This is a genomic window from Emergencia timonensis (assembly GCF_900086585.1).
Classification (GTDB): domain Bacteria; phylum Bacillota; class Clostridia; order Peptostreptococcales; family Anaerovoracaceae; genus Senimuribacter; species Senimuribacter timonensis.
In genome coordinates, this window is the sequence record NZ_FLKM01000008.1 from 1,612,738 (window position 1) to 1,728,080 (window position 115,343).

At 47.9% G+C, this 115,343-nt stretch carries 109 protein-coding genes and 3 pseudogenes (2 of these 112 only partly in view); 94 read left to right on the plus strand and 18 right to left on the minus strand.

What is annotated here, in order from left to right:
• Nucleotides 1-868, plus strand: the 3' portion of a protein-coding gene (locus BN6539_RS08660; protein ID WP_067536655.1) for an LCP family protein. Its footprint begins 467 nt before the window's first position; the window shows 868 of its 1,335 coding nt (coding positions 468-1,335); its start codon lies off the left edge, out of view; its stop codon occupies nt 866-868.
• Between the two features lie 69 nt (nt 869-937).
• Here BN6539_RS08660 and BN6539_RS22730 read toward each other — a convergent pair whose 3' ends face one another.
• Nucleotides 938-1,213: a hypothetical protein gene (locus BN6539_RS22730; RefSeq protein WP_067536658.1), complete on the minus strand. Its 276-nt coding sequence runs from the start codon at nt 1,211-1,213 to the stop codon at nt 938-940.
• A gap of 33 nt (nt 1,214-1,246) precedes the next feature.
• Nucleotides 1,247-2,410: a PucR family transcriptional regulator gene (locus BN6539_RS08670; protein WP_067536662.1), complete on the minus strand. Its 1,164-nt coding sequence runs from the start codon at nt 2,408-2,410 to the stop codon at nt 1,247-1,249.
• A 170-nt stretch (nt 2,411-2,580) separates the two neighbouring features.
• Between BN6539_RS08670 and BN6539_RS08675 the strand changes: the two genes are divergently transcribed.
• The 8 genes from BN6539_RS08675 to BN6539_RS08710 all read left to right on the plus strand — a co-directional run bounded on the left by BN6539_RS08675 (nt 2,581) and on the right by BN6539_RS08710 (nt 12,708).
• Complete coding sequence (locus BN6539_RS08675) at nt 2,581-3,927, plus strand: purine-cytosine permease family protein (protein WP_067536665.1); 1,347 nt, start codon at nt 2,581-2,583, stop codon at nt 3,925-3,927.
• The gene (locus BN6539_RS08680) at nt 3,917-4,630 is read left to right on the plus strand and encodes an aspartate/glutamate racemase family protein (protein WP_067536668.1); all 714 of its coding nucleotides are present in this window, start codon (nt 3,917-3,919) and stop codon (nt 4,628-4,630) included. Before BN6539_RS08675 ends, BN6539_RS08680 begins: the two co-directional genes overlap by 11 nt.
• Nucleotides 4,631-4,659: 29 nt before the next feature.
• Nucleotides 4,660-5,760, plus strand: a complete 1,101-nt coding sequence (locus tag BN6539_RS08685) for a DUF917 domain-containing protein (protein ID WP_067536672.1) — start codon at nt 4,660-4,662, stop codon at nt 5,758-5,760.
• Between the two features lie 8 nt (nt 5,761-5,768).
• Nucleotides 5,769-6,485 carry an aspartate/glutamate racemase family protein gene (locus BN6539_RS08690; RefSeq protein WP_148484466.1) on the plus strand — a complete coding sequence of 239 codons (717 nt, stop codon included), beginning with the start codon at nt 5,769-5,771 and terminating at the stop codon, nt 6,483-6,485.
• Nucleotides 6,482-7,726: a Sapep family Mn(2+)-dependent dipeptidase gene (locus BN6539_RS08695; protein WP_067536678.1), complete on the plus strand. Its 1,245-nt coding sequence runs from the start codon at nt 6,482-6,484 to the stop codon at nt 7,724-7,726. Before BN6539_RS08690 ends, BN6539_RS08695 begins: the two co-directional genes overlap by 4 nt.
• A 211-nt stretch (nt 7,727-7,937) precedes the next feature.
• Entirely contained in the window at nt 7,938-9,251 is a 1,314-nt protein-coding gene (locus BN6539_RS08700) for an ABC transporter substrate-binding protein (protein WP_067536682.1), read from the plus strand.
• Nucleotides 9,248-11,716, plus strand: a complete 2,469-nt coding sequence (locus BN6539_RS08705; RefSeq protein ID WP_067536685.1) for a hybrid sensor histidine kinase/response regulator — start codon at nt 9,248-9,250, stop codon at nt 11,714-11,716. Before BN6539_RS08700 ends, BN6539_RS08705 begins: the two co-directional genes overlap by 4 nt.
• A gap of 56 nt (nt 11,717-11,772) precedes the next feature.
• Nucleotides 11,773-12,708 carry an MSCRAMM family protein gene (locus BN6539_RS08710; protein WP_067536689.1) on the plus strand — a complete coding sequence of 312 codons (936 nt, stop codon included), beginning with the start codon at nt 11,773-11,775 and terminating at the stop codon, nt 12,706-12,708.
• Nucleotides 12,709-13,391: 683 nt separating this feature from the next.
• Here the strand turns inward: BN6539_RS08710 and BN6539_RS23430 are convergent.
• Nucleotides 13,392-13,514, minus strand: coding sequence for a sortase B protein-sorting domain-containing protein (locus BN6539_RS23430; protein WP_118336267.1), 123 nt, complete (start codon nt 13,512-13,514; stop codon nt 13,392-13,394).
• Nucleotides 13,515-13,764: 250 nt separating this feature from the next.
• Nucleotides 13,765-15,381 (minus strand): PucR family transcriptional regulator, encoded by a 1,617-nt coding sequence (locus BN6539_RS08715; protein ID WP_067536692.1) that lies wholly within the window; start codon nt 15,379-15,381, stop codon nt 13,765-13,767.
• Between the two features lie 182 nt (nt 15,382-15,563).
• On the opposite strand from BN6539_RS08715, the gene BN6539_RS08720 reads away from it, so the two are divergent.
• The 5 genes from BN6539_RS08720 to BN6539_RS22735 all read left to right on the plus strand — a co-directional run bounded on the left by BN6539_RS08720 (nt 15,564) and on the right by BN6539_RS22735 (nt 20,518).
• A complete protein-coding gene (locus tag BN6539_RS08720; protein WP_067536695.1) occupies nt 15,564-16,880 on the plus strand; it encodes a cytosine permease in 1,317 nt (438 codons plus the stop codon).
• The gene (locus BN6539_RS08725; protein ID WP_067536698.1) at nt 16,880-17,824 is read left to right on the plus strand and encodes an aminopeptidase; all 945 of its coding nucleotides are present in this window, start codon (nt 16,880-16,882) and stop codon (nt 17,822-17,824) included. Before BN6539_RS08720 ends, BN6539_RS08725 begins: the two co-directional genes overlap by 1 nt.
• A gap of 14 nt (nt 17,825-17,838) precedes the next feature.
• A complete protein-coding gene (locus BN6539_RS08730) occupies nt 17,839-18,966 on the plus strand; it encodes a DUF917 domain-containing protein (RefSeq protein WP_067536703.1) in 1,128 nt (375 codons plus the stop codon).
• 14 nt (nt 18,967-18,980) lie between these two features.
• Complete coding sequence (locus tag BN6539_RS08735) at nt 18,981-20,087, plus strand: DUF917 domain-containing protein (RefSeq protein ID WP_067536705.1); 1,107 nt, start codon at nt 18,981-18,983, stop codon at nt 20,085-20,087.
• Nucleotides 20,088-20,341: 254 nt separating this feature from the next.
• Nucleotides 20,342-20,518 carry a hypothetical protein gene (locus BN6539_RS22735; protein WP_207645087.1) on the plus strand — a complete coding sequence of 59 codons (177 nt, stop codon included), beginning with the start codon at nt 20,342-20,344 and terminating at the stop codon, nt 20,516-20,518.
• A gap of 858 nt (nt 20,519-21,376) precedes the next feature.
• On the opposite strand, the gene gpmI is transcribed toward BN6539_RS22735, so the two are convergent.
• Nucleotides 21,377-22,900, minus strand: coding sequence for a 2,3-bisphosphoglycerate-independent phosphoglycerate mutase (gene gpmI, locus BN6539_RS08745; RefSeq protein ID WP_187375472.1), 1,524 nt, complete (start codon nt 22,898-22,900; stop codon nt 21,377-21,379).
• A 168-nt stretch (nt 22,901-23,068) separates the two neighbouring features.
• Between gpmI and addA the strand changes: the two genes are divergently transcribed.
• Together addA and BN6539_RS08755 are read left to right on the plus strand one after the other, a co-directional pair.
• On the plus strand, nt 23,069-26,518 hold the full coding sequence (gene addA, locus BN6539_RS08750; protein ID WP_187375474.1) for a helicase-exonuclease AddAB subunit AddA: 3,450 nt from the start codon (nt 23,069-23,071) through the stop codon (nt 26,516-26,518).
• A gap of 20 nt (nt 26,519-26,538) precedes the next feature.
• Nucleotides 26,539-27,384 carry a patatin-like phospholipase family protein gene (locus tag BN6539_RS08755; RefSeq protein WP_067536717.1) on the plus strand — a complete coding sequence of 282 codons (846 nt, stop codon included), beginning with the start codon at nt 26,539-26,541 and terminating at the stop codon, nt 27,382-27,384.
• A 4-nt stretch (nt 27,385-27,388) separates the two neighbouring features.
• Here the strand turns inward: BN6539_RS08755 and BN6539_RS08760 are convergent, their stop codons facing one another.
• A complete protein-coding gene (locus tag BN6539_RS08760; protein ID WP_242869385.1) occupies nt 27,389-28,267 on the minus strand; it encodes a LysR family transcriptional regulator in 879 nt (292 codons plus the stop codon).
• A 309-nt stretch (nt 28,268-28,576) separates the two neighbouring features.
• On the opposite strand from BN6539_RS08760, the gene BN6539_RS08765 reads away from it, so the two are divergent.
• The 3 genes from BN6539_RS08765 to BN6539_RS08775 are packed head-to-tail and all read left to right on the plus strand — an operon-like array spanning nt 28,577 to nt 30,409.
• On the plus strand, nt 28,577-29,155 hold the full coding sequence (locus tag BN6539_RS08765) for a chromate transporter (RefSeq protein WP_067536721.1): 579 nt from the start codon (nt 28,577-28,579) through the stop codon (nt 29,153-29,155).
• Entirely contained in the window at nt 29,149-29,703 is a 555-nt protein-coding gene (locus tag BN6539_RS08770; RefSeq protein ID WP_067536724.1) for a chromate transporter, read from the plus strand. Before BN6539_RS08765 ends, BN6539_RS08770 begins: the two co-directional genes overlap by 7 nt.
• A 40-nt stretch (nt 29,704-29,743) precedes the next feature.
• Nucleotides 29,744-30,409 carry a Crp/Fnr family transcriptional regulator gene (locus BN6539_RS08775; protein WP_067536727.1) on the plus strand — a complete coding sequence of 222 codons (666 nt, stop codon included), beginning with the start codon at nt 29,744-29,746 and terminating at the stop codon, nt 30,407-30,409.
• 104 nt (nt 30,410-30,513) lie between these two features.
• Here the strand turns inward: BN6539_RS08775 and trxA are convergent, their stop codons facing one another.
• Nucleotides 30,514-30,822 (minus strand): thioredoxin, encoded by a 309-nt coding sequence (gene trxA / locus BN6539_RS08780; RefSeq protein WP_067536730.1) that lies wholly within the window; start codon nt 30,820-30,822, stop codon nt 30,514-30,516.
• Between the two features lie 794 nt (nt 30,823-31,616).
• Between trxA and BN6539_RS08785 the strand changes: the two genes are divergently transcribed.
• From BN6539_RS08785 to BN6539_RS08795, 3 genes are all read left to right on the plus strand, one after another.
• Nucleotides 31,617-32,846 carry an MFS transporter gene (locus BN6539_RS08785; protein ID WP_067536734.1) on the plus strand — a complete coding sequence of 410 codons (1,230 nt, stop codon included), beginning with the start codon at nt 31,617-31,619 and terminating at the stop codon, nt 32,844-32,846.
• Between the two features lie 205 nt (nt 32,847-33,051).
• Nucleotides 33,052-34,500, plus strand: coding sequence for a Na+/H+ antiporter NhaC (nhaC, locus tag BN6539_RS08790; RefSeq protein WP_067536737.1), 1,449 nt, complete (start codon nt 33,052-33,054; stop codon nt 34,498-34,500).
• 18 nt (nt 34,501-34,518) lie between these two features.
• Nucleotides 34,519-35,337 carry a histidinol-phosphatase HisJ family protein gene (locus BN6539_RS08795; RefSeq protein ID WP_067536741.1) on the plus strand — a complete coding sequence of 273 codons (819 nt, stop codon included), beginning with the start codon at nt 34,519-34,521 and terminating at the stop codon, nt 35,335-35,337.
• Between the two features lie 132 nt (nt 35,338-35,469).
• Here BN6539_RS08795 and BN6539_RS08800 read toward each other — a convergent pair whose 3' ends face one another.
• Complete coding sequence (locus tag BN6539_RS08800) at nt 35,470-36,630, minus strand: PucR family transcriptional regulator (protein ID WP_067536744.1); 1,161 nt, start codon at nt 36,628-36,630, stop codon at nt 35,470-35,472.
• A 177-nt stretch (nt 36,631-36,807) separates the two neighbouring features.
• Between BN6539_RS08800 and BN6539_RS08805 the strand changes: the two genes are divergently transcribed.
• The 8 genes from BN6539_RS08805 to BN6539_RS08840 all read left to right on the plus strand — a co-directional run bounded on the left by BN6539_RS08805 (nt 36,808) and on the right by BN6539_RS08840 (nt 46,001).
• Nucleotides 36,808-37,824 carry an ornithine cyclodeaminase family protein gene (locus BN6539_RS08805; RefSeq protein WP_067536747.1) on the plus strand — a complete coding sequence of 339 codons (1,017 nt, stop codon included), beginning with the start codon at nt 36,808-36,810 and terminating at the stop codon, nt 37,822-37,824.
• 23 nt (nt 37,825-37,847) lie between these two features.
• Complete coding sequence (locus BN6539_RS08810) at nt 37,848-38,969, plus strand: aminotransferase (RefSeq protein WP_067536751.1); 1,122 nt, start codon at nt 37,848-37,850, stop codon at nt 38,967-38,969.
• Nucleotides 38,970-38,973: 4 nt separating this feature from the next.
• Nucleotides 38,974-40,167 carry a pyridoxal phosphate-dependent aminotransferase gene (locus BN6539_RS08815; protein ID WP_067536754.1) on the plus strand — a complete coding sequence of 398 codons (1,194 nt, stop codon included), beginning with the start codon at nt 38,974-38,976 and terminating at the stop codon, nt 40,165-40,167.
• Nucleotides 40,160-41,389: an arginine deiminase gene (locus tag BN6539_RS08820; RefSeq protein WP_067536757.1), complete on the plus strand. Its 1,230-nt coding sequence runs from the start codon at nt 40,160-40,162 to the stop codon at nt 41,387-41,389. The genes BN6539_RS08815 and BN6539_RS08820 overlap by 8 nt, the downstream gene beginning before the upstream one ends.
• 19 nt (nt 41,390-41,408) lie before the next feature.
• The gene (gene argF, locus BN6539_RS08825; RefSeq protein ID WP_067536761.1) at nt 41,409-42,458 is read left to right on the plus strand and encodes an ornithine carbamoyltransferase; all 1,050 of its coding nucleotides are present in this window, start codon (nt 41,409-41,411) and stop codon (nt 42,456-42,458) included.
• A 64-nt stretch (nt 42,459-42,522) separates the two neighbouring features.
• Nucleotides 42,523-43,533: a homoserine dehydrogenase gene (locus BN6539_RS08830; RefSeq protein WP_067536766.1), complete on the plus strand. Its 1,011-nt coding sequence runs from the start codon at nt 42,523-42,525 to the stop codon at nt 43,531-43,533.
• Nucleotides 43,534-43,563: 30 nt separating this feature from the next.
• Nucleotides 43,564-45,054 (plus strand): Na+/H+ antiporter NhaC, encoded by a 1,491-nt coding sequence (nhaC, locus tag BN6539_RS08835; RefSeq protein WP_067536769.1) that lies wholly within the window; start codon nt 43,564-43,566, stop codon nt 45,052-45,054.
• 17 nt (nt 45,055-45,071) lie between these two features.
• Entirely contained in the window at nt 45,072-46,001 is a 930-nt protein-coding gene (locus BN6539_RS08840; protein ID WP_317870284.1) for a DMT family transporter, read from the plus strand.
• Here BN6539_RS08840 and BN6539_RS08845 read toward each other — a convergent pair.
• Complete coding sequence (locus tag BN6539_RS08845) at nt 45,998-46,795, minus strand: nucleoside phosphorylase (protein ID WP_067536776.1); 798 nt, start codon at nt 46,793-46,795, stop codon at nt 45,998-46,000. The two genes, BN6539_RS08840 and BN6539_RS08845, sit on opposite strands and share 4 nt — an antisense overlap.
• Before the next feature lie 593 nt (nt 46,796-47,388).
• Between BN6539_RS08845 and BN6539_RS08850 the strand changes: the two genes are divergently transcribed.
• Nucleotides 47,389-48,708 carry an MATE family efflux transporter gene (locus BN6539_RS08850; protein WP_148484467.1) on the plus strand — a complete coding sequence of 440 codons (1,320 nt, stop codon included), beginning with the start codon at nt 47,389-47,391 and terminating at the stop codon, nt 48,706-48,708.
• 40 nt (nt 48,709-48,748) lie between these two features.
• On the opposite strand, the gene BN6539_RS08855 is transcribed toward BN6539_RS08850, so the two are convergent.
• The 5 genes from BN6539_RS08855 to gdhA form a co-directional block, all read right to left on the minus strand.
• Nucleotides 48,749-50,551 carry an ABC transporter permease gene (locus BN6539_RS08855; RefSeq protein WP_067536780.1) on the minus strand — a complete coding sequence of 601 codons (1,803 nt, stop codon included), beginning with the start codon at nt 50,549-50,551 and terminating at the stop codon, nt 48,749-48,751.
• Nucleotides 50,548-51,231 (minus strand): ABC transporter ATP-binding protein, encoded by a 684-nt coding sequence (locus BN6539_RS08860; RefSeq protein ID WP_067536782.1) that lies wholly within the window; start codon nt 51,229-51,231, stop codon nt 50,548-50,550. The genes BN6539_RS08855 and BN6539_RS08860 overlap by 4 nt, the downstream gene beginning before the upstream one ends.
• Nucleotides 51,232-51,304: 73 nt before the next feature.
• Nucleotides 51,305-52,345 (minus strand): sensor histidine kinase, encoded by a 1,041-nt coding sequence (locus BN6539_RS08865; RefSeq protein WP_330385065.1) that lies wholly within the window; start codon nt 52,343-52,345, stop codon nt 51,305-51,307.
• A gap of 5 nt (nt 52,346-52,350) precedes the next feature.
• Nucleotides 52,351-53,037, minus strand: coding sequence for a response regulator transcription factor (locus tag BN6539_RS08870; RefSeq protein ID WP_067536789.1), 687 nt, complete (start codon nt 53,035-53,037; stop codon nt 52,351-52,353).
• Nucleotides 53,038-53,130: 93 nt separating this feature from the next.
• A complete protein-coding gene (gdhA, locus tag BN6539_RS08875) occupies nt 53,131-54,474 on the minus strand; it encodes an NADP-specific glutamate dehydrogenase (protein WP_067536792.1) in 1,344 nt (447 codons plus the stop codon).
• A gap of 427 nt (nt 54,475-54,901) precedes the next feature.
• Here gdhA and mgtE point away from each other — a divergent pair, with 427 nt between their 5' ends.
• The 6 genes from mgtE (at nt 54,902) to BN6539_RS08905 (ending at nt 59,861) form a co-directional block, all read left to right on the plus strand.
• A complete protein-coding gene (gene mgtE, locus BN6539_RS08880; protein WP_082907423.1) occupies nt 54,902-56,299 on the plus strand; it encodes a magnesium transporter in 1,398 nt (465 codons plus the stop codon).
• Between the two features lie 43 nt (nt 56,300-56,342).
• Nucleotides 56,343-56,810 carry a hypothetical protein gene (locus BN6539_RS08885; protein WP_067536796.1) on the plus strand — a complete coding sequence of 156 codons (468 nt, stop codon included), beginning with the start codon at nt 56,343-56,345 and terminating at the stop codon, nt 56,808-56,810.
• Nucleotides 56,811-57,659, plus strand: a complete 849-nt coding sequence (locus BN6539_RS08890) for an NAD(P)H-hydrate dehydratase (protein WP_067536799.1) — start codon at nt 56,811-56,813, stop codon at nt 57,657-57,659.
• 19 nt (nt 57,660-57,678) lie between these two features.
• Nucleotides 57,679-58,041, plus strand: coding sequence for a type II toxin-antitoxin system PemK/MazF family toxin (locus tag BN6539_RS08895; protein WP_118336115.1), 363 nt, complete (start codon nt 57,679-57,681; stop codon nt 58,039-58,041).
• 72 nt (nt 58,042-58,113) lie between these two features.
• A complete protein-coding gene (locus BN6539_RS08900) occupies nt 58,114-58,932 on the plus strand; it encodes a transketolase (RefSeq protein WP_067536806.1) in 819 nt (272 codons plus the stop codon).
• Entirely contained in the window at nt 58,932-59,861 is a 930-nt protein-coding gene (locus BN6539_RS08905; RefSeq protein WP_067536810.1) for a transketolase family protein, read from the plus strand. The genes BN6539_RS08900 and BN6539_RS08905 overlap by 1 nt, the downstream gene beginning before the upstream one ends.
• Nucleotides 59,862-60,322: 461 nt before the next feature.
• Here BN6539_RS08905 and BN6539_RS08915 read toward each other — a convergent pair whose 3' ends face one another.
• The gene (locus BN6539_RS08915) at nt 60,323-60,613 is read right to left on the minus strand and encodes a hypothetical protein (protein ID WP_067536817.1); all 291 of its coding nucleotides are present in this window, start codon (nt 60,611-60,613) and stop codon (nt 60,323-60,325) included.
• 376 nt (nt 60,614-60,989) lie between these two features.
• Here BN6539_RS08915 and BN6539_RS08920 point away from each other — a divergent pair, with 376 nt between their 5' ends.
• From BN6539_RS08920 to BN6539_RS08985, 14 genes are all read left to right on the plus strand, one after another.
• Nucleotides 60,990-61,427: a protease complex subunit PrcB family protein gene (locus tag BN6539_RS08920; RefSeq protein WP_067536820.1), complete on the plus strand. Its 438-nt coding sequence runs from the start codon at nt 60,990-60,992 to the stop codon at nt 61,425-61,427.
• Between the two features lie 107 nt (nt 61,428-61,534).
• Nucleotides 61,535-62,323, plus strand: coding sequence for a P-loop NTPase family protein (locus BN6539_RS08925; protein ID WP_067536824.1), 789 nt, complete (start codon nt 61,535-61,537; stop codon nt 62,321-62,323).
• Between the two features lie 82 nt (nt 62,324-62,405).
• On the plus strand, nt 62,406-63,122 hold the full coding sequence (gene ftsE, locus BN6539_RS08930) for a cell division ATP-binding protein FtsE (RefSeq protein ID WP_067536827.1): 717 nt from the start codon (nt 62,406-62,408) through the stop codon (nt 63,120-63,122).
• A complete protein-coding gene (gene ftsX, locus BN6539_RS08935) occupies nt 63,115-64,005 on the plus strand; it encodes a permease-like cell division protein FtsX (RefSeq protein WP_067536830.1) in 891 nt (296 codons plus the stop codon). Before ftsE ends, ftsX begins: the two co-directional genes overlap by 8 nt.
• A gap of 47 nt (nt 64,006-64,052) precedes the next feature.
• Nucleotides 64,053-65,099, plus strand: a complete 1,047-nt coding sequence (locus BN6539_RS08940; RefSeq protein WP_067536833.1) for a murein hydrolase activator EnvC family protein — start codon at nt 64,053-64,055, stop codon at nt 65,097-65,099.
• 12 nt (nt 65,100-65,111) lie between these two features.
• The gene (recJ, locus tag BN6539_RS08945; RefSeq protein ID WP_082907424.1) at nt 65,112-66,752 is read left to right on the plus strand and encodes a single-stranded-DNA-specific exonuclease RecJ; all 1,641 of its coding nucleotides are present in this window, start codon (nt 65,112-65,114) and stop codon (nt 66,750-66,752) included.
• Nucleotides 66,753-66,761: 9 nt separating this feature from the next.
• A complete protein-coding gene (locus BN6539_RS08950; RefSeq protein ID WP_082907425.1) occupies nt 66,762-67,934 on the plus strand; it encodes a S41 family peptidase in 1,173 nt (390 codons plus the stop codon).
• Between the two features lie 108 nt (nt 67,935-68,042).
• Complete coding sequence (locus BN6539_RS08955) at nt 68,043-68,351, plus strand: YerC/YecD family TrpR-related protein (protein ID WP_067536840.1); 309 nt, start codon at nt 68,043-68,045, stop codon at nt 68,349-68,351.
• A 128-nt stretch (nt 68,352-68,479) separates the two neighbouring features.
• Nucleotides 68,480-69,040 carry a 4'-phosphopantetheinyl transferase family protein gene (locus BN6539_RS08960; RefSeq protein WP_067536844.1) on the plus strand — a complete coding sequence of 187 codons (561 nt, stop codon included), beginning with the start codon at nt 68,480-68,482 and terminating at the stop codon, nt 69,038-69,040.
• Nucleotides 69,037-69,870, plus strand: a complete 834-nt coding sequence (locus tag BN6539_RS08965; RefSeq protein ID WP_067536848.1) for an MBL fold metallo-hydrolase — start codon at nt 69,037-69,039, stop codon at nt 69,868-69,870. The genes BN6539_RS08960 and BN6539_RS08965 overlap by 4 nt, the downstream gene beginning before the upstream one ends.
• Complete coding sequence (locus BN6539_RS08970; protein WP_067536851.1) at nt 69,860-70,318, plus strand: regulatory protein RecX; 459 nt, start codon at nt 69,860-69,862, stop codon at nt 70,316-70,318. Before BN6539_RS08965 ends, BN6539_RS08970 begins: the two co-directional genes overlap by 11 nt.
• A 2-nt stretch (nt 70,319-70,320) precedes the next feature.
• On the plus strand, nt 70,321-71,013 hold the full coding sequence (locus tag BN6539_RS08975) for a tRNA threonylcarbamoyladenosine dehydratase (RefSeq protein ID WP_067538178.1): 693 nt from the start codon (nt 70,321-70,323) through the stop codon (nt 71,011-71,013).
• A gap of 204 nt (nt 71,014-71,217) precedes the next feature.
• Entirely contained in the window at nt 71,218-72,057 is an 840-nt protein-coding gene (locus BN6539_RS08980) for an MIP/aquaporin family protein (RefSeq protein WP_067536854.1), read from the plus strand.
• 172 nt (nt 72,058-72,229) lie between these two features.
• Nucleotides 72,230-72,847: a superoxide dismutase gene (locus tag BN6539_RS08985; RefSeq protein WP_067536858.1), complete on the plus strand. Its 618-nt coding sequence runs from the start codon at nt 72,230-72,232 to the stop codon at nt 72,845-72,847.
• 38 nt (nt 72,848-72,885) lie between these two features.
• Here the strand turns inward: BN6539_RS08985 and BN6539_RS08990 are convergent, their stop codons facing one another.
• Nucleotides 72,886-73,965 carry a hypothetical protein gene (locus tag BN6539_RS08990; RefSeq protein WP_067536863.1) on the minus strand — a complete coding sequence of 360 codons (1,080 nt, stop codon included), beginning with the start codon at nt 73,963-73,965 and terminating at the stop codon, nt 72,886-72,888.
• Between the two features lie 209 nt (nt 73,966-74,174).
• Between BN6539_RS08990 and BN6539_RS08995 the strand changes: the two genes are divergently transcribed.
• Nucleotides 74,175-74,747, plus strand: a complete 573-nt coding sequence (locus BN6539_RS08995) for a DUF4062 domain-containing protein (protein ID WP_067536866.1) — start codon at nt 74,175-74,177, stop codon at nt 74,745-74,747.
• Nucleotides 74,748-74,928: 181 nt separating this feature from the next.
• On the opposite strand, the pseudogene BN6539_RS21825 reads toward BN6539_RS08995, so the two are convergent.
• A pseudogene (locus BN6539_RS21825) lies at nt 74,929-75,081 on the minus strand (site-specific integrase); the annotation flags it as partial.
• A gap of 269 nt (nt 75,082-75,350) precedes the next feature.
• Between BN6539_RS21825 and BN6539_RS09000 the strand changes: the two are divergent.
• From BN6539_RS09000 to BN6539_RS09150, 31 genes and pseudogenes are all read left to right on the plus strand, one after another.
• Nucleotides 75,351-75,872, plus strand: coding sequence for a DUF5720 family protein (locus BN6539_RS09000; protein WP_005361050.1), 522 nt, complete (start codon nt 75,351-75,353; stop codon nt 75,870-75,872).
• Between the two features lie 29 nt (nt 75,873-75,901).
• A complete protein-coding gene (locus tag BN6539_RS09005; RefSeq protein ID WP_005361053.1) occupies nt 75,902-76,774 on the plus strand; it encodes a DUF6017 domain-containing protein in 873 nt (290 codons plus the stop codon).
• 77 nt (nt 76,775-76,851) lie between these two features.
• On the plus strand, nt 76,852-77,832 hold the full coding sequence (locus tag BN6539_RS09010; protein ID WP_067536870.1) for a DUF3991 domain-containing protein: 981 nt from the start codon (nt 76,852-76,854) through the stop codon (nt 77,830-77,832).
• A 13-nt stretch (nt 77,833-77,845) separates the two neighbouring features.
• Nucleotides 77,846-78,070, plus strand: coding sequence for a hypothetical protein (locus BN6539_RS09015; protein WP_005361058.1), 225 nt, complete (start codon nt 77,846-77,848; stop codon nt 78,068-78,070).
• Nucleotides 78,071-78,102: 32 nt separating this feature from the next.
• The gene (locus tag BN6539_RS09020; protein WP_005361060.1) at nt 78,103-78,384 is read left to right on the plus strand and encodes a helix-turn-helix domain-containing protein; all 282 of its coding nucleotides are present in this window, start codon (nt 78,103-78,105) and stop codon (nt 78,382-78,384) included.
• A gap of 82 nt (nt 78,385-78,466) precedes the next feature.
• Complete coding sequence (locus tag BN6539_RS09025) at nt 78,467-79,369, plus strand: hypothetical protein (protein WP_040446567.1); 903 nt, start codon at nt 78,467-78,469, stop codon at nt 79,367-79,369.
• Between the two features lie 39 nt (nt 79,370-79,408).
• Complete coding sequence (locus BN6539_RS09030; RefSeq protein WP_330385078.1) at nt 79,409-81,424, plus strand: LPD1 domain-containing protein; 2,016 nt, start codon at nt 79,409-79,411, stop codon at nt 81,422-81,424.
• An 18-nt stretch (nt 81,425-81,442) separates the two neighbouring features.
• Complete coding sequence (locus tag BN6539_RS09035; RefSeq protein ID WP_067536877.1) at nt 81,443-82,273, plus strand: hypothetical protein; 831 nt, start codon at nt 81,443-81,445, stop codon at nt 82,271-82,273.
• Entirely contained in the window at nt 82,270-82,686 is a 417-nt protein-coding gene (locus BN6539_RS09040) for a DUF3846 domain-containing protein (protein WP_064786913.1), read from the plus strand. The genes BN6539_RS09035 and BN6539_RS09040 overlap by 4 nt, the downstream gene beginning before the upstream one ends.
• Nucleotides 82,687-82,703: 17 nt before the next feature.
• A complete protein-coding gene (locus BN6539_RS09045; RefSeq protein ID WP_067536880.1) occupies nt 82,704-83,519 on the plus strand; it encodes a hypothetical protein in 816 nt (271 codons plus the stop codon).
• Nucleotides 83,520-83,570: 51 nt separating this feature from the next.
• Nucleotides 83,571-84,041 (plus strand): PcfB family protein, encoded by a 471-nt coding sequence (locus tag BN6539_RS09050; protein WP_067536884.1) that lies wholly within the window; start codon nt 83,571-83,573, stop codon nt 84,039-84,041.
• Nucleotides 84,038-84,571: pseudogene (locus tag BN6539_RS09055) on the plus strand (type IV secretory system conjugative DNA transfer family protein); the annotation flags it as partial. The gene BN6539_RS09050 and the pseudogene BN6539_RS09055, both read left to right, overlap by 4 nt.
• A 798-nt stretch (nt 84,572-85,369) precedes the next feature.
• Entirely contained in the window at nt 85,370-87,175 is a 1,806-nt protein-coding gene (ltrA, locus tag BN6539_RS09060; protein ID WP_242869388.1) for a group II intron reverse transcriptase/maturase, read from the plus strand.
• A 109-nt stretch (nt 87,176-87,284) separates the two neighbouring features.
• A pseudogene (locus BN6539_RS09065) lies at nt 87,285-88,598 on the plus strand (VirD4-like conjugal transfer protein, CD1115 family); the annotation flags it as partial.
• 245 nt (nt 88,599-88,843) lie between these two features.
• Nucleotides 88,844-89,059 carry a Maff2 family mobile element protein gene (locus tag BN6539_RS09070; protein WP_005361081.1) on the plus strand — a complete coding sequence of 72 codons (216 nt, stop codon included), beginning with the start codon at nt 88,844-88,846 and terminating at the stop codon, nt 89,057-89,059.
• Between the two features lie 10 nt (nt 89,060-89,069).
• The gene (locus BN6539_RS09075) at nt 89,070-89,933 is read left to right on the plus strand and encodes a VirB6/TrbL-like conjugal transfer protein, CD1112 family (RefSeq protein WP_015542956.1); all 864 of its coding nucleotides are present in this window, start codon (nt 89,070-89,072) and stop codon (nt 89,931-89,933) included.
• Nucleotides 89,934-89,971: 38 nt separating this feature from the next.
• Nucleotides 89,972-90,424, plus strand: coding sequence for a SpoVG family protein (locus tag BN6539_RS09080; protein ID WP_067536894.1), 453 nt, complete (start codon nt 89,972-89,974; stop codon nt 90,422-90,424).
• Nucleotides 90,424-90,981, plus strand: coding sequence for an MT-A70 family methyltransferase (locus BN6539_RS09085; RefSeq protein ID WP_005361089.1), 558 nt, complete (start codon nt 90,424-90,426; stop codon nt 90,979-90,981). The genes BN6539_RS09080 and BN6539_RS09085 overlap by 1 nt, the downstream gene beginning before the upstream one ends.
• Nucleotides 90,982-90,983: 2 nt before the next feature.
• Complete coding sequence (locus BN6539_RS09090; RefSeq protein ID WP_235695189.1) at nt 90,984-91,724, plus strand: hypothetical protein; 741 nt, start codon at nt 90,984-90,986, stop codon at nt 91,722-91,724.
• A gap of 36 nt (nt 91,725-91,760) precedes the next feature.
• Nucleotides 91,761-92,195, plus strand: coding sequence for a PrgI family protein (locus tag BN6539_RS09095; protein ID WP_005361092.1), 435 nt, complete (start codon nt 91,761-91,763; stop codon nt 92,193-92,195).
• Complete coding sequence (locus tag BN6539_RS09100; protein WP_173745474.1) at nt 92,095-94,569, plus strand: VirB4-like conjugal transfer ATPase, CD1110 family; 2,475 nt, start codon at nt 92,095-92,097, stop codon at nt 94,567-94,569. The genes BN6539_RS09095 and BN6539_RS09100 overlap by 101 nt, the downstream gene beginning before the upstream one ends.
• 33 nt (nt 94,570-94,602) lie before the next feature.
• Nucleotides 94,603-97,281, plus strand: a complete 2,679-nt coding sequence (locus BN6539_RS09105) for a CD1108 family mobile element protein (RefSeq protein WP_055158515.1) — start codon at nt 94,603-94,605, stop codon at nt 97,279-97,281.
• Nucleotides 97,282-97,299: 18 nt separating this feature from the next.
• Nucleotides 97,300-97,545, plus strand: coding sequence for a DUF4315 family protein (locus BN6539_RS09110; RefSeq protein WP_025577937.1), 246 nt, complete (start codon nt 97,300-97,302; stop codon nt 97,543-97,545).
• Nucleotides 97,535-98,647, plus strand: coding sequence for a DUF4366 domain-containing protein (locus BN6539_RS09115; protein ID WP_055158513.1), 1,113 nt, complete (start codon nt 97,535-97,537; stop codon nt 98,645-98,647). Before BN6539_RS09110 ends, BN6539_RS09115 begins: the two co-directional genes overlap by 11 nt.
• Before the next feature lie 39 nt (nt 98,648-98,686).
• Complete coding sequence (gene srtB, locus BN6539_RS09120; protein WP_067536897.1) at nt 98,687-103,597, plus strand: class B sortase; 4,911 nt, start codon at nt 98,687-98,689, stop codon at nt 103,595-103,597.
• Nucleotides 103,598-103,659: 62 nt separating this feature from the next.
• Nucleotides 103,660-104,142 carry a hypothetical protein gene (locus BN6539_RS09125; RefSeq protein ID WP_015542949.1) on the plus strand — a complete coding sequence of 161 codons (483 nt, stop codon included), beginning with the start codon at nt 103,660-103,662 and terminating at the stop codon, nt 104,140-104,142.
• Nucleotides 104,143-104,323: 181 nt separating this feature from the next.
• On the plus strand, nt 104,324-104,941 hold the full coding sequence (locus BN6539_RS09130) for a DUF6088 family protein (RefSeq protein ID WP_055158509.1): 618 nt from the start codon (nt 104,324-104,326) through the stop codon (nt 104,939-104,941).
• Nucleotides 104,938-105,936 carry a nucleotidyl transferase AbiEii/AbiGii toxin family protein gene (locus BN6539_RS09135; protein WP_055158508.1) on the plus strand — a complete coding sequence of 333 codons (999 nt, stop codon included), beginning with the start codon at nt 104,938-104,940 and terminating at the stop codon, nt 105,934-105,936. The genes BN6539_RS09130 and BN6539_RS09135 overlap by 4 nt, the downstream gene beginning before the upstream one ends.
• 59 nt (nt 105,937-105,995) lie before the next feature.
• The gene (locus tag BN6539_RS09140) at nt 105,996-106,337 is read left to right on the plus strand and encodes a hypothetical protein (RefSeq protein WP_227274983.1); all 342 of its coding nucleotides are present in this window, start codon (nt 105,996-105,998) and stop codon (nt 106,335-106,337) included.
• A 19-nt stretch (nt 106,338-106,356) separates the two neighbouring features.
• Complete coding sequence (locus tag BN6539_RS09145; RefSeq protein WP_279310223.1) at nt 106,357-107,100, plus strand: FAD-dependent thymidylate synthase; 744 nt, start codon at nt 106,357-106,359, stop codon at nt 107,098-107,100.
• Nucleotides 107,097-107,510, plus strand: a complete 414-nt coding sequence (locus tag BN6539_RS09150) for a dUTP diphosphatase (protein ID WP_005361111.1) — start codon at nt 107,097-107,099, stop codon at nt 107,508-107,510. The genes BN6539_RS09145 and BN6539_RS09150 overlap by 4 nt, the downstream gene beginning before the upstream one ends.
• Nucleotides 107,511-107,629: 119 nt before the next feature.
• Here BN6539_RS09150 and BN6539_RS09155 read toward each other — a convergent pair whose 3' ends face one another.
• Nucleotides 107,630-107,944: a helix-turn-helix domain-containing protein gene (locus BN6539_RS09155; RefSeq protein ID WP_005361112.1), complete on the minus strand. Its 315-nt coding sequence runs from the start codon at nt 107,942-107,944 to the stop codon at nt 107,630-107,632.
• A gap of 149 nt (nt 107,945-108,093) precedes the next feature.
• Between BN6539_RS09155 and BN6539_RS09160 the strand changes: the two genes are divergently transcribed.
• The 11 genes from BN6539_RS09160 to BN6539_RS09205 all read left to right on the plus strand — a co-directional run.
• Entirely contained in the window at nt 108,094-108,603 is a 510-nt protein-coding gene (locus BN6539_RS09160) for an SLOG family protein (protein ID WP_005361115.1), read from the plus strand.
• 65 nt (nt 108,604-108,668) lie between these two features.
• The gene (locus tag BN6539_RS21830; protein ID WP_074038089.1) at nt 108,669-108,794 is read left to right on the plus strand and encodes a DUF3789 domain-containing protein; all 126 of its coding nucleotides are present in this window, start codon (nt 108,669-108,671) and stop codon (nt 108,792-108,794) included.
• A 3-nt stretch (nt 108,795-108,797) separates the two neighbouring features.
• Nucleotides 108,798-110,906 (plus strand): DNA topoisomerase 3, encoded by a 2,109-nt coding sequence (locus BN6539_RS09165; RefSeq protein ID WP_040446585.1) that lies wholly within the window; start codon nt 108,798-108,800, stop codon nt 110,904-110,906.
• Complete coding sequence (locus BN6539_RS09170; RefSeq protein ID WP_025580944.1) at nt 110,903-111,286, plus strand: hypothetical protein; 384 nt, start codon at nt 110,903-110,905, stop codon at nt 111,284-111,286. The genes BN6539_RS09165 and BN6539_RS09170 overlap by 4 nt, the downstream gene beginning before the upstream one ends.
• Before the next feature lie 5 nt (nt 111,287-111,291).
• Entirely contained in the window at nt 111,292-111,660 is a 369-nt protein-coding gene (locus BN6539_RS09175; protein WP_067536901.1) for a cysteine-rich VLP protein, read from the plus strand.
• Between the two features lie 153 nt (nt 111,661-111,813).
• Nucleotides 111,814-112,446, plus strand: a complete 633-nt coding sequence (locus tag BN6539_RS09180; RefSeq protein WP_064785839.1) for a hypothetical protein — start codon at nt 111,814-111,816, stop codon at nt 112,444-112,446.
• A gap of 13 nt (nt 112,447-112,459) precedes the next feature.
• Nucleotides 112,460-113,380 carry a DUF4316 domain-containing protein gene (locus BN6539_RS09185; RefSeq protein WP_064785837.1) on the plus strand — a complete coding sequence of 307 codons (921 nt, stop codon included), beginning with the start codon at nt 112,460-112,462 and terminating at the stop codon, nt 113,378-113,380.
• Complete coding sequence (locus BN6539_RS09190; RefSeq protein ID WP_015542941.1) at nt 113,380-114,078, plus strand: hypothetical protein; 699 nt, start codon at nt 113,380-113,382, stop codon at nt 114,076-114,078. Before BN6539_RS09185 ends, BN6539_RS09190 begins: the two co-directional genes overlap by 1 nt.
• Nucleotides 114,075-114,419 (plus strand): plasmid mobilization protein, encoded by a 345-nt coding sequence (locus tag BN6539_RS09195; RefSeq protein ID WP_067536905.1) that lies wholly within the window; start codon nt 114,075-114,077, stop codon nt 114,417-114,419. The genes BN6539_RS09190 and BN6539_RS09195 overlap by 4 nt, the downstream gene beginning before the upstream one ends.
• 131 nt (nt 114,420-114,550) lie before the next feature.
• Nucleotides 114,551-115,219 carry a response regulator transcription factor gene (locus BN6539_RS09200; protein WP_015542939.1) on the plus strand — a complete coding sequence of 223 codons (669 nt, stop codon included), beginning with the start codon at nt 114,551-114,553 and terminating at the stop codon, nt 115,217-115,219.
• Between the two features lie 57 nt (nt 115,220-115,276).
• Nucleotides 115,277-115,343: the start of an ABC transporter ATP-binding protein gene (locus BN6539_RS09205; RefSeq protein WP_015542938.1), read on the plus strand. 851 nt of this gene lie beyond the right edge of the window; the window shows 67 of its 918 coding nt (coding positions 1-67); its start codon is at nt 115,277-115,279; its stop codon lies off the right edge, out of view.

Here is a 115,343-nt window from a genome sequence, read left to right on the forward strand (position 1 = left end):
TGACGATTTGAGCGGCTATCGGAATATCGCCATTTTGGGCTCTGATGCCAGAGCGGATGAGGGGTATGACGGCAGCAGGACCGACGCGATTATCATCATGAGTATCAAAAAGTCCTCCGGCGATATCAGACTGATTTCCGTGATGCGAGATTCCTATCTCAAGATGGAGTATTTCGATGGAAACATGGTTTTGGACAAGGTTACCCATGCGCATCATTATGCGGGCGGAATGAACACAATTGCATCGCTGAACCGAAGCTTGGATTTGAATATCAAGGAGTTCGTCATCTTTAACTGGAAGGCTGTGGCAGATGCAGTGGACTGTCTGGGTGGGATCAAGGTGGATGTAAAAGCCAATGAAATCAATGACATGAATAAGTGGGGCAATGAGACTGCCGTAAACGTAGGCGGCACATATAATCAGATTACGGAGACAGGTAAACAGACTTTAGACGGTATCCAGGCCACCACTTACTGTAGAATCAGAAAGACCAGCGGCGGTGACGAAGGGCGAAGCCGCAGGTATAAAAAAATCATGGCTGCAGTGATGAAAAAGGCTATGCTCCAGCCTTGGAAGCTGAACGAATTATCTGAGACCGTATTTCCAAATATCAGGACGAACATGAGCCAGTTCAAGATGTATACGGCTGCTATCAACGCGCCGCGTTACAGTTTTGGCAAGAGCATCAGCTGGCCGAAAGCATATTGGGCAGGCTATCTGGGTGAAATATCTTATGTCGTACCTCAGACTTTAGAGTCTAATGTGCAGAGACTGCATCGGCTGGCCTTCGGACAGAAGAATTATAGCGTATCGGCAACCTGCAGGCAGATCAGCCAGGAAATCATTGACGATACGGGCGTTTATTAATACATCTCTGGCTTGACAAAGTAAAGGGCTATGGTCAACGATTTTATCGTTAATCATAGCCCTTATTAACTATTTTGTTTTTATTTTCTTGACGGCACTGTAAGTGCTGTGTACCTTCTTTTCACTTACAACCCTGTAGGCCCTCATTTTGTAATAATAGGTTTTTTTCGTTTTAAGGTTTGCGCTGGTATAGGAACGCTGTGAGGCTTTGGCATCTTTTATCAGGCGATATTTGCCGTTCTTTGATGTTGCGCGATAGATTTTGTAACCGCTGGCTCCTGCAGAAGCAATGCTGGATAAACTGCTGTAAATCTTTTTCGTATTGACCGTTGTATAAACCCGCACTTTGTAATAACCGACGAAAAACGAGAGAACGGTCTAAAAATTCTTCATCTTATAAATTTTGACGGCCACAGAAATGGTCTCATAAAAGTCCATGTCGCTTTTGCCGTAGGGAATCAGAGCCTTGATTTTGTTGATACGATACCGAATCGTATTTTCGTGGACAAACATGGTCTGGCAGGTCTTCTTGTAATCCATTTCGTTCTCAACAAAACAGAGCATGGTTTCAAATAGGTTGCTGCTGCTTTCTTGGTCGGTCTTACAGATCGGGTTCATGATATCTGCGTAAAACTCCTCCAGAGCTGTGTTCCCCTGCAGTTCCAGCAGGATGCGCGAAATTCCCAGCTGGTTGTAATAAGAAAGGCCGTGGCTGTCTGCTGCGCCTGCGCTGACTGCCATATGGCATTGAGAGACAGAAGTACCCAGGTCTGCAATGTTGCAAATGTTACTGATACCGATTTGGGCGCGGGGGATATATCTGCGCACCACATCGACAGCATCAGAGAGGATTTTGTCAAGCAGAGGCCGCCTGGCATCGCTGAAGGTCAGCACGAGAAGGATGCCGTCCCGGTATTCAGCAGCAAAGTTCAGAGTATTCCGATTGAACGCATTGAGCAGGTTGATGCTCTCCGGGCTGGGAGATGCCATATTGGTCAAAAGGTCTTTTTCCATACAGAACAGAGCCACCGCATTCTTCTGGAAACTGGGATTCAGATCCTCTATGAACTCCTGCTTTTCCTCTGGGGAAGTTCTGCTGCTGACAATGGCGTTAAGCTTGTCTTCGATGGTCTTTTTCAGATCAGCAGCCAGCCGGTATTCGATGATGCTGGAGATGATCAAAGAGTAGGGAATCTGACAGTCCATAAAAATGACTGGCAGACCGGTTTCGTCGCACAATTTTTCTGCGGAAGGCGGCAGAGCTTGGATGTTTTCGTCAAAGATAATCAACGCCGCTGCGCCGAAACTGATAATCATCTTTACTAAATTGAGAACATATTCCTCGTTTCCTTTTCCATAAGAACAGAAGGTCAGGTAAATATCCCCTTCAAAGACCTGAATTTTCGCATCCAGCTCCGTCGGGATGTTATCGTAGACGCTGACGTAGCGAATCTCATTTGAAAGACCGTTCTCCCCAGCCACAAGGCGGCCGCTTTTCATAATATCCAAGTTTAAGATATCCGAGACTGTTATCTTCTTCAATTTATCACTTCCTTTGTTGAATTTACTAAATGTTATCACATAAATGATAGAAATGCACGTTCTAATTGTGAAATTCCCAAAAAAAGAGAAAATCTGTTGTCACCTTCGCCAAAGACAATTTATCAGAAAATTGTTATCATTGAACCAATAAAGAATATGGAGGAACGGATATGGCTGAACAACAAAAAAATAATTCAGAAGTTTTCGCACTGCGTCCAACGCCAATGAACGAAAGAAAATCCATGCTCGACATGGTCTGGGTCCAGGCGGGATGTGTCATCTGTATACCGGCATTTATGCTGGGAGGACTGGTAGCGGCACAGATGCCTACCTGGACGGGCGTGGCCGCCTGTGGCGTCGGTTACCTGCTGACGCTGATTTTGATGATCGTACTGGGAATACAGGGGGCTGATTTGGGCATACCCACTTGTGCAGTGTCCCAGTCAACCTTTGGGAAAAACGGAACCAGACTTTTGGTCAGTTCCCTGTTTGCGATTTCCCTGATGGGATTTTTCGGACTGCAGGTCAATGTCTGCGGCGAAGCCTTTGCCAACTTGATGGGGGACGCCTTTGGCATCCAGATTCCATTGACACTGTCTTCATTGATCTGGGGCATCGTGATGTCTGTTATCGCCATTATCGGTATGGAAGGACTGAAGATCTTTGATAAACTGTCCGTGCCGCTGCTGTTCATCATCATGGTAGTAGGTCTTGTACTGGCATTCCAAAAATACGGAACAGCGGGAATCACAGCTAACGAAGTGGAAACGGCGACTATGTCCTTTGCGGAAGCCGTAGCGCTGTCCTTCTCTTTCTTCTCCGCCATGGCCTTTACGGCGGCTGATGTAACGAGATGGCAGAGAAACAGAAAAGACACGATCAAATCCTCTGTTTGGGGTCTGATGCCGGCTGGACTGGCAACCTGCATCATCGGCGTTTTGCTGGCCAGGATTGCCGGAGAATACGATATCAGTCTGGTATTGGCAAAGGTGGGCATCCCTATTTTGGGACTGATCGTCATCATCACCGCGTCAGTTTCAACAAACTCCTTAAACGCCTATTGCGGAGGTCTGGACACGATCATGACCTTTAACCTGCCAGATAACAGGAGAAGAGAAGCCACCGCAGGCGTCTGCTTCGTCGGTGTGATTCTGGCCTTGACGGGGATTCTCGGCTACATCGAAACCTTCCTCAATTGGATTTGTTTCCTAGGTGCACCGGTAGCGGGCGTGATGATTGCCGATTACTGGATTGTAGGCAAGGGCAGACCAGAAAGCTGGCATAAGGTCGACGGATGGAACTGGACTGGCTGTATCGTAGCAGTCGTTTCCATGGTCATCGCCCTCCTTTTATACAACGTGCTGCACATCGGGGTTTTCAATCTCAACGGCGTGGCTGTAGCCATGGTGCTGTACGTCATCGCGGAGAAGTTTTTCCCGTCAAAATCGAGAAAGCTGGACGGCGGCACGAAAGCTTTTGTAGAAGCAGAAAGAGAGGAACCAGCCAATGTCAGTTAGAATTAAACAGGTGGTGCCAGTTACGGGGGATTTTCTCCTGGATCAGGCAACCCGAGATTACATAGGAAAATATCTTGCTCCTGATACGGTGGTAGACGTAGAGGTGATTCCGGAAGGACAGTATTCTATCGAAAGCGAGTACGACGAGGCAGTCAACGCGCCACAGGTAGTCAAGCTCTGTAAAAAAGCGGCAGCAGAAGGTTACGATGGCATCTATGTGGATTGCTTTGGCGATCCAGGCGTGAGAGCGGCACGAGAATGTGTCAGCATCCCGGTTTTCGGGGGCTTTGAACCAGCCATGCTTATGGCTATGGGGCTAGGCGACAAAATAGGCATTGTGACCGTTCTAAAAAACGTCATTCCACTGATAGAGGGGAATATCGCAAAAGCGCATCTGGATGGACGCACGACCAAAGTCAGAGCGGTCAATATGCCAGTAGCCGATTTGGAGAACACAGAAAAACTGATAGAAAACCTAGTGCCAGAATGTATCAGATCCATTGAAGACGGCGCGTCTGTTATCGTACTGGGATGCACTGGCATGATTGACGTAGCAGAGAATGTGCAAGCCAGACTTTTAGCAGAGGGCTTTGACGTACCAGTGGTGGAAGCCGCTGGGGCGGCTTTGAACACGGTAGAAATGTACGCCAAAATGAAGTTAAAACACAGCGGTCTGACCTATATGGCGCCGCCTGAAAAATAGAAAATTAATAGAGAAAAACGGAGGGTAACATGAAAAAACTAACAAAGCAGGAAATTATCGATATTCTTTACGGATGCACCATCGTGGGTACCGGCGGCGGCGGAGATCTGGATCTGGGCCTTCGTACCATGCAGGAAGACTTTGACCAGGGCAGAGAACTCTACATGGCGGATCTGTCGGAAGTACCGGACGACGCTTACGTGGCGGTTCCCTATATGTGCGGATCGCCCGCATCCTTGGAGGGCGGCGGAGATGAATTTTCTCATCTGCCGCAGCTTGGATATCCAGAATCTCTGCTGGCCTTCAGAACTCTGGAAGACTATTTCGGTCAGAAATTTTACGGCGCAGTATCCACAGAACTGGGCGGCGCAAACACGGCTTATGCGCTTCACACGGCCTGCCAGCTGGGCGTGCCCATCGTCGACGCGGACCCTGCCGGCCGCTCAGTACCTGAGCTGCAGCACAGCACTTTTTATGTAAAAGATATTCCGATGGCGCCGATTGCTCTTGCTACGCAGTTCGGAGACGCTATGATCGTAAAGGAGATTGTAAACGATATGCGCGCAGAGGATATCGTCAGAGCTGTTGCCATCGCCAGCGGCAACAAAGTGGGTGTTGCGGATCATGCCATTACAGGAAAACAGCTGAAAGGAGCGATTATCCCAAATGCACTATCTTATACATTGAAACTGGGCGAAGCCCTGCGCAAAGCGAAAGAAAATGGCGAGGATGTTGTGCAGAAGGTGGTAGAAGCCGGAGAAGGAAAGATTTTGTTCAGAGGTATTGTAAAAGAATGGAAGGTAGAGGAAACTGGCGGCTTTATCTTCGGTGATACTGTGCTGACAGGTACAGGAGAATACGAGGGTCATGAATACAAAGTATGGTACAAGAACGAACACCTGGTATCCTATTTAGACGGAAAAGTGGATATCTGTGCACCTGATCTGATCTGCGTCATCGATAATAACACAGGGATGCCGGTGACCAATCCGAATTATGAAAACGGCATGGATCTGTCAGTCTTTGTGCTTCCTGCACCGGAAATCTGGAAGACAGAGAGAGGATTAGAAGTATTCGGACCAAGAAGCTTTGGCTTTGATTTCGATTACGTGCCGTTTAACGAGAGGTAAGCTTGGTCATGAAGATAAAAATCATCAATCCGGTGCCGGATCTTGAGAAGGAAACCGTGGAGGCCATGAGGCGCTATCTGGCGGCCAGTCTGGAGGCTGGGACCTGCATTGAATTTGAACCTGTAGCAAGGGGCTTTCGTTCCATCGAAACGGAAGCCCAGGGCGTGATCAACGGCGCAGAGATCCTCCGCCTGGTCGTAAAGGCGCAAAGGGAAGACTGCGACGGCATCTTTATCAACTGTTTTGACGATCCGGCTCTGATTGGAGCCAGAGAGCTGTCGCGAAAACCGGTGCTGGGCCCTTATGGCGCGTCAGTTCACTTTGCATCTATGATCAGTGAGAAGGTAGGTATCATCACCACTGACGACTATGGCATCTGCTGCGAAGAGCGGAAGGCTCTGCATTACCAATTTGCAGGCCGCATTGCCGCTGTAGAGAAGGTGGAAATGACCGTGCTCGATCTCTGCGAAGGTGACCTTTTGGCGCGGCTGACCGCCTGCTGCCAGCGCCTCGAGGCACAGCAAATTTACGCTGTTGTTCTGGGCTGCACCGGTATGAACTTTGCAGCCGATGAATTGAAGACAGCGCTGAAAAAGGCCGGTTTGCAGATACAGGTCATCGAGCCGCTGAAGATGGGAGTCAAGGCACTGGAACTGCTGATTAAAATGGAATATACAAATGCTATCAAAGGTACGAAGGTCAGAATGGAGGACTATATAGAATGATTGACGCATTAAGAAAACTCATTGCGATTCCCAGCATCACAGATGCGACTGCCGAAGAAGGAAAACCCTTTGGCAAGAACGTTAACGATGCCCTTGTCTATATGCTGAACTTCTGTCAGGATTTGGGCTTCCGCACGAAAAACTGCGGCAATTACCTGGGTTTTGCTGAAATCGGGCAGGGAGAGGAACTGATGGGCATTCTCTGCCACTTAGATGTGGTTCCCACCGGCGAGGGCTGGCAGCACGATCCCTTTGGCGGAGAAGTTGTGGACGGCAGGATTTATGGGCGAGGAGCCATGGACGACAAAGGCCCCGCTATGGCGGCCGTTTACGCAATGAAAGACATTTTGGATTCCGGCAGAAAGCTCAATAAACGAGTCCGCATCATCTTCGGCTGTCAGGAAGAGACTGGTGATTGGGTGGATATGGAATATTACAAAGAGCACGAAGAGATTCCCTCCTTCGGCTTTACCCCCGACGCGGATTTTCCGGCTATCTATGGAGAAAAAGGCATCTTGATGGTTCGGCTGTCTATGGAGGCTTCAAAATCAGGCTTTGTAAAGATCAGCGGTGGAGAAGCGCCCAACATGGTGGCAGACTGGGCGAAAGGGACTTTGGCAGACGGTACGGTTCTGGCGGAAAAAGGCAGAGCTGCCCACGGAAGCACACCGGAAGAGGGCGAAAATGCCATCAGTAAACTGATGGAAAAGGCCGCGGATTTTGATTGTCCCTTTGCCAAGTTCTATATGGAAAAAATCGGCTGGTGCCTGGACGGATCGAATATCGGCATTGGACTGTGTGATGAAGCCAGCGGGACTCTGACCTTTAATGCTGGACGCATCGGCTTAACAGACGACAGGCTGTTCCTGGAAGCAGACATCCGTTACCCAGTCACTTACAGCGAAGAAGAGGTGCTGGACCGCATGGAAAAAGCAGTGTCTTCCCATGGGGTCAAAATAAACGTCATCACTTCCATGGATCCGGTCTACATGGACAAGGACGGAGAGGTCATCAAAAAGCTGATGTCAGCCTATAAAGAAGTGACGGGAGATGAGACACAGCCCCAGGTCATGGGCGGCGGAACCTATGCCAGATCCATGGATAACATTGTGGCTTTTGGACCAGTTTTTCCTGGCAGAGACTGTACAGAACATAAAAAAGACGAGTGGATTTATGTAGAGGACCTGGAAAAAGCCAGGGAAATTTACAAATTGGCAATTGAAAAACTGGCATGCGAATAAAATGACGGGATGGAGTTCAGTACGTTGAGCTGGACGCAAACAGAATGAAGAGAAAAACTTATGGAACTTAGATTTGCCGAGTTTCATAAGTTTTTTTATGTAAGACGATTTTAGCGGTGATTCCTGCGCAAAGGATTTGAAATCGACATTTCCAGCAATTGGTGTTAAAATAGAACTATCTTTGCGAGAAGAAATGCGAGAGGAAGTACTGATGAAGAAGAGAGCTGCTCTATTGATCGCTGCATGGATCCTTTTGACGCTGCTGACAGGATGTGCGCAGCAAACAAACAGTCTGCCAGCTAAAGGGGAGGCGTTTACTGAGCCAGTCTACGACTGGAATAAAAGCAGCGGCGATAAACTGATTATTTGGGGTGTGTATCCGGATTTGGAACGCAGTTATATAAAGAAGGCGTTAGATCGTTATGAGGATCTGACGGAAAATGATCTGGAAGTGGTACAGATTCCAAAAGAAGAATTTGAAAAACGCATGCAGGCTTCTGTAAAAGGGGAGATTGAGAAGCCTGATATTTTGTTGAGTTACGGAGGCACGAATATAGAGACCTATTATCCGGACGAAAACTTTTACGATTTTACAGAGGAGCCGTGGGTGGACGACTTGACGGACACTTCTATCAATCAGACCATCTACAACGGCAAAGTCATCGGTCTGCCCCATTGGGAGGCTTCCATTTCCGGGACCCTTTACAATAAAGAAATCTTTGAAAAGTACGGTCTGGAGATACCAGAAAATCAAGAGGAGTTCATGGAGGTCTGCCGTGTATTGAAGAAGAAGGGTATAACACCGCTGTATCTGCCGGCAAAGGAGATTTCCATGCTGTTATATCAATTCCCCTTAGATTCCATCGTCATGAACAGCGAAACCCTGGAAAAACTGAACGAGGGGAAAATAGGCTATGCCGATATTCCAGAGATGAAGAAAGTCGTAAAGTGGTATAAAGAAATGGCAGAAAAGGGCTATCTCGGGCAGGATTATGAGAAAAACGACTGGGATGGCATGAACGAGGCCATGGACAGCGGCAGGTATGCCATGATGCTCTGCTGGGATACATGGCTGTACACGGATTTCCAGGGAGATGCTGCAAAGTTTGGGCTGATGCCGGCTTTTGTTGGCACTCCTGAAGAGGGAACTTTTGAGGGACCCAATTTAGGTCTGTTCATCGTCAACAAAAACAGCGCCAGGCTGGATGCGGCGCTGAACTTCATCACGTTTTTGGCGGATCCGTATAATTACAACGCTGTCTTTGAAAATATATATACCGCTCCGGTTTTTAAAAATCAAGTAGCCAGCATATCTACACCGCAGTATCTTGAGGCGGAGCAGCTGATAGAACAGAAATTTAGGGATTCTATTGGCTGGCTTAGAATTCGAGGTTTTTCGCAGATGGACGCTTCCTGCATTTTGGAATATATGAAAAAAGACAGCGGGCTTTCTCCGGAAGACTGTCTGAAAAAAATGGACCATCTCAGAACAGTGCGGATTGCAGGAGGTGACGAGACGCAATGAAAGTGAACCATCCGATGAAGAATCAGCGCCATTTCTTTTTCATCATTGCAGCCCTGCTGACTGTCGTCATTCTGTTCGGCATCTTTGCTATATCCTATATTCAGCGATTTGACAAGACACTGCAGGCAGAGAATCGGGTCATGATGGCAGAAGTAGCTGATAACATCGCTGCTTATACAAAGATGGTAGTGAAGGATACGCAGAATTCCCTGCAGACCATAGGAAATACCTTCCTCGTGATTCCAGAAGAAAAGAGAAATGCCTATCTTACTGACATCGTGGAAACCCAGGGTTTCGTCTTTGCTGGATTCGCGGACAGAGATGGAAATTTAAAGGCGACGGAGCCGTCCAGAAACGAAGATATTTCTGACCAGCCGTATTTTAAAAAGGCGATCAAAGGTCAATTTGCAATCAGCGGCATTGTCCGTTACATTTTTACCAGCCAGGCGGCATCAGGCATCATCTTAGCAGTACCCGTAAAAGACCAAAGGGGAGAAGTCTCAGGAGTCATGACGGCCATGCTGAGCATTTCCAAGCTGCAGGAAGCCTTGGGCACAGAAAGCTTTGGCGGTGAGGGGTACTCGTATATCATCGACAGAGACGGGAATCTGGTCATGCGCAATAAGAGCATGGATTACAACAACTTGTTCAGAGTTTTAGAAAATGTGGAAATTAAGACAGGCGGCAGTGCCGGGCAGATCAGAGAAAACATATTGGCGGGTAAATCGGGAACGATTCTCTACGATCAGCTGGGAACAGAGCGCTTCGGATATTACTGCCCTTTGGGACTCAATGGCTGGACCATCGTAAATATCGTGCCAAAGGACGTGATTACGGCAAAGACAGACATGCTGACCAAGGAATTGATGCGTACTGGTATTGGCGCCATCATCATCTTTTTGATTCTGCTGGCAGCGGCAGGTGTGATATGGATCGTATCCCAGAATCAGCGCCATGCAGCAGAAGCAAAGTCGATATTCCTGGCCAATATCAGTCATGAAATCCGCACGCCTATGAACGCCATCGTAGGCATGGGTGAGCTTTTGATGAGAAGTGACCTGAACAACAGACAGAAAGAATACGTGCGCAGCATTCTCAGCTCTGGCAGAGGACTTTTGACCATCATCAACGATGTTCTCGATATGTCAAAATTTGAAGCCGGTAAATTTACAATTTTAAATGAAAGATACCAGACGGAGACGCTGCTGTATGACGTTGCGTTTCTCGCAGCAGTTAGAATTGAAGATAAACCGATACGATTCTTATTGGATGTGGATAAAACGGTACCAGAGCAAATGATAGGAGATATGACGAGAATCAAGCAGGTTTTGATTAATATCGTAGGCAATGCGGTGAAGTTTACAGAAGAAGGTTATGTCAAATTATCTCTGCACTGTGAAAGAGAGGGGAAACGCATAATCCTAGTCATGGCAGTGGAGGATACGGGAATCGGCATCAAAAAACAGGATATGGATAAACTGTTTGAAAGCTTCAACCAAATTGACTCTTCTTATAATCACGGGAAAGAGGGAACTGGATTGGGCTTAGCCATCGCCAGTTCTCTGTGCCGAATCATGGGAGGAGATATCACAGTTGAAAGCGAGTATGGCGCCGGTTCTGTATTTACAGCCAGAATTGAGCAGACAGCCGCAGGTGAGAAACCTTTGATGGAGATAGCAGGAAAAAAACTTCCACGAATTTTGATTTATGAGGAGTCTGAATCGCTGCGGGAGTATTATACTTTTTATCTGCAGGAACTGGGGTTGGATTATGAAGTCTGCGCTGATTACAGATATTTTCAAGAGGCACTATCTGAAGGCAGCTTTGATTTGGTCATGGCAGATAGGGAAACCGTCCACGAAAAATTGGCTGATCAGTTGGATACTGGGGGAAAATTAGTGACACTGTTGAAAATTCAGGAACATGCGCTGATGTCTGACGAGCCGGAGAACGCAGCGATATTTGTACCCCTCTTTGGGATACAGCTGGTATCTCTGCTCAAAGGAGTTAAAGCAGAGAGAATTGAATCGGAAGGCAAAGTGGCTGAAATGCCAGTGCTGCCTCATGTGAGGATTTTGATTGTAGACGATAATGATCTGAATTTGCAGATTGCGGAGGCCCTGCTGCAGACCTTTGAAATGAAAATAGACTGTGCGGGCTCCGGCAGGGAGGCTATAGAAGCGGTCAGCTGCCGAGATTATGATTTGATTTTCATGGATTATATGATGCCAGAAATGGACGGCATCAAAACGATGAAGAAAATTCGCGGACTGCCGGGTGACCAATACGAGAAACTGCCCATTGTCGTACTGACAGCCGACGCTACAAGCAGTGCAAAAGACAGGCTGCTTGCCGAAGGATTTGACGATTACCTGACAAAACCTATTAACATAGAAGAGACTGGAAGGCTTTTGACAAAATGGCTCTGCGACCTCAATGAGCAGCGCAGCCGGACGGAGGATTAACGAATCGGAAATCTATTGCATATCATAATATGTAAAACTTTAAGAAGGTGATGATTATGAAATTATGGAATAGATGTTGCTGCTGCTGGCCGCTTCGCTGTGTATGCAAACCGAAGCCGGAGCCTGCAGCAGGATCTTTTACGGCAGTGAAATACGATCAGGATACTGGCCGGCCTCTGGCAGACGCGGGTTATACCCTTTATCAAAATGAAAACTTGATTGCAACGGCGATTTCCGATGAAAGCGGCAGGCTGTCCTTCACCGATCTTGCTCCAGGTGAATATACGCTGATAGAGACGACAATCCCCGCCGGTTATCTGCCGGAGAGGACCAGTCATCAAGTAGTGGTAGACGAAGACGGAACTGTGATGATTGACGGAATCCCTGCCGACAACTTTTCTCTATATGATGTGCCGAACCGCGACGCTGAAATATCCTTTCGAAAAGTCGACGCTGATACGGGGCAGCCTCTTGCAGGTGCGGTCTTTACTCTGCCCAACGGTGTGAGAGCTGTTTCGGGAAGTGATGGAGTGGTCAATTTCGGAATTTTCGGGCCCGGCAGCTATGTGATCCAAGAAGTTACTGCGCCGGAAGGCTATGCTGCTGTGCAGACGGATTTTACCGTGGTGGTGACTACTGATGGCAGAGCTTTCATTGATGGAACGTCAATTGCAAACTTTACTGCAAAAAATACAAGACTTCCCGATCCTAGTCAGCGTCCTGTCATCAATGCGGTGACAGAGGGCGATCATTTTGTTACTGGAACCGGTGTGCCAGGTGCGGAGATTGCAGTGACCCTGCCGGACGGTATCGTTGTTACGACTACGGTCAATGATTCTGGTATCTGGGTGGCCGCGGTGCCGCAGGGAACGGACTTACAGGCAGGTCAGACCATTTATGCAATACAAACGGAAATCGGTCGTGGACCTAGTGCGGCGGCATCTTTCGAGGTGCAGGCGAAAACATTCCAGCCCGTACTGACTAAAAAATAAAGTGATAATGAGCGAGGGGTATGCCCGTACAGCTTGCTGCAGATGCAGCAGGCCGACGGGCAGCCCCTCGTTTTGCTGCATCTGAGATTTGGGGGAGAGAGGGACAAAGCAGCTGGCAGATGTTCGATGTTACAATAAGGTTATGCTTTTTGGCTGTATCCTGACACTCCCCGCGTAACCGGATGCCCGTCAAAGTGCCTTGACAGGGGGTATATTCGTTTTTAGTCACTTTCCCTGTGAGTTCCTATGTGCAAAATGCGGTTCGCAGTTGATAAAAGATGTAAAATATAACGCAATCACGGTTTTTTTAGGCGATTTGAGCTTTTTTTTTGGGTGGACTGCCGTTGTCCTTGCCACAGAGTTACGCGAGAAATCTGGAATAGTATCAAAAAACCTAACTTTATCGTAGAAATCACTACTATCATACCCCCCTCCCCTAGATGACGAGAAGCGATTTCAAAAATATCTTGTAAAAGAAGTCTTCGCCAGCCTCGCCTTTATCCTCTACTTATTCAAAAATGCCAAAAACACCTAAAAATTTCTTGGCTGCAAAGGGAGTGTCTATTTCCGATGGCTGTAACCGTTGAAACTTCGATACGTCCTTTGCATTCGTTGGGGCTACATACAGTTTTTTTAGGTGCTTTCGACTATTATTTAAAAGACGGGTAAAACCGTAGAAAGGACTATTGTCTGCCAGACGTCTTCTTTCTTCTGACTACAGCAGTCATTGTGCCGCAGGCGACGCCTGCCAGGAGGATATAGAGCAGAAACCGGCTTTCATCGCCGGTCTTCGAGGACTTGCGCAGCTTTCGCTAGCGGCAGGGTCTTTTGGATTCTCCTGGTCCTCTGCGCTTGCCTGCAGTGGTTAATAGGCGAGAATCAGGCACAGGGCAAGAACCGTCGCCAGGGCTTTCTTTATATTCAGTTGTCGTCTCATATCGTTCCTCCTCCCGCAATCATGCAGTATCTTTTACCTGCATTGTACAAAATCGTGGGGGCAAGGGTATCAGCGTAAGCCGTAGTTTTTTGACGCAAACCGTAAGAAAGTCGCGAGATTTACTCCGGCAATGCCGGGTTCAGCCGCCAGCAGGCGATGGCCGTATACATCAGATAGGACTCCAGCCTGTCGCCTGTTCTGAAGTTGGTGATGGCCTGGATTTTGGAAAGACGGTACTGAATCGTGTTCCTGTGGACAAAGAGCAGCTTTGCCGTCTTCTTCACTTCACAGTCGGCATCCAGGTAATAGACGGCCAAGGTGTGCAGCAGTTCGCCGGAGGCATCATCTCGCAGCAAAGGCTTCAGGATGTTGCGGCAGATGCGGTAGTCTTCATTTTTTTCGGCAGACATATCAAAGCAGCGCTTGGCGAACATCAGATCTCCGTAGGAGATTTTCTTCTTATGGGGGAAGATTTCCACCACATGGGGAATGTATTCAGAGTAGAGCAGGTACGTGCGGCGCACGTCTTTGGCATTGTCGTCGTTAGGGAAAAAAGCTACGGTGTAATCCTCCGTGACCTGGTCCATGGCGCAGGTCATCTCCTCAATGTATTCATTGTCTGCATGGATCGTAGAAGCGTAGACGATAAAACAGATGATGTAGATGCCGTAGGTGTCGATGATGATGTCTTTGCCGAAAGCATCTGCACAGTTTTTGACGGCACGGATCAGAGAGCGCAAGGTTTGGAGCTGCTCCCGGGTATCGGCATGATCAAAGACGGGCCGGATGATGATAGCAGTGTTGATGGCATCAATGTCGATGCCAAGACGGTCAGAGATATTGTACATCTTCTCTTCATCACCTTCGATAATGGCGGGAACCAGGGCATTCTCCAGGATGTTATCCGAATCCAGGTCCCACAGCTTCGAGAAAATCTGCAGAAGCTCGATGACACGGTACATGTCGTCCAAAGTCAGGCGGTCAAAATCGTCGGCTGCATAGAGGGAGAAGCTGCGGTATTCAAAGGCAGAAAAAGGCACGCAGAAAATCTTGAGAGGCATGTCGTTCAAAGTGGTTTCCACACAGTATTCGTCCGTGGCGGCAGCGCTTTCATAAAGAGCAGAGATGGTGTCTGCGGTGATGTCGTTGGACATGGGCCACTTGCTGAGGCAGACATTGTTCAGTGAAGCGTCAGAGAGTAAAAACGTACACTTGAGATTATCACTGATGAGCCGCATGAGTGTGGCGATATTTTTACGGTTTTCCGGCAGGCGGGATACCAGGGAAGCGATGGTGTCGATAAAATCGTTGTCGTTGGCCCGATTGCGGAAGATGGCTTCGTAGACTTCACCAATGACGTCGGTATAGAAGAAATCGGTACGGTTTTCCTGCATGATGATGATGGGGAAATTCAGCCGGTCGGCCATTTCCAACAGAGAAGGATGGATTTCCTTGATAAACACGCCGACATAGTAGATGACCACACAGGCATCGCCGGAATTGTACATGTAGTTGATGTGGTCGCACTGCGCCTTGGGATCATCTTTGATCGTATAAAATGAAGTCAGAACCATGTCGCTGTTTTTGACGGGCTTTCCCAGATCAAAGATGACGTTGTCGACGATTTCCAAAACGGTCACGCTGTTGACGATATTAGATACTCCTTTTTCTCCTGCGACGACTCGGCTGTTTCGCAGTGATGGTAATTTCAGGCATTCTTCTACGGTTATACTCATTTTTGTCACCTCATAACAATTATTATCTCAATTATAGCGTAAAAAAGGTCGAATTACAATGTTGATTTATGCACATGCACAATAAATTGTCAGAATAATCAGCGGCCGCGCTAATGACAGAAAGGGCAAAAGTTGATATACTTTTAATAAATTTATTCGAACTTTTGAAAGGAGGCTATTTTATGGCCGAAGGAAAAAAGAACTTTGAGGTAGAGAGCATCACCTTAGAAAAAGTGCCAGACAGTGAAAAGAAGAGCTGGCCGTCAATTGCATTTATCTGGGCAGGAAATGTCATCTGTGTACCGGCGCTGATGGTAGGCGCCATGGTATCATCCGGACTTAATTTTAAAGAATCAATCGCTGCCATGTTTATCGGTTACGGCATCGTCGTTGCTCTGATGATGCTCATCGCTGCACAGTCAGCGCAGACTGGAAGACCGACTGCCGTTGCAGTATCGAGAGCATTGGGAGAAAGAGGGTCACAGGTGACCATCTCCTTGATTATCGCAGTATCCATGGTGGGCTGGTATGCCTATCAGACCATCGTCTGCGCCACATCATTCTGCTCCCTGATGCAGCAAAGCTTTGGCATCGCGTTTCCAGAGTGGATCGCATGCATCTTCTGGGGCGGACTGATGCTGATCACCGCATTCTACGGAATCGGACTGACGAAGATTCTCAACATCGTCAGCGTACCGCTGCTATTCATATTTTTGATCTACGGTGTGTCCATCGCTCTGGGTAACGGCGGCGCAGAGATTTTGGCGGCGTACAATCCTGGCGGCGAAGGCGGCATGGTCATGGGCATCACCATTTCCGTGGGCGGCTTCATCTCCGGCGCAGCGACCTGCGGAGACTACAACAGATACAGCAAAAACGGCAAAAGCGCAGCGCTTTCCTGCCTCTTTGGCGTCATCCCGGCAGGCGTGGGCGCACTGGCCTGTGGCGCTGTCCTGGCAATCTGCTCTGGAAACTCCGACATCACAATCATGTTTGCTAACGTAGGACTGCCTGCCATCGGCATGATCGTTTTGATTCTGGCGACTTGGACAACCAACGTAGGAAATGCCTATTCCGCTGGAATCGCAGTAGTCAACATGTTCAAACTGAGAGATGACAGAAGAGCCATCGTAACGGCGATCTGCGGTCTCATCGGTATCGCCCTGTCCCTGGGCGGCATCGTCTACTATTTTGTAGATTTCCTCTCACTGCTCAGTTACTTCATCACCCCGATCTGCGCCGTTTTGATCGCAGACTACTGGGTTATGGGAAAAGGCAGAGCCGATACATGGAAACCGTTCCCAGGTGTCAACTGGCTGGGCATCGTCGCCTGGCTCGTCGGAGCAGCGGTGACCTATTTTGATACATTTTTCATCCCGGAAATCGTGGGTATCGTCGCCACAGTGGTCGTCTATGCGGTACTGTGCAGCGTGATAAAAAATCCGAAACTCAATCCTTTTGCAAAGAGCGAGGAAACAGAACTGAAGGAGGCTTGTTAATGAAAGGTACTTATGAAGCGGCGAAGACATCCATCGCATCCTGCATGGGTGCAAAATCAGGCGAAAAGCTTTTGATCCTGACGGACGAGGATCAGATGGATCTGGCGAGAGAATTTGTCCGGGCGGGAAACGACCTGGGCGTGGAAACGGTCATGGCCAGCGGACCGGTAAGACATTCCGGTGAAATGCCGGCTTTGTCCCAGGCAGCTTTGGCAGAAGCCGACGCCTGCATGATGATTACCAGTGGGTCTTTTACCCATACCAAGGGCAGGGCAGACGCTACGGCGAGGGGCTGCCGCATCGCCTCCATGCCGACGATTACAGAAGAAATCGTCAACATGACCCTGAACGCTGACTATGACGAGGTGGAGCGCATCGGGGATATCCTGGCGGCAAAGCTGGACAAGTGCGAGAAAATCCGCATTACCACAGAGGCAGGAACTGATCTGACCTTATACTGCGGCGGCCGCAGCGGCATCGCAGACACCGGCAAGCTGGTGGCGAGAGGCGCCTTCGGCAATCTGCCGGCAGGAGAAGCCATGGTCGCACCCATTGAAACTAAGGGCGACGGCAGACTGGTCGTAGACGGCGTCATCGCCGACTTCAAGGTCATGGAAGAGCCTCTGACGATCACCTTCAAGGACGGGCGCATCGTCAAAACCGAAGGTCCCGATGCGGAAGACTTTGATCAGTTCGTGGCGCAATTTGACGACACGGCAAAGAACGTCTGCGAATTCGGCATCGGCACCAATCCGTCCTGCAGGATCATGGGCAACGGGCTGGTGGACGAGAAGGTATTCGGCACCATCCACATCGCCTGCGGAAACAACCTGTTCATGGGCGGACAGCAGGACTGCAATATGCACTATGACATGATTATCAAAGCGCCGACGGTTTATCTTGATGACGAGTGCGTCATCGAAAACGGCAAGCACATTTATTAATGGAGGATTTGAAAATGATTCGTGATTTACATAAAGATGATTTAAAATATATCGTGTACGGCTCCAGCTTTTATGGCGGCGGAGGCGGCGGTTCCATGGAAGAGGGAGAAGCCCTCCTGGCGGCAATGCTGGCGGAAGATACAGATCTGACCATCAAGATGTACGATGTAGAAGACATGGAAGATGACCCGGCAGTGGTATCCACCATGGTAGCCGCTCTCGGATCTCCTGTAGCGACAAAGGGAAGAACCTTCCAGGACGAGTCGGTCAATGCTGTCAAGGGTATGGCGGAAGAAGCCAGCTTCACTGGCAGAACGCTGAAATACGTCTACTCTGGCGAGCAGGGCGGCGGAAACACGCTGCTGCCACTGTACGCGGCATGGAAGAACGGACTGCCGATCCTCAATACAGACGGCAACGGCAGAGCGGTTCCAGAATTAAATACAGGTCTCTTGCCAGTGCACGGCATTCCGACCAGTCCGGTGGTTCTGGCCAGCGAAAAGGGCGATACCATCGTAGGCAGAGCAAAAGATCCGATGGACAGCAAGGCCTGCGAGAACATCGCCAGATACATGTGCCAGGCTTACGACCAGGGCATCGGTTTTGCCGCTTGGATGATGAATAAAGAAGACCACCTCAAGGCATCGGCAGTGGGCCAGATGACCAAGACCATCGAAGTGGGCAAAGCCCTGGCTGGCTCCACGGCGGACACTGTGACAGCGGCACTGGAGAAGTGCTTTGACGCAATGGGCGCAGCATTCAAAATGGTCATTCCAACGGGCACCATCACTGACATCGAAATCGACTCTGCCGGCGGCTTTGATACTGGCGTGACTACTATTGTGGACGACCAGAGCGGCGAGGAATACAAAGTCACTTTCCAGAACGAGAACCTCTTTGTGGAAGACCCGAATGGCAAGGTTATCGTGACCATCCCGAGCATCATTTCCCTGTTGGATCTGAGTCTCGAGGGCGAAGTGCGCGCATTGTCCAACAGTGAGACAGAAGTAGGCCAGAAGGTGGCTCTGACCATCACAAGAGCTGACGACAGATGGTACGATCTGCCGGAGTGCTATACCTGCTGGGACGGCGTCATGGTCAGCGCGGGCTACTGCAGAGCCAATGAAGAAGTTTCTCTTTAGTGTGAGGTGGAAAAATGAGCAGAACGTTATATAAACAGGATATTTTGGAGATTTTGTACGGTGCCACATTCCTGGGCGCTGGCGGCGGCGGTTCCCTGTCCTTCGGGCTGGATATGCTGGAAAAATTGGAAAAGCAGGGCGAGACCATCGAACTGGAACTGCTTTCGCTGGATGAACTGGAGAAAGATGACTATGCGGCCATGGTAGCAGGTCTCGGCAGTCCCGTCGCCATGCTGGAAGGGGAGTTCGGCCCCGATGCAGTCAATGCTTTCAAGGCTTTCCAGAGAGGCTTTGCTGCGGAAGGAAAGACGGTAAAATACTTGTACCCGGGCGAAATGGGCGGCTTCAATACCTTCGTTCCTATGATGGTTGCCATCCTCTCCGACAAAGATCCGGCAAAACGAATTGGATTCGTGGATACGGATGGAAACGGCAGAGCGGTTCCCGAGCTGAATACGACGCTGACCGACCTTCGCGGCTATCCGCCAAGCCCTATCGGTCTGGGCAACGGCACGGGAGATCAGATCATCGCTTATGCCACAGACGACAAGGCGGCAGAGGTCATCGCCAGACAGCTTTGCATGGCTTACGGTCAGCAGATCGGCTTCTCCACCTGGGGACTTTCCAGAGACGAGATGAAGGAACATTCTTCTGTCGGCTGTGTGACTTACGCGCAGAAGATCGGGAAGGTCTTCCTGCAGCTGATGGCGGATCAAAACCTGAATCCTGTGGAAGAGCTGTCAAAGGTCATGGAGATCAGAGAAATCTGCCGTGGCAAAATCGAAAAGATCGACCTGAAAGCAGAGGGCGGTTTTGACTTCGGAACCACGGTCATTCTTGCGGAAAACGGAGCTAGATTTTATATCGACTTCAAGAACGAAAACATGCTGGTCAGAGACGAAGCAGGCAAAGTTTATCTGACAGCGCCGGATATCATCTGTTTCATGGACATGGATACTTATCTGCCGCTGACCAATGCCGATACAAAAGAAGGCATGAACATCTTCCTGGGCATCTCGCCAGTGGACGAGAAGTGGTGGCTCGAGGACTTCAAGGCCTATGAGTGCTGGAAACCGATCTTAGAAGCCATCGGTTATACAGGAGATTTTGTGAGATATTAAAGAAAACAGGCAGCCGAGAAGAGATTCCCGGCTGTTTTTAAGTTTTGTGGATATAAATGATAAGCGCTTTTTGCCAAAATGCAGTTTTTTTGGCGTTTCTGAAAAAACTCTGTGACTATTGGAATTTCAACGGTTTCTCATGCGTATTGTCGAAAATACAGGCGCCAAAATAGCGCAAACCCTTGCAATTGCTTGAACAAATAGTTTTTTCCAAATCGAAAATTTTTGCTGTTTCTGCAAAAAATAACCCAGAATTGAGGTCATATAGCTCTTTTATCGAGACAGACAGTGTGAATCTGCTGCATTATGAGTACCGGAAGTTGATTGTGAAGAACGAGATCCTTCTGTACTGGGTAGACGAAAAAAGCGTAATTGCTACAATTGCAAGAGTCATCTATTACAGATGTGATGATAGTGATTTCATCAAATAGACCATGGCAGCTCGACCTGCTACTTCTTCAACCCATAGCTGAGTCTCTGCCTCGCTATGCCTAAATTTGTCGCCAGCTCGCTGAGGGAATTGGTCATCTGGATTTCAGCCTCCATGTAGTTCTTATCGTACGCGAGAAGGCATCTATATCATGGGCTTTACGGATATCGGCATGTAGAAAAAAGGGTGTCGGGCCGACTTCGTCGTGCTGGATCGGGATCTCTCCTGCATACCAGAAAATTAGATTCATCAGCTGCGAGTAGAGGAAAACTACATGGACGGGAACAACGCTGTCAAAAGAAATAATGCGGCTGCAATACTTTATATTATGCCGACAGTCGGTTGATATATAGGGGAGGGGGGTATAAGAAGAGCGTTTTGTACGATAAAGTTAAGCTTTTTGATGCTATTCTGCAAGTTTTGCGTAACTCCATGAAAGCATCAGAAGCCATTCCTCTGAAAACAGCCCTGATTGCTTGCAGAATTTGTGAATATGCAGCAGGTGGTTACTTATATGGACTACGGAAGGTATTTTAGATGCGAAGATTTGTACAAAAAGTAACCAGAATCAGATATACCCCCATGCTGATACATCCAGGCTGTAATCCAGTTACGCGGGTATGCTCAGATACATCCAAAAAGTATAACTTTATTGTAACCGAGCGAGGTGTGGCTGTTGTTTTGGAATTAAAAATCGCGGATACTTTCTAGCGGATTGAAGCGAAGGATTACAAAGCAGAGCAGAGAAAACAAGGTTACTCTCAGATTCGGAGTTACGGCGTCTGCTTTTATAGAAAAGAATGTGTCGTCATGGAAAAAGCGCAGCAGAATTGATCAGTTCCGATGCGCTTTTTAAGTGTTATTTCACCAGGCTCTTTCCTGTCATCTCCTCTGGAATGGGAAGTCCCATCAGCTCCAGCATGGTCGGCGCAATGTCGCAGAGGCGGCCTCCATCTGCCAGTTGAACCGGTTTATCAGCGATGTGCAGCAGAGGCACCTGATTCAGAGAATGGGCTGTCACCACGTTGCCCTGCTCATCTACCATGCAGTCGGCGTTGCCGTGGTCTGCTGTCAGCAAAATCTGTCCGCCTTTGGCCAATACAGCTTCCACAATCTGCGGCACACATTTGTCCAGGGTCTCAATGGCTTTTACCGCCGCTTCCATGATGCCTGTATGCCCCACCATATCGGCGTTGGCGAAGTTGAGAATGATACAGTCGTACTTTTCCGCCTTAATTTGTTCCAGCACGCGTTCCGTGACAATTGGCGCGCTCATCTCCGGCTGCAAATCGTAGGTGGCAACCTGCGGAGAAGGGACCAGGATTCGGTCCTCACCTTTGCAAGGCGCCTCTACGCCGCCATTAAAGAAAAAAGTTACGTGGGCGTATTTTTCTGTCTCGGCAATGCGCAGTTGGGTCAATCCCAGAGATGCGACATAATCCCCAAAGGTATTGGAAAGCGTTTGTGGTGGAAATGCTACCTCCACATTTGGCATTGCTGCGTCATACTGCGTCATGCAGACGTACTTCAGGTTTTTGACTACCTTCTTGCGGGGGAATCCGTCGAAGTCTTCGTCGACAAAGGCACGAGTGATTTCTCTGGCTCTGTCTGGCCGGAAGTTGAACATGATCATTGCGTCTCCATCACATACAGTGGCAGTTCCCATAGAAGTTGGCTGCACGAATTCGTCGTTTTCATCCCGTTCATAAGCGCTGTCTACGGCGGCGCAGCCAGTAGCAGCGGCAAAACCCTGTCCCAGGGTCATGGCATCGTATGCTTTCTCGAGCCGATCCCATCTCTTGTCTCTGTCCATGGCGTAGTATCTGCCGATGACGGTGGCGATTTCGCCCACGCCGATTTGATTCATGTGGTTCTGCAGGGCTTCGATGTATGCTCCCGCGCATCTTGGCGGTACGTCGCGGCCATCCAGGAAACAGTGGACGTAAATTCTCGTCAGCCCTTTTCTCTTTGCCAGATCCAATAGAGCAAAGAGATGACTGATGTGACTGTGAACGCCGCCATCGGATAATAAACCCAGCAGATGAAGAGCAGATCCTCTCTCCAGGGCGCAGTCCATGGCTTCATTGAGGGCAGCGTTATCAAAAAAATCTCCCTCTTCAATGGACTTGCTGATTCTGGTCAGTTCCTGGTATACGACTCTTCCGGCACCGATGTTCAGGTGTCCCACCTCTGAATTTCCCATTTGGCCGTCAGGCAAACCTACTGCCAAGCCGCTGGCAGAAAGACGTGTGCCGGGATAAGTCTTAAATATCTGATCTAAGGCAGGTTTTTCTGCCTTAGCAATTGCGTTTCCTTCTATTCTCGCACTGAGGCCGAAACCGTCGAGAATCATCAGCATTGTAGGTCGTTTTTTTATTTCCATCAAAATCATTTCCCTTCTCACATATTATCTTTCCATTATATCAAATTTTTTGGTATAATCAATAAGAAGCCATTGACAATGCAGTCATACTTTCTGCATTGTTTTTCAATATTTATACCCTATATGCCGATAGAAAAAACAAGCAGGACAAAAGAAAAGAGAGCAAAAATGAACTGGACAAGAGAACAACAGAGAGCGATAGACGAAAGAGAAAAGAACATACTGGTCGCTGCCGCCGCCGGATCCGGAAAGACAGCGGTTTTGGTAGAACGTATCAAAAAATTAGTCATAGAGGACGGCGTATCTATTGATAGAATGCTAATCGTGACCTTTACCAATGCAGCAGCAGCAGAGATGAAAGAGAAAATCCGCGTTGCCATCAATCAGGAAATCGACGCTGATCCGGCAAATTCTCAAAACCTGAGGCAGCAGCTAAATCTTTTGCCGCGAGCGAATATCAGTACTTTCCATGCCTTCGCCTTGGACGTCATCAGGACCTTTTTCTTTTTGACTGATATTGAACCGGGATTTGCCATTTGCGACGACGCGCAGAGAACCATCATCAAAGAAGATTCCATGGACCAGCTGATGGAGCAGTGCTTTGCATCCGATGCAAAGGAGTTTTACGATTTCCTCAACTGGTACAGTTCGGACCGAAATCAAAACAAGATCAGAGACATTATCAATACGTCCTATAACGTGCTCCAGTCCCTGCCTTACCCTTGGCAGTGGCTGAAAGAAAAAATAGAGGAACTCTCTCTTCCGCCGGAAGCGTTCCTGCTGTCACCAGTTATGAACTATATCTGGGATTATATCGGCGATGCAGTGGAGAAGGCCGTACAATTTGAAGAGCGGGCAGTCGAAGAACTGTCGGCAGCCGGTCTTTCTCGATTGGCGGAAAAAACAGCGTCAGAAGAGCTTTGCTTTTACCAGCAGATGGCAGAGGCGGCAGCCAGAAAGGACCTTACGGATCTGAGTAACTGTATCGCTGCCTTCAAGGCTGTCAGACTGGTGGCTAAGAAAGAGGAAAAAGAAGCCTATGCCCAGGTCAAAGATCTGGCGGCCGCTTGCCGAAAGAAGGCCTCTGGCCTGATCAATGATATCAAAGGTCTTTTCTTTACCCAGAGTCTGGAAGAAATGGTCTCAGAAATGAACGAGACGGCACCGAAAGCGGAAACTCTGCGCAAGCTGCTGGAAGATTTTGACCAGATTTTTAAGGCCAACAAAGCGGACAAGAAGCTGGTCGATTTTAACGACATCGAACATTATTGCCTTTCTATTTTGGAAGAGACCCAGGCGCAGGACCATTACAGAAAAAAATTTGAATATATCTTTATCGATGAATACCAGGACACCAACATTCTGCAGGAGGAGATCATCGCCAAAGTTGCCAGAAATAATAATCTCTTTATGGTCGGCGATATGAAACAGAGCATTTATAAATTCAGACTTGCGGAGCCAGAGATTTTCAAGCGTAAATACCTTTCCTACGGCAGTGCAGAAAATGAGCAATCCACCAAAATCGATCTGAACCAGAACTTCCGCAGCAAGCCGTTGATTCTTTCTGAAATTAATCACATCTTTGAGAATCTGATGGAAGATTACGATGAGGACGCCATGCTTTATCCGGGCGTCAGTTATGATGGTCCTTATCATTACGTGCCGGAAGTAAAAGTGGTGGACACGTCTACCATCGATGATGCCGATGAAGAGCTGGCCAATCTGAAGAATGCCGAAATCGAAGCTCTCGAAATATGCCGTTTGATAAAAGAGAACTTGGGCAGGAAGTTCTTTGACCATAAAGCCGGCATCGAAAGGGAAATCCGTCTACACGATATGGTCATTCTCATGAGAGGCGTAAGAAATTACGCTGATGTATATCGCAGCATTCTAAAAGAAAATGGCGTTGACAGTTTTGTAGATGACAGTGAGGGATACTTTGATACCATGGAAATCAACGTATTTATGAATCTTTTATCGGTGATAGACAATAAAATGCAGGATGTGCCGCTGATCAGCGTGCTGCATTCGGAGATTTTCAGCTTTTCCACCGATGAACTGGGACAAATCAGAGCCGCCTGCAAAAACGGACAGTATGCGGCAGCCTTTCTTAAATTCGCCAAAGAAGGTAAATTAGAGCCATTAAGGGAAAAATGCAGAGTCGCGCTGGATTCCATAAAGAAGTGGAAGACTATGGCGACCTCACAGCCTTTGGGGCAGTTCATCTGGAAGCTGCTGCTGGAAACTGGTTACTATCTGGAAATGGGAGCCATGCCGGGAGGAACCCAGCGTCAGGCGAACTTGCGGGCTTTGGTGGACAAGGCCGAAAAATTTGCGGCAGATAGACAGAGCTCCCTATATAGTTTTGTCCGTTATATCGACGCAGTGAAGAGACGGGGCGTGCCCATGGGCCAAGTAAAGCTGGTAGGAGAAAACGACGACTTGGTGCGCATTATGACGATTCACAAGAGCAAAGGGCTGGAATTTCCCCTGGTCATTGTCTGCGGTATGGGCCGAAGACTCAATTACACCAAGATTGGCAGCGGTATCGCTTTGCACAAAGACATCGGCATCGGCATGACGCTTACCGATTTTGAAGGGCATTGGTATAAACAGACGCTGCTGCAGCGGCTGATTCAGAAACAGATTCACAAAGAGGAGGTCAGTGAAGAAATCAGAGTTCTCTATGTGGCGCTGACCCGTGCGAAAGACTTGCTTTACCTGACAGGTACGGTCAGAGACGGGGCAAAATTTATGGAGAGCCGTCAAATCGGCCTGGGCGGTGATACGATGTATCTGGATATGATTGGAGACGTTTCCCGCTTTGAACTGGTAGACGCCAACAGGTTGTCGCCCGATTCTGTGGAAAAAAGCGGTATAGAGGGAAATCCGATGGGAAAAGATATCTTTGACAGACGCCTTACCCCAGAAGAAGAGGCAGAAGTGCTGCGGAGGCTGAATTTCAACTATCCTTATGAGTCATCCCGTAAACTCAAATCCAAGTATTCTGTGACAGAAGTCTATCGCATGGGACTGAGCGACCAAAGGGAGTTTGAGACAGTGCTTGCCGTGCCAAAGTTCAGGCAGGGCGAAAGACGGCTGACCGCGGCAGAGAAGGGGACGATCTATCACAGCATCATGGAACGACTTGACTTTGACCGGGCAGAACGGGAAGGGATGCCGTACATTGAAGAGGCAGCGGCAGACTATGCCAATCGTGAAATTTTCCAGACGGAGGATTTAAAAGCCATAGAGCTGTCCCACATTGCTGATTTTTTTACTTCGGAGCTAGGACATCGCTGTGCCAGCGCCTATCGAGCCGGCAGGCTGGACCGGGAGCGGCCTTTTGACTTGCAGATGGAGATGGAGGGGGAAACCGTCATCGTTCAGGGTATCATCGACTGCTATTTTGAGGAAGGGGATGGTTTTGTGCTTCTCGACTATAAAACCAACTGGATTGATGAAAATAAGGACTTCGATCAGGAGGCGAAGCGATTACGCCGAACCTATAGGGGACAGATTGAAATCTACCGACAAGCGCTGGAGGCTTCAAAAGGACGGCCTGTGAAGGAAGCCTGCCTCTACCTTTTCGGTTCAGGAAAATTAGTGGAAATGTAAATAAAGGAAGTGAAATAGATATGAGTAATGCTTTGATTTTAGAGGGCGGCGGTATGCGGGGCATCTTTGCAGCCGGCGTCATCGATTATCTTTTGGATCAGGAGATTCGATTTGACAACGTAATCGGCGTATCCGCCGGCGCTTGCCACGGATGCAGTTTTGTCTGCAGGCAGCGGGGACGTGCCTATGCCACGGCTACCGACTATCTGGACGACAAAGAGTATTGCAGCATGCGGAGCCTGCGGAAAACCGGAGATCTCTTTGGCGCAGATTTTCTCTATTACAAAATTCCCAAAGAGCTTTATCCCATCGACAATGAGGCTTTTTTGAAAAGCGGCACCAAGTTTCAAGCTGTGGTGACCAATTGCGAAACCGGTAAACCGGAGTATCCGATCATTAAGGATATGTTTGAGGATATTGAATACGTGAGGGCTTCCAGTTCACTGCCCCTGCTGGCAAACATGGTTGAAATCGATGGAAAATTGTACATGGACGGCGGTATTTCAGATTCTATCCCATTGAAACAGTCCATCAGACAGGGCAACGAAAAAAATGTCGTCGTTCTGACCAGACCTCGTGATTACAGGAAAAAGAACAGCCGAGCTGCAGTTGCAGCCGCGCTGAAATACAGGAAATATCCAAAGATGGCGGCGGCGCTGAGAAGCAGGACGAAGACTTACAACGAAACACTGGATTTCATCGCAGCAGAAGAGGCCGCAGGCAGAGCCTTTGTCATCGCTCCCATGGGACCGCTTTCCATCGGACGGACGGAGAGAGATCGGAATAAACTGAGAGCCGCCTACCAGGAAGGTTACTTTGTGGCGGAAGGGCTGGCGGAAAAGATGAACGCCTTCCTCACGGAATAGCCTATCACCTGAGAGCACTACACGTCTCTATAAAGGCCTTCAGCGGTTTTGAGAGATATTTATCTCGATGCCAGATGGCATACATGTTATTTTTCAGCACCAGGCCGGGAACGAAGAGTTCCACCAGGTGCTGTTTTTTTAGTTCTTCCAGCACGTAAGCTTCCGGCAGGATGGCGATACCGAGCCCTGCCACAGCGGCTGCCAGCAGGGCAGAGTCGTTGACACTGCACCAGAGCGGATAAACCGTTTTGCCCGCTAAATAAAGCTGGCTTTCAAAGGTGTCCCGAATGGCGCTGCCGGGTTCTCGCAATAAAAGTCGTTCTCTGCACAGTTCGTCCAGGGTCAATTCTGTCTGCTGCAGTGGATAGTCAGGGCTGCAGACTACTTTCAAAAGATAGGCTCCCATCTCTTTGCTGCAGCAAGGTTCTTGTGGAATGGCGCCCTCGATCAAAGCTAAATCCGCTTTTCCCGTTACCAAATAATCTATGGCCGTAGCTGCCGGAACCACATCTACGTTTACAGAGGTATGGGGATATTCCTTGGAGAAGTCTGTCAGCAGCCCGGGCAGGCGAAAATTAGCAATTGTGATGTTACAGGCAATGTGAATTGACGCCGTGTTTTCCAAGGTTTGGAGCCGAGAGGAGAGGGCTTGGCCAGCAGCCAGGAGCGGTTCGGCTTCTTGTAACAGTAATTCCCCAGTCCGTGTAATCTGGACTCTATGGGAAAGACGATCAAAGAGCGGCGTTTTGGTCATCTTCTCCAGATCATGAATCCCATGGGAAACGGCAGACTGGGTGATAAATAGTTTTTTCGCGGCTTTGGTAAAGCTGCCTGTTTCGACAACCGCTTTAAAGATTTCCAGATGACGAAAGGTCATGTCCATTTTGTATCCTCCTTCATGGTCCAGCTCTGCGAAGTGTACAGCGCCTTCGTGTGCGGCACTCTATGGCAGCGCCTCAGCTTCGGATGGATAGAGACGCTGCTCTTATCTTTCACATGAATAAAATGAATGCTTACGATTAAATTATATCGTTTTTCTTATACTATGACAAGAGGTATACTATGAACGGTGACAAAAGCGGCAGAGGTTTTGCTGCGGAGGGAATTGTAAAATTATATGTCCCTCCGTGTCGGCATTTGCGTCGAGGAACAAATGAATCAATCGACAGAATGACAGAAAGGGAATTTAAAAATGTCCAAGAAGGATCAACTAAAACAGGGCCTGTGGCTCTTCAATATCAATTTGTTTATCAGCGCCTTTACTTTTGGCGGCGGTTATGTGGTGGTGCCTATGGTACGGAAGTATTACGTAGAGAAAAAGGAATTGTTCTCTGAAGAGGAGCTGATGGACATTGCCGCCATATCTCAATCTGCGCCGGGAGCGATTGCCATCAATCTGACTGCCCTCGCCGGGTATCGCGTATTGGGCTGGCTGGGTGCTGGTGTCAGTTGTATGGCAGCTATAATTCCGCCCCTTCTGATTTTGATGGCTGTTTCTACCTGGTACGACGTCTTCGTCGGCAGCGCCTTGGTTACGGCGATTCTCAAAGGCATGCAAGGCGGAGTCGCTGCTCTGATGGTAGATTTAATTATCGATATGGCCAGATTTGTAGCCAAAGACGGATCACGGCTTCTGACTCTGTTGATTCCAGCGGCCTTTGTTGCGAATTTCTTCTGTCAGATCAACGCAGCCGTAGTGCTGGTAAGCTGCGGAATGATCTGTTTGGCTCGCCTATGGTGGCTGCAGGGGAAAGGGGGTAAAACATGCTGATCTATCTTTTTCTGACTTTCTTTCAAATCGGATTGTTCAGCATTGGGGGCGGCTACGCGATTATCCCTCTGATTCAGGAGCAAGTCGTGCAGATTCACGGCTGGATTACCCAGAAAACCTTTGCAGATATCATCACCATATCCCAGATGACGCCAGGTCCCCTGGCTGTCAACACTTCCACCTTTGTGGGTCTGCAGGTTGCGGGGATCTGGGGCGCTGTCCTGGCGACCATCGGCTGCATATTGGCAGGCGTTGTTATTTCCATTGCGCTCTGCTGGTTTTTTCAGAGCCATCAGAAGTCCGTGTATTTGTCTGGACTGCTGAAAGGATTGAAGGCGGCATCTGTCGGTTTAATTACTTCGGCAGCGGGTATCATTATCTTATTAACTTTTACGGGAAACTCGCGGCTAATGCTGCCAGCACATTTTGATTTCAGGGCGGCGGCGATTTTTACTGGCGCACTGATTCTCCTGCTGCAAAAAAAAGTAAAGGTCAATCCCATGGTCTTGATGGTCTTGACAGGTCTTGCAGGTGTAGTAATATATTAGGTGCCGTGATAATATAAATACAAAGAAAGTGGGTGGAACTATGGAACGAATAGATTTAAGCGTATTTCCGTTTTGGCAGTACCTGACGGAAGATGAAAAAGAGCGACTGCAGTCTCAGGCCAGGATTGTTCAATTCTCGGAGAACCAAATGATCGCTTCGACGGAAATGGACTGTCTGGGCGTGTTATATGTGAAATCAGGCGTTATCAGGCTGTATCTTTATTCAGAAGACGGCAGGGAAGTGACCATCGCACGTTTAGCAGAAGACGACGTGTGTCTCCTATCCGCATCCTGCATGTTGTCGCAGATTTCATTTCCGGCACAGGTATCGGCAGAGAGCCAAGTGGAGGCGATACTGATTCCCGTCAATATCATTTCTGACATCAAAGAGAAGAACGTCTATGTTGAAAACTATGTCTACCGATTGACTACAGAGCGTTTTTCAGATGTGATTTCGGCAGTAGAGCAGATGCTGTTCATGACTTTGGAACAACGAATTATTACCTTTCTTCTCGATGAAACGGCAAGGACTGGCGGCGATACGGTACATATGACCCAGGAAAAATTGGCCCAGGCCATCGGCAGCGCCCGTGAGGCAGTGACCCGGACTCTGAAGCAACTGTCTTCCGCAGGGGTAATAGAAGTCTTCCGTGGCGGCATCAAAATCACAGACCGCAAAACTCTCTATGAAAAAGTTACCGGATAATGAAAGTAGTTTTTTATGCCATTAATCCAGCCGGTTTTATGTATGAAAAAAGGCTGCCGCATGAACAGTCATTTTTCGTTCAAGCGGTCAGCCTTTTTATATGTTTAATTCTGGATGAGGGCCTCCAGCGCTTTCTTTGGTTTAAATCCGGAGGACTGTTTAACTGGTCTGCCTCCCTCAAAGACGATGACGGTCGGAATGCTCATGATGCCATAGCTTCTTGCCAGTTCTGGTTCTTCATCTATGTTCACTTTGCCGACTTTGTAGCCGTCTGCATCTTCTGCAATTTCTTCGATGACGGGACCCAGCATCTTGCATGGCCCGCACCACGATGCCCAAAAGTCCACCATTACCGGTACGTCGGATTTGAGGACTTCCTCATTAAAATTATTCTTATTAAAAGCCTTAGCCATAATATCAACTCCTTTTTTCTTTATTTGATAAACAAAGTATAGCATTAATATATGACTGACTTCTGTGACCCGGTTACAAAAGACACGGCAAACGCATAAAACATTTGTGTGCGCCTTCATTTTCATTTTTTGAGTCGTTACTTGCACTTTTTTTAATTATTGTAAACCAATCTGCCTTCATTTTTGAATTTCGACGACCTACTTGCGTGCGAGAGAAAAATCTGACTGATTTCAAAGGCATTTGCCCTTTTACCCATCAGGTTCCGGTCAATATCATTCCATATAATTCCTTATATAGCAATTTCTATAGTATAAATCCCCTGTTTGCAAAGGGGGTAGCGCAAGTAAACTTAAAAAAATCAAGAATGAAGGCGGAAATATGGGCATGAGCAGCGTTTTGTGCCATCATGCCCTGCTTTTTTGAGGAATGAAGGCGTGTCAATTTATTTCATGGGGTTGCCATGTTACAGAAGAAAAAAACGCTTGCTATCTGGCTGAAAACTTGTTATGATGAAAACAATTATGAAGAAGGCGAGGTGGCTTGATGTATCTACGTTAAGATGAGGAACAATGAATGAGAAACTCCGAAAAGACAGGAGTTATTTGTTGTACTTACTTAACAATATGGATGCATGAGGTCATGAAATCGCTATCTGACGAGACAATGAGGTCTTACGTACCTTTCTTTGCATACGCCATTTGTTTTGATTACAGATAACTCCAAGATCAGAGTTATCTTTTTTTGTTCCCAAATGAGGTTTGCTATTGTATAACGAAAATAGAGGAGAACGAAGATGGAAAATAATACAAAATGGCGGGGCAGATTTCTAACCATTGCGATAGGACAGGCCATTTCTTTGATTGGAAGCTCAGCCGTCCAGTTTGCTTTGATTTGGTGGTTGGCAGAACAGACCGCTTCGCCGATGATTATGGGAGTCGCAGGGTTGGCTGCATATCTGCCTATGGCGTTTCTCAGCCCCTTTGCCGGGGTTGCCGCAGATAAATACAGCCGGAAAATCATCTGCATCACGGCAGATTTATCCATGGGATTGGCAGCACTGGCAGCGGCATTTTTGCTTAACGCGATTACATTCCCCATATGGGCGGTCCTGGTGATTCTGTTTGTACGAGGAATTGGTGGCACCTTCCATCAGCCGGCGATTCAGTCAATCATACCGCAGCTGGTACCAGCAGAAGAGCTGGTCAGAGTAAATGGCTGGATGCAGCTGATGACGGCAGGTTCTTTTATCTTAGGGCCAGTGATCGGGGCAGCCCTGTATGCTGCGCTCCCTATGTCGCTGGTGCTGTTAACCGACGTCATTGGAGCGATCTTTGCCAGTGCGGCACTGGCCGCAGTGAAGATTCCACGTCTTGAAAACCATGAGCGTCATAAAGTCGGTTTTTTTGCTCATTTTAAAGAAGGAATTCAAGTGTACAGAGAGGACAAGAAATTGTTGACGCTGATCATTGCAGAGGTTTTGTGCATGTTGTTTTTTGCACCGCTGTCTACCTTCTATCCGCTGATGACCAGTGATTATTTTGATCTGTCCGCTATGTACGGAAGCATCGTAGAAGTTGCCTTCGCTGCTGGCATGATGATTGCTGCAGTGCTCTTCGGCAGCGTTTTGAAGATCAAAAACAAAATCAGAACGTCCTATTTGGGTCTGTGGGGCATCGGTGTGGCTACGACCATCTGTGGGTTGATGCCGGCGACCTTCGTGGGATGGATCATATTTGCTGGTACCTGTGCAGCTATGGGAGCCTTTGGAAATGTCCATGGAATTCCACTGACGGCTTACATTCAAGAGACTGTGGCGCCGGAAAAGATGGGAAGGGCCTTTTCTCTGATCGGCCAGGTCACAGCCTTTACCATGCCCATCGGTCTTCTGATCAGCAGTCCGGTTGCGGAAAAGATGGGTGTGCACATGTGGTTTCTGATTTCTGGTCTGGGGATTCTTTTGATACTGGTAATTTTGATTGGAATAGGCGGACTTCTGAAAAAGAAACGGAGCCCACTTACATAAATGTAAATTTTAAACACGGAGCAGCCGCTCCGTGTTTTTTTGTGAGATAAATACCAAAAGGTTTCTGTTTTCATTATAATAGTATTTTTTCATCTTTTGTTTGGTATTTTATCAAAGAATAGACAGATTTTTTTGAAAACTTCTAAGCTGAAATAGGGTGAAATCCCTTATAATGAAAAAAGATTTTGAAAGGAGAAATCGAACTATGAAGAAACAAAAGGAAAAAAGAAAGGCGACTTTGATCGAAGCACTCAGTGCGGTACTGGTATTATTGGTGATCTTCTTCTTCGGCTCTCTAGCCGATTTGTCTGCACCTGCTTTGATGGGAATCGCCCTCATGTACGTGGTATTTATCGGCTGGCGATGCGGCTACACGTGGAAGGACCTCGAAGAGTTTTCTGCTGAAAAGGTCAAGGCGGCCGCGCCGGCCAACTCGGTGCTGATCGCCGTAGGTTTTTTGCTGGGGGCGTGGATGTTCTCCGGTACGATTCCCATGTTCATCTACTACGGCGTGCAGCTAGTCAGCGCAAAATGGATCCTGGTATCGGCATTCGTTCTCTGCGCGATCTTTTCAACCTGTACGGGAACGTCCTGGGGATCTGCGGCTACCGCCGGCATCACCATGATGGGAATTGCCATGGCGATGCCAAACGTAAATATCGCAGCAGTGGCAGGGGCATGCTATACTGGCGCCATTTTTGGCGACAAGCTGTCTCCGCTATCTGACACGACGATTCTGGCATCTCTTGCGACAAAGAATGACATCTTCGACCACATCAAAAACATGTCCAAGACGGTTGTACCGGGAGGATTGATCGGACTGGTCATCTACGCGGTCATGGGCATCAAAGCGGATGCAGGTGCGGCGGGCCTGCCGGAAAACACCCTGCAGCTCCTCGATGCGCTGGACGGCGCGTTCAAATGGAACGTCATCGTCCTGCTGCCGATGGTGCTTCTGATTTACGGCTGTATCGCCAAAAAGCCATCGACCGTTATCATGATGCTGTCTGCCGTTCTCGCGCTTTTGATTGGCGTGTTCTACCAGGGTTTCAGCCTGGAGGACGGAATCACAGCCCTCTACAGCGGATTTAATTTAGAAATGGTAGAAAGCGCAAGAAGCGGCTTTGTTGCTGCTGAGGCAGGTGACGACGCCATGGCCCTGCTCAACAGAGGCGGGCTGGCTTCCATGATGAAATCCTTTATCACGGTATATATCTGCTTATACTTTGCGGCGATCATGGAGCATATCGGCGCCATCGAAGCGCTGCTGGGAAAACTGCTGCTGTCTGTGAAGACCAGATTCAGCCTCGTCTTCGTGACTTCTATTTCTTGTGTAGTTCTGACGGCGATCGGAGGAAGTTCGACACTGGCGTTGATTCTCACAGGTGAAATGTATTCGGAGAAGTACAAAGAGATGGGACTGTCCACCTTGAATCTGTCCAGAACCATGGAGGACTTCTGTACCGGTACGGCTGGGTTCATTCCTTGGTCGGCTTCCGGCATCTATTATCCGTCTGTACTGGGCGTGCCAATCGCACAATACTTCCCATTCTGCTTCATGAGCTACGCCATCTGGATTCTGGCATACTTCTACAGCATTACGGGAATCTGCATGAAACCGCTTGAAAAAGAGGCGGAAACTGCAACTGCATAGAAGAAAGAAGGCTGCAATATGATTAGTGACATGCATATACATACGAGGTGGTCCAGCGACTCCGAGACGCCGGTTCGCCATCAAGTCGAAAGTGCGCTGCGGCTGGGCATGAAGCACATCTGCATCACGGAGCATCAGGACTACGATCAGCCCATCTTCCCGCCGGACAATTACACATTTTTGATCGGTGACACGGACGATATGGAAGGATATCTTGCTGATCTGGCGCAGATCAGAGAAGCGTATGCGGGCAGAATTGAAGTGCTGACGGGGGTGGAGCTGGGCTTACAGCCCCACCTGCCGGAAAAACTGGCGGCGTATGCGAAAGACTATCCCTTTGATTTCATCATCGGCTCGACCCATAATTTCAGAGGGAGGGGCGCTGACGATCTCAGAATTTATGAAGGGAAGAGCACAGAGGAAATCTGCAGGCTCTACTTTCAGGAGGAGTACGAAAATATCGTCAGGATACCGGACTTCGATGTCTGCGGCCATCTGGACTTCATCTTCCGATATGCGCCGGGCGCCATCGAGACCTTTTCCTACAGCAAATATGGTGACGTACTGGACAGCATCCTGCAGGCTCTGATCGAGTCCGGCAGGGGCATAGAGGTGAACACCTCCAGGCTGAAAAGCCTGGGGCTGACCAACCCGAAGGTTGAAATTATCAGCCGCTATGCGGAGCTTGGCGGTGAGATCATCACCTTTGGCTCCGATGCGCACACCCCGCAGCGTGTGGGAGAGTGCTTTGAAGAGGCAGGGGAGATCGTAAAGACATGCGGATTCAAGTATTATGCAGTCTACAAAGAACGGAAACCTGTATTTTATAAGTTGTAAAATGAAAGAAACGGCTCAAAGCATTTCGAAAACAATGCTGTGAGCCGTTTCTTTGTGGTGGCGGCAACGCTCTGCTTGTTTGCAGTTGTATGGGGAAGTCAATAACCTATGCAAAGTATTTTTATCCATATATCATTTATTCTCATTGAGCATATAGAGGCGCACAGCCAGGGAGATGTTGACGTAGAACTCCTGATCGCTCATCTCTTCACAGAACAGGAACTGCTTGATCTTGCTGATTCGATAACGGATGGTGTTGTGATGACACTGGAGGGACGATGCCGTTCTGAAGATGTCCCCTTCATTGAGCGCCAGCTGCCTGATCGTTTCGAAGAACTCCGGCTTTTCTCTGATTGGATCAATCAGGGAAGTCATGAAATCCTTCATGGCCTCTGTATCGGCCAGTGGCACCAGGAGCTGATAAGCGCCGATTTTATCGTAGCTGCCAAAGGATTTCTCTTCCGCCTTGGAAGCGATATGGGTGTAATAGCTTTCTCTGATGCACTGATCCAGTTCTTTATAGGGGTCGTGAATGCGGCTGCAGCTGACATAGAGTCCTTCTTTGGAAGGAGAGAGAAACTCCATTAATTCACGTAATATGATTGCAAAACTTTGTTTTTTCTTTTGACGGGCGGTCAGGAGCGCAAAGAGGCCGTTTTTGTATTTGCATACGAGGGCCTTGGTGTTCAGGTTGCGATTGAGATAGAAGACTTTTGAATAACGCTCCAGATTGAGTTGAAAATCCTCGTCTTCCCCTTTGATATAGACGGCCATGACATATTCCTTCAGCTTCAGGGAGATGTTTTTGCTCAGGGAATAGATCTGTGTTTTTGTCAGATTGCCCGCAATCATCTGATCCAGGTTTTCTTCCGAAAAGAAATTGTCGTCCTCTTTTCGAACCGCATCCAGTATTTCAAAGATGATGCTCTCCATGTAAAGGTCAGCGTCGTATTGAATGATCGGGAAGTCGTGCGCATTGGCAAAGTCGATAACCTCCTGGGGAAGCTTCTCAAAGATTGTCGTCTTACAGGCAAAGGCGGCAGCGCCGATTTCACAGAGAAATTTTGTCGTTGAGAGGATGAGGCCAGGTTCTTCTTTGGAAAAGAGCAGGGTGCTCAGTATGATCATGTCCGCCTCAAAGACGTTCCTTTCTGATTGATCGGCAAAGGAAGAAAATTCATTATCCGCGATGCCGAGGGAAACCACGTAACGATCCAGACCGCCCTCGCCTGCGATGAGACGCATCTTTGAAAGACCGTCAAGCTGCAGGATATCTTTTACTGTCAGTGCCATTCTAAAACCTCCTCCGCTGTTTTTCTATACATCTAATTATAAACAGATCTCCGCCAATTTCGATTGGTAAAATACCAAAAAATATAGAGAGAATTCAAAAAAATACTAAAAAAAAACAGACTTGTCTGCAAGTAAAATGTTATTGAAATCGAACAGAGGCGGAAAGGAGACGAGAAAATGTTAGAGATGAAAGTCTTGAAAATGGAAGACACCGTCAAGGTGCTGAAGATGGAGGACGTGATTGCTGCCATAGAAGAAGTCTATCGGGCCCAGTCTGCCGGGGCTTCGGCAATTTATCCTTTGATTACAGAGGAGTTTGTTCCAGGCAGCGCAGAGATGGATATCAAATCGGGATGGCTGAAGGATGCCGGTATCTACGGTCTGAAGTCAGTATCCTGGTTTGAGGAGAACGGCAAGGCAGGCCTGCCGGCACTGCTGGGCACCATTTTGATCTTTGATGCAAAGACCGGGGCGCCTGTCGGGCTGCTGGACGGTTCCCATATTACAGGCATCAGAACCGGCGCTGCCGGCGCTATAGGAGCAAAGCTATTGGCGAGAAAGGATGCGAAAAATCTGCTGATCGTGGGGGCAGGACACGTGGCAACCTTCCAGGCAGCGGCAACCCTGCTCAGCTTCCCTGGAATTGAAAAGGTGATGGTCTATGACGGACTGGACTATGACAATGCAGACAGATTTGTAAAAAACCTCAGAGGCACCCTGGCAAAAGACTTTGGTATAGAGGATGTAAAAGCAGAATTTACCGCGGTAAAAGACATTGCAGAGGCGACCGGCACAAGTGATATCATCATCACCGTCACGCCTTCGAGAGAACCCATCATCAAAAAGGAATGGGTCAAGCCGGGAACCCACTTTTCCTGCATCGGATCCGACATGGCGGGCAAAGAGGAAATCGACCCGGAAATCTTCGCAGATGCAAAGGTCTTTACGGACGATATCGAGCAATGTATCAACGTGGGAGAAATTGAGATTCCCATCAAAAAAGGCATCATGAACAGAGAAAATATCAGCGGCATCATCGGTGATATCATCACAGGAAAAGCATCGGGCAGAGAGGATGATGAACAGATTACCGTCTTCGATGCTACAGGAACCGCACTTCTTGATCTGGCCACAGGCATGCTTGCCATCAGAGAGGCAAAAAAGCAAGGCTTGGGACAGACAATAGAATTATAGAAAGTAACAAAGGAGAATGCATTATGAAACTGGAAAGATTTAAAGTGGAACGCTGGATGGATGAGTACGAAGGATTTTTGACTTACGACCTGGGAGAAACCTGTATCGACTCTTTGGAAGTCGGGGAGTTATTGGAACTCTGTGGAAAAGATCCGGACGCATTTCTGTCCGGGCTGAAAGGGGAGAGACTGGTATACGGACATATCCACGGCTCCCCTGAACTGAAGAAAGGGATTGCAGGCCTCTACAGAGATCTGACGCCGGAAGACGTGGTGCCGACCCACGGCGGAATCAGCGCCAACCACATGGTCATCGCGACGCTGGTAGACCGGGGCGATAATGTCGTCACCGTACTGCCGACCTATCAGCAGCACTATTCCATTCCTGAATCCATCGGTGCCGAGGTGAGACAGCTCTGGCTGAAGAAAGAGAATGAATTTGTACCTGACCTTCTGGAGATGGAAGCTTTGATCGATGAGAACACGAAGCTGATTTCCATCTGCAATCCGAATAACCCGACGGGCGCTTTTGTTCCAGAAGACGTCATGATGGAAATCGTCAAGATGGCTGACAAGGTGGGGGCTTACATACTCTGCGACGAAGCGTACAGAGGCATTTCAGAGGACGGAAGCTACATGTATTCCATTGCCGATCTCTATGACAAGGGCATTTCGACGTCCAGCATGTCTAAGGTTTTCGGTCTTGCAGGCCTTCGCATCGGCTGGATCGCGACAAAGGATCAGGAAATCATGAAACAGTTCTGCGGCAGAAGAGATTACGACACCATCAGCTGCGGCTACATCGACGATATTCTGGCAAGCCTGGCTCTTGCGCATAAAGATAAGCTCTACGAGAGAAATGCCAAGATCCTGTTGGAAGGAAGAAACGTCCTCGACAAGTGGGTGAAGGAGACGGAAGGTGTGGACTACGTGAGACCTGTTGCCGGTACGACAGCCCTGGTGTATTACGACAAAGACATTCCGTCCTTTGATTTCTGCGTCCGCCTGGTCAAGGAGAGAGGCGTTCTGACGACGCCGGGTTCTTGTTTCGAGATGGAGCACTGCATCAGAATCGGCTATGCCTTCAGCCCGGACGTACTGCAGAAGGGTCTGGACATCATCGCGGGACTGTTAAAAGAAATTTAAGACAATGAAACATCGGTTTATTGCAAAACGATACTGGAAAGATCAGGCTACGGCTATGGGACAGTCCGATGTGCTGGCAAAGTGCTTTGACGACGTCATCAACCTGAGCCTGGGAGATCCCGATATCGTGACACCGCAGATCATCATCGACAAATCCTATGAGGACGCCAGATCCGGTCACACCAAGTATACCGATTTCAGGGGCGACCCCGAACTGCGGAAAGAAATCTGCAACTACTACAAGGAAGAATTTGAGATGGATGTTGCCGATGAAGAGGTCTTTGTCACGGCATCTGCTTCCCTGGGCATGTATCTGGCGCTGGAAGCCGTACTAGACGACGGCGACGAGGTGATTCTGCAGTCACCCCATTTTACGCCTTATCCCCAGCAGGTGGAACTGGCGCGGGGAATTCCCATAGAGCTGGATACCTTCGAGAATGAGGATTTTCAGATCAACCCCGCCAGGCTGAGAGCCTGCATAACGGAACGAACGAAGGCGATCGTCATCAATTCTCCCAACAATCCGACGGGGAGCTGCCTGACACGGGAGACCATGGCGCAGATTGCAGCCATTGCTGAGGAGTACGATCTCGTAGTCATTTCAGATGAAATCTATACGGCGTACAGCTATCAGCATCCCTTTGTCCCCTTTGCATCTCTGCCGGACATGGCGGAGCGGACAATTACGCTGAACAGTTTTTCAAAGGATTATGTCATGACAGGCTGGCGTGTGGGAAACATCATCGCCGCGCCCCATATCATCAAAGTGATTCAGCAGATTAACGAAAACGTGGTCTTTACCGCGCCGTCTATTTCCCAGAGAGCTGCGATTCATGCGCTGCGCTGCCGCAAGGAGATTCAGCCGCAGCTTGTTGCAACCTTTCGGGAAAGGATGTGTTATGCGGCGGAACGAATCAACAGGGTTCCCGGCATGCATGTCATCCAGCCGCCGAAAGGCAGCTTCTACCTGTTTATCAACATCAGAGACACCCGGATGACCTCAGAGGAGGCTGCCGAAAGAATCCTGCAGGAATGCCACGTGCTGATGCTGCCGGGAAATGCCTTTGGCAGCTGCGGAGAAGGTTATCTGCGGATTGCCTGTACAGTAGAGATTCCTGTGCTGAAAGAAGCATTTGACAGGATAGAAAAATCAGAGTGTTTTAGCAATAGTGAAATAGAAAGGAGAAACAATGAGTAAGATTAACGTCTATTCGGAAATCGGAAGACTGAAGAAGGTCATGCTCCACAGGCCCGGGGACGAGATCGACGGCGTGATCCCCCAGACCATGCCGCGCCACCTCTTCGACGACATCCCGTGGAAGAAGGGGGCACAGTACGAGCACGACTGCTTCGCCGACATCCTGCGGTCAGAGGGCACGGAGGTGGTCTACATCGAAGACCTGTTCCGGGAATCCTTCGACAGGGAAGGGAGCCGCGGGGCATTCCTGGAGCGGTTCCTGGACGTCCACGGCATCCATAACGGGCACCTGCGGGGCCAGCTCGCGGAATACCTGCTGTCCCTGGACGCCCGCGCCATGGCGGACAAAATCATGGCAGGCGTCAGGAAGAGCGACATCGGGGAACGGGGGGCTGCGGACTTCTGCCGCTTCTTCCCCGACGCGGAGTACGAGCTGTACTATACGGAGCCCCTGGCGAACCTGTACTACACCAGGGATCCCGGTTCCTCCATCGGACGGGGCATGAGCTTCCACAACATGGAGAAGCTGGGCAGGGAACTGGAGACCGTGGTCTGGCAGCACATCTTCTGTAACCACCCGGATTTTGCCGACGGGGATACGCCCATGTGGCTCAGCAACGAAAGCCCCTTCGGCATCGAGGGCGGGGACATCGCCGTCCTGTCAAAGGACGTCATCGCCATCGGCAGCAGCCTGAGGACCAGGCCGGAAGCCATCGAGCAGCTGGCACGCAACATCCTGCCGAGGGATTCCTTCAAGAAGGTGCTGGCCTTCACCATCCCCCACGACAGGAAGTTCATGCACCTGGATACGGTGCTGACCATGATCGACTATGACAAATTCACCATCCATCCCGGCATCGAGGCGACGCTGAACGTCTTTGAAATCAGCCTGGGCAGGGATGGGGAGCTGGTATACAAAGACCGTTCCGCCCCGGTGGAGAAGGTTCTGGCCGGGGCCCTGGGCCTTGACAGTGTACAGGTGTTCCGCTGTGCAGGCGGCTCCTACATCGACGCTGAAAGAGAGCAGTGGAACGATGGGACCAATACTCTGGCAATCGCACCGGGCACGGTGGTGACCTACAGCCGCAACGAAGTGACCAACGAGCTTCTGGAGAAGCACGGGATCCGCGTCCTGCAGATGCCGTGCGGCGAGCTGTCGAGGGGCAGAGGAGGCCCGAGATGTATGAGCATGCCGTTAGTGAGAGAAGATATTATATTCTGACATATAGGAGGAAAAAACAATGGAAGTAAGACACTTTATCGAGACAGATGATTTTACAAAGGAAGAATACCTTGAGATGCTGAAGGTGATCAGAACACTGAAGGATGCGGAGCGCAAGGGTATCCGTCTGCCGCTGCTGAAGGACCAGTCCCTGGCTATGATGTTCGACCAGCCATCCACAAGGACCAGGGTCTCTTTCGAGGCAGCCATGACCCAGCTGGGCGGCCATGCCCTCTATCTGGAGACCAAGACGCTGCACTGCGGCGAGGACCGTGAGACCATCAAGGACACGGCCCAGGTACTGTCCGGCATGTGCGATGCCATCGAGATCAGGACGGAATCCCAGGACACCATCATCGAGCTGGCGAAATATTCCGATGTCCCGGTATTCAGCGGCATGAGCTCCAAGTGCATGCACCCGACTCAGGCCCTCTGTGACCTGTTCACCATGACGGAATACATGGAAGAGGGGAAGAAGATCGAGGACCTGGTCTACATGTTCATCGGCGACAACTCCGTGCAGGGCGACAACATCGGCGGCGTCTGCAGGACAGAGGCAAGACTTTTGTCCAAAATGGGCGTGACCTTCATCTCCTGTGCACCAGAGGAAGCGGAAATGGCGCCGGAAGACGTGGCATACTGCAAGGCAGAGATGGAGAAATCCGGCGGGAAGTTCATCCAGACCAATGATCCGTATGAATACATCGACCAGGTGGACTTCATCGCCACGGATGCATGGTGGTACCACGGCAGTGACCATCTGAAGGACAAGAAGATCGCCACCTTCTATCCGAAGTACGCGGTCAACAGGGAACTGCTGGCTAAGGCGAAGCCGTCAGTCAAAGTGATGCACAACCTGCCGGGAAACCGCGGCTACGAAATCGCAGACGATGTATGGGACAGCGAGCAGTCCATCCTGATCCCGCAGGCGGAGAACAGACTGCATACCGAGAAGGGCCTGCTCGTCTACTTCATGTACCCGCTCCTGAAAGAGAAGGAAGCACTGCACACAGAAGACGACATCGCATACTACAAGGATGCTGTTGACAAACTGGTCTTAGGAAAATAACGGCAGGATGGCCGGACGGATGGCTGAGCCGTCCGTCCGGTATTTAGATTGGTGAGGGGAAAAAATGAAGACAATCAAACTGGCTTTGATCGGCTGCGGCAATGTGGGAAAGGCGTTTGCAAGGATGCTCCGTCAGAAGACGGATGATATCTGTGAAAATTTTGATACTGAGGTCCGGATCACTGCCATCTGCACCAGGAGCAAAGGTGCGCTCACAGACAGCAGGGGCATCGACATAGAACATCTCGACGACCAGGTGTTTGACGGGAAGAAAAGCGCGATGGAGGTGATCGCGGAAGCTGATTATGATGTTCTCATAGAGCTGACGCCCATCAATATTCTGACAGGGATGCCTGCCATCGAACATATCAGAGACGGCATCAATAGAGGAAAACACGTGATTACTGCCAACAAAGGACCGGTCGCCTGGGCTTATAGGGAACTTTCTGATCTGGCAGCGGCAAAGGGCGTCTGCTTCTGCCACGAGGCCGCCGTCATGGATGGCGTTCCAGTCTTTAACCTGGCGAAAGAAACCCTGATGGGATGTCGGATCACGGAAATCAAAGGAATCCTCAATGCGACGACCAATTACATTTTGAACGAGATGGAAAAGGGCGTGGCATACGAAGACGCGGTAAAGGAAGGACAGAGGAGAGGCTTTGTCGAAGCAGATCCTGCCATGGACCTGGAAGGATGGGATGCGGCAGCGAAACTGACCGCTTTGATGAACGTTCTGATGGACGTAAAAATCACACCGCAGGAGATCAGGCGGGAGGGCATCGGTGCAATCACCAAGGAGCAGATTGACCAGGCCAAGGCTCGCGGTCAGAAATACAAACTGCTCTGCCACGGCAAAATCGAAAATGGCAGGCCGATCGGCACAGTCGGTCCGCAGCTCGTTGGCGGGGACGCGCTCTTTGCCTCTATCAACGGCACTGCTGCCTGTGTGACCCTGACCACTGATTTGATGGGCGATGTCTCAGTCATTGAACATGTCTATGAGCCGGAGATCGACCAGACCGCATACGGCGTGCTCAGCGATCTGCTGCGGATTTTGACGGTAATTGAAAAGTAGGTACAACTGAATAGATAGGAGGAAAAGAAGATGGGAAAGAAGATTCCGTTCTGGCAGGCGATACTGGTTATCGTGGTGACTGCCTTTAACATTTGCTATTGTCTCGGCGTACTGGAGAGTGTCTTTGGCAGCGCTTTCGCCTGCTCTTACGGCGATATCCACGTAGGCCTGATTATATCCGCCGTGTTCGCAGCCCTGGTGGCGGCTATTAACGGCTGGAAATGGCCAGTCATGGAGAAAGGGCTGCTGAAGTCCATCAACAGCACCATGCAGTCCATCCTGATCATCATCGTCACTGGCGCTCTGATCGGCTCCTGGATTCAGGCGGGCATCGTGCCGGCCATGGTCTATTATGGATTGGGAATCCTGACGCCGGGACTGTTCCTGGTGGCAAGCTGCATCATCTGCGCCATCGTCTCCCTGTCGACGGGAACTTCCTGGGGTACCTGCGGCACCGTGGGAATCGCCCTGATCGGCATCGGCGGCGGTCTGGGCATCCCTACTGGCGTCGCAGCGGGCGCGGTCATTTCCGGTGCCTATTTCGGCGACAAGATGTCCCCGCTTTCCGATACGACCAACATGGCATCTGCCGTGGCAGGTGTCAACCTCTTTGAGCACATCCGCCACATGGTCTATACCGTGACACCGACTTTGATCATCGCCCTGGTTCTCTATGCGATCCTGGGCACCCGTTACTCGGGCAGCACGGATATGTCCCAGGTGGAGGCTATTCGCAGCGGCATCCTTGATTGTTTCAATATCAACCCGCTGCTGGTGCTGCCGCCGCTGTTCGTCATCGTCATGATCGCCCTGAAGCTCCCGGCTTTACCGGGGATGCTCTTCGGTGCGATCCTGGGAAGCATCTTTGGCGTGATCTTCCAGGGAACCCCGGTGGGGGACATCCCTGCAGTCTGGCACTACGGGTTTGAGTTTGCAGATCCGGACAGCGTCCTGCCTGAACTGGTGGAACTGCTGACCCGCGGCGGCATGGATTCCATGATGTGGACCATCCACCTGATGCTCTGCGCCCTGGCGCTGGGCGGCATCATGGACTGCACCGGCATGCTGGGCGTCATCACGGAAACCATGATGCGCCACGTGAAGAGAAGGGGCTCCGTGGTCGTCACGACCCTGTGTACGGCGATCTTCATCAACATCATCCCTGGCGACCTGTACCTGTCCATCGTCATGACAGGCAGGATGTACAAGGAGGTTTTCGAGGACATGCGGCTCAAGCGGAAGAACCTGTCCCGTATCCTGGAGGATTCGGCGACCCTGACCTCCAATCTGGTGCCGTGGAATGCCTGCGGCGCGTACATGCAGGGCGTCTTCGGCATCCCGCAGTGGGGCGCGGGCGGTTATGCACCTTATGCCTTCCTCAATCTGATCTGCCCGTTTGTATCCGCCTTCTACGGCTTCACCGGCATCACCATGGAGAAGATGACGGAGGAAGAGTACCAGCAGATTCTGATCGAACGGGAGAAGGAACGGCAGGAAGCCCTGGCTGCTGTCGAAGCATAAACGTTTAGAAGGAGACGATGATGGAGAAGAGACAGGTAAGATGTTCTTGTTATTTAATGATAACTGCTTTGATTTGGGGTGCAGCTTTTGTCGCCCAGAGTAAAGGCGGTGATGCCATCGGTCCCTATTCCTTCAGCTGTCTGCGTTACTTTCTGGCAGGTCTTATGATGTTGCCCCTGCGCAGCCTGTTTAATCGCTGGGGAATTACTGACTGCATGCCGCCGACGAGGAAGAATCAGAGAAATCTATGGATTGGCGGCATCTTGTGCGGTGTGTTTCTATGCTTTGTGTCCATCTTTCAACAGCTGGGCCTGTATATGGGAACGCAGTCCGGAAAAGCTGGATTTCTCTCCTCCTGCTATATTGTCATTGTTCCCATCCTGGGCCTGTTTCTGAAAAAGAAATGTTCCTGGAATGTCTGGCTTGCCGTCGCGGTTACGCTGGCAGGCCTCTATCTGCTTTGTATCAAAGGCTCCCTCTCTTTGCAGATGTCAGATCTTTTGATCCTTTTCGCCGCACTGATGAGTGCGTTGCACATTTTGACAGTTGACCGGTTCATGAACAAAGTCGATGTGGTCAGAATGGTGTGCATCCAGTTTTTTACGGCATCTGCGCTGGCGGCAATCCCTATGGCATGTTTTGACATAGGGATTTCTTTGGAGGGACTGCAGACCTGGGCTGAGGCACTCTTCTCCCAAGATGCGGTCTGGTCTCTCCTCTATGCAGGCGTTCTGTCGGGCGGTATCGCCTATACGCTGCAAAATCTAGGTCAGCAGGGCGTTCATCCGACCATTGCGTCTCTGCTTCTCAGCTTGGAATCAGTATTTGCTGTATTGGCAGGCTGGCTCGTCCTGGGAGAGAGCCTCAATCAGAGAGAAGTCCTGGGCTGTGTGCTGATCTTTGCAGCTATCGTCACTGCACAGATGCCTGTAAAGAAAAATTGCTAGTTCTTCTGCTGATCGGCCAGATAGAGGGCATAAAGGGCCTCGCATCCGGCTTTGCTGAGTTTTTCTATGCTGTCGTCAGAATGCTCAAGCTGCGCGTCGGGATCGAATCTGCCTTCGTCTCCAGAGACGGTGAGCAGGTTGTCCAGGCAGACGGCGATGCCGCCGGCACGCAGTCCCCAGAGGCGGGCGAGAACCAGGACGATGCTGGCTTCCATTTCAGCCCCATATACGTTCATCCGCTTCAAATCCTCAAAGAAATGTTCCCAGGAGGAGTGCCAATAATCGTTGAAAGACGAACCCGGGCGGGGATGGCCGGCAAAAAAGGTGTCGGCAGTGCGGGTAGTGCCCACGTGATAAGGGTATTGCAGCTCCTCCATGGCGGCAACGCAGGCGTTGATGACCTGGTAATGAGCGGCGGCAGGGTACTCCGGCGGTGCGTAGAGGTCGGTGGTGCCGTCATATCTGCAGGCGGAGTCAAAGACGATGATGTCGCCGTTCTTGATAAAGTCCTGGAAGGTGCCGCAGGTGCCGATCCGCAGGAAGGTACGTGCGCCTGCCCGAGCCAGTTCTTCCATGGCGATGGCCGTGCTGGGACAGCCCATGCCCGTACTGGTGCAGGAAATCGGCATGCCTTTGTAGGTGCCGGTATAGGTCACGTGCTCCCTGTTATCCGCTACTTGATGGGCTTCATCCCAGTAAGAAGCGACCACCTGGACTCTCTTGGGATCTCCCGGCAGCAGGACGTAAGGCGCCACATCCCCGGTATTTAATTTGGTGTGATATTGTAATGCCATGATAAACCTCCTTATGATGCAATCGTTTCTTTCATTATACAATAATAGGAGACTTCTGACAAAGCCACTGGTATAAGCTTCTTTCTGAAATGTTGTTTGAACTGGAGGAAACGGCGCAAATGCTGAAATAAAAGCGGGTTGACGCCGTTTTTTCCAGGTTTTGATGCGGGAAGAGATAAAAAAGAAGAAAAAATGAGGCAAAAATATAATTTATATAATTATATAATATGAATATAATGCATAAAATCCTGCCAATTTATAAAATAAAAAGCCGATAATGGTATATATTGGAATGAATTTTCCTCATGTGATCAGTGAATCCGGCGCCGCAGGGGTGAAATTTTGACGATTGCGCCGTTTCGAGAGAAAATAAGGACATGATTCATTCTTGAGGTAGACGGGTGATAGAAAACGCCCGGAATTCCTTGACAAGCAAAATGGCATATTATAGAATGAATAGAACAGAATGGAGACCTTCCCCTTCACCGGATGGGGATTACAAGGTGTTTAGGATGAGCCGTAGGTACAGCATTTGAGAAAATGCTGCAAGGCGAATCCTGAGCACTTTTTTGTTTCTAAGGAGGGAATGCAACGTGAAGAGAGAATTGGGAAAAGAAAGTTTAGTCCTTGTACTCGTCCGCTTCAGTCTGCCGCTCATTCTCAGCGGTATGCTGCAGCAGCTATACAACTGGGCGGATGCCTTTATCGTAGGCAATGTAGAAGGGGAGCTGGCTTTGGCTGCCATCGGAGCGACGGGAACCGTCGTCAATTTTTATATCATGGCTATGACGGGATTCACCATGGGGCTGTCCATCCTCTTTGCTCATAAATATGGCGGAGGAGAGACGGATATCATACACCGCATTTTGTCTACCTTTGTGATGATTGTAGGATGCGCATTCTTGGCATTTACAGTCGCAGGGATGTTCTTCACATCACCCTTGCTCAGTCTGCTCAACACGCCGGGGGATATCACCGGACTGGCGAAGACCTATCTGCGGATAATCTTCATCGGCATCCCTTTTCTAGCGGTCTATAATGTTTACTTTGCGGCGCTGCGGGCGATTGGAGACAGCAAAGCGCCTTTCTGGGCAATCCTGTTTTCTTCGGTCACCAACGTACTCTTGGACATTTTGTTCGTAGCAGTGTTACGGTGGGGCGTAGAAGGCGCGGCAGCGGCGACCGTCGTCTCTCAGATTTTGATGATGGTATTCATCATCTGTTATACGATCAAAAAGCACCCGATGCTGCGATTCCGTTTTGACAGGCATATGATGGACATGGCAACGATAAAAGAAGGATTTCGGCTGGGAATGCCGCCGATGATCCAGTCCAGCGTCGGCGCATTCGGCAGCCTGTTCCTGCAGAACTTCATGAATGGGTTTGGTACCCAGACCGTGGCAGCCATAACGACTGCTTACCGTGTCGATACGATTATTCTGCTGCCGATCATCAATCTGGGTTCAGCCATCGCCACCATGGTCGCACAGGCAAACGGAGCCAGAGACAAGGAGCGTATCCGAAAGTTTTTCAAAATTGGCACGCTGCTGATGATTGGGATTTCCCTGGCATTGACCGTGCTGGTGATTCCCACCGGAGGATATCTGATCTCCATGTTCGGCGTAGAAGCGGAAGCAGCAAGAATCGGACGCGACTTCTTCCAGCGCATTGCCGCTTTTTATGTGATATATGGATTGTCCATGGCAGTCCGCGGCGTATTAGAAGGGGTAGGGGATGTGACCTTTTCCAGCATTGCCGGAATCTTGTCCCTGATTGCGAGGATCATCATGTCCTACACCCTGGTTGCCTTCAGCGGCAACATGATCATCGCCTATGCGGAAGGTTTGTCCTGGCTGCTGCTGCTCTTGCTGTACCTGGGACGTTATATGGTGAAACGCAGAGAATTACAATAAATAACGGCAGCTTCTCGGGTCAGAAGCTGCCGTTTTTCTGCTATAGTTCGTTGATGGTTTCTGTGACTGCCATATTGCGAATCCGTTTTGACGGTGCATAGACTGCGGCAATCGCAGCGGCCAGAACAAATAGAAGGATGACTGCCAAGTCACCAGCGGGCAGGCTCCAGGCAGCAAAATGAAAGTGACTCGTGATGAGGAAGTAATAGATTGCTTTGCTGATCCACAGCCCGATGATGCAGCCGACGATACAGCCGGACAAGGCATAGGTAAATGCTTCCGCAGCGATCATCTTCGTGATTTGACGCGCATCCATTCCGACTGCCCGCATCGCCCCGTATTGTTTGATCCTGGCAGATACGCTCATGGAAATGCTGTTGACAATATTCAAGATTGTAACCAGGGTGATAATTGCCAAAAATCCATAAATACAGAACACGAAGGCCATATAAGTGCCAGAAGTGTTTTGCTCGCGCTGGTCTTTGAAGGTGTATCTGCCATCTGTGCGCTGACGGATAGCCTGGACATCCTTTTCACTCGCGTCTTTTGACAGCTGGATCATGACAAGAGAATAATTCGTTCTTCCTGTCAGACGTTCAAAGGTTTTGCCAGAAGTGATGAGGGTGATTTTTCCCCTGGTGCTGCCGTCGCTGTTGAATGGGTCGTATTTCAGCAAGCCTGCAATTTCGACATCCTTGGTGCCGACTCGCATTTTATCACCGATCTTCAGAGGACTGTTCTGATCCCAGGTCGCCAGTACATAATTGCTGTCACCGTAAACCATTGAAATGTCGCTGCCCTTTTTCAGCATGTCGTCTTCGGTCAGACAGTCTAAATCAAACTTGTCATAAGAAATGATGTCGATGGGTTGCACTTTCTTCTCATTCAGTTCGGCTTTTACATCAAAAGCGCTCTTGCGCCCGAAGACGCGTTTTACACCGTCCATACCGCCGATGGTGTTCAGGAGCCCTTGATCGATGGGTTCAGAGCGGCGGCCTGCAATGGAGATATCGTAGGTATTAGAGTATTGTGGCATCAGGTAGTTGACAAAATCGATCAAAACTGAAAAACTGAGAAACAGTATGATGCTGAGGGCAAAGGAGCCTGTCATCAGGATCAGGTTTTTCTTCGTAGATAGGGCGTGTCGGACGCCGAGTGCCGTGTCGATTTTGAACATATTTTTCCTGACTCCATGGTGTACTCCGCTTGTGATCTCTGCGTTTCCCGAAACCGCGGAGGCAGGAGATACCCTGGCGGCACGCTTTGCCGGAGACCTGGCGGCAATCAGTACAGTGACGATGCCGATAACGATACCGCTGATGATGCCGATGACGCTGATCCCGAAGAGTGGGATATGAGAAAATTCTTCTCCTACGAGAAACCGCAAAACAGCACAGAGACCCCACGTGGTTACAATGCCGAGACCGAGACCGATGGGAACCGCCGTTTTGCACCAATTGAGCGCCTCTAGTCTGACAAAGCGCACGATCTGCTGTTTGCTCATGCCGATACAGCGCATCATGCCAAAGAATTTTGTGCGCTGGGCAACGTTGCTGTTGATACTGCTTGAGATCATCAGAACACCTGCAATCAGTATGAGGACAAACAGAACGCTTGCGGACAGATAGAGAGATTGTCCCATGGCGCTATCCGTGATATCCTGCATATTCAGACCATCATGCTTTTCCAGCAACCGCTGCTGTTCCATTCTGATTCCCATATCTGCCATACTGAAAACAGCAGTTACCAGGAATACCGCAAAGATGATACAGAGAAGGGTCATGCGGTTCTGCCTTTTGTGGACTTTTGCAGAGATGGGGATTAAACTGAGATAACTTTTCATTCGCGGCACCTCCCAAAATCGGTCAGCACGCCGTCAGACACCTGCAATACACGGTCTGCTGCCTGTGCGGTACTGCGGCTGTGAGTGATCATGACGATGGTCTGCTCATATTCTCGGGATGCTTCCTTTAACAGCGCAATGACTTCGTGGCTGTTCTGGGTGTCCAGATTTCCCGTGGGCTCGTCCGCCAGAATCAAAGCCGGCCGGGTGATCAAAGCGCGCCCGATGGCCACGCGCTGCTGCTGTCCGCCAGATAATTGACTCGGCAGATGGTGGCGGCGTTCCTTCAGATTGAGCACCGTAAGCAATTCCTCCAGATAATTTTTGTCTGGCTTCTGATAGTCCAGTAATACGGGGAATATGATGTTCTGCTCAACGGTCAGCTCGGGAATCAGATTAAAGCTCTGAAAAATAAAGCCGATGTTTCTGCGGCGGAAGATGGTCAGCTTTTTGTCCTTCATCGCAAAAATATCTTTTCCGCCGATGAATACCTTGCCAGAGGTAGGGACGTCCAAGGCACCGATCATATTGAGAAGGGTAGTCTTTCCCGATCCCGATTCACCGACAACAGCGACAAATTCTCCTTTTGGCACAGTGAAGCTTGCGTTTCTTAACGCATGGACGGCGGCTTCACCGCGCCCATAGGTCTTTGATATTGATTTGACTTCCAATAAACTCATAGAATAAACACCTCTTTTGATTTTGATATTTCAAATCATATCAAAACAATCCTACGGCATTATGACTCTTATCCTACAATTTTGTAGGAATTAAAAAGGTGAGTGTAAAAGTGGTGCCGGCGCCAGGTTGGCTGTCCACTTCAATGGTACCGCTGTGGGCTTCGATGATGGCTTTTGCCAGAGGAAGGCCCAGGCCGATCCCCTGAGTGTCTTTGGAAAAGCGGCTGCGATAAAATCTTTTGAAAATATGGGGCAGGTCCTCAGGGTGGATGCCGCTTCCGTTGTCCTTTATGATGATCTGGAGCATAGAAGGGAAGGTGCGCCAGGCGATGCTTACAAAATCACCCGCCTGCATATGGTCGAGAGCGTTTTTTACGATGTTGCCGACTGCTTCGGTCATCCAACTGCGGTCGCACAGAAAGGGAACGTCATCGCCTTCGGATAAGGTGATGGTCTTATTTTCCTGTTGGGCGCGAAAGAGGAACTGATTCCTTACACTTTCCAGCAGTTGGGATACGGATGTGAAAGACTTTTCTAAGCAGATGGTGCCAGCGTCCAGCTTGGTGATTTTGAGAAGGCTCTGCACCAGGGCTTCGATTCTGTCAAGCTCTTGCTCGGAAAGGGTTAGAAACTCTTTGATAGTCGGAAACTCTGCTGCCTCCTCCTGAAGAATACCGTTGTAGATATTGAGGGCGGCCAGGGGTGTTTTCAGTTGATGTGAAATATCTGATATCGTATTCTTTAGGAATGCTTTTGAGTTCGTCTCGTTTTCTGCGTGGGCATTGAGGATAGAAACCAGTGTATTCACCTCATGGAACAGGCGGTATAGCTGCCCCTCGTCATCACATTCGATGCGTGCATCTTTATCCCCGGAAAGGTATCCTGTGATCTGGGAGACGGCATCTTCCATGATTTTGTTCTGTTCGCTGAAATACCTGTAACAGAGTATCAATATGGCGACACTTATGGCCAGGCCTGAGAGAAGCACATAGAATGCAGCATATTTGACGTCAAAGCTTATCAGCAGCATCGCAGCCGACAAAAATGCCAGCAGGCAGAGTGCGATGGAGACAAATAGGCATTTGATTTTCTGATTTACGAAGATCTTCATCATATACCTCAACCTTTCGTGTTCCACTTATAACCCATGCGGCGGACTGTGACAATTCGTCTTGGTTCTGCAGGATTGTCCTCAATTTTTGTGCGCAGCCTGCGGATATAGACAGTGAGGGAATTGTTATCGATATAGTTTTCGTCACAATCCCACAATTTACTCAAGATCCGTTCTGGTGAAAGCACTGCATCGGGGTTTTCCATGAACAGACACAGCAATTTGTATTCACTGGCAGTCAGGTCAAGGAGCGCGCCGTTTTTGTAAACCTCTCTTTGCAGCATCCGTATCCTTATGTCATGTGAGTGCAGTTCTGCAGCCTGCTGACTGAAATTCTCACTCCTGCGGAGCAGGGCGTTGATCCTCGAGAGGAATACGGCCAGTTTAAAAGGTTTTGTCATATAATCGTCGCCTCCGATATCCAGACCCATGATGATGTCGGTTTCTTCGTCGGCAGCGGTGAGGAACAGGATGGGGACTTTTGAAGTCTGACGTATTTTCTTGCACAGGTCAAAGCCGCAGCCGTCGGGAAGAGATACGTCCAATATAACAAGATCATATCTTCCGTCAACCCATAATGTGTTTGCTTCTTGCGTCGTACGAGCAACGTCTATCTCGTATCCCTGTTTTTTGAGGGCAAAAGAAAGGCCGTTGATCAGGCTCAGATCATCTTCCACTAAAAAAAGTCTCTTCATTGGTTCTCCTCATTCTTTCGTCAAAATAGGTCCAGTAACGAAAAACGGCATAGCAAAAGCTACGCCGTTTCTAATAACAATCTTATGAGATTTTTATACGATGCCCTGAGCCATCATAGCTTCTGCAACCTTTTCGAATCCAGCGATGTTAGCGCCAGCGATCAGATTGTAGCCGATGCCGTATTTTTCACAAGCGTCAGCAGCTGCCTTATGGATGTTCACCATGATTGTCTCTAACTGTTCATAAACCTGAGCAGGTGAGAAGACTGTGTGACCAGCGTTCTGTCCCATTTCGATACATGAAGTAGCAACGCCGCCGGCATTTGCTGCCTTGGATGGTCCGACAATAACGCCGTTTTCCTGTAAGTATTCGATGGCTTCGTTAGTCGTAGGCATGTTAGCGCCTTCGCAGAGATACTTACAACCGTTAGCAACCATTGTCTTAGCATCCTCGATGCGGATTTCGTTCTGTGTTGCGCAAGGGATGTAGAGATCAGCTTTGACTTCCCAAGGTTTCTTTCCAGCGTAGAACGTTGCGCTAGGGAATTTGTCTGCGTAAGGTGCGCAGATGTTCTTGCCGGATCCTCTCAGCTCAAGAAGGTAATCAACTTTTTCGCCAGTAACGCCTTCTGGATCGTGGATGTATCCGTCTGGTCCGGAAATCGTGATGACTTTAGCGCCTAATTCGTTGAGTTTCTGAACTGTTCCCCAAGTTACGTTACCGAAACCGGAAACTGCAACAGTCTTGCCCTTGACTTCTTCTCCGCAGTGTTTCAGCATTTCTCTTGCAAAGAATACGATTCCGTATCCAGTTGCTTCTGTTCTGCCTGCTAATCCGCCGTAGGATAAACCTTTGCCTGTGAGAACGCCTTCGTATCTGTTGACGATTCTCTTGTACTGTCCGAATAAGTAACCGATTTCTCTTGCGCCTACACCGATATCTCCAGCAGGAACGTCAGTGTGAGGACCGATATGTCTGTAAAGCTCTGTCATAAATGACTGGCAGAATCTCATGACTTCTGCATCTGATTTGCCGTTAGGATCAAAGTCGGAGCCGCCTTTGCCGCCGCCGATAGGAAGACCAGTCAAGCTGTTCTTGAAGATCTGTTCAAAACCTAAGAATTTGATGATTCCTGGGTATACATTTGCTGCAAATCTCAGGCCGCCTTTGTAAGGTCCAAGTGCGCTGTTGAATTCATATCTGTAACCTCTGTTGACCTGTACTTTGCCGTTATCGTCAACCCAAGGTACTCTGAAGCTGATTCCTCTTTCAGGCTCGATCAATCTCTCCACTAATCCTGCTTCTATATATTCAGGATGTGCTTCAAGAACTGGTTCGATGGAAGTAAGAACCTCTTCAATTGTCTGTAAAAATTCTGGTTCGCCAGGATTTCTCTTCTTAGCAATCTCAATGTATTGCTCAACTAATTTACCCATTTCGATCTCCTCTTTTCTTTAAAATTATTTACTAAAAGTTGTAAATATTGTCGCCGTTACTTTCAATATAACACTTTGAGAATTTGTAGTCAACCTTTTCCCAATGTTTTTCTTTTGAAACATCAACTTGGATATAATAGTTGAAATTCCAATGATTTCGCAATGTACATTGCTAAAGTGGGGCGTACACAAAATGGTTGCAAAGTTTGTCGTATGTGGGGTATAATTAAGTGTTAATACTTGCGCTTTGTCGTATAGAGTAAATAAATGAGAGGAAGTGAAGATATGGATAACGGGCCCGACTCTAAACGAAGCAATAACTTTATAAGTCATCAAAGACGATTCCTGTCTTCACGCAAAAAATAGATCCTAATTGGTATACTTTTCGTGTAGATAGGGAAATACATGGAAAGTGAGGAACATACCGATGGATAATATCATGATGGATTCCGATATGCTGATGGAAGAATCCTTAGAAAAGATCTTGGAATTATTGGAGAACAAGAAGTATTTCCAGGCAAGAGACGAGTTATTAAAATATAACGGTGTAGATATTGCAGAACTGTTGGAAGAAGTTACAGAGGAAACGGATATCGACATGACGATCATCTTATTCCGGCTCCTTCCCAAAGATGTATCAGTAGAAGTGTTTTCAGAACTGCCCACAGACGATCAGGTCGAGATCGTCAATGGGATTACCGATAAAGAAATCACCTTTATCGTGCAGGAGATGGACTTTGACGATAAGATCGACGTGCTGGAAGAACTGCCGGCCAATGTGGTAGACAAGATTCTCGAGAAGACACCGAAGAACGAACGAAAGCTGATCAATACATTTTTAAATTATCCCGATACCTGTGCAGGAAGTCTGATGACACCGGATTACATCAGCCTGCAGAAGGATTGGTCTGTTGGCGAAGCGCTCGAATATATCAAGAAAGTGGGCATGGATGCGGAAACCGTCTATACTTGTTACGTCAAAGACAGCGGCAGAAAGCTGATTGGAATCGTGTCTCTGAGTACTCTGGTTATTTCTGATGACGAGATTAAGATCAAGGACATCATGCGCACGGATTACGTCTATGAAAATGTATACGACGACCAGGAGGACGTATCCGAGGATTTCAAGAAGTACGGTTTTCTTGCCATTCCTGTCGTAGATAAGGAACAGAGACTGGTGGGCATCATCACCGTCGACGATATTCTGGATGTCATGGAAGAAGAGGCGACAGAGGACATCGAGAGAATGAACGGCGTCATCGACTGGGAGAACTCCGACAAAGGGTATCTGGATATGTCTGTATGGCAGCATGTCATCAACCGATTGCCTTGGCTGGTCATCCTGATGATCGCCTATATCTTTACAGGCATGATCATCACCAGCTTTGAAGGAAGGCTGTCACAGATCATCAGCCTTGTAGCTTATATGCCGATGCTCATGGGCACTGGCGGAAACACCGGTTCTCAGGCGGCGACTTTGATCATCCGCGGACTGGCTACAGACGAAGTGGACACTTCTGATGTATTTAAAATACTATGGAAAGAAGTGAGAATCGGATTTTTGATCGGGGCGATTCTCAGCGCGCTGAACTTTGCCAGGGTCTACTGGCTGGACGGGCAGAGCGCTATGATCGCTTTGACTGTCTGCACGGCTATGCTGGCCATCGTCATCTTTGCAAAGATCATTGGCAGTATGATACCGCTCTTTGTCAAGAAACTGAAACTGGACCCGGCGCTGATTGCAAATCCGGCCATATCTTCTGTTTCCGATATGGTAGCCCTGTCCATCTATTTTGCAATGGCCATGTTGCTTTTGGGGTTATAACTGATGCAGAGATTTTGGCTGTATTTTAAATGAGGTAGGATTCATGAGGAAATTTACAATTGGGATTTTGATCGTGCTGGTGTGTGCGGGCAGTTTTGCCTTGAACGCCTGCAAGGAGGAGCCGCCGCAGGAGAAACCGGACAAGCAGGACGAGCTGGCGCCTTTTGTAGGGGATTGGGAATGTGAGGACAATCCTCTCAACGATCCGGATAACTACACTGGCTATCTAAAACTGCAGATTACCAAGGATGGTAAGTTCATCATATATGACGATGAGGCAGGAAATCCTGGTATCGAGGGAACGGTCAAGATTCTTTCCGATCGCGAATTGGAATTGAAATGCATCGACAATGCAGACTTTGATCCGCCGTCCACATGGTATGATATGAAGAAGAAGCAGACACTCTCTTACAAGTTCAAATCAGAAGAAAAACTCTACCTCATCTACCAGTCCGACTCGGAAGAAGAGAAAATAGAATCGACGTTGATATTTGATAAGGTGAAAAAATAAATGGAAATAAGAGGTTTAATTGATCGCGGATATGTCCATACTGTTATTAGAAAGCGCCCCGTAGATGTACATAAAGGGGACTGTGGAAAGGTTTTGATTGTTGCAGGATCAAGGGAAATGGCAGGCGCCGCCATTTTCGCCGGCAAGGCTGCCATAAGATGTGGCAGCGGTCTTGTCAAGATTTGCACCAATAAAAAGATCTTTCTAAGTCTCCAAACTTCCGTACCGGAAGCCATATGTATGGAGTGGGGTAATACGAAGGATGACCTAATGCAGTATGATTGCATAGCAATAGGCCCGGGAATGGGAGTTGATAGACGATCAAAGAACATCTTAAAGATGATTCTAAAGGATTTTGATAAGACTGTCGTGATCGATGCAGATGGACTCAACACGATTGCAAAATACGATGAGTTGCAGCAATTGGTTCGAAAAACTGAAGCGTCCGTAATCATGACACCTCATATAGGTGAGGCCAAAAGGCTTTTAGGCAACGCGGACATCGCAGACCTTACGAGAATAGAGATTGCCTCTTTTTTACGGAAGAAATACGGCTGTATGATTATTGTAAAAGGTGCTAATACCTTGGTAGCCGTTTCCGATGAAGACGCATATACTAATACTACAGGTAACCCGGGAATGGCAACTGCCGGATCGGGTGATGTCCTAACAGGCATCATCACATCTTTGGCAGGTCAGGGGCTTGCACCAGAAGATGCAGCCAAAGCCGGAGTATTTGTACACGGACTGTCAGGTGACCTGGCAGCAGATAAACTTGGAGAATACGGCCTGGTGGCCAGCGATATAGCAGATTATGTGCCTTTTGCCTTAAAAGAGTTGACAGAGTAAAAGACAAGGAGTGTTGGACTTGATAGTAAAAAAGGGAGACCTTTACTTTGCAGATCTAAGTCCGGTTGTCGGCTCCGAACAAGGGGGAGTCAGACCAGTACTAGTAGTTCAAAACGACGTAGGAAACAAATACAGCCCAACGATTATTGTGGCTGCAGTTACATCACAGATAAATAAGGCTAAATTGCCTACCCATGTGGAGCTTGGAGCAACCGATGGCGGACTTAGTAAGAATTCGGTAGTATTGATGGAACAACTTCGTACTATCGATAAGCGAAGACTAAAGGAGCACATTGGTACACTCAGCGACAGTCAGTTGCCGACAGTAGATCAGGCATTGAGTGTCAGTCTGGGTATTACTGATAATAATAAAAACCACTAAATTAGATTTTCATGGGGAGAATCTCACTTCGGTTCTCCCCGTAAATAATATAAATTTATATGGAGGAAAAGAATGGATCAAAAACATTATGAGGAATTGGCCGCGAAGGTCAGAATTGACGTTATTCGCGCAATACATAGTGCCGGGTCAGGACATCCCGGCGGATCACTTTCTGCAGCGGACATCGTAACGGCCCTGTATTTTAAAGAGATGAACATCGACCCTGCTGACCCGGCAAAGTCAGACAGGGATAAATTCATATTGTCGAAGGGACATGCCGGCCCTGTCCAGTATGCGGCTCTGGCAGAGCGGGGATATTATCCTGTCAGCGAAATGATGACCCTGCGTAAGCTGGGAAGCAAGTTCCAGGGACACCCTAATATGCACAAGGTGCCAGGCATCGAAATGTCCACAGGCTCTCTGGGCCAGGGTATTTCCGTCAGCGTCGGTATGGCACTGGCGAACAAAATGGACGAGAACCCAGGCAGGGTATATACGCTTTTAGGCGATGGAGAGCTGCAGGAGGGTATCGTATGGGAAGCCGCCATGTCAGCGGCACATTACGGCTTAGATAATCTGGTCGCTATCGTAGACTGGAACGGTCTGCAGATCGACGGCAAAAATGATGATGTCATGACGGTGAAGCCGGTGGATGAAAAGTTTGCCGCCTTTGGCTGGAACGTCCTGGTCATCGACGGACACAACTTTGACGAAATCTTTGCTGCTTTTGATAAAGCGCGTACATATAAAGGAAAACCGACGGCGATTATCGCGAGGACCCACAAAGGCAGAGGGGTTTCTTTCATGGAAGACAATCCTGGCTGGCACGGCAAAGCGCCGAGTGAAGAGGAAGCCAGGATGGCAGTAGAGGAATTGGGAGGTGAATGGTAATGGCAGAGAAAATGGCAACAAGAGCGGCATACGGTAAAACTCTCGTAGAGGTTGGAGCTGAGAATCCAAATTTGGTAGTCTTAGACGCCGACCTTTCAAAATCCACCATGACCAACGAATTCAGCAAGACCTACCCGGAAAGATTCTACAATATGGGTATCGCTGAGCAGAACATGTACGGCGTGGCCTGTGGACTGGCATTATCGGGCAAGACGGTCTGCGCATCGACTTTTGCGATGTTCGCCAGTGGCAGGGCCTTTGAAATTATCAGAAACTCCATCGGTTATACAGGTGCCAATGTAAAGGTCTGTGCAACCCATGCAGGTATCACAGTAGGTGAAGACGGAGCCAGCCATCAGACCTTTGAGGATATTGCCTTGATGCGCACCATTCCGGGCATGACCGTAGTCAACCCATCTGACGGTGCCAGTGCCAGACTGCTTTTGAAACAGGTCATCGACTTCGACGGTCCGGCTTATGTGAGACTCGGCCGTGCTGCAGTTCCCACCTTCTATGACGAGACAGCGGATATCAAGCTGGGCAAGGGCAATGAGCTGCGTCCGGGCAGTGATGTGACCGTCATCGCAACAGGAATCATGGTTGCAGAAGCCATGATGGCGGCATCTCAACTGGCTGAGGAGGGAATCGACGTCCGTGTCATCGACATGCACACCATCAAGCCTATTGACGAAGAAATCATTATCAAAGCAGCCCGCGAAACAGGAAAGATTGTAACCGCAGAAGAACATTCTGTAGTGGGCGGTCTCGGAAGCGCCGTAGCTGAGGTCATCGTCAAGAATTGTCCTGTCAAGATGGAAATGGTTGGACAACTGGATACTTATGGAGAATCCGGCAAACCTGACGAACTGAAAGAAAAGTATGGAATGACTGCGGCGGATATCGTCAGAGCAGTAAAAGAAATATATTAGTTTTGTACATACGAACTTACTGGGAAAAGGGCCGGCTGCACAATCAGCCGGCCCTTTCTCCTATTGAATATTGGGGGATTCATTGAAGGCTTGCACCTTCGGTAGAATTAAGATATATAATAATCTGGTCGGTGCTATGCGTATGGCTGTCACCGCCAGGGTTATCCTCCGCAACAATGAGACCGGCGTTCCTGGAAAAAATGACGGCGCAGCGGCACAGCCGAATCATGTAAACAGCCTTTCGCATATTGATGTTCCGCTCAAGAGGCCCCGCAGACTTTTGCGTGAAGAGGTAACAATGACTGAATCGGGATAAGTGAAACAAAACAACCTCGTTTGCATTGCTATGAGTGAACCCTGCTGGACCCCTGATCTGAGCGGCATATTGTGATATTCTGTCCTGTGAGATGCAAAGCAAACTGCATGACAGAACTGATACGGGAACTCTCCGAATTACTGCTTTATTGCGCCTGCAAAACATGATTTTCATATAATGGATCTGAATAACAACGCGCGGGCAGATCTTTATAGGAATTAGGAAGTTTCTTCTGTATATACTCAGGGGAATCGTCATGGTATGTCTTTTCTGTTCGCTTAAGGGTCTTTGCGTTATAATCTAACATTAGCTGGCCGTATCTCTGCTTGTATGTATGCGTACCGTTTAGGTCGAGTTCTATCTTCTCGCCATATGGGTTTCTCATCATTTCTGTAATTGCTGTTTCATCTTTTAGAAGTTTCATAAAGCTGTTCATGACCAGTTCTCCTTTTCCTATTGATTTTTCTGACTGATGGATTCTCTTGTTAGCATCAAGATACGACAGGCAGAAAGGGAAAGCAAGCGTTTTTTCGGTATATGTCAGTTTTTGGACTTTTTTTGTCGATTCTTAAAATATTTTTGCATCACGGTTTTTAGATGGGTAGACGGCGCGAGAACTTTTTCTGAGTATGCGGACTATCTAAGCGGATATTAGAAGACAGAAGTCCGCAGCCGGGGCAGTCAGCTCGATAATTTTGGCATGGTAACACGGACAACAAGACTCAAATGAACCGAATATCATAGATATCTTGCATAATTTCGAATCTTGTCTCATAAGTTTTATTAGACTTTGGGAAAGGGAGCATTGGGTTATGAAGAAAGAGATTATTGCAATTGCGGTAGCTGCGGTGGTTTTAGTAGGACTAATTGTGGCATTTGGTGTAAGCTCAAAAGAGACAAATATAAAATTTGAGAAAGTAGCGGAAAAAGTTATGCCAAGAGAGATTGAAGCTGATATTTTACCAGAATACAGAGATCTTGAGAGGGCCTTGGCATGTAAAGTGGGTAAAGATATCTACGTCATCGTAACAAGAGGCGAAAAGCCGACAGCCGGTTATGAGGTCGAAGTAGAGAAAGTCGCTTTGGAGAGCAAAGACGATAAGAGTAATTTGATCGTATATGCGAACTTTGCAGATCCGGCTGATTCAGAAAATATGGCACAAGTGGCATGCTATCCTTGTGCGGTAGTAAAAGTAGACATGAAAGGTCTGCCTGATACCATCGAACTGAGAACAAAGTTTGTGGATTAGTGCAGCAGAAAATGCAATAAAGCTTGCCCATTTTGCAGAAATATGGTAATATATACCATATAAAGCGGTGGTACGATAAGAACACTGCCAATTACAGGAGGCGGCAAGTGAACAGGCTATTTATTCGTGAAAGTCAAGGCAGATTGACTTCAGAGGTGGGAAACCCCATAGACAAAGTGAATATTGCAGTAACCGGCCTGGGTCAGAACGTTGGAACTACTTTTGTTGCATCGTCTCTGGCCTTTTATTTTGCAGAGAAAGGGAATAATCTGACTTTTACCCAATGTTTGACGCCAAGCCGCAGCAACGGCCTGTTGTACGATGCAGTTGCCATGGATCAGCGTTTTCACAGCAGAACCTTTGTCGACTTTTACGATTTAATTAAAGACGGAAAACCTATTAAAGATAAGAAAAATATTGAGAGCGGCATCAATTGGCGGCTTCCTACACCTTGGGACTGTGAAAAGAAATTGGACCTGGACCAGGAGCAAAAGTCCAGACTGATCCAGGGGGCGAGAAGCCAGATTTGCGTCTATGATTTTGAAGTAGAAGAGGACTGGGACAAATTTCTACTGGACATGGACGTGATACTGGTGGTCGTAGATCCGCTGCCGTCAAAGCTGATCAGACACAGCGGCCGTTTTAAACAATTGAAACAGATGGAACTGGCGGGAGCAAAAGTCAAATGGCTTGTAAATCGTGTCAACGCAGGCATCAATCGAAGGCAAGTCAGCGGTTATCTTAAGTCCAATGACTTGATTTTGATCGAAGAATTCCCCATAGAAGCCGTATATGCAGATGAATTTTTTTGCAGATTTCACTGGCAGAATCATGAAATCAGGTGTAAATTAATGGATATTTTCACAAAAGTTTCACACGAAATGGACGTATTATAGCCCATTTTCTATTTAAAAAAAGGTCAGAATATAGTATACTTTAGATATATGTGTTGAACAAACTAGAAAAAAGGGGAAAAACATGATAACATTCGACAACGTGACTAAAATATACAATACTAATGTTGGTCTTGAGAATGCAAGTGTGAACATTGATAAAGGTGATTTTGTTTTCCTCGTGGGCCCCAGCGGCGCAGGGAAATCAACTTTCATTAAACTGATATTAAAAGAAATCGATGCCGATGCAGGCAGCATCATCGTAGACGGAGATGAAGTAACCGCCATGAGCAACCGGGAGATACCGGATCTCAGGAGGAAAATTGGCATCGTATTCCAGGATTTCCGGCTGCTGCCGAAGAAGACCGTTTACGAAAACGTCGCCTTTGCTATGGAAATCCTACATAGAACAAAGCGACAGATCCGAAAGAAAGTTCCTCAGGTGTTGAGCCTGGTGGGAATCAGCGACAAGGCGGACAAATATCCCGATGAGCTGTCGGCGGGAGAACAGCAGAGAGTCGCCATCGCAAGAGCAATTATCAATAATCCTACGGTTCTCATCGCAGATGAACCTACGGGAAACCTGGACCCAGATACAGCAAACGACATTATGGACCTTTTGAACCAAATTAATATGACGGGCACAACGATTGTGATGGTAACCCACGCCAAGGATATTGTGGACAGAATGCAGAAGCGTGTCGTTGCAATTGAGTCCGGACATATTGTCAGAGACGAATTCGGACAGTACGGCTATGAAGAGGAGAATGACATCAGGGAGGAGGTCTTTGACGATGAGTAGAGTTGGCTATAACATCAAACAAGCCCTATTGCAGATTGGCAGAAACAAAGGCATGAGCCTGGCCTCCGTCTTTGCTATTACAGCCATGATGCTGATTTTAGGGTTATTCTTTGTAATAACAGTGAATGTGAATCTATTTACCGAGATGGTGAAATCAGATTATGATCAAGTAGAAATTTTCTTAAAGGATGCGACGACGACGGATGACGCACAATCGATTATGGACAAAGTAGAAACCTACGATGATGTGAAATCCGTTGAATACAGAAGCAAAGAAGACGCTCTGAAAATCATGAAGAAGCGGTGGGGAGAAAGCAGCTATCTGCTGGACTCTCTTGGCGATAATCCGCTCCCTAATTCTATCTTGATTACGGTGGATTCTTTGGACAGCGCTGGTAAGGTTACTGAATATGCCGGCAGTATGGACGGCGTAGAAGACGTCAAATACTATAAAGAAACTGTGGAAAAGCTGACAAAGGTAACAAATTTTCTTCAGATTGCAGCGCTAGTGATCATGGCGTTCCTGATCGTCGTATCAGTGGTCGTCGTATCCAACACCATCAAATTGACTGTCTTTGCCAGGTCGCGCGAGATTTCTATTATGAAATATGTGGGGGCCACAAACTGGTTCATCAGAGGGCCGTTCCTGGTAGAGGGGATTCTCATCGGTATCTTTGCATCGCTGGTTTCAGCAGGAATTACATATCTTCTGTACAGCAAAATTGTATCGATTATCGGCACACAAGCTATGATGATTTTGTCTTCGCCGCTGGTGCCGGCCGGATATCTGGCCGGAAACCTGATCTGCATCTTCCTGGCAATGGGAGTCAGCATCGGCGCCTGCGGAAGTATTATTTCGATGAGAAAGTTCTTAGATACGTAAATCGCATTGAAAAACATGATTCGATCAACGCAATTAGGAGGTAAATTATGAAGAAAAAGTCTTTAGTGAGTATTCTGATCTTTGTACTGATAGCAGCAATGGGGACCTTTAGCTTATCCTACGCAACTTCTGTTTCGGATAAACAGGATGAGCTGGATTCAATTAACCAGCAGAAAGATGATGTATCCAGCGATATGAATGCGCTCACATCCAGCATCAAAGAACAGCAGGCCGAGATTGACAGACTGCAGGGCACCATGGACAAAAAACAGTCAGAAATAAATGAGGCTGAAAGAGATATCGAAGAAACCAAGAGGAATATTGAAGAGAGACAGGACGGTCTCGACAATAGATTGCGGACAATGTACAAGAACGGTTCCGTCGGATTTCTCGATGTACTTTTGGGATCTAACAGTATTTCTGAGTTCATCTCAAATCTGGAGATGATTCAGAGAATCTACAAGAACGACCAGAACACTTTGACGACGCTGGAAGAGCAGCATCAGGAATTGGAAGAAAAACAGACGGCGCTGAAGAACGAAAAAGCGGAGCTCAGTGAACAGAAGGCTGTGGCAGAAGAGAAACAGTCTGCCCTGCAGAGTGACAAAGAAAAGCTGCAGAAGAAGTTAGACGAACTCAATGCAGAGGCGGATAAGGTCAGCAGCGAAATCGCTGGTCTGCAGGATCACGACAAAGTATACAAAGGCGGCAAATTCATTTGGCCTACTACATCGAGTACGATCACTTCACCCTTTGGCTTTAGAATTCATCCGGTTACCGGGGTCTACACAGGTCATACCGGGGTGGATATCGGCGTGGGCATGGGATCGCCCGTATATGCAGCCGCATCAGGCAGAGTCATCATCGCAGGCGGTTACGGCGGTTACGGTGAGGCAGTCGTCATCGACCATGGAAGCGGTCTCAGCACCCTGTACGGACACAACAGCAGTGTCAGCGTCAGTGTAGGACAGAACGTAAAACAGGGCCAGGTCATCGCCAGCTCCGGTTCTACCGGTATCTCCACTGGACCGCATTTACATTTCGAAGTGAGAGTCAACGGCTCTTATGTTGACCCGATGTCATATTTTAATTAATTGCCGGGGAGAATGATGAAGTTACAACCGAGAATTTTAGAGCTACTGAATAAGAGAGGGATTCGCACAGAAGAAGAAATCAAAGAATTTCTGTCTGACAAACCTCAGAAGACATATGATCCATTCCTGCTTCTCAATATGGAAGCAGGGGTGGATTTCATATTGTCTTCCATAGAAGAAAATGAACGAATCTGCATCTATGGCGATTACGATGCCGATGGAATTACTTCCACCTCTGTCTTGATGGAGGTTTTGTCCAAGCTGACGAAAAATTTGACCTATTACATTCCATCCAGATTTGAAGAAGGTTATGGACTGAACTGCGAAGCGCTGAAGAAAATCAAAGCAAATGGGGTGGATTTGGTCATCACCGTGGATTGCGGCAGTGTTTCCTGTGCAGAAGTAGAGTATGCAAAGGAAATCGGGCTGAAAATTTTAGTAACAGATCACCACACTATTACAGACAAGCAGGCAGACTGCCTGGTCATCAATCCCATGCAGCCCGGCTGTCCTTACCCATTTAAACATCTGGCCGGTGTGGGTGTCGCTTTTAAGCTGGCACAGGCATTGGCAGCAGAAACAGGTCTGCCGAAAAGCGTGGTGAACCGAACACTTGACCTGGTGGGGATCGGAACTATCGGTGACATCGTTCCTTTGGTAGATGAAAACAGAACCCTGGCAAAATACGGCATCAGGGCGATCAATGTCAGCCAACGGCTGGGCCTGGTCAAGCTGATGGAAGGCGTCAGTCTGGATAAGGGCGCCGTCAGCTCGGAAAATATATCTTATATCATCGTACCGCATTTGAATGCCTCAGGCAGAATGGAAAACGCCGGAATTGCCGCAGGACTGATGATGGGAAACGATCAGGAAAAGGTCAGTCAGGGCGTAAACAAGCTGATTGCATGCAACACAGAACGGAAAAAGATACAGAGCGACACTTTTGAAATCTGCAAGAGCTTGGTGGAAGAAAGATATAAGGACGACTATTTTCTCGTGCTGGATTTGGAAGACGCACATGAAGGCATTACCGGTATCGTGGCCGGTAAGATCAAAGAGACTTATAACAAACCAGCCGTAATCGTAACGCCGACGGGAGAAGACTGCCTCAAAGGGACAGGGCGCAGTATTGAAGGCGTAAATATATACGACCTCTTAAAAGAAAATGACTTTCTCTTTGAACGATTTGGCGGACATGCCGCCGCCTGCGGATTTACCATGAAGCGGCAAAACCTGTCAACTCTCCGGGAGAATCTGAATCGCAGTATGGAGCGTCTCCTCAAGGAGAATCCGGCTCTGTTCAATCAGAGACGAAAGGCAGACATGATACTCAGCGCTGCGGACGTCAATTTGGAATTGATTGAGGAAATGAAACTGCTGGAGCCATTCGGCTGCGATAACCCGCAGCCTTTGGTGCAGGTCAGTCTAGTGCCTGAGGCACTGCGGAGAATGGGAACCAACGGACAGTATACGAAGTTTAACGGCCGCCTGGATGACGGCCGCGAATTGCAATGTGTCATATTCAAAGATGCCAGTGAATATGATGAAATATTGCAAAGGAATCAAAAAATTAGTATAATAGGCACATTGGGTTGTCAGTCGTGGAATGGCAGACAATACATGCAGATTACTGTCTTAGGTGCAGAAGAATAAGGTGGCATTATGATTAAAATGAAAAAGAGAAGATTTGTACTTCTCATTGTGGGCGTAGTGATTGCTGCGCTTTTATTCGGTTTTGCAGGTCTGAATCTCTTTGCCAGCGCTAAGGATATGGTGTTGGTGAAACGATCTGATTATGAAACCTTGAATCAGATAGGGGATAAATATTCTAAGCTGTATTCTCTGCAGAAGTCTATCGACGAGAAAAGTCTGTGGGATACTGACGAAGAGACACAGATGAACGCAATTTACAAAGCTCTTTTAGATTCATTAGGAGACAAGTACTCCAGGTACATGAATAAAGAGGAGTACAAGGCCTGGTCAAAATACGTGAACGGTACTTTTACTGGAATCGGCCTTACCTTCACCACTGATAAAAAAGGCAATTTTATCATCACAAAGGTGCTCACTGACAGTCCGGCAGCTTCTGGCGGCCTGAAGGAGGGCGACAAGCTCCTCAAAGTAGACGGAAAAACCTACAGCGATGCGGATGCTATGATGCTGGATATGCGCGGAGATGAGGGGACGAAGGTGGCGATTACCTATGAGCGGGGCGGAAGACAGAAGACAGTTAATTTAATCAGAGCAGAAGTCGCCGAACAATCAGTCTTTGCAAATGTTATAGATAAAAAATATGGTTACATACAGATTACCGGTTTTGAGAAAACGACTGCAGAGCAGTTCAAAGCGGAGCTGGCCAACCTTGAAAACAAAAACGTAAAAGGTCTGATTATTGATCTGAGAAATAACTTAGGCGGGTTTATGGATCAAGGAATTGAAATTGCAGATATGCTTCTGCCGGAATGCACCATAACCCATACGGAAGACAAGAACGGCAAGAAGGAGTTTTATAATTCTGACGAAAACTGCACGAAGCTGAAGTATGTGGTTCTAGTCAACGAGAATACAGCCAGCGCTTCGGAAATTGTGGCGGCAGCCATTAAAGACAACGGCGGAGGCAAACTGGTGGGAACGACGACCTATGGGAAAGGTATCATCCAGAGTACGGTTGCTTTTAAAGACGGTACGGCTATGAGTCTGACAATTATGCAGTATCTGTCTCCAAAGAACAACAAAATTCACGGCATAGGCGTCAAACCTGATTACCAAGTGGATCAGAAAAAAGGTGCAAAAAAAGATTATCAGCTGGAAAAAGCCATCGATCTTTTATCATGATGAAGAGTGGCAGAATCCTTGCTTTCTCTTGCGAGAAGCGATTGACTTTAGCGTGTAAAAGTGCTATACTTGTATTGCGATAAAGCAGATGAAAGGAGTTTTCGCAAGATGGCATACGATTCAAAATTTAAAAGAGATGATATTGATGAACTTTTTGATGGCGTATTGACCCTGAAGGATAGGGAAGACTGCTATAGGTTTTTTGAAGATATATGCACGATTAATGAGATACATGCAATCGCGCAAAGGCTGCAGGTAGCGAAGTTACTTTCGCAGAAGAAGACGTACAGTGAAATCGAAGAGATCACCAAAGCGTCCACAGCAACGATCAGCAGGATCAACAAATGTCTCGTTTACGGCGCTGACGGTTATCAGCGGGTGCTGGAGAGACTGGCAAATCAAAAGAACAAGAAATAAAGGTTATAGCTTCAGGACATCCGCGGATGTCCTTATTTTTTTAGCCTAATGAAAATCAAATAGAGCAGAACGTGGTCACAGACGATCATTTGTGATAAAATAAAGAGAATAAAGAGAGGTGAAACTGATTGAATCATATCTATTTATATGAAGGACCTTTTGAAAAGGGCGATAAGGGATATCCTATGATCAAAGAGGCTGCAAGAAGATATGCCCTGGAAAATGATTTAAACTTGGATTTGGAACAGGCAGAGATCGTGAGAGAAGAAAAGGGGAAACCATATTTTGCAGATCTACCGCTGGAATTTTCCCTGACTCACAGCGGACAGCTTTGGATGTGTTTGTTCAGCCAGCAGCCTTGCGGCATCGATTTACAGCAGGTGCAGCCCTGTGAATATGAGAAAATTGCCGGCAGACAGTATACCGAAGAGGAACGGCACTACGTCAGGCTCTGGGGCTTGGCAGGCTTTTTTGACCTCTGGGTGCGCAAAGAAGCCTTTTGCAAATGCACAGGGCAGGGCTTATTTACTGAGATGCCGTCCATGGTTGACGCGGACAGCGACTTATGCGAAACAGTCAATTGGAAAGAAAAAAATTATTGCTTTACGGAAATTCCCATCGCTGACGATTTGAAATGCGTCGTCTGCGGCGAGGAAAAGATGGATATAGAAATGAGGATTTTAGGATGATGAACTTTACATTTTTGTCAGAGAACAAGACGGACAACCCTGGCTGCGATGCCGAACACGGTTTGTCTATTTACATTGAAACAGACGAAATGACCATTCTCTTTGATACAGGAGCCTCCAATCTCTTTGAAAGAAATGCAGAGAGGAAGCATATCGATTTGACGAAGCCGGAGGCTTTGGTCATCAGTCACGGTCACTATGATCATACAGAAGGGGTGCCTAGATTTTGCGAAATCAATAAGACTGCGCCAATCTACATTCACAGAGACGCTTTTGGCGAATGTTACGGCATGGAGGGGGACAAAATAGACAAGAAACCCTGCAGCCTGAAATGGAGTCAAGAAGAACGAAAACGGATAGAAGACAGATTCTGTCTCACCGAGGGACCGCTGTGGCTGACCGATAACATCGTCATTTCCGGAACCATTCCAGATGTGCCTGGCAATGAACCGACAGAGAAGTTTTTTGAAAAGAAAGCGGACGGACAGATGGTGCCCGATCCCATGAACCACGAACAATTTTTAGGAATCCGCAACGGGGAGAAGGGAATTTTTCTCTTTTCTGGCTGCAGTCACAAGGGCATTATTCCCGTACTGGAATACAGTAAGCAGCTGTTCCCGGGTGAAAAGATTGCCGGAATCATCGCCGGTATGCATCTGTTCTCGGCTACAGATGAAATGCGGAAGACCGTAGTAGGAAAGGTAATTGCGGAACATCCCACAATGGTGATGCCGGTGCATTGTACAGGCATCGAGGCCATCTGTATGTTGAAATCGGAGTTAGGCGATCAGTGTATCGTTGCAACGGCGGGGAATTCCTATGCATATTAACGATGCAGCTCTGCGATACCTATCATCTCGCAGCCGTACTGTCTTTGAGATGAAAAAGCAATTGTCCCAAAAAGGATTTGCGGAGGAGGAAATCAACAGTCTGATCAGTGAATTTAAAGACTGCGGTTATCTTGACGATTTACGCTATTGCCAGGAGTACTTTCACTATGCTTTTGGCAAGGGAAAAGGCAAACGGCTGGTGCTGAATGAGCTGCGGGAAAAGGGCGTCGACCAGGCAGATATTGACATCGCCTTTGAAGAATATGATCTGGAAGTAGACGAGGTTGGCCGTGCCAGGGAAGAGGCTGCAAAAGTCCTGCGAATGGCTGGCATTGAAGACGGACAGCCCGTTCCAGAGAAAATCGTAGGTCGTATCGCCAGAAAGCTGCAGTCCAAGGGTTATAGCAGCGACACGATTTACAGCATAATTGGAGACATGAGAAGATGAGCATGACAGAAAGAACAGCATTACTAATTGGAGAACAGGGCGTCAAGCGGCTGTCAGAGGCAAAGGTTTTGGTCTTTGGCGTCGGCGGCGTCGGCGGATTTGTCTGTGAGGCATTGGCCAGAGCAGGCGTCGGTCAGATTGATATCGTGGATAATGACGTTGTCTCGGAGAGCAATATCAACAGACAGATTATCGCTACTTGGGAGACCATAGGACAGGCAAAAACGGAGCTGATGCAAAAACGAATCGCATCGATCAATCCAGCGTGCAGAGCAGAGGCGTTTCACTGTTTTTACCTGCCGGAAGATAAAACAGTAACGGACCAGTTTCATTTTGCTGCATACGACTATGTAGTGGACGCTATCGATACGGTTTCTGCAAAAATCGATATTATCATCAGAAGCAAGGGCGCAGGCGTACCCGTTATTTCTTCTATGGGAACTGGCAACAAGCTGGACCCCGGCAAATTTGAAATAACGGATATCAGTAAGACCAGTGTCTGTCCTTTGGCCAAAGTAGTTCGCAGGGAACTGCGCCAGCGAGGCGTCAACGATGTAAAAGTGTTGTTTTCAAAAGAAGAGCCGATTAAAAATGGCGGCCGGACACCTGGAAGCATCAGCTTTGTTCCTTCTACTGCAGGACTGCTCATTGCAGGAGAAGTGATAAGGGATCTCCTGGGATTAAACACCAAATGATTTGTAAAATTTAACACAACCAACATATTCATACTGTATAATAAACGCGTTGATCCTACGCCATTGCCCGCATGGAAGCGTTTATTGAATCATGACGTTCGATTCTTTTTTAGAGGAATCGTCATGGTAAAATAGCCATGTTTTCATGCCGCAATGGCGTGCAATTATCACATGACTATTTTTTTTATCGAAAGGGAGGAAAAAATGAGAAAATATTTTGCAGAATTTATTGGAACTGCAGTTCTCGTATTCTTTGGATGCGGAAGTGCGGTGGCGGCTGGCGCCTTGTTCAGCGCAATGGGTATGGGGCTGCCGGTAGCCTTTACTACATTATTAGTCGCTTTCGCTTTTGGTCTCGCACTGATGGCGGCGTATTATATGATAGGAGGGATTTCCGGATGTCATATAAACCCTGCTGTATCTTTGGCAATGCTGATTACAAAGAGAATGTCAGTAAAAGATTTCTTCGGTTATATCATCGGGCAGTTTGTCGGCGGTATTGCAGGCGCGGCATTGCTATCTGTCATAATAGGAGGCAGGACCTCGCTAGGCGCAAACGGATACGGCACAGCCAGCACCTTTGGTATCACCATGTGGATGGCAATTTTGACAGAAGTAATTTTGGCCTTTGTATTCGTATCAGCCTTTCTCAGTGTAACAGAGAAAGAGGAGAATAAACCGATTGCCGGATTGATTGTCGGTCTGACGATGACCATGACTTACATCTTCGGCGTACCTTTTACGGGCGCTTCTGTAAATCCGGCTAGATCTTTTGGACCTGCGCTTCTGCAGGGCAGCGACGCGCTGACGCAGGTATGGGTGTTTATCGCAGCGCCTCTTGCCGGAGCGATCGTAGCGGCGATCGTCTATCTTCTGCTGAGAATGGAGCCGAAGAAATCCGCAGCGGCAGTAGCCGACAAAACGGAAATCACTGAAGAGCCTATGGACGATACTACTGAACTGGAAGATTCGGAAGATGCAGAATTTGAACAGTTAGATGCGGCAGAGCCTGTGGAAGATGTCCAGTCAGATGAAAATAAATAATAATCGATAGATCCTTCCTAAAAAGCGCCTAAACTTTCTTCCTATTTTATAGAAGCTGCAGAGATTCAGAGCGGAGGAAGCAGATAGACTGAGGCAGAAACTTGTCTTTTTTGCACTTTTAACGTACCAGCATCATAGTATATATGCGAAGAAACAAACTAGGAGGGATGATATGAACCAAAACTATCCATTTGTTAATCCGCCATTGCCGTATGATTACGATGCGCTTGAGCCATATATTGATACTGGTACAATGATCTTGCATCACGATGCCCATTTGCAGACTTATGTGGATAATCTCAATAAATTACTGCGCGATTATCCACAGTTCCAAATGATGACCCTGACTGGGCTGATTCAGAATCTCGACAGCTTGCCTTATGAGATTGCTGAGGGTGTAAAGAATAATGCCGGCGGCGTTTACAACCATATTATGTATTTTAACCAGCTGACACCGGCGGAGAATTACAAAGAGATGGATGGCAAGTTGTTAGAGATGACGCAGCAGCGTTTCGGCAGTGCAGACGCTTTAAGAGCTGAACTGAAGAAGGCGGCCTTATCGGTCTTCGGATCAGGAAACGCTTGGCTAGTCACAGACCGTAACGGCACGCTGCAAGTCGTGACAACAAAAAATCAAGATAATCCGTTTGCCAGCGGGTTACGTCCGATTCTCATCATAGACGTATGGGAACACGCTTATTACCTGAAGCACTATAATAAGAGAGCGGAATACATAGACGACTTCTTCCAAGTAATCGACTGGGAGAAAGTCGGTGAAAGACTGTCGTAAAAGAATGCCACGCATTATGAAAATGCGTGGCATTTTGATTATTTAATATTATTCATTCTGATTGGAATGTATTTTCTCGTATAATCACCATTATTGGCTGTGCCGTTAAATAAATTATAGAAAGTATCAGACTTGTATACGTTCCAAGAAGAAGTAGCGTTGTATTGTCCCTTCGGGAAACCAATCTGTTCAGTCCAATAAATTTTGCTTCTAGTTTCATCAACCGTTTTTTGTTTAGAATCGGTATAGAATATTTCTACATTTGTGACAAGTCGAACATGACCATAATTTGCGTTACGTGCGATTAATGCATCTCCAGGCAGGATCTTGGCATATACTTGATTATATACGTTTTCTCCAGTTGGATAATTAGCATAATTCTTAATCCCGTCCACTATTGTTGTAGTGTAATCTGCATCACTGTTATAAGCAGCATAGTCACCGTAAGATCCAACTAGGGATACAAAGCATCCTGTCTTATATTCCACGTCCCCAACGGTAAAGCTTGATTCTACCTGCTTGGTAGCATCCCTCAGCAAAGCTCTGGTCGTATAGATATTTTTGCTACTTGAATTACTGCCTTTCTTTTTCCTTGTCATTTTCATGAAATCATCAGTATATGACGGCAAATCGTTTTTGGCAGCAGTTCTCCAAGCGAAAGAGACTGCAGAGGAACAATCAACGCCTTTAACTGAATAGTAAGTTTTTTCATTAATCACTGTTATTGGCTCAAGCTTTCTGATAAACGGATTTGCTGTGGTGCTGCTGAATTCTCTGTATACCTGTGAATATGGTATTCCTGTACGTGTGATGATTCCCCCAGAAATATCGCCGTGTAGATACTTGTTTAGAGATACTTTACTATCTGTATCTAATGTACCATCACTATTTTTCTTTGAACAATAACGCAAAGTTTCATCCAGCTCCCACTTAACGCTTGCCATATCGTTCATTCTTTTGCATGCTTTGGCACGCATTCCTGAGACTGTTTCCGTTACCACGCCATCCTTAGATACAGTGTAAGCTTCATTAGCAAATACAAGCGATGAAGATGACATTGCGATTAATAACAAGGATATTATTGAAATAACAGATTTTTTCTTTAAACTCTTTCTCATTTGACTTCCTCCTTAATTTATGGTCCTTAAATTATATCACAAAATATAAAATAGTAAAAGCATAGTTAATTAATTTATTGTTAAACTATATATATTAATTTGTTTAGTAACAATGAATAATCTTTCGCAATATCCGACAATTTGTTACAGATATCGTGCTTACAGCCTCATTCTTTTGGTGTAGAATAAAAAGAAAAAGGAGTTATTTTATGGAAAAAAGTGCAATGCCTATTGTAAACGCAAGACTGCACGAAAAGCGGTATCAGATATTTATCAGTTCAACTTACAGTGATTTATTAGAAGAACGCAGGGCCGTTATGGATGCGATACTAGATTTAAAATGTTTTCCTTCGGGGATGGAGATGTTTCCAGCTGTTGATATGGAGCAATTTGAGTATATCAAACAAATTATCGATGAAAGTGACTACTATGTACTCCTTCTGGCAGGAAGGTACGGCTCCACAGCGCCCGACGGAATCAGTTATACAGAAAAAGAATACGATTATGCAAGGTCGAGGAATATTCCTGTTACCGCCCTCGTCTACCGTGATATCGAGCAGCTGCCGCAGGGAAAATGTGAAAAGAGCGAGGAGAATCAGAGAAAGCTGTTGGCATTTCGCAGAAAAGTGATGGAGGGCAGGCTCTGTACTTTCTGGGATTCGGCGGATAATTTGAAATACGAGCTTTCCAGGAGCTTAAAAGCGGCTTTTGACCAGTATCCCCGGAACGGTTGGATTCGCAATATCGATCAACGTGCCGACACGACAGATTCGGACTTATAGAAATAGCAGATTCCTCCATTGAAGTTTCAACTTTTATGTGTTACGATGAAATTCACGAGAATAGAAACAATAATAACCTGTCGTTAATCTAATTTTAATTTTTTTACATAGTGTGAATGTGTAAATTTCAATATTTAAGCGTGGTATTGTGAGGCTTCTGCCCACGGTTCGCCCACGCTTTTTATTTTGCCCACGCATCCATAGCGGACACGGCAGTATCCTCCATTTTCTCTGTGGACTCGGCATACTTGTCTAGTGTCGTGACGATAGTTGAATGTCCAAGACGTGTTTGCACCTCTTTGATGGATACATCGGCTTCAACAAGGATGGTTGCATGGGTATGCCGTTACGGTATAATAACGACAAACAGAAAAAGCCTTTATTTTCAAGGGGTTTGAGCGTTTGTCGTCTTTTATTCAATTCCTTTTCCAAGTTGAAAATTGACGAAAACTATAAAGAAAAAAGGAGGCTGTTTTATTAACGACAAAATTTAATAGTGCCAGCGGTCCGGCTTTATGTCTGACCGCTGGTTGCCGTGGGCGTTTCACTTTTATAGGTGGACGCCCTTTTTTCATACTCATTTTCGAGAGAAAGGAGATCCACATGGAATTAAACGAAATGGAAAAAAAGCTGCTCTTTCAAGTGGAGGGCGATTATCAGACAAAGATCCTGAATGAACTTTATATGACCGTGCGGTATTCAAATAATTCCGAACAGCGGGAGGCGGCAGAAGGTCTTATGGCAAAACTTCGTGTTCTGTCAAATGCAGAGTGCATGGACTTGGTAAAAGATATTCAGAAGAATTACCGTCTGCCCTATCCAGCCCGGACGATTGGAGAAAAGATCGCCGAGGCCAGACAACAATCAGGGGCAGAAAAATTGAAGGGGCATGACATCATGGCACTTGAACGCTTTGATCCAGAAGTAAAGCACATGATCGTCTTTGATGTATTGTCTTACGATTCCCCTGTTGGCGACAAAGGCGATAAGATGCGCTTGTTCCTTACAGATGCCGGCTATCAGAAATTTTTAGAGAGCCAGGAACGGGGCGAAGTGAAACTGAAAAACCATGCGAAGGTCTCTGACGGTCATCTCCATTATGACCGCAGGGATCATGCCTTGTAACGGAATAGTCGAAGAAAGGAGGCGGTACAATGGCAGTATTCCGTGTAGAGAAAACAAAGGACTTTACGATAATGAGCAATCACCATCTGCGCAATACGGAGTTGTCCTTAAAGGCAAAGGGGCTTTTATCACTTATGTTGTCGCTGCCGGAAGATTGGGATTATACCACAAAGGGACTCGCCCATATCTGCAAGGATGGTGTGGATTCTATCACTACTGCCCTGAAGGAACTGGAGCGGCATGGTTATCTCACCAGACAGCGCCTCCGCTATGATAACGGGCAGTTGGGAGACATTGAATATACGATCCATGAGCAGCCTGTAAGTACCGAAAACACAGGGCTTTCACCTAAACGGGAAAATCCAAGACAGGTAAAACCAGAACAGGCAAAACCTAAACAGGCGGAACCTGAACAGGAAAATCCGGCACAATTAAATACTAATCCATTAAAAACAAAAAAATCAAAAAAAGATAAATCAATAACTTATCCATCAATCTATCCGGCAGAGCCGGAAGCGGCAAACCGCACGGATGGGATGGATCGGATAGAGCTGATAGAAGCCTATCGTGAAATCATCAAAGAAAATATTGAATATGACTTACTGGTCTTACGGTATGGCAGGGAACGTTTGGATGAAGCCCTTGAACTTATGCTTGAAGTGATTTTGTCGAAACGCCCTTACATTCGCATTGCCGGAGATGATTTTCCGAGGGAAATCGTCAAGAGCCGGTTCCTGAAGATCAATTCCGGCCACTTAGAGTATGTCTTTGACTGTATCGACAAGAACACAACGAAGGTCGGAAACATCAAAGCGTATCTGCTGGCGGCGCTGTATAATGCCCCGGCTACAATGGACAGCTATTACCGTGCCGAGGTCAATCACGACCTGTACGGCTGTTAGGCACCTTTGGGTGTCTTTTTTCATTTCATCACAGGAAGGAGGCAAAGCACAATGAAAAGAAACACTGTGCCGGTACTATGCCCGGCGTAACCAAAGAACAGATTCAGGCAGCGCGGGAAGCTGACTTGTTTACTTACCTGCAATTCCATGAACCCGGCGTGCTGAAACAGGATGGACCTAATTTCCGGCATAAGGAGCATGACAGTCTGGTATATGTGACCGGGAAAAGGTACTGGTACTGGAACAGCCGCGGACGGAGTATCAATGCGCTGGACTACCTGATCCAGATTCGGGGATATGGTCTTGTGGATGCGGTTCATGCTCTGGTAGGTGGCGAAATCCCACAGGAACCGGCTTACCGAAGTACGGCAGAAATACAGGTATCAAAAGAGCCGGAAAAGAAAACATTCGCTCTCCCCTGGGCCAGACGTTGCGCGACCGCTGCGGTCTTCTATTTGCAGAAACGGGGGATCAGCTCAGAAGTCATTCGCCAGTGTTTACAAGCCGGGATTTTTTACGAAGCCCGGTATCATGGAGAACCGGTTTGTGTGTTTGTTGGGAAAGATGATTCCGGGAAAGCGAAGTTTGCCTGTATGCGCAGTATCAGCGGCAATCTCAAAAAGGATGTCTATGGCAGCGACAAAGGATATAACTTTTGTTATCCCCCGCAAAGTCCGGGCAGCCGGCATGTGGCAGTCTTTGAAGCTCCTATTGATGCGCTTTCCCATGCGACACTTCAAGAGCTGGAGGGATGGAAATGGAATGGTTATCGCTTGTCTTTGGGCGGTACTTCCCATGTGGCGCTGACTTCTTTCCTGGAACGCCACCCGGAGATACGGCGTGTTACCCTTTATATGGACCACGACCTTGCCGGATTTGTCAATGCCCGGAAAATCAAGACCATGCTTCACGAGGATAAACGTTTCCGTCATATCCGGGTAAGTGTCAACCCTCCCCGGATGGGAAAAGATTACAATGAGAAATTGCTGCTGGTTCGGGAACAACTGCAAACCAGCCAGCACCAACGCCGCCCAAAAGAGGCGGCTGTTTCAATTTAGGGAGGATTTCAACATGAATGGATCTCAACATATCTGCTTTACAGACAGCGCCGGAAAAGCGCTGTTTTCCATTCCCGACAATGGTTTACTCTGCCTGTTCTATGGAAACGGGGACAGGCACTTTGCTGTTTGTCATCGTCTGGATGACACCCATGCAGAAATTGACGGGGTAAATTATTCGATGCCGGACTTTGCCAAAAGGATGAAACACAACCAGATCAGCTTTGCCCCGGCATAAGGCTGGAAAACAAATAACAGGAGGATTTGAAAATGAAAAAAATTGAAAATACCGCTTTGCAGATGATTGCCGAGGCTTCCCGGTGTCCAGACTACGGCCCCGATATGGTTAAATCGCTGATGAAAAAGCTGGACATGAACGAAAAGGGCTTTGCGCTTTTGATGAATGTTGCCCCATCCACAGTGCGTCTTTGGACCAGCGGAGCTGCACAGCCTTGCGGCACAGCAAAACGCCTCATGCAGATTTATGAAACCGGTCCGGAGATTGTCGGCAAGATTGCCGGTGGGCAGCTACCGGCAGATGGGAGGGATTGATTAAATGGCGGGGACAGATAGCCAGCCGTTTGCGGAAAATGAGCAGGTCAAAGAGCTGCTTCACATGAAAGGAGGAATTTGATTGAATCAGGAACCACTACCGCAGATTCATTTGATCCGCGATACAGACTTATCCGTCTTTGCGTATGAACTCCATATTTTTGCCGGAGATTTTCTTAGAGAATGCGAATTCAATATGCGTTCTCTGGCAACAAATACCGGGGCTGATTCCATTGCCATCATGGGGAAAAATCACATGTGGCTTTCCGACGCCTTATTTGCTTATTGTTCTACGGCGGATCTTCATCAAATGATCTTAACAACGGAGTTCATCGGAGCGAGGGCTTTCCTGTTTCATACGGATCGGAGCGAGGGCGGTCACTTGTACGGAGATGTCCTGATGATGGATTTAGACACGCTGCGGCAGGATATAAAAAGAAATATCCTCTATCCCTGCGGCGTCAATATTGAACGCAAAGATGGTTCAGCGGCTACGGTCAGCCTGAAAGAATGGACTGAAATGGAGCTTTACGAAAAAGATGCTCTGAAAAGTTGGGGATTTTCTTATGCCCCGAATCAAGTTACGGAATGGCAGTACCACTATTCCACGATGTTCAGACAGTGGATGGATCAGGCATTTCGTTATATGCCCCAGGATTTAGAAGAACGCCTGAATATGCAATATATGGAGGCAGCCCAGAACCCGGATATGGATAAGTACCGCATACCACAGGGAACGGCAAAGCAGATGCTTCTTTATGACGAAGCCCCTGTGTATCGCCTTCTTCCATCCGGTTCGGAGAAAATTGCGCCCATCGCGGCAATCTCTACGGGCCTGTGGTATGAAAATTACCGGGAGTTTGCCATTGCACCGGAGGATTTAGGCGCTCTGGACAAACTGATCCGCAGGGAAACTGACCGGCTCACAGGAAACCTCCCACAACTTCACAAAAACGAAGAACGCCGCCCTGCCCCGGAGCGATAAGAATTTTACACTGACTGGAGGTGATGAAGATTGGCAGGAGTGCATGAAGATTTCGGCGAAAAGATCGGCGGTGCGAAAAAAGACCTGTGGAAAGACCGCGGGCTGTATGCAGATGATCTGGAAGCCATGAATGAGCGCGAAGCCGAAAAATTTGTGAAAAAGGATAATGTTTGGAAAAAGCCGGACTATGCAGCCATGCTGGAGGAAGGGATTCCTCTTGGCGTGGTCTATTTTATTAAAAAAGCAAGAGACGGCTTAAACGCTTCCCCTCAGTATTACCGCACGGATGACACCCCGGAAAAACGGACCGCGAGACAAAAGGAATATATAAAAACAGTCCGGGAATTGCAGACAGTGCTTTCAGATGTCCGTACTGTGGAGGATGCTGTGAGAGCCTATGACCGCTTTTTCGTTGACAATGGATATTTAGAAAAGGTACAGGGCTGGGGAAGCGGAATCCATTACCGGGCAACGAAAAAGGGACAGGACAATCCCGTGATCACAAACAAATTGTCCAATACCATGCTGATCCGCTCAGCTGAATATTTTGAGCGCAACTTTACTCAGGAAGCAAAAAAGGAACAGTTTTGTGTTTCCAAAGAGCAGAAAATACCGAAAGGTTATGCGATCCACTTCAACGACGGGAAACAGACCTATTCTAAAAATGGGGACTGGAAACCCGGTACCTACTATGTGACAAAAGGCTATTCGATCCTGCGGACCAATTTTGGGACCAAAGAAGCTGCCCTGAAATGGGTGCAGGAACTTGCCAAAGGCAGGAACAAAAACGGAAAGATCCGTTTTGTCCCTCCACAGCTTGCCCATGTCAAACGTACCGGACCGGATTATCGGAATGGCGTGGAGATCACCGGACAGCATTATCTTGATACCTTTGGGTTCCGCGGCGGTGAGTTTGGAAACTGGATGAACCAGAACGACCGGCAGACCTCCCTTAACATGGGATTTGAAGCACTAAAGGATCTGGCGTCAGCCCTTAAGATCAGCGATAAAGATATTGCTTATCAGGGAACGCTTGCTATCGCTTTTGGTGCAAGAGGCAGCGGCAATGCTGCGGCTCATTATGAACCTTTGCGTACAGTCATCAATCTTACGAAAATGCACGGGGCCGGTTCGCTGGCACATGAATGGTGGCATGGACTTGACGATTATCTTGGTACAAAGATGGGCGCAAAAGGGATGCTGTCAGAACAGCCCCGCCTCTATGCACCGTTCCAAAAACTCATTGACACCATGAAGTATAAACCGGAAACACCGGAACAGGCAGCAAAGCGCACGGAAGCACAAACAGAACGCACCCGGAAAAATGCGGCAAGCTGGCTGGATTCCTCGGTTCTTGCCTCTCTGAAACGGTATGGCAATGAGGAACAGATGGAAACCTACGCAGTCTTGCGGGAAGCATTTTTGTCCGGCGAACCCGGCTCTGTGGGACAGATCAGCGCATTTAAGAAGAATGTTACCGGCCGGGTAATTCCCAAAAGTGAACGGGAACGGCTGGAAATTTTTGAGCGTATGCTTTCCAGGATGCAGGCGCAGGAAGCTCCGCAGATTGGACGGACGGAAACTGATTTTTACCGTAATTCGGTACGCATGGGAAAAGAATGTGAAAAAGACGGCGGTTATTGGGACAGCAATGTGGAAATGACAGCCAGAGCCTTTGCCTGTTATATCAAGGACAAACTGCCCTACACATCGGATTATCTGGCAGGCCATGCCGACTGTGCCCTTACCCTGGTTTCCGGTAAAGACGGAGAAATGGAGGTATTGAAAGCCTTTCCTGTGGGGGAAGAACGCCGTGCGATCAACGCTGTTTTTGACGAGATCATTCAGGATTTGAAACGGGAACAGCTATTGACCCATGCCGATGTAACGCTTCCTCTCTCTGTTTCTGAACTTCGTGAGGCAGCGGACGGTCAGCTATCCATGTTCGGCGTCGGCCGTCCTTCCGTGATGGATCAGCTTGCGGCAAACAGGCCGGCAGATAAAAAATCACCGGCACAGACGTTTTCCAGAAAAAACCACGAGCCGGAAATATAGCAGGAGGTGAACAGCATTTTGGAAGAAAATAAAGATTATCATGCCTACCGGTATGGCGACCACTTGACGCCGGGATCGGAGCTTAAAATTGAGCACAGCGTAGTTTGTGAAAATGTGGATATTTCTACACTGATCACAATGGGAACAGATAGCCTGGAAGCCATGCGCCAGGGAAGTATCGACGGGGAGCAGAAAGCCTATGAAATCGTGGTGGCTGCCGCAAAACAGTGGGAACAGCAGGCAGCGGCAACACAGACGATCAACCGGGCTTTGGAATATCTTCGTACACCTGAGATTGAACATACCGGCAATCAGTGGAAAGACACCGATAACTGGAGGGCGGATCAGAAAATCAGCAACCGGGTCTATCAGATGACCTGCAGTATTTGGGAAGATACGAAATATGACAGGGAAACAAAACAGAGTATTCCGGTTGCCTGGTATGTGACATGGGAAGTCCGTATTCATTCCCCGAAGCAGGGATATGGAGAAAAGATTGCCGGACAAAACCAGAAACGATATACAGATAAGAATGCAGCCATAAAATACCTGGACGGGCGGAAGAAAGCCTATTCCCATTTATTCACGGAAATTTCCCCGCCAATTCCGAAAGAATATGAGCGTCATTTTATGGTTCATGGCACTCTCTTACCTGGTTATACGGTTGAAGGACTGGAACAGACCAAAACGGAACATGCCGCCGCCGAGGTTTCGGAGGGCGGTATTTTTACGCCCCAAAACCAGGAGAAGCCTTCCGTCCTGGGGAAGCTCTCTGTGGCAAAAACCCAGGAAAAAACGCCAGCCGCTCCCGGTATGGCAATGAAAAAGAAGGAGGATATACAGTTATGAAAGTGTTAATGGTAGAGCCGGGCAAGTCCCCTTATGCTGCGGAGATTGAAAGCGGTCTGAAATCTTTGCAGGCGGCAGTGGGTGGAGACATTCAGGCGGTCTATCCGTATGAGGACCCGGTGGCTCTGATCTGCAATGATGAAGGCAAGCTGATGGGACTGCCTCTGAACCGGGCTCTCTTTGATGATGACGGCCACGTTTATGATATTGTGTCCGGGAATTTTCTGATCGTTGGTCTTGGCGAGGAAGATTTTACAGACCTTTCCCCGGACTTGATGGAGAAATACGGGGAGCAGTTCAAGTACCCTGAAAAATTTGCAAGGATTGCCGGCGAGATCATTGCAGTCAAGCAGCCTGCAACCAATGAACACCGGGAAAAACCGATGATGCACCATTCCGGCCCGGATTTGTAGAAAGAAAGGAGCCAATTATGTTAATGGCAGTAAATGAACCTTATGCCCTTATGGTGCAGCCGGACGATATTCTGATCTCTCCCCGTGAGGTAGATGAACATTTTGGGACGATGGTATGCTTCCATCCCCGCTATGCGCTGGGCGACCATCACAACTATATGGACAAAGACGACTTCCTGCGGGAAATGTATTTAGATACCGTAGGACATGATGAAGCCGGCATGAAACGCTATGAACGGATGGTAAACATTGTAAGCAGCCGTTTCCGGTATGGACCAAAGACAGAGGAACGGGCGATCGATGAAGCAATGCAGAAAGTAATTTCGGAAAAGTATCTGATGCTCCCCCTCTATCTCTACGACCACTCAGGTCTTGCCATGAGTACAGAAAGTTTCTCAGGCAGGGCCCCTCATGCAGAATGGGACAGCGGACAGGTCGGCTGGATCTATGTTTCCAAAGAAGATGCCCTAAAGGAATTTGACGCTGACAAGATGACCGGCGCCATCCGGCAGAAAGCGGACGCACTGATGCGCAGTGAAGTCGCCGCTTACGATTCCTATCTGCATGGCGAATGTTATGGGTTTGAGCTTTATAAAAACGGGGAGCTGTCGGATAGCTGCTGGGGCTTTATGGGTAACTTTTCCGATGTGTTGAAAGATATGGCGGAATACCTCCCGGATGAGTGCAAAGGGATGGTCGATCATCTGGAGGAACAGGAACGCCCGGCTACGATCATCAAGACGCTTTTGAAACATGCTAAAATTCAGGTCGATCAGGCAGCAAAAGCCTTTGAACACGCTTCCCGACAGCAGGTTCTTGGGGAAAGCCGGTAAAAAGTTATTTCCATATTATAAATACCGATTTTATCAGAAAGGAGGATGCTCTTGCAGGAAGATCTCGAACAACGAACGGTTTCTGTTTCTATACAGGCAGCAAAACTGTCAGGGCGGGTACTGCGTGCGGCTATTGCTGCGGTACTCCAAAAGATGGAACAGGAACGCACAATGCCAAAAGTCGGGCGCAACAGCATGAAGCGGCTGACTTATAAAGACCCCGGAGCCAATACCATTGAAGTTTCAGGGCGAATCCGCTCTTTTGAACGGTATGCCAGAAAACATCAGGTACGCTACCATATAGAAAAGGAACTTGGGACCGATCCCCCAAAATGGACGGTATATTTCAAGGCAAACCAGGCGGATGCACTGACGGCAGCTTTTAAGGAATATACAAAGAAAGACCTTACACGCAGCAGCAGACCGTCGCTGCTTACACAGCTTCATAAGTTCAAAGAACTGGCACAGTCGCTTGGTCGTGACCGTGTAAAGAACAAAGAACACGGAGGACCGGAACGATGAAGATCGATGCAGAAACACTGAAAAAACAGGTCATTCTCCATCTGCCTTATATTCTGTTCCTTCTGGTATTTGCCAAGCTGGGCGAGGCGGTGCGTCTGGCTCCCGGAGCAGACGCTTCCCAAAAGCTGTTAGGACTGTCCGAAGGCTTTGCCCTTGCGTTTCAGAGTATGTGGCCGGGAGCGGCAATGGACTGGCTGATTGGTTTATGCGGTGCAGCCATTATGCGGCTGGCAGTCTATCTTAGAGGGAAAGACGCTAAGAAATACCGCAAAAATGTGGAATATGGTTCTGCAAGATGGGGAAATAAAGCCGATATTGCCCCATTTATGGACCCAAAGCCGGAAAACAATATCATTCTTACCCAAAGTGAAGGACTGATGTTAAACGGACGGCCCAAAAATCCGGCCAATGCAAGAAATAAAAATGTACTGGTAGTCGGAGGATCAGGTTCGGGAAAAACGCGCTTTTTCATCAAGCCCAATCTGATGCAAATGCACAGTTCCTACGTCGTCACCGATCCGAAAGGTAGTGCGAGACGTTCCAGTCTGAAAAGGACTGGCACATCTCAACTGAATCATTGTTTATTGTAATGAAATTAGTTCGAGTTGGAGAACTGAATGCGTGAATAGTCGAATGAAGGGGTAACGCCCTGAAAGGCTACTCTAATACTCCGGCTGGCATGGAAATGAGTAAACATTGAAATGTCAGAAGCCCGGTGAAGTCGGCAGAGAGATACCGTAACAATAGTAGTTGACGAAAGCTGTCCAGAGGTGGATGGTGTATCCTATATGCCGGGAGTCTATAAAATACCTATGGTTAGAATGGTGGATGTTACATAATCCACTGACGAACCCTCGAATGTACGGGTCTATATCGGGACTAAGTAGAAATGCTTAGTAACACAACTAGTGTTGCTACTGCGGGTGAGTAAGACTTCTGCCTTTATGAAAATCCGTGCAATGTTACAGGCATTGATGTGGTAGCAGGCTCAGAGATGGGAACCTACGGGTATATATGAACAGATAACGCATTCGGAACGTCGTAAGCTGACAGCGTGGAGATTTTACTGTCTATGAAACGTATCGAACGGGAAAGTCATCGTGAGATTAGCGATGATATAAGGGAGATAATGTCAGTGAAAGCGGTGGCATAGTACCGATGAAACCGTGATAACAAGCGGTGGAGGGATAGCCACTAGTCATACATTAGAGTAAATAAGTTACAAATGGTATGGGTTCGAGTAAGACTAAGAGATGTAATAACTCCCAGATAGGAGGTTACAGACCATACAAAAGAAAGCTAAGCTCCGGTACAACGAATATTACGATATGCAGAAAGCATTCGATGAGTTGTATCAGCAGAGCAAAAATGGTAACAACTTTTATAAGTTATTAGAAATTATCGGTTCAGAGCAGAATATTTGCCTGGCATACCGAAACCTAAAAACCAATAGCGGAAGTAAAACCGCTGGTACAGATGGTAAAACAATCGAGGATATCAAAGGTCTATCGGACAGGGAAGTAATTGAAACTGTCAGAAAACAATTAGCAGATTATCATCCGCAATCAGTCAGGAGGGTCTTTATTCCTAAGCCCGGAAGCGATAAAAAGCGTCCGTTAGGGATTCCATGTATCTGGGATAGACTGATACAACAGTGTATCTTACAGGTGTTAGAGCCGATTTGTGAACCTAAGTTTCATAATCACTCCTATGGATTCCGGCAAAATAGAGATGCCCACCATGCGGTCAGCAGAGTTGTCAGTATGGTAAATATGTATAAACATTATTATTGTGTGGATGTGGACATCAAGGGCTTCTTTGATAATGTAAACCACGGAAAGCTGCTAAAACAGATATGGACATTAGGTATACGAGATAAACGATTGCTATGTATCATTAGCAAAATATTAAAATCAGAAATTGAAGGAGAAGGAATACCGGACAAGGGTACACCGCAAGGTGGGCTGATTAGTCCGCTACTTTCGCTCATTGTGCTGAATGAACTTGATTGGTGGGTAAGTAGCCAGTGGGAGACTTTTACACCAAATGGAGTGAAGAAAGGCAACATGAAAGGAAGTAAGGGCTGGTTGAGTTATGCACGAAAATATACAAATCTAAAAGATGGGTATGTGGTGCGTTACGCTGATGATTTTAAAATTATGTGCAGAAGTTATACTGATGCACAAAGATATTATCATGCGACAATAGACTTTTTAAAGTCAAGATTAAAACTCGACATTAGTCCGGAGAAGTCCAAAGTTGTTAATCTCCGAAAGAACTCTTCTGATTTTCTGGGATTCAAAATTAAAGTCCTGCCAAAAGGCAAGACCAGATATGGATACATTGCTAAAACTGATATGAGCGATAAAGCCATCAAAAAGGTTACTGCTGAATTAAAGGCAAAAGTGATTAATATAAGGAAACACACAACTGTTGGTAGAATCAATGCCTATAACATGGCAGTGATAGGGATACAGAATTATTACTGTATTGCTACCAACATATATAACAATCTAACGGATGTTAATTACGCTCTCTTACCAACCTTTAGAACCAGATTATCATGTATTGGAAGTACAATTCCGTTTGCGGAAACGCCCTATGAATTTCAACAGAAAACTGTAGGAATCAAGAAAGAAACCAAAATTATAACAGTAGGCAAAATGCCACTACTGCCACTTACAGGAGTTCATCACAAACATCCTATAAATTTTTCACAAGATATTACCAGCTATACAGCTAAAGGAAGAGAAAAGATTCATAAATCTGTCCAATGTGTAGAAACACAGGAATTACGAAATGTGATGAAGTATAGGAATCCTAATGAAAGCATTGAATTTAATGATAATAGTATTTCTGCATACCTCGTGCAACAGGGGAACTGCTATGTCATGGGAAATAGGCTGAATGTAAATCAAATGAAATGTATAAGGAAAATTCCAGTGGGTGAAGGTGGTACAGATAGGCATACTAATATCGCATTTATTTCAGAGGAAATATGGCGAGCTGTTATGACAGAGGATATTTCAGAAACTATCAGAATAATGAAGAAATTCAATATGGACGACAAGCAAAGACGGAGATTCAACCGATTGCGTGAAAATTATGGATTACTACCAATTAAGAAAAGATAACTTATAAATTTACTTGAGTATGATGGCACGCCGTATGATGCGAAAACATCATGTACGGTGTAGAGCGGGGGAAAAGGTGGAGATTACTTCAAAGCCTTACCTATCGCTATCAGTCCTTGTGGAATGCGGAAAGATGTTGCAGCGAGGCACACCAAAGCTGGATAAGGACGGAAAGCCTATGCGTAATGAAAAAGGAAAGATTATCTATGAGCCCTATAAAATACGGGTATTCAATACGATCAATTTTCAGAAAAGTATGCACTTTAACCCATTCGCCTACATTCATTCCGAGAAAGATATTCTGAAGATCGTCACTACCCTGATCGCCAATACCAAAGGCGAAGGAAAAGCCGGAGACGATTTCTGGGTCAAAGCAGAAACCTTGCTTTATACGGCACTGATCGGATATATCTACTATGAAGCTCCGGTAAACGAACAGAATTTTGCCACACTGGTAGAAATGCTGAACGCAATGGAGGTCCGTGAGGATGATGAATCGTTCAAAAATGCCGTTGACCTTCTCTTTGACGCGCTGGAACAAAAAGACCCGGATCATTTTGCCCTGCGTCAATATAAGAAATATAAGCTCGCTGCCGGAAAAACAGCAAAGTCGATCCTTATTTCCTGTGCTTCCAGACTGGCTCCTTTTGACATTAAAGAAGTCAGGGAAATTACCATGTATGACGAACTGGATCTGGATATGCTGGGGGATGAACGGACTGCTCTTTTCCTTATTATGAGTGATACGGACGGGACCTTTGCATTTTTGATCAGTCTGATCTATTCCATTTTGTTTAACCGCTTGTGCGAACGGGCAGATGATATATATGGCGGAAGGCTTCCCATCCATGTACGCTGCCTGATCGACGAGGCGGCAAATATCGGGCAGATCCCGAACCTGGAGCGTCTTATGGCGACCATCCGAAGCCGTGAGATCTCTGCCTGCCTGGTGCTGCAGGCGCAAAGCCAGCTCAAAGCCCTGTATAAAGACAACATGGACACCGTCATCGGTAACTGTGACGCCTCTCTTTTCTTAGGAGGCAAAGAAGAAACCACCTTAAAAAGCTGGAACTCCCTATTGGGGAAAGAGACCATCGACCTGTATAACACCAGTGTCACAAAGGGCAATCAGGAATCCCACGGACAAAATTTTCAAAAGCTGGGAAAGGATCTGATGTCGGTGGATGAACTGGCAGTTATGGACGGGGGCAAATGTCTGCTGCAGATCAGGGGTGTGCGGCCGTTCCTCTCCCGGAAATACGATATAACCAAACACCCAAATTACAAACTGCTTTCCGATTTTAATGAGAAGAACGCTTTTAATATCGAAAAGTTTCTTTCTACCCGGATGCCGATGCGTCCCGGTGAACGATACCGCAATTATGAAGTCACAGCCGAAGATCTGGCTTCCCAGACTTTATAGAGTTGTTCCTGCCTGTCAAAGCATGATGCCCCGGCAGGCTTTGTTTTTGTCACGATGAAAGGAGGATTTTTTGAGGATTCGTGATTCTCCCTGAAAAGTAAATAACCGCAGGATTCTTCCTGCCCCATGCCGCCGTGCTGTTTGAAACAGATTTTTTTCTAAAAACAGTGCGGCGACTTTTTTTGTTTCCGGCCTGATACGGCCATATCACAAATTAAAATTTCTGAAATTAAAGGAGGAACATTATGGCATTTTTTGCAAGCGCGATTGATACTTTGAAGATCCTTGTGATCGCCCTGGGCGCAGGTCTGGGCGCATGGGGTGTTGTAAACCTTCTCGAAGGTTACGGAAATGATAACCCAGGTGCAAAATCCCAGGGGATCAAGCAGCTTATGGCAGGCGGAGGTATCGCTCTGGTTGGTGCAACGCTGATTCCGCTGCTTTCCGGCCTGTTCGGTTAAGGGCTGATTTATGGGCAGTCTGTTTGAACGGATAACAGACTGGATTAAAGAGGGCTTGATCGATGCGATCACCGGACAGTACACCAGCATTTTCAACTCCGTCAACAATCAGGTTGCGGATGTGGCAAATCAAGTAGGACAGACCCCGCAGGGCTGGAATGGCGGCGTATTTTCCATGATCCAAAATCTTTCGGAAACTGTCGTCATTCCCATTGCGGGCATGATCCTGACCTTTGTTCTGGTGTATGAACTGATCCAGATGATTCTCGAAAAGAACAACATGCACGAATTCGATACATTCAACATCTTCAAGTGGATTTTCAAGACTTTTGTTGCCACTTACCTGCTCACCAACTGTTTTACGATTGTGATGGCGGTCTTTGATGTGGCCCAAAATGTGGTGTCGCAAAGTGCCGGTGTCATAAACGGGAACCTGGATGTGCAGGCGGCGTTGTCTGATCTGGAAACCCAGCTTGAAGCAATGGGAATGTGGGAACTGATTGGACTGTGGCTGGAAACCAACATCATCAATCTGTGTATGTGGGTACTGTCCATCGTGATCTTTGTCATTGTATATGGCCGTATGATCGAGATTTATTTAACCGTGAGCCTTGCACCGATCCCGTTTTCCACAATGGCAAACCGGGAATGGGGACAAATGGGAACCGGGTATCTGCGTTCCCTTTTTGCCCTGGGTTTTCAGGGTTTTTTGATTCTGATCTGTGTTGCCATTTATGCAGTGCTGGTCCAGTCTATCCCATCGTCCGGCGACGTGCACGGCGCGATCTGGGGAACGGCGGGTTATACGGTACTGCTGGCCTTTGCCCTGTTTAAGACAGGTTCGTTATCCAAATCCATATTTAATGCAAGATAGCATGAACAAAACCAATTCTAAAAAGGAGGATTTTATATATGAGTAAAACCAATACAGAAAAAATGGCGCCGGAGACACAGACGCCGGAAATGACAAACGGCATGAAGCTGGATGTCCGCGTGCGTCCGATCGCCCCAATGGGAAACCTGCTGGCGTTTGCCAATGTTACGATTGGCGGATGCTTTAAGATTGACGGTTTCCGTATCTGTTCCAGTGAAAAGGGGCTGTATGTCAATATGCCCGCAACCCAGGATAAGGGCGGCAACTGGAAAGATGTCTGCTGGCCGGTTACGGCAGAGTTCCGCAAGCAGCTCAACGATGCTCTCATTGATGGGTACGGCCAGGCTATTGAAAATTTGCAGGCGACTCTTGAAGCGACAAAGGGAGCTGCGGAAAAACCTTCCCTGACCGGTACATTGAAGGAAAATGCCGGTAAGGTCAAAGAACAGCCGACTAAACCTGCCCCATCTAAGAATGAGCAGGCTCGCTAATGCCGGAAACGAAACAGTACGGCATTATCTATGCCGATCCGCCCTGGCATTATGACAGGAAACATGGAAGCGGCGTTGCGGAAAACCATTACCCCACAATGAGCATTGAAGAAATCTGTGCCCTGCCGGTATCGGAACTTGCCGCAAAAGACAGCGCCCTCTTTCTGTGGGCAACCTTTCCGCAGCTTAATGAAGCCTTCCGGGTGATCGACGCCTGGGGGTTCAAATATAAAACGCTAGCTTTTCTATGGCTCAAACAGAACCGGAAAGCGGATAGCTGGTTTTATGGCATGGGCTTTTGGACCCGCTCAAACGCGGAGGTCTGCCTGCTGGCAACCAGAGGCCGTCCGAAACGCCAGTGTGCGGGAATCCATCAGTTTGTGATCTCCCATATTGAGCAGCACAGCAAGAAACCGGACGAGGTGCGGGATAAGATCGTAAAACTCATGGGCGATCAGCCCAGAGTGGAACTGTTTGCAAGACAAAAGACTCCCGGCTGGGATGTATGGGGCAATGAAGTGAACTGTACGCTGACTATGCCGGAGCGAAAGGGGTGATTTTGATAGAACAAGATGCAAAGCGGCTGCTTATGGAACGGCTGGACGAGTGTTTGAAGGTTCATGCGGATATGCTGGATGCACAGAACATCGGCAGCATTTACGAGTTGCAGGGATTTTCGGAACTCCACTATTATCTGAAGGTTGAGCATGTATTTACTCCGGCGGAAGTAGAGGCACTTCTTTCTTTTCAGGACCCGTTGGATGTAGCCCGATGGTGCTGGGAAGAAAATAACCATGAACACAGTTTCCCGATCTGCGATCTTCTCAAAGAAATTGATGCAGAGCAAAAATTTGAACATTTCACAAGCGAACCTTCCGCACAGGACAAATATACGCTCCTGATGAAACGGCTGGGACAGAATTACTTTGCTTACAGGGAAAGCCTTATGTCAAGAGATAAGGAATCCTTAATTGAAAAAGCTGCTGAAATTACAGCCATGCAGGAGGCGTATTCCTATCTGACAACAAAGTTTGAGTTCAGGGATGAAATGCTGGATGATGTGCTGGCGCTTGAGAATCCTTTGAAATACTTTGCAGACCGTTGGCTTATGCCGGTTTCAGATGTGTTCGACGTGGATATGGATATTCGGGAAAATATTGCCGGAATCCGAGACAGCCAGGAATACCTGTGTCAGAGAGAGCCGGCTGTTTCTGTCCTGGCACGGCTGCAAAATGCGGCTCAGGAAGTGCGGGAATGTCCGGCTGCGGAGAAACCGGTACGCGATTTCGGTGCACGGTAATGGGCCGGAAATTATATTACGATGGGAGGTGTATAGATGCCTTATGTACCTGTACCAAAGGATTTAACCAAAGTTAAGACTAAGCTGGCCTTCAATCTGACGAAGCGCCAGCTTATTTGTTTCAGCCTTGCCGGACTTGTCGGCCTTCCGGTGTATTTCTTTACCCGCGGGGCGATCGGCAATTCGGCGGCTGTACTTTTGATGATCGGGCTGATGATGCCCTTTTTCTTCTTCGCCATGTATGAGCGTGACGGGCAGCCGGCAGAAAAGATCTTGAAGAACCGGCTCCGTTATAAGCTCTGGCCGAAGGACCGTCCATACAGGACGGATAACCTGTATAAATCTATGTCAAAGAAGGAGGTTACAAAGATTGCCAAAAAACAAGCAGCAGGAAGCTCAGGAAAAGCGTCTGCAAAAAAATATCAGGCAGGCCAAAAAGACCAGAGCCGATGCAAAGCAGGGCAAAACTAAGTCTGCCCGTTCCAAGCCGTCTAAAAAAGGCGGCTTTTTTGCCGGGCTGAAAGCAGATGCCCCGCAGACGGTCCAGCAGAGCATCCCCTACCGTGAAATGTACCGGGATGGGATCTGCCGGCTGACTGATACCCTTTACACCAAAACGGTGCAGTTTTTTGATATTAACTATCAGCTTGCACAGGCAGATGATAAAGCACAGATCTTCGAGGGTTACTGCGATTTCTTAAATTACTTCGATGCCTCGATCCATGTGCAGCTTACCTTTATCAACCAGCGGGCCAATATGCAGGATTTTACCAGAAGCATTGACATCCCTCCCCGCGGCGACGAGTATGACGGAATCCGCAGGGAATACGGGGATATGTTAAAGAACCAGTTGCAGAAAGGAAATAACGGTCTCACCAAACGCAAATACATTACCTTTGGAATCGAGGCAGATGACCTGCGTACTGCGAAAATGCGTCTGGAACGCATTGAAACGGATGTGCTGGCAAATTTCAAGACCCTGGGAGTTCAGGCGAGATCCTTAAACGGACTGGAACGTCTGGAACTTCTTCACAGCCAGCTTCACCCGGACGGTCAGGAAAAGTTTCATTTCCAGTGGTCGGATCTGCCTAAGACTGGTCTTTCTACCAAAGACTTCATTTCCCCATCCGGGCTGTCTTTTTCAAAGGATGGAAAGACATTCCGGGTAGGCGACCATTCCGGTGCTGTCTCCTTTTTGCAGATTTTGGCGCCGGAGCTTACCGACCGGCTTTTAGCGGATCTTCTTGACTTAAACGACGCCGTGACCGTCAACCTGCATATCCAGTCTATCGACCAGGCGCAGGCGATCCGAAACATCAAGCGTAAAATGTCGGACCTGCAGAAAATGACCATTGAGGAACAAAAGAAAGCGGTCCGATCCGGGTATGACATGGACATCATTCCCACCGACCTTGCCACCTATGGAGAGGAAGCCAAAAATCTTTTGCAGGATTTACAGAGCCGCAATGAGCGCATGTTCCTTGTGACGGTACTGGTGGAAAATATCGCTGCCAAACGTCAGAAGCTGTTTAATGATATTTTTGCCGCTTCGGGTGTGGCACAGAAATACAACTGTGCCTTAAAACGGCTGGATTACCAACAGGAACAGGGGCTTATGTCCTCGCTTGCTCTTGGCACGAACCAGATTGAAATTGAGCGCGGGCTTACGACCAGCAGCACAGCGATCTTTGTACCGTTTACCACCTGTGAATTGTTCCAGGAGGGCGAGGCGTTGTATTACGGTCTGAACGCCCTTTCCAATAACCTGATCATGGCGAACAGAAAAACGCTGAAAAATCCCAATGGGCTGTTTCTCGGTACCCCAGGAAGCGGTAAATCTTTCTCTGCCAAGCGTGAGATCGTCAATGTGTTTCTTCTGACGGAGGACGACATCATTATCGCTGACCCGGAAAATGAGTATGGGCCGCTGGTACAGCAGTTCGGTTCCCAGGGGCAGGTCATTGATATTTCTCCTACTTCCACGAACTACATCAACCCGATGGACATCAATCTGGACTATTCCGATGATGAAAACCCAATTACTTTGAAAAGTGATTTTATCCTGTCGCTGTGCGACCTTATCATCGGCGGCAAAGAAGGGCTTTCCCCTATTGAAAGGACGATCATCGACCGTTGTACCAGACTGGTGTACCGGGAATACCTGCAGAACCCATGCCCGGAAAATATGCCGATCTTAGGCGATCTTTACGAGCTGCTTTTGAAACAGTCTGAACCGGAAGCACAGAATATCGCAACGGCACTGGAAATCTATGTCAATGGTTCCCTTAACGTGTTCAACCACCGTTCCAATATCCAGATGGATCAACACCGGGTACTGTGTTTCCAGCTTAAGTCACTGGGAAAAGCCTTAAAGGAAATCGGGCTTTTGATCATGCAGGATGCGGTGTGGAACCGTGTCACGGCCAATCGCTCCAAACATAAAACAACCTGGTTCTATATCGACGAATTCCATCTTCTTTTGAAAGGGCAGACAGGAAGTTTCAGCGTGGAGATCTGGAAACGCTTCCGTAAATGGGGCGGAATCCCATCAGGTTTAACGCAGAATGTCAAGGACCTTCTGGCTTCCCGTGAGATCGAAAATATTTTTGAGAACTCGGACTTTATCTATATGCTCAACCAGGCCCAGGGAGACCGTCAGATTTTGGCAAAGCAGTTGGGGATCTCCCCGCACCAACTTTCGTATGTGACCCATTCCGGTCCCGGCGAGGGGCTTTTGTTCTTTGGAAATGTGATCATCCCCTTTGTGGACCACTTCCCGAAGGACACACTCTTGTACAGCGTGCTTACCACAAGACCGGATGAAGTGGCGGGGACCAAAGCATGAGGCAAAAATTAAAATGGATCGGAGGTGAGAACAATGGCACACGACAGGGAATTTCAAAGGAAGCGTAAAGATACCCGGATGCCGGTGCGTGATTCCCACGGGGAGGATCAGCCGGCAGCCAGGCAGACCGAACAGGATTTTGACCTGCGCAGGGCACGGGACACCCCTTCTTCTGTCAACGGCAAGACACACAGGCAGGACATCCCTGTACAGACGGAATTTTCCCATCTGTCACCGGAAACACCGGAGTCCTTGTTGGAACAGGGCGAAGCGTATGCAACCGCTTTGGATGGTTTTTCGGAACACTTTGAGACACCGGATGCTGCCAGGACAGCGCCCCCGATACAGGACAACGTGCGAAGCAATTTCCGGCAGGAGGCTTCCAGACGTTTTCTTGTAACAGAGAATGCGACAGACCATGATACCGGAAAATATGCTCCTTCTTCCGAAGGCTCAGCCACACCGGACAGCACAGACAGATCCAGTCAGGAACACCGTTACCGGACACATCAGCATGGGAACAAATATCAACAGCGTTTTCAGGAAGCGGCACAGGCGGAGGAACAGGCAGCGCAGAAGGAAAAGGGTGTGGATAGCGAACCGCCAAAAACATCCAAGCTGGAATTTACTGCGGATGAACTGCCGCCGCAGACAGAGGATAAAAAGCTCACCCATGCAAGGCGGAAGGCCGAACGTACTGCACAAAAAGCAGAGCAGGCACAAAATCGTCTGCCGGCCCGGAAGAAACTGCGCATGGAGACGGTTTCCGACCCGGAGACCGGAAAAGCCAAAAAACACTTAAAATTTGAAAAGGAGGTCAAATCACAAAAGGCCCATGTAAAAGGGCCTGTACCACTGCGTCCGGTCAAGGCGGGCGCCAATACTGCCATTGGTTACGCCCATAAAAAGATTTATGAGGCAGAGGATGAAAATGTGGGGATCAAGGCATCCCACCGCTCTGAACTTGTGGGCGAGGCAGGGCTTCGCACGGCATATCACCGGCATAAAACTGCCCCCTACCGAAAGGCAGCGAAATTACAGCAAAAATCAGCAAAGGCCAACGCAAGACTTGCTTACCGGCAGGCTCTTAGCGACCACCCGGAGCTGAAGAAACATGCGATTGCCCGGATATGGCAGAAACAAAAACTGAAAAGGCAGTATGCCAAGGCTGCCCGTGAAGCCGGGAAACAGGCAAAAAATGCCGCAGTCGCAACAGAGAGGGTCAGCGTCGGTATTGTCCATGCGGTCAAACGGCACCCTGTAATCTGCCTTGTCCTCCTGCTTCTCCTTTTGGTAATTTTCCTGATCACATCCCTGTTTTCCACGTTCTCCAATATCGGGACCGGCGGTTTGGGAAGTCTGGCTGCTTCTACCTATCTTGCAGATGATCAGGACATCAACCAGGCGGAGCTTACCTATACCGAATGGGAAACGGATCTGCAAATGGAAATAGACCGGGTGGAATCAGACCGCCCCGGCTATGACGAATACCAGTATAACCTGGGCGCAATCGAGCATGACCCGTATGTGCTGATGGGGTATCTGACTTCTGCTTATCAGGGATTTACTTACGATGAAGTGGAAAGCGTGCTGCGGCAGCTTTTCCAGGAACAATATACCCTGTCCTTTTCAGAAGAAACCGAGATCCGTTACCGCACCGAAACTTCCGTTGATCCGGAAACCGGGGAAGAAACCCAGGAGGAAGTGCCTTATGAATGGCGCATCTTAAATGTCAAGCTCACAGTCACACCTCTAGAAAACCTGGTCGTTTCCCGGATGAACGCAGACCAGAAAGAGATCTGCGAGATCCTGCTGCAGACAAAAGGAAACCGCCAGTATGTCAAAAATGTCTTTGGCACCAACTGGCTCCCTTATGTGACCAGTTATTACGGCTACCGGGTACATCCCATCAGTGGGGAAAAGAACTATCACACCGGTGTGGACATCGGGATGCCGGAGGGCACAGAGATCCTTGCCGGGCATGACGGAACGGTCACCCTTGCGGGAAATGTCGGCGGTTATGGCTTGTGTGTCGCTATTGAAGGCGAGGCATACGAAGGACATACCCTGACGACCAAATACGGGCACTGTTCCCAGATCCTTGTTTCTGCCGGGCAGGAGGTCAAAGCCGGGGATGTGATTGCAAAGGTCGGGAATACCGGAAATTCTACCGGGGCCCACCTGCACTTAGAAGTCCTGGTTGACGGCCAGTATTTGAATCCCCTGTATTTTGCCGATACCGGCGATACCAGCGAACGGCACCTGCCGGAAGTTGGTTCAGGCGGCACAGGAAACTACTTCGATTATGACATTCCACCGGAAGCCCTTGCGGATGAACAGTTTGCCGCAATGATGGCCGAGGCGGAAAAATATCTTGGCTATCCGTATGTATGGGGAGGCGCAAGCCCTTCCACTTCCTTTGACTGTTCCGGCTATGTGTCCTGGGTGATCAACAACTGCGGCGTTGGCTGGAATTTCGGAAGGCTGACCGCGGATGGTCTTTTAGGTGTATGTACGCCGGTATCAAGTGCGGATGCAAAACCGGGCGACCTGATCTTCTTCCAGGGGACCTACAACACCAGCGGCGCAAGCCATGTAGGGATCTATGTGGGAAATGGAATGATGATCCACTGTGGAGACCCGATTTCTTATGCAAACATCAATACAAGCTACTGGCAGCAGCATTTTTATACATTTGGGCGTCTGCCTTAACAGATTGGAGGTAATAAATTGAATCCTAAAATTGAAAAACTGGAAAAGGAAATTGAAAAGACCAAAACAAAGATTGCGGAAATGCAGGCAAAGCTCCATAAGCTGGAGGAACAGAAAACAGAACTGGAAAATACCGATTATGTGGCGGTGGCGCGCAGTTTCAAACTGACGCCCCAGCAGCTTGCGGATTTTTTGAAATCACAGCAGGCAGCCCCTTCGGAAACTGTTTTACCGCAGGAGAAGGAGGATGTGCATGAGGCTTAAAAAACTTTCCCTGCTGCTGGCGCTTACGCTTCTTGTAAGTGTCAGCGCATTACCTGTAACGGCTCATGCCGGCGGTTCCAAAGACACCACACCGCCAACGCTGACTGCTTCCCTGGAGGGCGATGCCCTGAAAATAGAAAGCAGTGACGATCTATCCGGCGTGGAGGCGGTCTTTGTTGATGAAAACCGTATCAACTCCCTCACCGATGGGAAAGCGTCGGTTGCACTAAAAGATTATGCAGGAACAGAAAAACAGGTAAGCATATACGCAAAAGATTATGCCGGCAACCGTTCTGATGTGGTAAAGCTGGATAATCCGTATTACAAAGAACCGGCTCCTGAAAAGAAACCTGCTGCGGCAGCACCCCAGAGTCCGTCCGGTACACAGACAAAACCGCCTAAGGAAGAAAAACCTTCCGGCTCAAACGCTGCAACCCCTTCCGGCGGCGGAAATTCTTCCGGTTCAGATAACAGTACCGGACAGCAGGAAAATACTTCTGCGATCCCGGAAGGTGCATTTACCCCGGAAGGCACCGGAACGGTACAGGACAACATCAGCGGTACGGATGGGGAAAAACAGTTTTACACCATCACTACGGACGCGGGCAATGTCTTTTATCTGGTGATCGACGGGAAACGGGAAGATAACAATGTCTACTTCTTAAACGGCGTCACAGAGTCCGACCTGATGGCGCTTGCAGAAAAGAACAATGGCAGCATGAGCATGATTCCCCAGGAAGAAAGCTGCAACTGCACCGAAAAATGTGAGGCAGGAAAAGTCAATACCGGCTGTCCGGTCTGCAAAAATGACTTGAGTGGCTGCAAAGGAAAAGAAAAGCCGACGGAAACCGAAAAACCGGCTGAACCGGAAAAGCCGAAGAAAGAGACCGGCAGTGTCGGCACGATCCTGTTTATCCTTGCTGCCTTACTTGCGGTCGGCGGGATCGGTTACTATGTAAAAATCGTGCGTCCGAAACAGCAGGCCGAGGACGATGCGGAATTTGAGGATGACGGTTATGGAGAAGGCTTTGACCCGGATGAGGCATACGGGGAACCGGAATATCTTTCCGAGGATGATTTTGACGACAAGGACAGCAAATAAGGCTGTCCTTTTAGATTTTATGAAAGTGAGGATTTTTTCATGGAACATATCATAACCAGGCGCCGCGGCTTTCGCAAGCTGTTGGCGTTTTTGCTTTGTATGGCAAGCATTTTGGGGCTTCTTCCGGCTCAGGCTTTTGCCATGTCTGTCGGACAAACGGCAAGCTCCTGGCTGGGCGACCAGTATGTGGGCTCTGATGGAAACCACTACCGCGCCCCGGCACCTTACACCTATCTTGCCTACCATGCAGACGGAACCATCGACGTACACACCAGTTCCGGGGGCAATGCTTACCGGCACTATATGCTGACGGATTCTGACGGGATCAGCCATCAGGTTTACTGTGTGGAGAGCGGGATTCCTTACCATACTTCGGAAAACACCTATGTTTCAGAAAGCGGGACCAACAGCCAATACCTGAACCTGCTTCCTGCCGAGGCAAGGAGGGGGATCACCCTGACTGCGATCTATGGCTGGAAACCCGGTGCGACGCTCCCTGTTTCCGGGATCAACGAGGATGACTATAAGATGGCAACCCAGATCATCCTTTGGGAATACCAGCAGCAGCTTAGAAGCGATCCGTACAACCGCCACGGAAACGGCCACGCAGATGGTGACCAGTATTTCAGCGTGATCGCCGGACGACCGGCTGAAAAAGCCTATGACTGGATTCTGGCACAGGTCGCTTCCCATTCCACAGTCCCTTCCTTTACTTCTTCTAAGAAAAGCGAAGCACCGGAACTGGAACTGAAATGGGATGTAGAAAAAAAGGTCTATACCCTGACGGTCACAGATACCAACAACTTGAAGATCGACCTGGAGGCTTTGAAAGGCAGCGGCGTTTCTGTGACAAGAAACGGAAATGAATACACCTTTACCAGCAGGCAGATGATGATGGACCCGGTGCTGTTTGAATTCCGAAAGAATATCCCGGTGGCAAATGACATGCTGATCTGGGGCAGACCAGGCTACCAGACCATGATGACCGGCGCCAGCGATCCGGTTTCCTTCTTTGTAAAGATCAAAACGGAAACTTACGGTACTGCAAAACTTGTCAAGACCAGTGAGGACGGCATTGTTTCCGGTATCACCTTCCATATTTCCGGTACGGACATTTTGGGAAATGAAGTCAATGAGGAAGTCACGACCGGAGAAAACGGCCAGATTGAAAAGAAGCTCCTGCCGGGAACCTATCTGGTAAAAGAGCTGCCGGTGGACCGCTATGTGACCCCTTCCGCACAGTACGTGACCATTGAAAGCGGGCAAACTTCTTCGGTACATTTCAGCAATATCCTGAAGAAGTTCCGCGTCCATGTGGTAAAGAGCGACGCTGATACCGGAAATGCCCAGGGGGACGCCACGCTTGCAGGGGCGACCTATGGGATCTTCCGTGATGGCGAACTGATCGACACTTATACTACCGGGCCGGATGGCAGCTTTATGACTCGCTATTATGTGTGCGGGGATAACTGGACGATCCGGGAGATCGAACCGAGCACCGGGTATCTTCTGAATGAAACCGTTTATGAAGTGGGTGCATCCCCTTCCCTGTATGAAGTGGAACTCAATACCACAGAAAATCAGGTGACGGAAACGGTTATTTACGGAAATATCCAGCTTGTCAAGCACACCGATGACCTGGACCCGGATGTGCCTGAGGGCGAAAATACCGACGATCCCAATGCCGGTATCATCGAACGCCCGGAAGCAGGCGCAGTCTTTGAAATTTACTTAAAGGCAGCCGGAAGCTATGACGCGGCAAAGGAAAGTGAACGCGACCTTCTTACCACGGATGCGGATGGTTTTGCTTCCAGTAAACCGCTTCCGTATGGGCATTATACGGTCCATCAAATCGCAGGCGAGGAAGGCAAAGCCTTTGTCCCGGACTTTACGGTATTCATTTCCTCTGACGGAAAGACTTACAGCTATATCCTGAACAACCGCACCATCACAGCCCGTCTGAAAGTTGAAAAATGTGACGCAGAGACCGGAAAGATTATCCCTGTGACCGGAACCGGTTTTCAGATCAAGGATCTTTCCACCGGGGAATTTATCACCCAGACCGTCTACTATCCGAACCCGGAAACACTGAATACCTTCTATGTTTCTGACGAGGGCTGGCTGATGCTGCCGGAGCCTTTGGCCGCCGGGGATTATGAACTTTATGAGGTAGCTGCTCCTTACGGCTATGTGCTTTCCGACCAGCCGGTACCGTTTACCATTGACGGCAGCGAGGCGGTTGTGACGGTCACGCAGTACAATATGCCGCAGAAAGGCCAGCTTACCATCACAAAGACCGGAGAAGTATTTGCTTCTGTCCAGGAAAACGACGGACTGTACCAACCGGTATATGAGGTTGCCGGACTTCCTGGAGCGGTCTATGATGTGATCGCAGATGAAGATATTTATACCGGTGACGGTACCTTGCGGGCAGAAAAAGATACGGTTGTGGAAACACTTACGACCGGCGAGGACGGCACAGCGAAAAGCGGGTCTCTCTATCTTGGCCGTTATCGTCTGGAGGAACGTCAGGCGCCTTCCGGCTGTGTGTTGAATCCTCAACCGGAATATGTGGAACTGACCTATGCGGGTGAGACCATAGAGGTTACACAGACAGCGGCCGGTCTTTATGACGAACGCCAGAAAGTGGATGTCACACTTTTCAAGGCAATGGAGACCGATGACCTGTTCGGTCTTGGCATGAACGAGGAATATAAGGATATTTCCTTTGGACTTTATGCTTCCGCAGACCTGACGGCGGCAGATGGCAGCGTAATCCCGGCAGGTGGACTTCTGGAAGTGGTCTCTGTTTCGTCTGAGGAATCCGGCGGTTACAGCGCTTCCTTCGCTTCCGACCTGCCTTTTGGCAGCTATTATGTCAAGGAACGCACAACCAACGGCGCCTATATCCTTTCGGATCAGGAATATCCGGTTGTCTTTGAGTATGCTGGTCAGGAAACCGCCCTGGTACAGATCCTTGTCAATGAAGGCGAGGCTGTTTCCAATGAACTTCTCCGTGGGCGTGTAGACGGTGTAAAAGTCGGGGAAAACCCGGAAGGCGGCGAGGATGTCACGCTTGCCGGTGCGCTCATGGGTCTGTTTAGACCTGATACCGAAGAATTTACTGAAGAAAATGCGCTGCTTACTGCTATTACCGGAAAAGACGGCAGTTTTTCCTTTGAGAACATTCCTTACGGACACTGGATCGTCAAGGAGATCTCTGCCCCTGACCTTTATACGGTAAGCCCGCAGCAGCACCATGTATATATCGGTGCAGACGGACAGCATATCGAGATCCGTGTGGAAAACACCCTGATCCGCGGCAGTGTGCAGGTAACTAAAACCGAAGCTGTGGAGGAACCGTCCCCTGTGGAAAAGGAGGATAAGAAAGACAAGAATTCTTTCCTGCGCTTCCTGCCCGGTGCAGTGTTCGACCTGTATGCGGATTCCAACGCCAACCAGGAATATGATCCTGACGATCAAAAGATCGGTACGCTGAAAGAAACCGATGCAGGCTATCATACGGCGGAAAACCTTCTGGCTGGCGGCTACTTTATCAAAGAAAGCAAAGCGCCGGAGGGCTATCAGCCTGACTCAAACGCTTACTATTTTTCCATCACAGAAGATGGACAGGTCGCAGTTGTGGAAAATGGAGAAGCCGGGCACGGGTTTACCAATGAGGCTTACCGCGGCAACTTAAAGATCACAAAGGATTCCAGCGACGGGCGCAAAGATGGTTTTGCCATCGAGGTTAAGAGTGCGGACGGCTCCTACTGCGAGACATTCACCACTCCAAAATCCGGCGTGATTGAAGTTAAGGGCCTTCGTGTCGGTATTTATACCGTAACAGAAGTTGCAAACCGGGCAAGCAAGGATTACATCATTCCTGATGCCGCTACGGTGGAGATCAAGGCAGATCAGACATCTACAGTCCAGTTCTTTAATGAAAAACCGGAAAAGCCGGATAACCCAAAGAACCCGGAAAAGCCTTCTGTTCCCTCCAATCCTTCCACCCCTCAAAAGCCGGTACCGCAGACCGGGGATGATCCGTATATTTTCCTGTATGGCGGACTGCTGGCAGCCGTACTGATCGGTGGCAGCGTATTTGCTGTGTATTATTTCAAAAAGGGAAAATACAGCAGGACTTCCCCGAAAAGAACGGCTGTCGGGGTTTCTGTCCTTTCACTCTGCGTTCTGGTGGCTCTTGGCAGCGGTTTTTTGGTGTTCCGTGACTTGAACCAGTATGCTGAGAGTAAAGATGCCTATCGAGATCTTGCCGGATATGTGGAAGTACCGGAGCAGACAGCTTCCCCGGAGTCGGCACCCGATCCGACAGAACCAAAACGGGACGATGCCGATATTGTCCTGCCTTCGGTAGACTTTGAAACGCTCCGTGAAAATGGACCGGACATCATCGGATGGCTTTCTCTTCCTGATACGGTGCTCAATTATCCGGTGACGCATACCGACAACAACGAGTATTACCTGAACCATCTTTATGACGGGACCTATAACAAGGTTGGCTGCCTGTTTGCCGACTATGAAAACCGGGCAGATTTTTCAGACCGCAATACGATCATTTACGGTCATAATATGCGGGATGGTTCCATGTTTGCCTTGCTGAACCGGTACGATGAACAAAGTTACTTTGATACTCACAGGCAGATGTATCTCGTTACTCCGAAGGGGGGTTATGTCATGGAGATCTTTACGGCATTTGCAGCAAAACCGGAAGAATCCGGCAGTAAAACTTCTCCCTGGCAGCTTTCCTGGAAGGATGACGGTGCTTATACTACCTGGCTTACAGCTATGAAGGAACGTTCTGCGGTGGAAAGTGATGTGACTGTGACCTGCAGCGATAAGGTACTGACCCTTTCTACCTGTACGCCGGGCGGCACAGGACGCTTTCTTGTCATGGGAAAACTCGTGAAAGTAGATAACGAAATATAGATTTTAGACGGTGCGGGGGCAAAAGCTCCCGCACCTGCTGTTTACAAGGAGGATTTTATTTTATGGTAAATACCATGATTTCCATTCCCGGCTATGTCCATCTTTACCGCTCGCTTTTGCGGTTTTACGACATGCCGGAAAATGAAGTCCGGGAAATGCTCTATCTTCTGAATACGGCAAACCTGGACTGCTATGAGTATTATCACCCGGACCGCAGTGTGATCCAGAGCGGACCGGTCGCTTTTTGCGGATGGCTGGAAACGAAAGACTGCCGCCCTTACCGCACAGAGGTACAGCTTTACAAATCGCTGCTGTTTTTGAAGCGCAGCATTGACCGTGACCTGATCGTATCAGCTCAAAGGGAGGCTCTGCAAACCCTGCGCTGTATTATCTCCAATCTGGAATACCGCTTTTATAAAGCCTATGGCATGGAGATCGAGGACAAACGCACGGTCTATGGGGAATGTACCTACCGTCTGGTTCCCAGGGAGGATGAACCCAGCGTGTGCCTGATGCACGACTGGATCTACCTGCCAACTGCCTGATGTCACGAATAATATATAAAATATGTGACATATATGAAAACTGTACTGCCTTGCAAAATTTTTGATTTTTGATGTATAAATCAGATTTTTAATGGGAACACTCAAAATAAGAGGAATAGGACCTATTGCAATCATGTCACGAATAATATATAATATTCGTGACATGAAGGGAGGCGGTATTGTGGACAACGGATATACAAAACGAATACGAGAGCGTGTTCTTTCTCTTGAAGATGGAACTGTTTTTGTGATGTCTGATTTTGCGGATATTGCAGATACATCCACTATTCGTCAAAGTTTAAGCCGTTTAGTGCAATCAGGAACATTGCGCCGTATTTTGAAAGGAGTTTATGAAAAACCAAAATATAGCAAACTTCTGGATGAATATGTGGCGGCAGACCCGGAAGCGGTGGCGAACGCATTGGCACGAAGTTATCACTGGACGATTGCCCCATGTGGGAATACAGCATTGAACCTGTTAGGTCTTTCAACACAGGTAACAGCAGTATGGTCCTATATCAGCGATGGTCCATATAAGACCTACGAGTGGAACTCTACAAAGCTGGAATTTAAGCACCGGACCAATAAGGAGATTACCGGATTGTCCTATATGACAAGTTTGGTTATACAGGCATTAAAAACGCTTGGCAGATCGAATGTTACGCCAGAAGTCATACAGATGCTTTCCGAAAAACTGACAGACAAGGATAAACAGGCTTGTTTGAAGGAAGCAACCGAGTCTACGGATTGGGTTTACGATACGATACGGCAGATTTGTGGAGGTGAAAAGGTACAATGAGAAATATAGCAAGACTTTCAGATAACGACCGCAGGGAGCTGTTCAGAAATACAGCAGATAAAATGGGGCTGAATGATGCCATCGTGGAAAAAGACTTTTGGGTATGTTTTACGCTGGATTATTTATTTCACCGCTCACCATGGAAAGAGTCCATCACCTTTAAGGGAGGTACCAGCCTTTCAAAAGCCTTTCACCTGATCAGCCGGTTTTCAGAAGATATTGATTTGATTCTGGACTGGCGTGTATTGGGATATGGCAAAGATGAACCATGGGAGAAACGTTCCAATACAAAACAGGATGCTTTTAACAAAGAAGCCAATGTGCGTGCAGAGGTATTTCTGTCCGAAACATTCTGCCCGGCAGTCAAAGCCGGCTTATCCCAGGAAATCGGTTGTGAAGCAAATGTCTACATAGATGAAAAGGATAAACAGACGGTCATTTTCGCCTATCCGCACCTTTTTACGAATACGGCGACTTTACAGGTGATCCGTTTAGAGATTGGTGCGCTGGCAGCGTGGACTCCTGCAAAAACAGCGCTGATCGAACCATACGCGGCAAAATATTATCCGAAGATTTTTGAGCAAAAAGAAACCGCAATCCTTACCGTTGCCCCGGAACGGACCTTCTGGGAAAAAGCCACAATCCTGCACCATGAAGCGAACAGACCGGAACATTTGGAAATGCCGCAGCGGTATTCCAGACATTATTATGATCTCTACCGCATGGCTGCAACACCGGTCAAAGAAGCTGCTTTTTCCAGGCTGGATCTCCTGAAGAAAGTTGTAGATTTCAAAATGAAATTCTATCCCAGAGCATGGGCGAAGTACCCGGAGGCTGTGCCGGGCACATTAAAATTACTCCCGCCGGAATATCGGTTCGCAGCATTGGAAACGGACTATAACTCTATGCAGGATATGTTGTATGGGGATATTCCGACATTTGAGACAGTCATAGCAGCGGTCCAGGAACTGGAAAAAGAGATCAATACACTATAAACAATTACATATCCATTTATTTGCCGGCTATTCTAAGATGCTTTAGAATAGCCGGTTTCTTGTTTTCAAAGGAGGGATGCTATATTACGCAAAATGAAGTCAATGCCGTTTTTGACGAACAGGTGCGGCTCTGTGCTGATACCTTGAAACGGAAAACCAAAGAATACACCGGGGATGACCCGGACCGGCTGGGTGCATTTAAGGCAGCGGCAGCTTTACAGCACACAACGCCCCAGCGTGCCCTTGCCGGTATGCTGGCAAAGCATATTGTTTCTCTGTACGATATGTGCTTTGCCGAGGAAACGGTTTACCCGATGGACACATGGGACGAAAAGATCACAGACAGTCTGAACTATCTGTTCTTACTGAAAGCGATTGTAAAGGAGGGACATACCAATTAAACGAATCGAAGTAAAAATTTTGAACTGCCAGGCGGTAGCGGAAGCAGAAAAAAACATGGTCTTTGCGGCAAGGCTTACCCAGCAGGGACATAAGATTGCCTCAATGGACGACCTGATGGAGCTCTACGAAAAATCATTCAGCGTTCAGACAGTAGCAGCTATGGGGGCGCTTCCCCATCCTACCATCCAGAAATTTGCGGTGATCACGGTAGCCATTGTCTGCGCCAGCAGGCGTTTTCTGGCGCAGATCACCCGCCACCAGAACGAAGTAAAATTTATGAGTGCATCGCTGCAGTACAGCAACTATACGGGACAGGCGGATTTCGCTGTCCCGTATTCTATTATGACGGCTCCGGCAGTGGTACGGGAATTGTACTTAAAAAGCTGTAATGAAAGCATGGAATGTTATGAAACCCTGTGCACTGCCGGAAGCGGGCACGATGCGGCCGGCTATGCCACGCCCCAGGGATTACGGAATGTACTGCTCATCAGCGCCACCCCTTATCAGTGGAAACATATCATCAGCCAGCGGGTATGCCGGAGAAATACAGATGAAACAAGGATCGTGCTGCTAAAGGTCTGGAAAGAACTTTATGAACTAAGCCCTGCTTTGTTTGCCCCATCACTGACCGGGCCTTTTTGTCAGATGGATCGATGTCTGGAAGGTAAAATGACCTGCGGACGAAAACTGCAGGCAGATATGACGCCAGAGGATATTTTAGAAAAAGATTATCCTGCTCTTTGGGAAGGAGGCTGCCGATGAAAATAAAACTGATCGACTTTGGCGTACCGGAGCACCAGCGTCCTTACCGTCCGCATGGCAATGATGCCGGAGCGGATGTTTATCTGCCCTATGACTGTACCTTACAGCCCGGAGAAATCGCCAAAATTCCTCTTGGCTTTGGACTGGAAATACCGGATGGATATGCGGGATATATCTTTCCCCGTACCAGCATGGCGGTAAAAGGTCTGGTCTGTGAACTGCCGCCTGTGGATTCCGGCTATCGTGGAGAGATCCATGCGATCATCAGCAATGTAAGCAATCAGGCGCAGTCTCTTTTTAAGGGAGCCCGTATCGGGCAGCTTGTGATCACGCCGATCGTCATTGCGGATTTTGTAACCGATCTGGGAACAGAACGAGGAACCGGCAGCTTTGGCAGTACCGGCGAATAGAAAAAGGCTGTTTGGGGAACAGTTTTTGAATACTTATCGGTATAGGGAGCGGACATTTCGAGAACATTATAAAATATAATAAAGAAAGTCACGAAAAAAGCGGCCTTTACCGTGACCGCTTACTTTCTGCTATTGAGTTCTTTCATAATACCGAGGATATATTGCATGGATTGAGGATCAAGCTGTCTTGCCTCTGCAATGAATTCCTTTAAGGTTTCCGGGTAGGTATTTCCTTCATCAAAGAATTCCTGCGGTGTCACACCCAGATATTCGCAGATGTAGAAAAAAGACTGCATAGCGGGAAGTGACTTTTTATTCTCAATATTATTGATGTAGTTGTTTGCCTGACCTAACGATAAAGACATATCGCGTGCGGAAACTCCTTTCTGTGTCCGCAGCTTCGCTAATCGTTCCGGGACAAAATCTTCATACATCGCCTTCACCTCCCATTCTGTAATAGATTGTACCTTACACCCCTTTATTATCCGCAAAGAGAAAAAGGGTATTATCGTTGACTTGCTAAATAAAATCTATTACTATGTGAAAAGTGAAGAATTTTACCTATCAGATGGAGGGATGACCGATGAAAGGAAAGACCTGCTGTGTTACCGGACACAGGGATTTACCGCAGAATGAGATCAACAAAATAAAAGCCGCTTTGGAACATGAGATCGATGCTGCCGTTACAGATGGATTTACCTGTTTTATGAGTAGCTTTGCAGATGGCGTGGATCAGTATTTTGCAGAGCTGGTGTTGGAAAGAAAGCAGACCAATCCGGCGCTGGAGCTGATCGCAGTGATCCCTTACCGCAAACGTCTGGACAGCCTGAATAAGAAAACAAGAACCCGTGAACTGCTGGAGGCTTGTGCGGATGTTGTTGTCATACAGGAAAAATATCTCCCAAGCGTCTACTCCCACAGAAACCGCTATATGGTGGAGCACTCCGACCGAGTGATCGCTGTATATGACGGACGGGAAACCGGCGGTACGGCAAAGACGATCCGCTTCACCCACCGGATGAAAAAGGAACTGCGGGAAATCCCGGTTGGAGAGATCGTCCTGCCGGATCACTTGAAACCAAAAACAAAATAGATACCTGTTGATGCGCTCACTTTGAAGTGGGCGTTTTTCTTTACCCATTTTTAGGAGGAATGCTTATGTGGAACCTGATTTCACATTTCCTTACCTTTGCCGGAGGAATGGCTTCCGGCGTTATGCTGATGTGTCTTATACAAACCGGAAAACTTGCGGATAAAGAATTTGAAACTATGAAGGAGGAATAAAAATTGAAACTTGTGATTGCAGAAAAGCCCTCTGTTGCTATGTCACTGGCAGCAGTATTAGGCGCAACGGAAAGAAAAGACGGTTATCTCGAAGGTTCCGGCTATCTGGTGAGCTGGTGCGTGGGACATCTTTTGGAACTGGCACAGCCGGAGGCTTACAAAGAACAGTACGCCAAATGGCGGTATGAGGATCTTCCGATCCTACCGGAAAACTGGAAATATGAAGTGCCAAAGGATAAGAAAACGCAGCTTGCCCTTTTGTGCCGATTGATGAAGGACAAACGGGTGGATTCCGTGGTATGCGCTACGGATGCCGGACGAGAAGGAGAACTGATCTTCCGTCTGGTCTATGAATATGCCGGATGTAAAAAGCCTATGGAGCGCCTTTGGATTTCCAGTATGGAGGATGCGGCGATCCGCGAGGGCTTTGACCATCTCCACCCCGGCAGTGATTACGATAAGCTCTATGATGCGGCGGTCTGCCGGGCAGGAGCCGACTGGCTGATCGGGATCAATGCCACCCGGCTTTTTTCTGTCCTGTATGGTGTCACCCTAAATGTCGGCCGTGTTATGTCACCGACACTGGCACTTTTGGTACAGCGTGAGTCGGATATTGAATCCTTCATCAGTAAGCCTTTTTATGTGCCGGAAATCACCTGCGGAGGTTTTACTGCTTCCGGCGAAAAAATGACGGAACGATCCGAGGCTGAAAAAATCCGTATGGACTGTGACCACAACTCCGCTTTTGTGCGTTCTGTGGAAAAGCAGGTAAAAACTATACAGCCTCCCCGCCTTTATGACCTTACAACTCTGCAAAGGGAATGTAACCGTATTTATGGCTATACGGCTCAACAGACCCTTGATTATGTGCAATCTCTCTATGAAAAGAAGCTGGCAACCTATCCGAGAACGGACAGCCAGTATTTGACGAAGGACATGCAGGCAACCGCCGCTTCCCTGATCCTGTGGCTGCGTGACAATATGACCTTTGGAAAAGGCTACGCCGGAGAGCCGGACATTGACCGGGTAACAGATGACAGCAAAGTGACTGACCACCATGCCATTATCCCAACTGTGGAAATCGCACGGACAGACCTGTCAGAGCTTCCTTCCGGGGAGCGGGATGTGCTTACCCTGCTTGTCGTCAGACTGCTTTGTGCCACAACGCAGGTACACCGATTTGAAGCGGTCACCGCTATATTGGACTGCCAGGGATATACTTTTACGGCAAAAGGAAAGACTATTTTACAGTCCGGCTGGAAAGAGGTGGAACGGATTCACCGTATGAGTATCAGGCAGAGTGAAACGGAACACAAAGAAAATGAAGCTGTCGCTCTCCCTGTGCTGCAGGAAGGACAGACTTTTGAAGCTGTATCAGCAAGTCTCCGTGAAGGGAAAACTTCACCGCCGAAACACTATACGGAGGACACACTGCTGTCCGCTATGGAGACTGCCGGTGCGGAAGATATGCCGGAAGATGCCGAGCGTAAAGGATTGGGTACTCCGGCTACCCGTGCGGCAACACTGGAAAAGCTGGTTTCTGCCGGATTTGTACAGCGAAAGAAAAAGCAGCTCATTCCTACGGAAAAAGGAAAGAACCTGATCGCAGTCCTGCCGGACAATATCAAATCTCCCATCTTAACTGCAGAATGGGAATCCATGCTGAAACAAGTGGAACATGGCGAACTGTCGGCAACATCTTTTATGGATCAGATTGCAGATATGAGCCGGACGCTGGTAAAAGAACATACTACCCCGGAAGAACGTTTTGCGGATCTGTTTCCTTCTTCCAGAGGAACTGCACATGAAGCCGTAGGGGTATGTCCTCGCTGCGGAGCCCCGGTATATGAAGGAAAGAAAGGTTTTTTCTGCGACAACAGGGAATGTTCTTTTGCTCTTTGGAAAGATAACCGTTTCTTTTCCAGCAAGAAAAAATCCATCACAAAGTCTGTGGCAGCGGCTCTTTTGAAAGAGGGCCGTATTTCTATGTCCGGGCTTTACAGTGAAAAAACAGGAAAGACCTATGATGCGGAAGTGATTCTGGATGATACCGGCGGTAAATATGTGAATTTCAAGCTGGAATTTCCAGTAAAGAAAGGCAGGCGTAAATGAGCGATCGAAAAACCTTTGAATATGGCGGTTATCACTTCACGCCCATACGAAAATTTCACAAAAAAGAAGGCGACTTTTTCGCCATATCGAAACGGCTGGCAAGTGACCCCAACTTAGGGCTGTGTACCTATCAGGATCGGCAAAAAGCACCTTATGATTACAAAGACTTTTATACCGTTTCAACAGACAAAGAATGTGATATTTTCCGCTGCGAAGAAAATGGATTGTTGTATGTACCAGGAAAAAATGAACTTTTTATTTACCATGAACCAAAACAGAAAAAGCGGAACTCTATCGCCGATGCCCTTTCACAGCCCAGGAATGTTACTGATACAACCGAAATTTCCAGCGGTCGGCAAAGCAGAGCCCCGGAAAGGTAGGCGTTATGGCGGAGAGAGAATTGAACCGCTCGGAGCGGGCTACGATCCGAAAGCTGGTTACGGAGCTTTGCGCCAACTATGACTCCCAGGATAAGATCTGCCTTCCTCTGGACAGCCCTTGTTACATGCTGAATAAATGGTGGACCGGTGCTTATTGCAGGTACTTTGAAAAAGCGGTGCTGCCGGTGGATGCAGCACTGGAATCAGCCATTACCGGCGAGGACACCTCCATGAGACAGAAAATATGCCCTGTGTGTGGAAAGGCATATCTTCCTACAACCAGCCAGGCATATTGCTCCGATGCCTGCCGGGTCTATGCAAGACGGAAATCCGAGCGGAAACGCAAACGCCGGCAGCGGCAAAACCAACCATGATATGTCCGCAACTTAGCCCCAAAAGTCCTTGATTTTCAATGGCTATTCGCATCTGTTTTTAAGGGAGCTGTATAAGAATACTCCGGTGCTTTGAAATGAGGTTAAGTTGCGGACAAAACTTATATTTTAACAAAAACGATAGGAGGCGATTTTTTGAATATCAACACGATTACTGCAGAGGATCTTCGCCGTATGCCGGATAAGGAAGGACTGATTTTACAGGGCTGCGGCGGAGATCTGACAGAATGGGTGGACGGGATCAACGAAATGCTGACAAATGCAGGCATATTGAAAGATGGCAGCCAGTTTGAAAATGTGTTTGCTTTTCAGCACGGAGAACTGACCTGTCTGCTTTACCCTTTTGATGATGTGAAACTGGATATAGGGAAACTTGCCCTGTGGCGTTTACAGACCCATGAAGTCTATGGCGGCACATGGCTGTCGGACTTTGTGCCGAATTATTTAGGCGGATTTATAGAAACACCGGAACCATTGGCAGATAAACCGGACTGCCCTCTGATCGGAGCAGATGGGAACATTTTTAATCTGCTTGGTATTGCTTCCCGTACTTTGCGGGAGCATGGTCTAAAAGAACAGGCAAAAGAAATGTCTGACCGGGTATTTGCTTCCGGCAGTTATGGAGAAGCGCTCTGTATCATTGGCGAATATGTCAACATCACAGATTCCGAACCGGAGCATAAGAATTCTCTCCGTCAGCAGCTAAAGGCAACAAAACCGGCAGACCCAGTAAAAAAGCAACAAACTTCCAAACAGCAGGAACGATAAGGAGGGATGCGAAATGGAAAGGAAACGGACCTATGGTGTATGGGCAGTACGAAGCAGCACTTCTATTTTCGGACCGGCACAAAGCTGGTGCAAGGAAAATGGAAAACCGTTGGAGTTTGATAGCAAAGCCGACGCTGAAAACTATGCAAAGGAAGCCAACGAGCATACGACAGCAAATGTCCGATACTATGTGAAAGAAAAAGAACCGGAACCCGGCGCTGTTCGGAAAGGAACATCTCAACCGGAACTGGATGCGCGCAGCCATGAAGAAGTAATACCAAGAAATGATGCAGCGGAAAAACAAAACGAGATTCCGGGCAGACAGATCCCTTCTCAAACAGATCCGCTGGTAGAAATCCGCTCTGCGGTCCATAGTAATTACGCGGGTATGGTCGCTATGCTGGGTGCGGACAACCGTGTGTATTTGGGCCGTGAGGAACGTTGCCATTACCAGGATATGCAGCCATCTTACTATGACAATCAGGACGGTTCCCTGTGTTTTGTCTGTGATCAGCCCGATATGTATTATTTTCTTTATGGAGAAGGCTGGGCGCATACCCAGACGGAAATGTTGGAACGAGGGCTTACCTTGCGCCAGTATGAAGAATTTGCGAGACTGCAAAATGGGGTCCTTGCACAGTTTACCACCCAAAGAGAAATCCTGTTTGCCGGACAGCCGTTTCAGGCGCCGGAAAGTTATCTTCGCAATGCGGAACTTTATGAGGAAGGACAAACCGGGAACTACAATATGCTGGATGGCAGGCTGAACAACGAACCTCCTGTGCGCCCGGATCTGACAGACGGACAGACGGATGAAGAAATCCGGGAGCTGGTGCCGGAAGCAAAGCCGTCTTTGATGGACCGTTTGAAAGCAGACAAACCGGAGCATGAAGCAAGGCAGATGATCCCTCCTGTGCCGGAAAGGGAACGCTGATGGCCGGGGTAAGATTTGAGGATGTAGATCTTTTGGGTGCTCTTTCCCGTATCGTAGATCTTCATACCCAACATTATAAAGAGGACTTTGACCTGGATAAGGAACTGATTTCAAAACTGGCTGTGTCAGACCGTTCAGAGGATAAACAGCTTCTTTGGATGTCACGCCCTTGCGGAACCTATACCCTGCGCGAACGGGAAGTTTATCTGGATGGAAGCCATGAAAATAAAGTGTGGCGGTTTTACCAGGAACAGACAAATGATCCCGTTTTGGCTTATGCCATCTCTTTGAAAGAAGTCAGGGACGGAAAAATATTTGGCAATCTCTATCCGCTAAATTATAGAGAACATGTGGAACGGATGAAAAAGCTGACCTGTCCAATCGGAAATGTAGCCGTTGCATTTGCGGATGGAAATGTTATCACGATTCCCTATCAGGAACGGAGACAGCTTATGAACCGGTTTATGCCAGAGCATGGAGCCCCTAAAACAATGACTTATCTGCCGGAAAATGAGCCGGAGCTGATGATGATTCTAAAACGGGAACGCTTCAAACGCAGCTATCATGCGACAGCCGGAAATCTGGAGGAATATCTTGATAAGCTGGAAAAGACCACCCTGCGGGAAAAACTCAAAAGAGCAAAGACGGTGGTTTCAACACAGGAGGTCTCATCTCATAAAAGAGGGTTGGAACGATGAAGGGCGGGCATAACAAAAAATCCGTCCGCGTCGAATTTGTCATGTCCGAACCGGAGGCCGAACTGGTAAAAGAACGCATGGCGGAACTTGGCATTACCAACCTGTCGGCATATCTGCGAAAGATGGCCGTAGACGGTTACATCATTCACCTTGATATGGGAGATATTCAGGAAATGATCCGGCTTCTCCGCATTTGTTCCAATAACTTAAACCAATATACCAGACGGGCCAATGAGACCGGCAATATTTATGCCGCAGATATAGATGACATCCGCACCCGTCTGGACAGCCTTTGGGATGGCATGGACAAACTGATCCGGGGATTTGCAAATCTTTCATAATATTAAACTAATTTTGAAATGGCATCTTGATATGGGTTCATTTATTCTTAACAGTTTTTTATCGACGATATTATTATGTGGATAACGATAAGTTCCTATGATAAAATAATTTGGCATGGAGGTAAATAAAAATGTGTAAAATTGTTATTATTGAAGATGATATAGATATTTGCAATATGATTAAAAAATTCTTGGAAAATAATAAATATAGTGTTCAATATGCTTTAAATGGTATAGAAGGAATAAATTTGTGCAAATCTTTTGTTCCGGACTTGATAATACTTGACATTATGTTGCCAGGGCTGAATGGGGATGATGTATTACAGAAATTGCGAAAATTTACAAACGCTCCTGTTATTGTTGTATCAGCAAAAACAATGGTTCAGACCAAAATAGAATTATTAAAAATAGGGGCAGATGACTACATGACAAAACCATTTGATTTGTATGAGCTTCTTGCACGTATTGAGGCAAATTTAAAACGGACTGTCGATAATCCTTATCAAAATAATAATACTTTGATATACAAAAATATAAAGATCAATAACTCTTTGGTTTATATAAACGGAGTATTAGTACCATTTACATCAACAGAATTGAGCATTTTAGAATTGCTATTGCAATACCCACAGAAAATATTTTCAAAACAAAATTTATATGAATCCATTTGGAATGAACCTTATGCGTATGATGACGATACAATCAATACTCATATTAGTCATATTCGTAAGAAAATTAAATCAATTACAAATGAAGATTATATACAAACTATTTGGGGGATTGGATATAAAATGAAATAATCTTTAGATTTTCTTTAGAGTTATCATATATAGTGGCATGGAAAGGAGTTGTTTAGGATGACAAAATTTATATGCGAAACAAAAAACCTGAGCAAAAAATATAAAGATTTCTATGCTTTAAAAA

Excerpts from the sequence above, each read along its gene's own strand:
- BN6539_RS08675 (WP_067536665.1), top strand. The coding sequence starts at position 2,581 with ATGGCTGAACAACAAAAAAATAATTCAGAAGTTTTCGCACTGCGTCCA.
- BN6539_RS08680 (WP_067536668.1), top strand. The coding sequence starts at position 3,917 with ATGTCAGTTAGAATTAAACAGGTGGTGCCAGTTACGGGGGATTTTCTC.
- BN6539_RS08685 (WP_067536672.1), top strand. The coding sequence starts at position 4,660 with ATGAAAAAACTAACAAAGCAGGAAATTATCGATATTCTTTACGGATGC.
- BN6539_RS08690 (WP_148484466.1), top strand. The coding sequence starts at position 5,769 with ATGAAGATAAAAATCATCAATCCGGTGCCGGATCTTGAGAAGGAAACC.
- BN6539_RS08695 (WP_067536678.1), top strand. The coding sequence starts at position 6,482 with ATGATTGACGCATTAAGAAAACTCATTGCGATTCCCAGCATCACAGAT.
- BN6539_RS08700 (WP_067536682.1), top strand. The coding sequence starts at position 7,938 with ATGAAGAAGAGAGCTGCTCTATTGATCGCTGCATGGATCCTTTTGACG.
- BN6539_RS08705 (WP_067536685.1), top strand. The coding sequence starts at position 9,248 with ATGAAAGTGAACCATCCGATGAAGAATCAGCGCCATTTCTTTTTCATC.
- BN6539_RS08710 (WP_067536689.1), top strand. The coding sequence starts at position 11,773 with ATGAAATTATGGAATAGATGTTGCTGCTGCTGGCCGCTTCGCTGTGTA.
- BN6539_RS08715 (WP_067536692.1), bottom strand. The coding sequence starts at position 15,381 with ATGAGTATAACCGTAGAAGAATGCCTGAAATTACCATCACTGCGAAAC.
- BN6539_RS08720 (WP_067536695.1), top strand. The coding sequence starts at position 15,564 with ATGGCCGAAGGAAAAAAGAACTTTGAGGTAGAGAGCATCACCTTAGAA.
- BN6539_RS08725 (WP_067536698.1), top strand. The coding sequence starts at position 16,880 with ATGAAAGGTACTTATGAAGCGGCGAAGACATCCATCGCATCCTGCATG.
- BN6539_RS08730 (WP_067536703.1), top strand. The coding sequence starts at position 17,839 with ATGATTCGTGATTTACATAAAGATGATTTAAAATATATCGTGTACGGC.
- BN6539_RS08735 (WP_067536705.1), top strand. The coding sequence starts at position 18,981 with ATGAGCAGAACGTTATATAAACAGGATATTTTGGAGATTTTGTACGGT.
- gpmI (WP_187375472.1), bottom strand. The coding sequence starts at position 22,900 with ATGGAAATAAAAAAACGACCTACAATGCTGATGATTCTCGACGGTTTC.
- addA (WP_187375474.1), top strand. The coding sequence starts at position 23,069 with ATGAACTGGACAAGAGAACAACAGAGAGCGATAGACGAAAGAGAAAAG.
- BN6539_RS08755 (WP_067536717.1), top strand. The coding sequence starts at position 26,539 with ATGAGTAATGCTTTGATTTTAGAGGGCGGCGGTATGCGGGGCATCTTT.
- BN6539_RS08760 (WP_242869385.1), bottom strand. The coding sequence starts at position 28,267 with ATGGACATGACCTTTCGTCATCTGGAAATCTTTAAAGCGGTTGTCGAA.
- BN6539_RS08765 (WP_067536721.1), top strand. The coding sequence starts at position 28,577 with ATGTCCAAGAAGGATCAACTAAAACAGGGCCTGTGGCTCTTCAATATC.
- BN6539_RS08770 (WP_067536724.1), top strand. The coding sequence starts at position 29,149 with ATGCTGATCTATCTTTTTCTGACTTTCTTTCAAATCGGATTGTTCAGC.
- BN6539_RS08775 (WP_067536727.1), top strand. The coding sequence starts at position 29,744 with ATGGAACGAATAGATTTAAGCGTATTTCCGTTTTGGCAGTACCTGACG.
- trxA (WP_067536730.1), bottom strand. The coding sequence starts at position 30,822 with ATGGCTAAGGCTTTTAATAAGAATAATTTTAATGAGGAAGTCCTCAAA.
- BN6539_RS08785 (WP_067536734.1), top strand. The coding sequence starts at position 31,617 with ATGGAAAATAATACAAAATGGCGGGGCAGATTTCTAACCATTGCGATA.
- nhaC (WP_067536737.1), top strand. The coding sequence starts at position 33,052 with ATGAAGAAACAAAAGGAAAAAAGAAAGGCGACTTTGATCGAAGCACTC.
- BN6539_RS08795 (WP_067536741.1), top strand. The coding sequence starts at position 34,519 with ATGATTAGTGACATGCATATACATACGAGGTGGTCCAGCGACTCCGAG.
- BN6539_RS08800 (WP_067536744.1), bottom strand. The coding sequence starts at position 36,630 with ATGGCACTGACAGTAAAAGATATCCTGCAGCTTGACGGTCTTTCAAAG.
- BN6539_RS08805 (WP_067536747.1), top strand. The coding sequence starts at position 36,808 with ATGTTAGAGATGAAAGTCTTGAAAATGGAAGACACCGTCAAGGTGCTG.
- BN6539_RS08810 (WP_067536751.1), top strand. The coding sequence starts at position 37,848 with ATGAAACTGGAAAGATTTAAAGTGGAACGCTGGATGGATGAGTACGAA.
- BN6539_RS08815 (WP_067536754.1), top strand. The coding sequence starts at position 38,974 with ATGAAACATCGGTTTATTGCAAAACGATACTGGAAAGATCAGGCTACG.
- BN6539_RS08820 (WP_067536757.1), top strand. The coding sequence starts at position 40,160 with ATGAGTAAGATTAACGTCTATTCGGAAATCGGAAGACTGAAGAAGGTC.
- argF (WP_067536761.1), top strand. The coding sequence starts at position 41,409 with ATGGAAGTAAGACACTTTATCGAGACAGATGATTTTACAAAGGAAGAA.
- BN6539_RS08830 (WP_067536766.1), top strand. The coding sequence starts at position 42,523 with ATGAAGACAATCAAACTGGCTTTGATCGGCTGCGGCAATGTGGGAAAG.
- nhaC (WP_067536769.1), top strand. The coding sequence starts at position 43,564 with ATGGGAAAGAAGATTCCGTTCTGGCAGGCGATACTGGTTATCGTGGTG.
- BN6539_RS08840 (WP_317870284.1), top strand. The coding sequence starts at position 45,072 with ATGATGGAGAAGAGACAGGTAAGATGTTCTTGTTATTTAATGATAACT.
- BN6539_RS08845 (WP_067536776.1), bottom strand. The coding sequence starts at position 46,795 with ATGGCATTACAATATCACACCAAATTAAATACCGGGGATGTGGCGCCT.
- BN6539_RS08855 (WP_067536780.1), bottom strand. The coding sequence starts at position 50,551 with ATGAAAAGTTATCTCAGTTTAATCCCCATCTCTGCAAAAGTCCACAAA.
- BN6539_RS08860 (WP_067536782.1), bottom strand. The coding sequence starts at position 51,231 with ATGAGTTTATTGGAAGTCAAATCAATATCAAAGACCTATGGGCGCGGT.
- BN6539_RS08865 (WP_330385065.1), bottom strand. The coding sequence starts at position 52,345 with ATGATGAAGATCTTCGTAAATCAGAAAATCAAATGCCTATTTGTCTCC.
- BN6539_RS08870 (WP_067536789.1), bottom strand. The coding sequence starts at position 53,037 with ATGAAGAGACTTTTTTTAGTGGAAGATGATCTGAGCCTGATCAACGGC.
- gdhA (WP_067536792.1), bottom strand. The coding sequence starts at position 54,474 with ATGGGTAAATTAGTTGAGCAATACATTGAGATTGCTAAGAAGAGAAAT.
- mgtE (WP_082907423.1), top strand. The coding sequence starts at position 54,902 with ATGGATAATATCATGATGGATTCCGATATGCTGATGGAAGAATCCTTA.
- BN6539_RS08885 (WP_067536796.1), top strand. The coding sequence starts at position 56,343 with ATGAGGAAATTTACAATTGGGATTTTGATCGTGCTGGTGTGTGCGGGC.
- BN6539_RS08890 (WP_067536799.1), top strand. The coding sequence starts at position 56,811 with ATGGAAATAAGAGGTTTAATTGATCGCGGATATGTCCATACTGTTATT.
- BN6539_RS08900 (WP_067536806.1), top strand. The coding sequence starts at position 58,114 with ATGGATCAAAAACATTATGAGGAATTGGCCGCGAAGGTCAGAATTGAC.
- BN6539_RS08905 (WP_067536810.1), top strand. The coding sequence starts at position 58,932 with ATGGCAGAGAAAATGGCAACAAGAGCGGCATACGGTAAAACTCTCGTA.
- BN6539_RS08915 (WP_067536817.1), bottom strand. The coding sequence starts at position 60,613 with ATGAACAGCTTTATGAAACTTCTAAAAGATGAAACAGCAATTACAGAA.
- BN6539_RS08920 (WP_067536820.1), top strand. The coding sequence starts at position 60,990 with ATGAAGAAAGAGATTATTGCAATTGCGGTAGCTGCGGTGGTTTTAGTA.
- ftsE (WP_067536827.1), top strand. The coding sequence starts at position 62,406 with ATGATAACATTCGACAACGTGACTAAAATATACAATACTAATGTTGGT.
- ftsX (WP_067536830.1), top strand. The coding sequence starts at position 63,115 with ATGAGTAGAGTTGGCTATAACATCAAACAAGCCCTATTGCAGATTGGC.
- BN6539_RS08940 (WP_067536833.1), top strand. The coding sequence starts at position 64,053 with ATGAAGAAAAAGTCTTTAGTGAGTATTCTGATCTTTGTACTGATAGCA.
- recJ (WP_082907424.1), top strand. The coding sequence starts at position 65,112 with ATGATGAAGTTACAACCGAGAATTTTAGAGCTACTGAATAAGAGAGGG.
- BN6539_RS08950 (WP_082907425.1), top strand. The coding sequence starts at position 66,762 with ATGATTAAAATGAAAAAGAGAAGATTTGTACTTCTCATTGTGGGCGTA.
- BN6539_RS08955 (WP_067536840.1), top strand. The coding sequence starts at position 68,043 with ATGGCATACGATTCAAAATTTAAAAGAGATGATATTGATGAACTTTTT.
- BN6539_RS08965 (WP_067536848.1), top strand. The coding sequence starts at position 69,037 with ATGATGAACTTTACATTTTTGTCAGAGAACAAGACGGACAACCCTGGC.
- BN6539_RS08970 (WP_067536851.1), top strand. The coding sequence starts at position 69,860 with ATGCATATTAACGATGCAGCTCTGCGATACCTATCATCTCGCAGCCGT.
- BN6539_RS08975 (WP_067538178.1), top strand. The coding sequence starts at position 70,321 with ATGACAGAAAGAACAGCATTACTAATTGGAGAACAGGGCGTCAAGCGG.
- BN6539_RS08980 (WP_067536854.1), top strand. The coding sequence starts at position 71,218 with ATGAGAAAATATTTTGCAGAATTTATTGGAACTGCAGTTCTCGTATTC.
- BN6539_RS08985 (WP_067536858.1), top strand. The coding sequence starts at position 72,230 with ATGAACCAAAACTATCCATTTGTTAATCCGCCATTGCCGTATGATTAC.
- BN6539_RS08990 (WP_067536863.1), bottom strand. The coding sequence starts at position 73,965 with ATGAGAAAGAGTTTAAAGAAAAAATCTGTTATTTCAATAATATCCTTG.
- BN6539_RS08995 (WP_067536866.1), top strand. The coding sequence starts at position 74,175 with ATGGAAAAAAGTGCAATGCCTATTGTAAACGCAAGACTGCACGAAAAG.
- BN6539_RS09000 (WP_005361050.1), top strand. The coding sequence starts at position 75,351 with ATGGAATTAAACGAAATGGAAAAAAAGCTGCTCTTTCAAGTGGAGGGC.
- BN6539_RS09005 (WP_005361053.1), top strand. The coding sequence starts at position 75,902 with ATGGCAGTATTCCGTGTAGAGAAAACAAAGGACTTTACGATAATGAGC.
- BN6539_RS09010 (WP_067536870.1), top strand. The coding sequence starts at position 76,852 with ATGCCCGGCGTAACCAAAGAACAGATTCAGGCAGCGCGGGAAGCTGAC.
- BN6539_RS09015 (WP_005361058.1), top strand. The coding sequence starts at position 77,846 with ATGAATGGATCTCAACATATCTGCTTTACAGACAGCGCCGGAAAAGCG.
- BN6539_RS09020 (WP_005361060.1), top strand. The coding sequence starts at position 78,103 with ATGAAAAAAATTGAAAATACCGCTTTGCAGATGATTGCCGAGGCTTCC.
- BN6539_RS09040 (WP_064786913.1), top strand. The coding sequence starts at position 82,270 with ATGAAAGTGTTAATGGTAGAGCCGGGCAAGTCCCCTTATGCTGCGGAG.
- BN6539_RS09045 (WP_067536880.1), top strand. The coding sequence starts at position 82,704 with ATGTTAATGGCAGTAAATGAACCTTATGCCCTTATGGTGCAGCCGGAC.
- ltrA (WP_242869388.1), top strand. The coding sequence starts at position 85,370 with ATGCAGAAAGCATTCGATGAGTTGTATCAGCAGAGCAAAAATGGTAAC.
- BN6539_RS09070 (WP_005361081.1), top strand. The coding sequence starts at position 88,844 with ATGGCATTTTTTGCAAGCGCGATTGATACTTTGAAGATCCTTGTGATC.
- BN6539_RS09075 (WP_015542956.1), top strand. The coding sequence starts at position 89,070 with ATGGGCAGTCTGTTTGAACGGATAACAGACTGGATTAAAGAGGGCTTG.
- BN6539_RS09080 (WP_067536894.1), top strand. The coding sequence starts at position 89,972 with ATGAGTAAAACCAATACAGAAAAAATGGCGCCGGAGACACAGACGCCG.
- BN6539_RS09085 (WP_005361089.1), top strand. The coding sequence starts at position 90,424 with ATGCCGGAAACGAAACAGTACGGCATTATCTATGCCGATCCGCCCTGG.
- BN6539_RS09095 (WP_005361092.1), top strand. The coding sequence starts at position 91,761 with ATGCCTTATGTACCTGTACCAAAGGATTTAACCAAAGTTAAGACTAAG.
- BN6539_RS09105 (WP_055158515.1), top strand. The coding sequence starts at position 94,603 with ATGGCACACGACAGGGAATTTCAAAGGAAGCGTAAAGATACCCGGATG.
- BN6539_RS09115 (WP_055158513.1), top strand. The coding sequence starts at position 97,535 with ATGAGGCTTAAAAAACTTTCCCTGCTGCTGGCGCTTACGCTTCTTGTA.
- srtB (WP_067536897.1), top strand. The coding sequence starts at position 98,687 with ATGGAACATATCATAACCAGGCGCCGCGGCTTTCGCAAGCTGTTGGCG.
- BN6539_RS09125 (WP_015542949.1), top strand. The coding sequence starts at position 103,660 with ATGGTAAATACCATGATTTCCATTCCCGGCTATGTCCATCTTTACCGC.
- BN6539_RS09135 (WP_055158508.1), top strand. The coding sequence starts at position 104,938 with ATGAGAAATATAGCAAGACTTTCAGATAACGACCGCAGGGAGCTGTTC.
- BN6539_RS09150 (WP_005361111.1), top strand. The coding sequence starts at position 107,097 with ATGAAAATAAAACTGATCGACTTTGGCGTACCGGAGCACCAGCGTCCT.
- BN6539_RS09155 (WP_005361112.1), bottom strand. The coding sequence starts at position 107,944 with ATGTATGAAGATTTTGTCCCGGAACGATTAGCGAAGCTGCGGACACAG.
- BN6539_RS09160 (WP_005361115.1), top strand. The coding sequence starts at position 108,094 with ATGAAAGGAAAGACCTGCTGTGTTACCGGACACAGGGATTTACCGCAG.
- BN6539_RS21830 (WP_074038089.1), top strand. The coding sequence starts at position 108,669 with ATGTGGAACCTGATTTCACATTTCCTTACCTTTGCCGGAGGAATGGCT.
- BN6539_RS09170 (WP_025580944.1), top strand. The coding sequence starts at position 110,903 with ATGAGCGATCGAAAAACCTTTGAATATGGCGGTTATCACTTCACGCCC.
- BN6539_RS09175 (WP_067536901.1), top strand. The coding sequence starts at position 111,292 with ATGGCGGAGAGAGAATTGAACCGCTCGGAGCGGGCTACGATCCGAAAG.
- BN6539_RS09185 (WP_064785837.1), top strand. The coding sequence starts at position 112,460 with ATGGAAAGGAAACGGACCTATGGTGTATGGGCAGTACGAAGCAGCACT.
- BN6539_RS09190 (WP_015542941.1), top strand. The coding sequence starts at position 113,380 with ATGGCCGGGGTAAGATTTGAGGATGTAGATCTTTTGGGTGCTCTTTCC.
- BN6539_RS09195 (WP_067536905.1), top strand. The coding sequence starts at position 114,075 with ATGAAGGGCGGGCATAACAAAAAATCCGTCCGCGTCGAATTTGTCATG.
- BN6539_RS09200 (WP_015542939.1), top strand. The coding sequence starts at position 114,551 with ATGTGTAAAATTGTTATTATTGAAGATGATATAGATATTTGCAATATG.